88 protein-coding genes and 1 riboswitch (2 of these 89 running past the window's edge) are annotated in these 115,343 nt (G+C 38.6%); of the genes, 57 read left to right on the top strand and 31 right to left on the bottom strand.

Annotated elements, in window-relative coordinates; genetic code table 11:
- Positions 1 to 236, top strand: the 3' portion of a protein-coding gene (locus ACL9RF_RS05315) for a hypothetical protein (RefSeq protein ID WP_422799557.1). Its footprint begins 97 nt before the window's first position; 236 of the gene's 333 nt are visible here — the last part of the coding sequence; the start codon falls outside the window, past its left edge; its stop codon occupies positions 234 to 236.
- 105 nt (positions 237 to 341) lie between these two features.
- Positions 342 to 2,624 carry a TonB-dependent receptor gene (locus tag ACL9RF_RS05310; RefSeq protein ID WP_422799556.1) on the top strand — a complete coding sequence of 761 codons (2,283 nt, stop codon included), beginning with the start codon at positions 342 to 344 and terminating at the stop codon, positions 2,622 to 2,624.
- A gap of 95 nt (positions 2,625 to 2,719) precedes the next feature.
- On the opposite strand, the gene ACL9RF_RS05305 is transcribed toward ACL9RF_RS05310, so the two are convergent.
- Positions 2,720 to 3,064 carry a winged helix-turn-helix transcriptional regulator gene (locus ACL9RF_RS05305; protein ID WP_422799555.1) on the bottom strand — a complete coding sequence of 115 codons (345 nt, stop codon included), beginning with the start codon at positions 3,062 to 3,064 and terminating at the stop codon, positions 2,720 to 2,722.
- 115 nt (positions 3,065 to 3,179) lie between these two features.
- On the opposite strand from ACL9RF_RS05305, the gene ACL9RF_RS05300 reads away from it, so the two are divergent.
- Complete coding sequence (locus ACL9RF_RS05300) at positions 3,180 to 4,580, top strand: MFS transporter (RefSeq protein WP_422799554.1); 1,401 nt, start codon at positions 3,180 to 3,182, stop codon at positions 4,578 to 4,580.
- Between the two features lie 260 nt (positions 4,581 to 4,840).
- On the opposite strand, the gene ACL9RF_RS05295 is transcribed toward ACL9RF_RS05300, so the two are convergent.
- The 3 genes from ACL9RF_RS05295 to ACL9RF_RS05285 form a co-directional block, all read right to left on the bottom strand.
- A complete protein-coding gene (locus tag ACL9RF_RS05295) occupies positions 4,841 to 5,287 on the bottom strand; it encodes a copper resistance protein NlpE (protein ID WP_422799553.1) in 447 nt (148 codons plus the stop codon).
- Between the two features lie 129 nt (positions 5,288 to 5,416).
- Entirely contained in the window at positions 5,417 to 7,252 is a 1,836-nt protein-coding gene (locus ACL9RF_RS05290) for a hypothetical protein (protein ID WP_422799552.1), read from the bottom strand.
- Positions 7,253 to 7,284: 32 nt separating this feature from the next.
- Positions 7,285 to 7,455, bottom strand: coding sequence for a hypothetical protein (locus ACL9RF_RS05285; protein ID WP_422799551.1), 171 nt, complete (start codon positions 7,453 to 7,455; stop codon positions 7,285 to 7,287).
- A gap of 2,520 nt (positions 7,456 to 9,975) precedes the next feature.
- Here ACL9RF_RS05285 and ACL9RF_RS05280 point away from each other — a divergent pair.
- The 6 genes from ACL9RF_RS05280 (at position 9,976) to ACL9RF_RS05255 (ending at position 15,701) form a co-directional block, all read left to right on the top strand.
- A complete protein-coding gene (locus tag ACL9RF_RS05280) occupies positions 9,976 to 10,569 on the top strand; it encodes a superoxide dismutase (RefSeq protein ID WP_422799986.1) in 594 nt (197 codons plus the stop codon).
- A 97-nt stretch (positions 10,570 to 10,666) separates the two neighbouring features.
- The gene (locus ACL9RF_RS05275; RefSeq protein WP_422799550.1) at positions 10,667 to 11,293 is read left to right on the top strand and encodes a peroxiredoxin; all 627 of its coding nucleotides are present in this window, start codon (positions 10,667 to 10,669) and stop codon (positions 11,291 to 11,293) included.
- A gap of 86 nt (positions 11,294 to 11,379) precedes the next feature.
- Positions 11,380 to 12,351, top strand: a complete 972-nt coding sequence (locus tag ACL9RF_RS05270; protein WP_422799985.1) for a ribonucleotide-diphosphate reductase subunit beta — start codon at positions 11,380 to 11,382, stop codon at positions 12,349 to 12,351.
- Positions 12,352 to 12,394: 43 nt separating this feature from the next.
- Positions 12,395 to 14,734, top strand: a complete 2,340-nt coding sequence (locus ACL9RF_RS05265) for a ribonucleoside-diphosphate reductase subunit alpha (protein WP_422799549.1) — start codon at positions 12,395 to 12,397, stop codon at positions 14,732 to 14,734.
- 11 nt (positions 14,735 to 14,745) lie between these two features.
- A complete protein-coding gene (locus ACL9RF_RS05260; protein WP_422799548.1) occupies positions 14,746 to 15,348 on the top strand; it encodes a 2,3-bisphosphoglycerate-dependent phosphoglycerate mutase in 603 nt (200 codons plus the stop codon).
- Between the two features lie 26 nt (positions 15,349 to 15,374).
- Positions 15,375 to 15,701 (top strand): hypothetical protein, encoded by a 327-nt coding sequence (locus ACL9RF_RS05255; RefSeq protein ID WP_422799547.1) that lies wholly within the window; start codon positions 15,375 to 15,377, stop codon positions 15,699 to 15,701.
- A gap of 1,843 nt (positions 15,702 to 17,544) precedes the next feature.
- Here ACL9RF_RS05255 and ACL9RF_RS05250 read toward each other — a convergent pair.
- Complete coding sequence (locus ACL9RF_RS05250) at positions 17,545 to 19,044, bottom strand: hypothetical protein (protein WP_422799546.1); 1,500 nt, start codon at positions 19,042 to 19,044, stop codon at positions 17,545 to 17,547.
- A gap of 890 nt (positions 19,045 to 19,934) precedes the next feature.
- Entirely contained in the window at positions 19,935 to 20,708 is a 774-nt protein-coding gene (locus tag ACL9RF_RS05245; protein ID WP_422799545.1) for a hypothetical protein, read from the bottom strand.
- Positions 20,709 to 22,159: 1,451 nt separating this feature from the next.
- Here ACL9RF_RS05245 and ACL9RF_RS05240 point away from each other — a divergent pair.
- The 4 genes from ACL9RF_RS05240 to ACL9RF_RS05225 all read left to right on the top strand — a co-directional run bounded on the left by ACL9RF_RS05240 (position 22,160) and on the right by ACL9RF_RS05225 (position 26,521).
- A complete protein-coding gene (locus ACL9RF_RS05240; RefSeq protein WP_422799544.1) occupies positions 22,160 to 23,767 on the top strand; it encodes a LuxR C-terminal-related transcriptional regulator in 1,608 nt (535 codons plus the stop codon).
- Between the two features lie 130 nt (positions 23,768 to 23,897).
- Positions 23,898 to 24,263, top strand: coding sequence for a hypothetical protein (locus ACL9RF_RS05235; protein ID WP_422799543.1), 366 nt, complete (start codon positions 23,898 to 23,900; stop codon positions 24,261 to 24,263).
- A gap of 370 nt (positions 24,264 to 24,633) precedes the next feature.
- Positions 24,634 to 24,810, top strand: coding sequence for a hypothetical protein (locus tag ACL9RF_RS05230; protein ID WP_422799542.1), 177 nt, complete (start codon positions 24,634 to 24,636; stop codon positions 24,808 to 24,810).
- Between the two features lie 226 nt (positions 24,811 to 25,036).
- The gene (locus ACL9RF_RS05225) at positions 25,037 to 26,521 is read left to right on the top strand and encodes a fimbrillin family protein (RefSeq protein ID WP_422799541.1); all 1,485 of its coding nucleotides are present in this window, start codon (positions 25,037 to 25,039) and stop codon (positions 26,519 to 26,521) included.
- A gap of 158 nt (positions 26,522 to 26,679) precedes the next feature.
- Here ACL9RF_RS05225 and ACL9RF_RS05220 read toward each other — a convergent pair whose 3' ends face one another.
- A complete protein-coding gene (locus ACL9RF_RS05220) occupies positions 26,680 to 27,312 on the bottom strand; it encodes a LuxR C-terminal-related transcriptional regulator (RefSeq protein WP_422799540.1) in 633 nt (210 codons plus the stop codon).
- Positions 27,313 to 28,296: 984 nt separating this feature from the next.
- Here ACL9RF_RS05220 and ACL9RF_RS05215 point away from each other — a divergent pair.
- From ACL9RF_RS05215 to ACL9RF_RS05190, 6 genes are all read left to right on the top strand, one after another.
- Positions 28,297 to 30,156, top strand: coding sequence for a mechanosensitive ion channel family protein (locus ACL9RF_RS05215; RefSeq protein WP_422799539.1), 1,860 nt, complete (start codon positions 28,297 to 28,299; stop codon positions 30,154 to 30,156).
- A gap of 351 nt (positions 30,157 to 30,507) precedes the next feature.
- Complete coding sequence (locus ACL9RF_RS05210; RefSeq protein WP_422799538.1) at positions 30,508 to 31,500, top strand: hypothetical protein; 993 nt, start codon at positions 30,508 to 30,510, stop codon at positions 31,498 to 31,500.
- 526 nt (positions 31,501 to 32,026) lie between these two features.
- Positions 32,027 to 33,640 carry an FISUMP domain-containing protein gene (locus tag ACL9RF_RS05205; RefSeq protein WP_422799537.1) on the top strand — a complete coding sequence of 538 codons (1,614 nt, stop codon included), beginning with the start codon at positions 32,027 to 32,029 and terminating at the stop codon, positions 33,638 to 33,640.
- A 166-nt stretch (positions 33,641 to 33,806) separates the two neighbouring features.
- Complete coding sequence (locus tag ACL9RF_RS05200; protein WP_422799536.1) at positions 33,807 to 34,592, top strand: class I SAM-dependent methyltransferase; 786 nt, start codon at positions 33,807 to 33,809, stop codon at positions 34,590 to 34,592.
- Positions 34,593 to 34,804: 212 nt separating this feature from the next.
- Positions 34,805 to 35,827 carry an LLM class flavin-dependent oxidoreductase gene (locus ACL9RF_RS05195; protein ID WP_422799535.1) on the top strand — a complete coding sequence of 341 codons (1,023 nt, stop codon included), beginning with the start codon at positions 34,805 to 34,807 and terminating at the stop codon, positions 35,825 to 35,827.
- Positions 35,828 to 36,062: 235 nt separating this feature from the next.
- Positions 36,063 to 36,257, top strand: coding sequence for a hypothetical protein (locus tag ACL9RF_RS05190; RefSeq protein ID WP_422799534.1), 195 nt, complete (start codon positions 36,063 to 36,065; stop codon positions 36,255 to 36,257).
- An 87-nt stretch (positions 36,258 to 36,344) separates the two neighbouring features.
- Here ACL9RF_RS05190 and rpoN read toward each other — a convergent pair whose 3' ends face one another.
- Entirely contained in the window at positions 36,345 to 37,805 is a 1,461-nt protein-coding gene (rpoN, locus tag ACL9RF_RS05185; RefSeq protein WP_422799533.1) for an RNA polymerase factor sigma-54, read from the bottom strand.
- Between the two features lie 361 nt (positions 37,806 to 38,166).
- On the opposite strand from rpoN, the gene ACL9RF_RS05180 reads away from it, so the two are divergent.
- Both ACL9RF_RS05180 and ACL9RF_RS05175 read left to right on the top strand, forming a co-directional pair.
- On the top strand, positions 38,167 to 40,368 hold the full coding sequence (locus tag ACL9RF_RS05180; RefSeq protein WP_422799532.1) for a transglycosylase domain-containing protein: 2,202 nt from the start codon (positions 38,167 to 38,169) through the stop codon (positions 40,366 to 40,368).
- 82 nt (positions 40,369 to 40,450) lie between these two features.
- Entirely contained in the window at positions 40,451 to 43,579 is a 3,129-nt protein-coding gene (locus tag ACL9RF_RS05175; protein ID WP_422799531.1) for a peptidase MA family metallohydrolase, read from the top strand.
- A 32-nt stretch (positions 43,580 to 43,611) separates the two neighbouring features.
- On the opposite strand, the gene ACL9RF_RS05170 is transcribed toward ACL9RF_RS05175, so the two are convergent.
- A complete protein-coding gene (locus ACL9RF_RS05170; RefSeq protein WP_422799530.1) occupies positions 43,612 to 43,950 on the bottom strand; it encodes a hypothetical protein in 339 nt (112 codons plus the stop codon).
- A 103-nt stretch (positions 43,951 to 44,053) separates the two neighbouring features.
- Here ACL9RF_RS05170 and ACL9RF_RS05165 point away from each other — a divergent pair, with 103 nt between their 5' ends.
- The 10 genes from ACL9RF_RS05165 (at position 44,054) to ACL9RF_RS05120 (ending at position 57,642) form a co-directional block, all read left to right on the top strand.
- On the top strand, positions 44,054 to 44,830 hold the full coding sequence (locus ACL9RF_RS05165; RefSeq protein WP_422799529.1) for an XRE family transcriptional regulator: 777 nt from the start codon (positions 44,054 to 44,056) through the stop codon (positions 44,828 to 44,830).
- A 102-nt stretch (positions 44,831 to 44,932) separates the two neighbouring features.
- A complete protein-coding gene (gene rimP / locus ACL9RF_RS05160; protein ID WP_422799528.1) occupies positions 44,933 to 45,397 on the top strand; it encodes a ribosome assembly cofactor RimP in 465 nt (154 codons plus the stop codon).
- A gap of 2 nt (positions 45,398 to 45,399) precedes the next feature.
- Positions 45,400 to 46,641: a transcription termination factor NusA gene (nusA, locus tag ACL9RF_RS05155; protein WP_422799527.1), complete on the top strand. Its 1,242-nt coding sequence runs from the start codon at positions 45,400 to 45,402 to the stop codon at positions 46,639 to 46,641.
- 109 nt (positions 46,642 to 46,750) lie between these two features.
- Positions 46,751 to 49,975: a translation initiation factor IF-2 gene (gene infB, locus ACL9RF_RS05150; RefSeq protein WP_422799526.1), complete on the top strand. Its 3,225-nt coding sequence runs from the start codon at positions 46,751 to 46,753 to the stop codon at positions 49,973 to 49,975.
- Positions 49,976 to 50,074: 99 nt separating this feature from the next.
- Entirely contained in the window at positions 50,075 to 51,118 is a 1,044-nt protein-coding gene (locus ACL9RF_RS05145; protein WP_422799525.1) for a 2Fe-2S iron-sulfur cluster-binding protein, read from the top strand.
- 19 nt (positions 51,119 to 51,137) lie between these two features.
- Positions 51,138 to 52,805, top strand: a complete 1,668-nt coding sequence (locus tag ACL9RF_RS05140; RefSeq protein WP_422799524.1) for a PNGase F N-terminal domain-containing protein — start codon at positions 51,138 to 51,140, stop codon at positions 52,803 to 52,805.
- Positions 52,806 to 52,839: 34 nt separating this feature from the next.
- Positions 52,840 to 53,691, top strand: a complete 852-nt coding sequence (locus tag ACL9RF_RS05135; RefSeq protein ID WP_422799523.1) for a hypothetical protein — start codon at positions 52,840 to 52,842, stop codon at positions 53,689 to 53,691.
- Entirely contained in the window at positions 53,681 to 54,499 is an 819-nt protein-coding gene (locus ACL9RF_RS05130) for an alpha/beta hydrolase (protein ID WP_422799522.1), read from the top strand. Before ACL9RF_RS05135 ends, ACL9RF_RS05130 begins: the two co-directional genes overlap by 11 nt.
- Before the next feature lie 21 nt (positions 54,500 to 54,520).
- Positions 54,521 to 56,848 (top strand): TonB-dependent receptor, encoded by a 2,328-nt coding sequence (locus ACL9RF_RS05125; protein ID WP_422799521.1) that lies wholly within the window; start codon positions 54,521 to 54,523, stop codon positions 56,846 to 56,848.
- A 2-nt stretch (positions 56,849 to 56,850) separates the two neighbouring features.
- Positions 56,851 to 57,642, top strand: a complete 792-nt coding sequence (locus tag ACL9RF_RS05120; protein WP_422799520.1) for a DUF4249 domain-containing protein — start codon at positions 56,851 to 56,853, stop codon at positions 57,640 to 57,642.
- Here ACL9RF_RS05120 and ACL9RF_RS05115 read toward each other — a convergent pair.
- Positions 57,639 to 58,307, bottom strand: coding sequence for a polysaccharide deacetylase family protein (locus tag ACL9RF_RS05115; protein ID WP_422799519.1), 669 nt, complete (start codon positions 58,305 to 58,307; stop codon positions 57,639 to 57,641). The genes ACL9RF_RS05120 and ACL9RF_RS05115 overlap by 4 nt on opposite strands.
- A 20-nt stretch (positions 58,308 to 58,327) precedes the next feature.
- Here ACL9RF_RS05115 and ACL9RF_RS05110 point away from each other — a divergent pair, with 20 nt between their 5' ends.
- Both ACL9RF_RS05110 and ACL9RF_RS05105 read left to right on the top strand, forming a co-directional pair.
- The gene (locus tag ACL9RF_RS05110) at positions 58,328 to 59,251 is read left to right on the top strand and encodes a ComEA family DNA-binding protein (RefSeq protein WP_422799518.1); all 924 of its coding nucleotides are present in this window, start codon (positions 58,328 to 58,330) and stop codon (positions 59,249 to 59,251) included.
- A 4-nt stretch (positions 59,252 to 59,255) separates the two neighbouring features.
- Positions 59,256 to 59,783, top strand: coding sequence for an adenine phosphoribosyltransferase (locus ACL9RF_RS05105; RefSeq protein WP_422799517.1), 528 nt, complete (start codon positions 59,256 to 59,258; stop codon positions 59,781 to 59,783).
- A 75-nt stretch (positions 59,784 to 59,858) separates the two neighbouring features.
- On the opposite strand, the gene ACL9RF_RS05100 is transcribed toward ACL9RF_RS05105, so the two are convergent.
- Entirely contained in the window at positions 59,859 to 60,431 is a 573-nt protein-coding gene (locus ACL9RF_RS05100; protein WP_422799516.1) for a hypothetical protein, read from the bottom strand.
- A complete protein-coding gene (gene gpmI / locus ACL9RF_RS05095) occupies positions 60,415 to 61,953 on the bottom strand; it encodes a 2,3-bisphosphoglycerate-independent phosphoglycerate mutase (protein WP_422799515.1) in 1,539 nt (512 codons plus the stop codon). The genes ACL9RF_RS05100 and gpmI overlap by 17 nt, the downstream gene beginning before the upstream one ends.
- A gap of 171 nt (positions 61,954 to 62,124) precedes the next feature.
- Here gpmI and nadC point away from each other — a divergent pair, with 171 nt between their 5' ends.
- From nadC to ACL9RF_RS05065, 6 genes are all read left to right on the top strand, one after another.
- Positions 62,125 to 62,982 carry a carboxylating nicotinate-nucleotide diphosphorylase gene (gene nadC, locus ACL9RF_RS05090; protein ID WP_422799514.1) on the top strand — a complete coding sequence of 286 codons (858 nt, stop codon included), beginning with the start codon at positions 62,125 to 62,127 and terminating at the stop codon, positions 62,980 to 62,982.
- Between the two features lie 23 nt (positions 62,983 to 63,005).
- Positions 63,006 to 63,650 carry a glycerol-3-phosphate 1-O-acyltransferase PlsY gene (gene plsY, locus ACL9RF_RS05085; protein WP_422799513.1) on the top strand — a complete coding sequence of 215 codons (645 nt, stop codon included), beginning with the start codon at positions 63,006 to 63,008 and terminating at the stop codon, positions 63,648 to 63,650.
- 36 nt (positions 63,651 to 63,686) lie between these two features.
- Positions 63,687 to 64,490, top strand: coding sequence for a M48 family metallopeptidase (locus tag ACL9RF_RS05080; RefSeq protein ID WP_422799512.1), 804 nt, complete (start codon positions 63,687 to 63,689; stop codon positions 64,488 to 64,490).
- A 499-nt stretch (positions 64,491 to 64,989) separates the two neighbouring features.
- Entirely contained in the window at positions 64,990 to 66,261 is a 1,272-nt protein-coding gene (locus ACL9RF_RS05075) for a TolC family protein (RefSeq protein WP_422799511.1), read from the top strand.
- Positions 66,262 to 66,263: 2 nt separating this feature from the next.
- A complete protein-coding gene (locus ACL9RF_RS05070; protein WP_422799510.1) occupies positions 66,264 to 67,448 on the top strand; it encodes an efflux RND transporter periplasmic adaptor subunit in 1,185 nt (394 codons plus the stop codon).
- A gap of 54 nt (positions 67,449 to 67,502) precedes the next feature.
- Positions 67,503 to 70,595 (top strand): efflux RND transporter permease subunit, encoded by a 3,093-nt coding sequence (locus ACL9RF_RS05065; protein WP_422799509.1) that lies wholly within the window; start codon positions 67,503 to 67,505, stop codon positions 70,593 to 70,595.
- A gap of 102 nt (positions 70,596 to 70,697) precedes the next feature.
- Here ACL9RF_RS05065 and ACL9RF_RS05060 read toward each other — a convergent pair whose 3' ends face one another.
- The 5 genes from ACL9RF_RS05060 to ACL9RF_RS05040 all read right to left on the bottom strand — a co-directional run bounded on the left by ACL9RF_RS05060 (position 70,698) and on the right by ACL9RF_RS05040 (position 79,607).
- Complete coding sequence (locus tag ACL9RF_RS05060) at positions 70,698 to 71,225, bottom strand: hypothetical protein (RefSeq protein WP_422799508.1); 528 nt, start codon at positions 71,223 to 71,225, stop codon at positions 70,698 to 70,700.
- Between the two features lie 25 nt (positions 71,226 to 71,250).
- The gene (gene kdsB / locus ACL9RF_RS05055) at positions 71,251 to 71,994 is read right to left on the bottom strand and encodes a 3-deoxy-manno-octulosonate cytidylyltransferase (RefSeq protein ID WP_422799507.1); all 744 of its coding nucleotides are present in this window, start codon (positions 71,992 to 71,994) and stop codon (positions 71,251 to 71,253) included.
- A gap of 327 nt (positions 71,995 to 72,321) precedes the next feature.
- Complete coding sequence (locus ACL9RF_RS05050; protein ID WP_422799506.1) at positions 72,322 to 74,151, bottom strand: acyltransferase family protein; 1,830 nt, start codon at positions 74,149 to 74,151, stop codon at positions 72,322 to 72,324.
- A gap of 268 nt (positions 74,152 to 74,419) precedes the next feature.
- Positions 74,420 to 76,612 (bottom strand): glutamine synthetase III, encoded by a 2,193-nt coding sequence (locus tag ACL9RF_RS05045; protein ID WP_422799505.1) that lies wholly within the window; start codon positions 76,610 to 76,612, stop codon positions 74,420 to 74,422.
- A 160-nt stretch (positions 76,613 to 76,772) separates the two neighbouring features.
- Entirely contained in the window at positions 76,773 to 79,607 is a 2,835-nt protein-coding gene (locus tag ACL9RF_RS05040) for an alpha/beta hydrolase family protein (RefSeq protein ID WP_422799504.1), read from the bottom strand.
- Between the two features lie 102 nt (positions 79,608 to 79,709).
- Between ACL9RF_RS05040 and ACL9RF_RS05035 the strand changes: the two genes are divergently transcribed.
- Positions 79,710 to 80,441, top strand: a complete 732-nt coding sequence (locus tag ACL9RF_RS05035; protein ID WP_422799503.1) for an SIMPL domain-containing protein — start codon at positions 79,710 to 79,712, stop codon at positions 80,439 to 80,441.
- A gap of 52 nt (positions 80,442 to 80,493) precedes the next feature.
- On the opposite strand, the gene ACL9RF_RS05030 is transcribed toward ACL9RF_RS05035, so the two are convergent.
- The 3 genes from ACL9RF_RS05030 to ACL9RF_RS05020 all read right to left on the bottom strand — a co-directional run bounded on the left by ACL9RF_RS05030 (position 80,494) and on the right by ACL9RF_RS05020 (position 83,968).
- Positions 80,494 to 81,978, bottom strand: a complete 1,485-nt coding sequence (locus ACL9RF_RS05030) for an acyl-CoA dehydrogenase family protein (RefSeq protein WP_422799502.1) — start codon at positions 81,976 to 81,978, stop codon at positions 80,494 to 80,496.
- Positions 81,979 to 83,014: 1,036 nt separating this feature from the next.
- Positions 83,015 to 83,341, bottom strand: coding sequence for a hypothetical protein (locus tag ACL9RF_RS05025; protein ID WP_422799501.1), 327 nt, complete (start codon positions 83,339 to 83,341; stop codon positions 83,015 to 83,017).
- 432 nt (positions 83,342 to 83,773) lie between these two features.
- Positions 83,774 to 83,968, bottom strand: coding sequence for a hypothetical protein (locus tag ACL9RF_RS05020; protein WP_422799500.1), 195 nt, complete (start codon positions 83,966 to 83,968; stop codon positions 83,774 to 83,776).
- A gap of 272 nt (positions 83,969 to 84,240) precedes the next feature.
- On the opposite strand from ACL9RF_RS05020, the gene ACL9RF_RS05015 reads away from it, so the two are divergent.
- From ACL9RF_RS05015 to ACL9RF_RS04975, 9 genes are all read left to right on the top strand, one after another.
- The gene (locus ACL9RF_RS05015) at positions 84,241 to 85,092 is read left to right on the top strand and encodes a helix-turn-helix transcriptional regulator (RefSeq protein WP_422799499.1); all 852 of its coding nucleotides are present in this window, start codon (positions 84,241 to 84,243) and stop codon (positions 85,090 to 85,092) included.
- Between the two features lie 94 nt (positions 85,093 to 85,186).
- Complete coding sequence (locus ACL9RF_RS05010) at positions 85,187 to 86,503, top strand: TolC family protein (protein ID WP_422799498.1); 1,317 nt, start codon at positions 85,187 to 85,189, stop codon at positions 86,501 to 86,503.
- Positions 86,504 to 86,523: 20 nt separating this feature from the next.
- Complete coding sequence (locus ACL9RF_RS05005) at positions 86,524 to 87,630, top strand: HlyD family secretion protein (RefSeq protein ID WP_422799497.1); 1,107 nt, start codon at positions 86,524 to 86,526, stop codon at positions 87,628 to 87,630.
- Positions 87,631 to 87,650: 20 nt separating this feature from the next.
- Positions 87,651 to 89,267, top strand: coding sequence for a hypothetical protein (locus ACL9RF_RS05000; RefSeq protein WP_422799496.1), 1,617 nt, complete (start codon positions 87,651 to 87,653; stop codon positions 89,265 to 89,267).
- 387 nt (positions 89,268 to 89,654) lie between these two features.
- The gene (locus ACL9RF_RS04995; protein ID WP_422799495.1) at positions 89,655 to 90,836 is read left to right on the top strand and encodes a Pycsar system effector family protein; all 1,182 of its coding nucleotides are present in this window, start codon (positions 89,655 to 89,657) and stop codon (positions 90,834 to 90,836) included.
- 9 nt (positions 90,837 to 90,845) lie between these two features.
- Positions 90,846 to 91,730, top strand: a complete 885-nt coding sequence (locus tag ACL9RF_RS04990; RefSeq protein ID WP_422799494.1) for an SdiA-regulated domain-containing protein — start codon at positions 90,846 to 90,848, stop codon at positions 91,728 to 91,730.
- Position 91,731: 1 nt separating this feature from the next.
- Complete coding sequence (locus ACL9RF_RS04985; protein WP_422799493.1) at positions 91,732 to 92,814, top strand: metallophosphoesterase; 1,083 nt, start codon at positions 91,732 to 91,734, stop codon at positions 92,812 to 92,814.
- A 16-nt stretch (positions 92,815 to 92,830) separates the two neighbouring features.
- Positions 92,831 to 95,146, top strand: coding sequence for a hypothetical protein (locus ACL9RF_RS04980; protein ID WP_422799492.1), 2,316 nt, complete (start codon positions 92,831 to 92,833; stop codon positions 95,144 to 95,146).
- Between the two features lie 10 nt (positions 95,147 to 95,156).
- Positions 95,157 to 97,778 (top strand): BamA/TamA family outer membrane protein, encoded by a 2,622-nt coding sequence (locus ACL9RF_RS04975; RefSeq protein WP_422799491.1) that lies wholly within the window; start codon positions 95,157 to 95,159, stop codon positions 97,776 to 97,778.
- Between the two features lie 64 nt (positions 97,779 to 97,842).
- On the opposite strand, the gene thiD is transcribed toward ACL9RF_RS04975, so the two are convergent.
- The 3 genes from thiD to thiM are packed head-to-tail and all read right to left on the bottom strand — an operon-like array spanning position 97,843 to position 100,086.
- The gene (gene thiD / locus ACL9RF_RS04970; protein WP_422799490.1) at positions 97,843 to 98,661 is read right to left on the bottom strand and encodes a bifunctional hydroxymethylpyrimidine kinase/phosphomethylpyrimidine kinase; all 819 of its coding nucleotides are present in this window, start codon (positions 98,659 to 98,661) and stop codon (positions 97,843 to 97,845) included.
- A complete protein-coding gene (thiE, locus tag ACL9RF_RS04965) occupies positions 98,649 to 99,290 on the bottom strand; it encodes a thiamine phosphate synthase (RefSeq protein ID WP_422799489.1) in 642 nt (213 codons plus the stop codon). Before thiE ends, thiD begins: the two co-directional genes overlap by 13 nt.
- Positions 99,280 to 100,086: a hydroxyethylthiazole kinase gene (gene thiM / locus ACL9RF_RS04960; protein ID WP_422799488.1), complete on the bottom strand. Its 807-nt coding sequence runs from the start codon at positions 100,084 to 100,086 to the stop codon at positions 99,280 to 99,282. Before thiM ends, thiE begins: the two co-directional genes overlap by 11 nt.
- A 140-nt stretch (positions 100,087 to 100,226) precedes the next feature.
- A riboswitch (TPP riboswitch) is annotated at positions 100,227 to 100,320 on the bottom strand.
- Between the two features lie 181 nt (positions 100,321 to 100,501).
- Between thiM and ACL9RF_RS04955 the strand changes: the two genes are divergently transcribed.
- From ACL9RF_RS04955 to ACL9RF_RS04940, 4 genes are all read left to right on the top strand, one after another.
- Positions 100,502 to 101,884, top strand: a complete 1,383-nt coding sequence (locus ACL9RF_RS04955) for a TolC family protein (RefSeq protein WP_422799487.1) — start codon at positions 100,502 to 100,504, stop codon at positions 101,882 to 101,884.
- Between the two features lie 2 nt (positions 101,885 to 101,886).
- Complete coding sequence (locus tag ACL9RF_RS04950) at positions 101,887 to 102,849, top strand: HlyD family secretion protein (protein ID WP_422799486.1); 963 nt, start codon at positions 101,887 to 101,889, stop codon at positions 102,847 to 102,849.
- A 14-nt stretch (positions 102,850 to 102,863) separates the two neighbouring features.
- Complete coding sequence (locus tag ACL9RF_RS04945; protein WP_422799485.1) at positions 102,864 to 104,051, top strand: ABC transporter permease; 1,188 nt, start codon at positions 102,864 to 102,866, stop codon at positions 104,049 to 104,051.
- 247 nt (positions 104,052 to 104,298) lie between these two features.
- Positions 104,299 to 105,312, top strand: a complete 1,014-nt coding sequence (locus ACL9RF_RS04940) for a YihY/virulence factor BrkB family protein (RefSeq protein ID WP_422799484.1) — start codon at positions 104,299 to 104,301, stop codon at positions 105,310 to 105,312.
- A gap of 3 nt (positions 105,313 to 105,315) precedes the next feature.
- On the opposite strand, the gene ACL9RF_RS04935 is transcribed toward ACL9RF_RS04940, so the two are convergent.
- The 6 genes from ACL9RF_RS04935 to ACL9RF_RS04910 form a co-directional block, all read right to left on the bottom strand.
- Entirely contained in the window at positions 105,316 to 105,648 is a 333-nt protein-coding gene (locus tag ACL9RF_RS04935) for a hypothetical protein (protein ID WP_422799483.1), read from the bottom strand.
- 135 nt (positions 105,649 to 105,783) lie between these two features.
- Positions 105,784 to 106,101, bottom strand: a complete 318-nt coding sequence (locus ACL9RF_RS04930) for a GNAT family N-acetyltransferase (RefSeq protein ID WP_422799482.1) — start codon at positions 106,099 to 106,101, stop codon at positions 105,784 to 105,786.
- Positions 106,102 to 106,163: 62 nt separating this feature from the next.
- The gene (locus tag ACL9RF_RS04925; protein ID WP_422799481.1) at positions 106,164 to 107,183 is read right to left on the bottom strand and encodes a TQO small subunit DoxD; all 1,020 of its coding nucleotides are present in this window, start codon (positions 107,181 to 107,183) and stop codon (positions 106,164 to 106,166) included.
- A 428-nt stretch (positions 107,184 to 107,611) separates the two neighbouring features.
- Positions 107,612 to 108,850 (bottom strand): PQQ-dependent sugar dehydrogenase, encoded by a 1,239-nt coding sequence (locus ACL9RF_RS04920; RefSeq protein ID WP_422799480.1) that lies wholly within the window; start codon positions 108,848 to 108,850, stop codon positions 107,612 to 107,614.
- Positions 108,851 to 108,990: 140 nt separating this feature from the next.
- Positions 108,991 to 109,236 carry a hypothetical protein gene (locus ACL9RF_RS04915; protein ID WP_422799479.1) on the bottom strand — a complete coding sequence of 82 codons (246 nt, stop codon included), beginning with the start codon at positions 109,234 to 109,236 and terminating at the stop codon, positions 108,991 to 108,993.
- A 101-nt stretch (positions 109,237 to 109,337) separates the two neighbouring features.
- On the bottom strand, positions 109,338 to 110,189 hold the full coding sequence (locus ACL9RF_RS04910; protein ID WP_422799478.1) for a universal stress protein: 852 nt from the start codon (positions 110,187 to 110,189) through the stop codon (positions 109,338 to 109,340).
- A 232-nt stretch (positions 110,190 to 110,421) separates the two neighbouring features.
- On the opposite strand from ACL9RF_RS04910, the gene ACL9RF_RS04905 reads away from it, so the two are divergent.
- Together ACL9RF_RS04905 and ACL9RF_RS04900 are read left to right on the top strand one after the other, a co-directional pair.
- Complete coding sequence (locus ACL9RF_RS04905; protein ID WP_422799477.1) at positions 110,422 to 111,036, top strand: RNA polymerase sigma factor; 615 nt, start codon at positions 110,422 to 110,424, stop codon at positions 111,034 to 111,036.
- A 13-nt stretch (positions 111,037 to 111,049) separates the two neighbouring features.
- Positions 111,050 to 112,420 carry a hypothetical protein gene (locus tag ACL9RF_RS04900; protein WP_422799476.1) on the top strand — a complete coding sequence of 457 codons (1,371 nt, stop codon included), beginning with the start codon at positions 111,050 to 111,052 and terminating at the stop codon, positions 112,418 to 112,420.
- A gap of 101 nt (positions 112,421 to 112,521) precedes the next feature.
- On the opposite strand, the gene ACL9RF_RS04895 is transcribed toward ACL9RF_RS04900, so the two are convergent.
- Positions 112,522 to 113,133 (bottom strand): HAD family hydrolase, encoded by a 612-nt coding sequence (locus tag ACL9RF_RS04895; RefSeq protein WP_422799475.1) that lies wholly within the window; start codon positions 113,131 to 113,133, stop codon positions 112,522 to 112,524.
- A 64-nt stretch (positions 113,134 to 113,197) separates the two neighbouring features.
- Positions 113,198 to 114,391: a proline dehydrogenase family protein gene (locus tag ACL9RF_RS04890; protein WP_422799474.1), complete on the bottom strand. Its 1,194-nt coding sequence runs from the start codon at positions 114,389 to 114,391 to the stop codon at positions 113,198 to 113,200.
- A gap of 94 nt (positions 114,392 to 114,485) precedes the next feature.
- Here ACL9RF_RS04890 and ACL9RF_RS04885 point away from each other — a divergent pair, with 94 nt between their 5' ends.
- On the top strand, positions 114,486 to 114,692 hold the full coding sequence (locus tag ACL9RF_RS04885) for an RNA-binding S4 domain-containing protein (protein ID WP_422799473.1): 207 nt from the start codon (positions 114,486 to 114,488) through the stop codon (positions 114,690 to 114,692).
- Positions 114,693 to 114,746: 54 nt separating this feature from the next.
- A protein-coding gene (aroB, locus tag ACL9RF_RS04880; RefSeq protein WP_422799472.1) for a 3-dehydroquinate synthase crosses the window boundary here: on the top strand, positions 114,747 to 115,343 show its 5' portion. Its footprint extends 474 nt past the window's final position; 597 of the gene's 1,071 nt are visible here — the first part of the coding sequence; it begins with the start codon at positions 114,747 to 114,749; the stop codon falls past the right edge of the window.

Genomic DNA, 115,343 nt, shown 5'->3' with positions numbered 1-115,343 from the left:
TCGAACACCGTCATTTTTATCCTATCGGTAAAAAAGGTGCAGAGCATCATCATGGTGAAAACGAAATCCGAACGTTTAGTACAAACTATCTTTTTGAGTTTTTTGACGCCACAATTCAATTTAAGCTCGATCGTATTCCCATACTTTGGTATAGCTCTTGGGAAGAGTTTATTGATTTTATGGGTAGTATGTCTACTCCCTTTTCCTTTTCTACCCGAGGTCCCCCCAATATGTAATTATTCGATTAACACGTGGTAAGGTATGCCATTTTACCATGTTATTTTTATGTTTTACATTTTTGAACACACCTTATATAAGGGTATAGGGTACTTATGTTATTTATGAAGAAGATATTTTTTTTCGTATTAGCTGCTGCGTCTGTAATTGATGTTTTTGCACAGTCGGCTAATTCCTTTACTGGGCGTATACTCGATAATAAAAGTGGGGAGCCAATAGCTGGTATTACGGTTACCGTTCCAGACTTAAAACTTAAGCTTGTATCCGATATGTTGGGAAATTTTAGCTTTCCAGCGGGGTACAAAGGGCAGCATATGGTAGAGTTTAGTGGCTTAGGCTATCAAACACAAAGCATAAAAGTAGATTTTAACGTCAAAAATTTGCTATCCGTTCGGTTAGGTGCTGCGCATGTGTCTTTGGACGAGATTATAGTCACGACTGGCATTGTAAGCTCCAGTAGTAGGCGCAACAGTACGTCTATTACGGTGGTCGACAAGCAACAACTTTTAGAGCCAGCAACAAACATAATCGATGCCTTAGCGAAACTTGCACCAGGTGTAGCGGCCATTACTACGGGGTCCTCTATTGCCAAACCTGTGATCCGTGGGTTATCTTCTAACAGGGTGGTTACCATAAATAATGGGATCAAACAGCAAGGTAATCAATGGGGCGATGAGCATGGAATTGAGGTTGATCAGTATGGAGCAGATCGGGTGGAAATACTGCGTGGGGCAGCATCACTGATGTATGGTTCGGATGCATTGGGAGGGGTAATTAATTTTTTGGAACCTTTAGTTCCGGAAAACGGTCGTATAAAGGGCGAGTTGCTGTCAAATTATTCCACAAATGCAGGCCTAACTTCTTCGTCGGCGATGTTAACAGGAAATAGGAATGGTTTTGTATGGCGGGGTAGAGGTACGTATAAAAATGCGTATTCCTTTAAAACGCCCAGGGGTTATTTTCCAAACTCGGGTTTTAATGAAACGAATATTTCTGCCATGCTGGGCCTGAATAAATCTTGGGGGTATTCGCATATTAATGCATCCTTTTTTAGAAATAATATTGGGTTTTATGAACCTGATTTCGACGCTCAGGGAAATTATATCGATGCTGACGGTATGCCTTTTACACGTCCTGATTATAAAAACCGTAGACTGGCTTTTCCGAAACAGGATATTCGCCACTACAAATTATCCTGGAATAACCAACTCCATTTTAATGCTGGAACGTTGAAGTTGGATATGGGCTATCAAAACAACCAACGTCGGGAAATGGATAATCCTGTTCCCAATTTATTCTTAGACCTGCATACGTTTACTATGGATGCAAAATATAGCTTAAATGAGATGCAGGGCTGGCAACCAGTTTTTGGTGTCAGCATCGACGGTTCGCAAAATGTTAATAAGGGTGCTGAGTTTCTGCTGCCAGATTACCATTCTTTAGGGACGGGCACTTTTGCTTATCTGAAGAAATCATGGCTTAAAACGACAGCGAATGCGGGGGTACGTTATGATTATAGATTCACGAAAGGGGAGCCGTATATAAAGGAAGATGAAGCCTTCGATCGTTATAAAAATGATTTTTCTAATGTTAGCTTTGCATTGGGATTAACGCATCAGCTCAATCCGTATCTAAACGTGAAAATGAATATTGGCAACGCCTTCCGTTCTCCTAATCCGGCAGAATTAAGTTCCAATGGCGAGCATGAGGGGACTTTTCGTTATGAAATTGGAAGCCCTAACTTAAAGCCTGAGAAAAGCTATCAGTCGGATATCAGTGTAGATTATAATCGGGGGGTATTTTCCGGAAGCTTAAGCGTTTACACTAACTTTATTAATGACTATATATATATATCTTCTAAACCTGGGGATGAAACCAGTTCAGGTATGGCCATTTATCGTTATGGGCAGGTAGATGCCCAGCTTTCTGGCTTTGAGGGCGATTTTAACCTGCGCATTCTGCCAGTGCTAACTTTCGAAAATTTGTTCTCCTATACGTATGCTAAGAATAAAACGCTCGATAGGCCATTGCCTTTTATACCAGCCGGTCGTATAAAAAATGGCTTAAAGTTCAGTCCTTCATTTAAGAGATGGAACGGGAGTTATTTAAAGGTGGGCATAGATAATTTTTTGAAACAAAATCGTGTAGATACTGAATTTGAAACGGCTGTCGCAGGTTATACGTTGTTAAATGCGGCCATAGGAACAGGGGTGAAGGTGATGGGACTGCAACTGCAGCTCTATGTTTCAGGAAATAATCTGCTGAATAAAAAATACTATGATGCGCTAAGCCGCTTAAGGCCAGGCAGGTTAGATCATAAGGATCTTACACTGGGGGTTTATAATCCGGGTAGAAATATCATATTTGGGTTTATTTCTTCTTTTTAATATCTATCGTATAACAGCACCTATCCGGCAGAGGCTTTTTCCCTGAATCCGATAGGTGCTGTTTCAGTATAAACCCGATTCTTCTATTTTGTTGTTCATGGCGATTCTTCACAGCCCTTATAGGCTTGCCACCAATTATCCAATGCTTCTATAATAGGTAATAACGATTGCCCCAATTGAGTTAATTTATATTCTACCTTGGGTGGTGATTCTGCATAAACTTTTTTGCAAATAATACCATCGCGCTCGAGTTCCCGAAGTTGCAAGGAAAGGCTGGTCTGTGTGATATTATCCAGCTCACGGCGTAACTCGCCAAACCGCTTTGGACAGCCTTCAGCGATATTTTTGATGAGAATTGCTTTCCACTTTCCTCCAATAATTTTAAATATCCCATTAATATCACAACAGCTTTCATAAAGTTTACTATTTTTTGTTTCCATAACTGCCTTATAACGAATATTAGTACATAGTTCTGTACCAGGTACATAATTTTAAACTACTTGATTGCTTGTTTTTGTTGGGTTAAATTTACCTTTTTAACTTAGAAATGCAGCCATGAAATTAAACAGCAAAGAGATATTTCAAACTTTTATCCTCGCTATTGGAGTATTTTTATTTGTGTTGGATCTTTTTATCCTCAATGTATCGCTACCGCGTATACAGAATGCGCTGCATATAACGAATGCTGACGGACAGTGGATTATCATTCTTTATATTATGGGCTATGCCAGCTTATTAATTAATGCTGGAAAGGCTGGTGAAAGGTTTGGAAGGAAGAAGTTGTATGTCTTGGGCATGTTGGGTTTTACGTTATCGTCTTTGATATGTGGCATGGCGATAAATATGTTTACCCTTTTAGCAGGAAGACTCATGCAGGGAATAAGTGCTGGATTGATGGTGCCGCAGGGAATCGCCTTATTAACATTGAGCTTCCCAGACCTGCATAAACGGACGCGCGCATTGGGTATCTATGGTAGTGTAGCAGGTATAGCATCGGTATTGGGGCAGTTGTTGGGGGGTATTCTGCCTGATCAAAAGTGGTTGGAGGAAGGCTGGCGACTTATTTTTCTGGTTAATATTCCAATAGGGGCGTTAGCTATTTTTGCTACACTTATTTTTATTGCTAAGGATGCGGCAATACCTACCATAAAATTGGGGTACAAAGCTATGGTTCAGTTGTTTTTATTGCTGGTGTTGTTGTTGTTTCCGTTGGTTGTGGGGCCCGAGCTTCACTGGCCATTAGGATTGATGTTATTGTTTGTATTGGCGCTTATTTTATTATTTCGCTTCTTCAAAACACAGAAAAAATTATTTCAACAAAACCTACAGCCCATGCTTAATTTTGAATTGTTTAAAAATAGGTCTTTTACCCTTGGATTGGGTATAGCTTTGGCCTACTATATGGTGCAAGATTCTTACTTTATTATAAACTCCAATTACTTACAAATGGTTCGGAATTTTAGCTCTACAGCAACAGGTATCGCTTTTGTATATCAGGGAATTGGTTATGTGCTAGCCAGTATTATTGCAGGCTCTCTGATTCAAAAATACGGTAAAGTTGTGTTGCTCTCGGGTTTAGCTATAATGCTTTCTACATTACTCTTGCATCTCTTTATTATGGATGCATATCCTGTGCCGGTAGAATATTTACACGGGCTATTTTTTGGCTATGGCCTGGGTTGTGGTACGGTATTGCCTGCGTTAATGACCCTAGCATTACGAAGTTTAGATCCATCTTTAATCGGGGTAGGTTCTGCTGTATACCTTACCGTGCAGCAGATTGCTATTTGCTTAGGCGTTGTTTTTGTCGTAGGATCATACTATCATGGTGAAGAATCCGTATTCTGGGGGTTCAGTCTGCTTTCAGCAGCATACGCGCAGGCCATTGTATTTATGATGTTTTTATTGACTTTGGTGATATATGGCATATTGCGCTTCTATTCCGCCAAAAAATAAGATTTCAATTTAAGTATTTTATGGTAAGCATAAACTTAGAAGGTGGGTAATCTTTGCTGTGGTATAGCTAAAAATTAGTGTTGTATGATTTGGTAAATAAGGAATGGTCGAAGATACCCTATAATTGTAACACCAGCCTCTATTACAATGCAGGAATTAAAAGAGATGCTATTTTTATTTCGTGAATATTTAATTTAAAGCATTGAAAAATAAAAAAGCAGGTTAAAAACCTGCTGAAAATGCATTTATAAATAAGAGGGTTATTTTTGTTTTTTTAAGATATATAAGTTTGCTAACGCACCATTAATTTCATTTCCCGCTTGATCTAGTTGTAGTAACTGGTCTTCCCCAACTTTGAATTGGGTATTTAAATCTTCTGCTTCGAGCTGAATGGTCGATCCATTATTTAACCACTTGAACGTCCCCTTTTGATCAAGGGTATCCTGACGCTCCAAGTAGATTGACTTGAGTACAAATGTTTGATCCCTATTAATTTTTAAGTTAATTTTTATACCCGGGCAATCGGCACAGGGAGTAGTCCCGGTATATGTACCTGCCCAATCCAACACGTTTTGTGCAGTATGCGTGCTATCTACGTAGTTTTCAAGTTGCTCCTCGCTAGGTGCGGAAGAATTGTTATGTGGTTTACCTTGTTGGCAAGCCAATAAAGATAGCGCAAAAATCGATATTAGGACTGTATTTTTCATAACTCTTTCTTTTCCATATACTACCACAATTTTTACGCCAAAAGAAAGCAGGATTGTTTGGGCCTAGTAAGATAACCTTATTAAATTATAAAGGCGCCAAATGGCGCCTTTATACTGTATCTCTACTGCTTATTTATTTATATAAACAGGGTCTGGTTTGTATCCTGGTTGTTTATGTTTGACTTGCCAAGTCGCATCGCGAACACAACGTACGTTCATTAGGGATGAGGCAACAAGATTTAAGCCGAGTAAATCTATATTCAAAAGGTTCACAGATTTAGCACCAACAGGCGTATCTCGTGTAACTCCGGCCGAATAACCCGAAAAACTCCATGCGCCAATACCAGCAATTCCTAAAAGATTAATGCCCTCTTCACGTGTCCAAAAAGCTGCATTATTGCCATAAGAGCCACCAAGGTTTAGATTAATCAAACCTTGTACTAAGCTCACATTTTGCATAACACCATTATAAACAAATCTTAATTTATTTGTGCCAGAATTAGCATCTCCATAATAGGATGATACACCCTCAGTCGGTGTAAACTGTATGTATCTTGAGGTAACAAATAAACCTTTTGGTCCAATTTCTGCTCCAGGTGTTGCACCTATACCAAGTAAATCCGTAATGTTACCTAAAAGATTGCCCAATAATCCTGATCTATTTGTTATTTTATTAAGTTCGTCCGCTGTAGGTGTTCTCCATAGCCCCGCTGGATACACCAATGCGCAAGGATCTCTTTGATCTGCTGCAATTCCGGAAGCTAATTTACGCGGTATATGTCCTTTAAAGCTAAAGTAGCTGTCAGCATAATAGCTAGTACTATTAAACTCGTTTGTATGAAAAAATCTATAATGATTCCCTGGATTGTTAATACTATCAAGGTATAAATTGGCTCTGGACCACTGAACACTTTCAAAAGTAAGTGGCGATTCTACCGGGGCAATTAAAAAGTGATGGTATTTACCGCCCACTGGTGTAAAATTAAAAGTCTCCTCTATTACGGAGGTCCCAAAATCACGTATGGTTGTATTATCGTCCAACTTAACTTTTAAACCAGTCATCGAGATTTTTAAGCTCTGTTGGGTATTGCCAGCGGTATAAAAATGAGCTTTGCGTACATCCCCAACCGAATTAGGTACAAAAGTACTAAAGTTAACGGTCTGAGGTACGGTTAAGAGGCTACCTGAGTATGTTCCGTCCAACAAATTGAAATTTGCGGTTCTTAAATCTAAACCTGTAACCGTCACTGTTGCGGCTGTTGCAGGAGCAAATAACCCTTTGGTATTGATTTCCAGGTCTAGGCGTGCAAAAAGATGCTTAAACGTTAAGCGAATAGAAGGTGTATTTTCAACAACTAAATCGGTTGTTGAATTCGTGTACAATATATCCCTATTACCTGGCAATCTAAAGGGTTGATTAGGAATGTACTGAGGCGGCTCAGTTTTGCTGCTAAATGAAATTGCAGCCCACTTATACGTTGCGCCTGCTTGTAAGACTATAGGCCTTTCAGAGCCTGGGTTAAAATATTCCGACTTTTCAAACTTATACTCGTTACCTTCCTTCCTAAAGAAATATATGCGGTATTTTATCGTATCAGATAGCGAAAGTACAGCTTTATTACCTAAGCTTGCGCTTAAACCTTGGTTAGATCCTGAAACAATAGGAAGGTTAGGGTTATTTTCGCTATACATACTTACCATATCGAATCCGTTTCCTTGCTTCAGTTTGGTAGTCTGTACAGGAGGTTGTTCCTTTAAAATACCTGAACTAGCTTTCGTAGCCAATTGTATATTTTCACTACGTTCGTCGACACCGTCGATTTTAACGAGTACCGTTCCCTCCTCGGTAATGGTAAGTGGGTCACTTTCTGATGACCTTTTACAGCTGCTTGCTGTATACAACATAATTAGTAAGGCTCCAAATTTTAAGGTATAACTTACTAATTGTTTAGCTTTTGTTTTCATGTTTAAAATGCTTAAAGTAGTTTTATCTACGTTTAGAAATCTTTAAATATACTGCCACCAGCACCTTCCTCCCAGTCGGTTACTTCTGGAGCGGGGGTATCTTCAATAACTACGTTAGATCCGGCCGCTATACCGCTTTCAACTTCAAGACAATACTCCTCGATTCTTGGGGGAGAATACTTTAATTTTTGCTTATTTTTCATATTCATGTTTCCAATTTTACTACTTACTCTATGTTTTATATCGTTTCAGCGTATACGTATAATAGCTGATCAATTGACTTTCCTCCTTCAAAAATTATAGGCAAAATATGTCCTTATTACATATAATTTAATATGGAACTTATGATTCAAATCGCTCAGGGAGGCCTCATTTATCGCAGGTTAGCGAATAAATATGTGCCTCAATTTTCCTTATCGAAATTTTTTCTTTTATCTATATATACAGTATAAAATTTGTTGTAAAGTGATGTTATCACCTGGTTAATTTAAAATTTTTCATAGCCTAGTAATTTCAATAATTTCACTATGGTTGTTATTATATTTTTCAATAGTTAATGTAAAGATAGTGACAAAAATTATATATTATAAAATTTTATGTAAAATCTGACTAATATTTAAACTGTGATATTATCTTTTAGGATAAAAAAAATCAAAGTTATTTATTTTTGAACGCATATTAGGTCAAAAAATAATCTTGAAAAGAAAAATAAATTCTTCTAAAATTAAAAACCAATCTTAATGTAGTAAATACGCTACATTTTTATTTTATAAAAATAATGTCAATTTTAATTTACATTTCCCAGCAATTAAGAATACTTAAACCTGTATTATTTCATTAAAATCAGCAGGATGTTAGTCTGTACACAACTTTTGTCTTTTTTTGTAAAAATATGCTTAAAATGCTGTAAAGCAGTTGTTAATAGGTTTTGATGGGGTTTGTTTTTTTTAGATATATTCAGCAAGTAAGTCATTTTGTACTGCCTACTTTTAACAGGTTCAGCTTAATTTTCTAAAAATTAATTATAAAGAAAATAAAAACATTGAATTCCTAAGCATTCTTATTTTTGTGTTAATGTTTGTATTTGTACATTAATCAGGGTTTTAGGGTGAAATTTATGCATTAATCTATGGTTTCTGGTGGATTGATTTACGGAAAAATGTAGTGTAAATTTTACACTAACGGGAAATTATAGATAGTAGGTTAATACATGGTTTAACTTTAGTTGTTATTCTAACCGTATGCTGTAAAATATAATTTTATAATTTAAAGGAGGTTTGAAATTATAAATGGATAGGTTAATCGTATTTAGAATAAAAAAAATCCTTGCTATAGGGCCCAAAGCTTTACCTGTTTATTATACGGATAAGATTGTATTCGATATGGAAGGGATGTCTGTATCCAGGGAATGTCGGGGAGTTGAGTGTTAGGTTTTATCTTTTTTTGATTTTTGTGGACTATTCCGTGAAAAAAAAACGTATTGGTATTGTGGAAGGTTGTTAGCGCTTTGTGGTTTTTAAAGAGGTATATTTTTAAGCTATAATTACTTTAAGGAGTAAAGCCGCTTTTTTTTTTATAAAAGCGGCTGTTTACCAAAACATTATTTACCAAATAATGAAAATAATAAAGTATAAAATACTTTGAGATAAAAGTAAATCCCTGGGTCATTAAATTAAAACGGGAAACCGTAACCAGCAGGTAAATTTCTCTTTTTTGAGAATAATATGTGAAAAAGTTAATTTTTTTTATTTGTCTTAGGCGGTTTATCTATTTTTTGATGCATTGTCTAGGGTTAGTTTCTTTTATGTTTCTTCGCTTGGATAATCACACTGATAAAAAAATAAAACTACAATGCCTAGATGAGGAGTTTTAATTGTTATAATTTGTATTGTTTGAAGAAATAGCCGATAACTTCTTGATTTGTTGTGAAGTAATTTAGGCATTTAAGGTTTTGGGTCGGCTTTATTGTTTAAGATTATATCCAAATTTTCCTGCAGTGGATACATATAGAGTATGATTTTTTTTTGTTGGCATTGAAAACAGGTTTGAGCGGGTTGAAATTAACCTAGCCATTTGGTTAGTATCGCATGGTTTGAAGTAATTTTTATTAATCAAAAAAAACACTACAGATAAAACACTTAAAGCAATGAAAAACAGGTTTTTACGCCTGTTTTCAATCGTCTGAAATAGTTGTTTAAAATAGCTAAAAACAACCAAACTATGCTTTTAGCTAGTTTTCGTTAATCCGTCTAGCCCTTACATTTGTTTCGAATTGTTTAGTATAACTGATTCGCTAGCCCTAGTGAATCTTAGTAGGTTGAGTTTCTAATTTATAGGAATAACCCTTAATAACTTTCCCTCAAAAAGTTATTTTGGGTTATCCTATATCTTTTTTAAGATTTGATTCTTTATCGTATTCCTAGGCCTTCATGCACCAATGTATTCGTTCTAATTTTTATTCTTTAATCCATAATTGGATTGTTTCAAAATTTTGCAAAGGCGGTTTTATATAACGAAATGTATCTTTCTTTCTTCTTATGTGGATTACAAATGGGTGTGCGTAGGAGATAAATTTTATTTTTTTTAAAAAGTTAGAATAGTCTAACAAAAATATTAGATTTGCAATACGGGTTGTTTGATCTGATTTACTCTTGTTATTAATAAAACAAGGAGTAGAATTTGAGCAACTAACACTATAATTTTAAAGAGAAGAGCATATGAAAATTGATTTAACCCTGCCTGAGTTGCCTTATGATAGAGGTGCTTTGCAGCCCATTCTTACTGAAGAAACTTTTGATTACCATTATGGAAAGCATCATTTAGCTTATGTGAAAAATTTGAATGCGTTAGTGGTGGATACGCCTATGGCGCAGGATCCCGTAGAGGATATTATTAAACATGCGCATCGGAGTGGCAATATTTCGCTGTTTAATAATGCTGCCCAACATTGGAATCATAGTTTTTTTTGGCGCTGTTTATCTCCGAATGCTGGAGGTGTGCCTACAGGTGCGATCGCAAATCGTATCGCTTTAGATTTTGGTGGTTTCGAAAATTTTAAAGCTTTATTCTCGGATACAGCCATTAAACTGTTTGGTTCTGGATGGGCTTGGTTGGCCCTGAGTAAGGCGGGAACGCTGGAAATTGTTCCTATGCGGGATGCGTGTACACCCTTAGTTGATAATAGAAAACCTTTATTAACCCTCGATGTATGGGAACACGCATATTATATGGATTACCAAAATGCACGCCCCAAATTTGTGGAGGGCTTCTGGGAAATTGTGAATTGGGATTTTGTCAATGAAAATTTATTGGGCTAAGGTTAGCTTTTACTTTTTATGCCTTTTCCTGAACGACAGCAAGGTATGCTGTTCTTAACTTGTTAAACTAAAAATTTGTAATATAAATTGTATTAATATGTGTGGTTCAATAAAAAAAATAATAGCCGGACAGCCGGATAGCGCTTTGCAAAAAGGTCCATTAACCGTGGGGGATAGTTTGCCTGAGTTTGTTAAAAAGGCGGTATTTACCGTAAATGATGGTACAGAAATTATGGATATTCAGCATACTTATGCTTCGGCACTGGGTAAATGGACGGTGCTTTTTTGGTGGCCCAAGGACTTTACTTTTGTGTGTCCGACTGAAATCGTTGAATTTGATGCCCATCAATCTGAATTTGAGAAACGGAATACTTTGCTTATCGGGGCATCAACAGATTCTGAATATGTGCATTTGGCCTGGCGAAAAAATGATCCTCAACTTAGCCGTTTACAAATTCCCATGTTGGCAGATACCTCTAAATCTCTCGCTGAAAGTATGGGCATTTTAGAGCTTACAGAAAAAGTAGCGTATCGGGCAACATTTATTGTTGATCCCAAAGGTATTATCCAATGGGTATCCATTTACCCTATGAATGTTGGACGTAATGTGCAGGAGGTGCTGCGTGTTTTGGATGCCTTGCAAACGGATGAGCTAACAGCCTGTGGCTGGACTGTCGGACAAAAAACTATTTCGCAAACACGTAAGGAGATGGGTAATGTTTGAGCCTTGGATATTTAAACCGTTTAGGAATACGCACTTGAGCGGTAGGTGTTTTTCGCCTACGTGTATTGGCCTGGAAAGGAGGGGATATGGTTGAACCCTTGCTGCAAGAAAACAAGGATCGTTTTGTTATTTTCCCTATAAATTACCCCGACATCTGGAGTTTTTATAAAATGGCTGAGGCAAGTTTCTGGACCGCCGAGGAGGTGGATTTATCGCCTGATATTATCGACTGGCAACATAAGCTTAATCCTGATGAACGTTTTTTTATCGCTCATGTACTTGCTTTTTTTGCGGCTAGCGACGGTATTGTGAATGAAAACTTGGCCGTTAATTTTATGCATGAGGTGCAGTATGCCGAGGCACGCTGTTTCTATGGTTTCCAGATTATGATAGAAAATATCCATGCTGAAATGTATTCTTTGCTCATCGACACGTATATAAAGGATGCTGCAGAGAAGGATTATTTGCTAGGTGCCATAGATACTATTCCCTGTGTACAGAAAAAAGCGAATTGGGCATTGCGTTGGATAGAAACTGGCTCTTTTGCAGAAAGACTAATTGCTTTCGCAGCAGTGGAGGGTATATTTTTTTCGGGTAGTTTTTGCGCCATTTTCTGGCTTAAAAAAAGGGGGTTGATGCCTGGCTTAACTTTTTCAAATGAATTAATTAGTAGAGATGAGGGTTTGCACTGTGATTTTGCCTGCCTTCTGTATACGGAACATGTGGTGCATAAATTGCCTGAAGAGACAATTCATAAACTTATTATCGCGGCTGTAGCCATTGAAAAGGAGTTTGTTACGGATGCGCTTCCGGTGGGGTTAATTGGTATGAATGCCAGCCTGATGTGTCAGTATATTGAGTTTGTTGCAGATCGGTTGTTGCTGGCTCTAAATTGCCGCAGAGTGTGGAATACGAGTAATCCTTTCGAATTTATGGAGCTTATATCTCTGCAAGGGAAGACTAATTTTTTTGAAAGACGGGTGGGCGAATATCAGAAAATGGGCGTCAAAAATAGGGAGGTTACAACTAAGGGTTTCTCCCTGGATGAAGATTTTTAATGCCTTTAGGGGCAGGCTGTGTAATTATTAAATTAAGTATAGGATGTTTGTATTAAAAAGAAATGGAAAGCAGGAAAAGGTACATTTCGATAAGATTAAAACTCGGATTCATAAGCTAATTTATGGTCTCGAAGTATCGGAAAATGAGGTGATAGAAATCTCTAAAAAGGTAATTCAGGGTATCTATGACGGTGTGCCTACTTGTGAACTGGATAACCTTGCCGCAGAAACGGCAGCAGCTTACACCACGACGCATCCTGATTTTGCGATACTGGCGGCACGTATTGCTGTTAGTAACCTGCATAAGAATACCTTGAAATCGTTTTCAAGAACCATGAAACTCTTGTTTGCGTATAGAGATCCTCAAACTAACAGTAATGCCCCTTTAATATCGGAGGAGTTTTACCAGGTTGTATGTAAGCATGCGCAAGAGATTGATAGTAGTATAATTTACGAGCGCGATTATAGTTTTGATTATTTCGGATTTAAAACCTTAGAACGATCGTATTTGTTGCGTATGGGCGGACAACTTGTCGAACGGCCACAGCATTTGTTTATGCGGGTAGCCTTGGGAATTCATAAATCTGATATTGCTGCCGCATTGGAAACCTATAATTTGATGAGCGAAAAGTGGTTTATCCACGCTACACCAACCTTGTTCAATGCGGGTACCCCGAAACCTCAAATGTCTTCTTGTTTTTTACTGAAAATCGCCGATGATAGCATACAGGGAATATTTGATACTTTAAAAGATTGTGCCTTGATATCTCAATCTGCCGGGGGTATTGGTCTTAATATACATAATATCAGGGCTACAGGTAGTTATATTCGTGGTACGGGCGGTGTTTCCAATGGAATAATTCCGATGTTGCGGGTGTTTAATGATACTGCGCGTTATGTAGATCAAGGGGGAGGTAAACGTAAAGGTGCTATTGCGGTGTATCTAGAGCCTTGGCATGCCGATATTTTTGACTTTCTGGATATGCGCAAAAATCATGGTAAGGAGGAAATGCGTGCCCGGGATTTGTTTCCTGCGCTGTGGATCCCGGATTTATTTATGCGTAGGGTGGAGGAGGGCGGTGATTGGTCTTTGTTCGATCCTAATGTTGCTCCCGGATTAGATGATTGTTATGGCACTGTCTTCGACGATTGTTACCAGCGCTATGAGGCCGAAGGGAGGTTCAACAAGCAGGTTAAGGCCCGCGTGTTGTGGGCGGCAATTGTTGAAGCACAAATGGAAACAGGTACTCCTTTTATGTGTTATAAAGATGCCGTTAATAGTAAATCCAATCAACAGAATATTGGTATTATTCGTGGATCTAATCTGTGTACTGAAATTATGGAATATACAGGGAAAGATGAAATTGCGGTCTGTAACTTGGCTTCTTTGGCTTTGCCAGCTTATGTCTTGGAAGATGCCTTTGACTTCCACAAACTTTATGAGGTGACCAAAATTGTAACCCGAAATTTAAATAAGCTCATTGACGCTAATTATTACCCTGTTGCAGCAACAGAAAATGCGAATCTTAGGCACCGACCAATTGGTTTAGGCGTTCAGGGTTTAGCGGATGTTTTTTTGCACTTGCGTTTGCCATTTGATAGTGCAGAGGCTAAAAAGTTGAATATAGAGATATTTGAAACCTTGTACTTTGCTGCCATGGAAGCCTCTATGGAGTTGGCTAAAGAATTAGGGCCGTACGACAGTTTTCAGGGGTCTCCACTATCGGAAGGGAAATTTCAATTCGACTTGTGGGGGGTGCAGCCCTCGGATCGCTGGGATTGGCCTAGCCTAAGGCAGGAGGTTATTCAGTTTGGTGTTCGAAATTCTTTGTTATTGGCGCCTATGCCTACCGCCTCCACCTCGCAAATTTTGGGCAACAACGAATGCTTTGAGCCGTTTACAACGAATGTCTATAACCGTAGGGTATTATCCGGAGAATTTATTGTGGTTAATAAATATCTTTTAAAAGACTTGATTCAGCTTGGGCTGTGGAATCCTGCCATGAAAAATGAATTGATTGCTGCGAATGGCTCTATTCAACATATACCTGGAATACCGGATCAGTTGAAGGCGCTTTATAAAACGGTTTGGGAAATTAGGCAAAAGGATATAATAGATATGGCGGCGGATAGAGGGGCGTTTATTTGTCAGTCGCAATCGTTGAATTTATTTTTAGCCGAGCCGAATGCGGCAAAATTGTCGGCTATGCATTTCCATGCCTGGAAAAGCGGACTTAAAACGGGTATGTATTACTTACGTACGCAAGCGGCAGCGGATGCGATAAAGTTTACAGTGGACGTGACGCAGTTAAATAGGGACGTAACATCATCCTCGTCTTGCAGTTTAGACAGTTCGGAGGATTGTATGGCCTGTGGTAGTTAAATTAAAAGCTTATGAAGTTGATATTGTTAAGACATGGCCAATCGCTGTGGAATTTAGAAAACAGGTTTACGGGTTGGCGCGATGTTGAACTCAGTGAGGCTGGTATGGCGGAAGCCAGAATGGCTGCCTTTCAGTTAAAAAATATACAGGTGGATCTTGCTTTTACTTCGAAATTGAGTAGGGCGCAGCATACCTTGCAGATTATTAGGGAAACCAATGGCTGGGTAGATCTTCCTATACTTATGGATGTCGCATTGAACGAAAGGCGTTATGGTGAACTGGAGGGTTTAAATAAAGCCGATACGGCATTAAAATATGGTGAACAACAGGTGCAGTTATGGCGCCGTGCTTTTGCTGACGCACCACCTAAAGGGGAGAGTTTGCAGGATACCTACAATCGTGTTATACCGTATTTTAAATCTTTTATACTACCGCAGCTTCAAAAATCAATGAATGTGCTCGTTGTGGCACATGGCAATAGTTTACGGGCTTTAATCATGTATTTGGAAAATCTAACGCCGGATTGTATTGTAAAACGCGAGATTCCTACTGCTGTTCCATCCGTGTATGATTTTTCGTACGACCAATTACGAAACTTTTCGGGTAAGGATTAATGGAGGATTGAACAAACTTAAAATCGATGAATTCGGATATAAAAAATAAAGAAAACTTAGAAGATGTTTTAATGTCTTTAAAATTTATGGATGTTTTGCCTAAGGATGGCACTGCACTTTATACCTATGTAATTGACGTATTAGCACAAAATATCAACGAGTTAATTCCTTCTAAATTACATAGGCTTTTGGTCTTATTGTATCGATTGGATATTAATGAGGATAAAGTGAAAAGAGCATTGCTTATTGGGGATAAATTGGAGACGGCCGGACATCGTATTGCGCGTCTTATTTTAGATCGGCAAATCCAAAAGTTTCACTTAAGGAGAAAATACTCCTCTCGTAAATCCTAAAAAGTAACAGGGATAACTGCTTTTTGCTTAGCAATTATTGGTAAATAAACAAAATATAGGTTGATGCATTCGGTATTGGTTTGGGATAAGAAATATAATCTATGTAAAAGTGATGGGTATACTACAATATTAAGATTTGTAATAAGGCCTAATACTTTAGCATTCGCCTAGTATTAACTCCGAAAATTTCCTTTTGTTGTTGTCGCTGTGTGCTATTTTAATGCCTAGCGCAATGATTAACAGCTATTTTAGGTCTTTACTTATTCTTTCTTGTATTTGCAATAAAATGCATAACAAGTAGAATAATTACTTTAACGATAAATAAGAAAAAGGCGTAAAATAATACGGCTATAGCACCTCCGTATTTAAAAATTTGAGGATTTGAAAATAATAAACTATTCATGCCAAGCGAAACGATAAGTAAGCTGATAAGGAATTTTTTACTTAGTCTCTTGTGAAATAGAAGTAGGTTGAACATATATAGGTATAGGAGTAAATAGAGGCCATATAAGGCTATAAAATCATTGTCGGTCGGAAGCATTGTTTTACTATTAAATAGATTAAAAATAGGGTTTATTATTGCTTATTTTCTTTTTCGGTGAATCGTATTGGAAATGCAGCAAAGCTAGACCTTTTGCTTTGGAAGAGATTATAATGCTGTGGTTCAGTACTAAAAATGTCAAGGTCTGGTTGTTTTGATTATATCTTTTCTTCGTAGTTTTATTTTTTTTCTTGATTATGTACATCGCTTTTATTCTTGTGGTGATTTCTATTTAAAGATAATTAGTAAGCATGTAATTTATCTTTAAAGCTATATTTTATGTAAGTTAATCTTTACAGTCTTTGATTGTTAATTTCTTTAACAGCGCCGCTGTCTTTAGATAAAGAGATTGTATTATTTTACGCTATGTTACACCAAATCGTCCTTTCAATTTTAAACTTTTTAGACCTTTTTAATCTATTCAGCGAACAGTAAAAACCTGTATCTTTTTAACAACCAACCTTGTTGGTCAATACTGGTGCTACTCTTTGAGATTTGATGGTAGATTGAACATGCAGTAACCTGCTAAAAAGAGGGTAAATTCTAATGTACCAGGTGGCGATTCGGGCTCTTTTAAATGCAATTTGTAGATACTTATTCGCGCGATATCTGCATTTGTTTAACTTGATAAGGACACAGACTGGCATGGATGAAAGACCTTCGGATGGACAAATAGTTTTGTAACTTACTTTATACAGAAGGTGAATGGGTATTTGCAAACTGAACCTATTACTAGAGGTTCGTGTGGGGGTGGAGTTAGGGTTATGTGTCATGATATTTATAAAGCTTGTAATTTAGGTCTTAAGAAAAACATTTTAATAATAAATAATTAAATATTTTAAGTAAAAATCAATTTTAAATTAAAATTACTAGTTGTGGTTTTATTTATAACTATACTTTTGCATGGTTAATTATTTTTTCTGGAATTTTAGTATTCAAAAAGTAGTAAAAATAATTTTAAACTACTGATATAAAGTGTTTTAATGTGGTGTAGTGCAAGTGATTTCAAGTACTACTGTGAACTATAAACTATTCAAAAGTATAGGGTAATTTTACAGTAGAATGTAAACTAATTGTTCGTTATGCTTCTATTTAGGATATAAGTGTTTTTTATTGTTCGGATTAATTTTTTTAATTAACCTATTGACCTGCTAATAATGATGCCAAAAGGGTTATAAAAAAACGAGAAGTAAATACACTGGATTTTCTTCTCGTTTTTTGTGTTGGTTCTAAATTATTTTTTAAATTTAATTTCTTTTTTGCAATATCTTCGCAAAATTATTTATAAGTCTATGTCTAAACCTACTGCGCAATGCAACGTATGGGCTTGGCTTGTGCTAAGGTATTAGCGTATAAATACTGAGGATAAGATCGATAAGTTACATTCTTATTAAAAAATAGGGTATAGACATTATTTCCGTAGAGCGTACTGCTGTGGTAGAAACCCTTTCTACCTCGATTTTCCAATGAAAAGTTGTTTCTTAAGTCAATGTAGAAATTACCTTGTGTTGGGAAGGTCAAAAACACCTTAATATTACGTTTGCTCGTAAATTTTTTAGCCGAATCAAAGGCTGTATTCCCTAGAATAAAACTACCTATTGTAGTATTAACCGTATTTTTAAGAAGGTTATCATACTCCAGTTGTGTAGGTACTCGATATCCATTTGGACAAGGGTCATTTGCGGTTTTTATTGGCGTATCTATGGTCCCGGCGTTCCATCGTTTTGCGGATAAATAATCATCTCTGATTATAGCATTGGTAATAGGAAAGTTTGAGTCGCCGTTTGCAACAATTGTATGCATACCCCATTGATAATAATTTCCATGCCTGTTTGCTGTTATGGGTAGTTTATCTGGATTTGCCGAATATTCGGCCCCTAGATTATGTCGCATCCATATATCACCATTAATACGAGCCGCAGGATATCCTGCGTGCGTTAGGTATACATCTTTGGGGTTTAAGGTTAATTTTAAGGTATATTTTACACCCGGTGTAACCTTAAGATTTTGGATAGGTTTGAAATCAGTTTGTACCAATGGACCAATAGTTATACTGGATATCGTGTAAGATATGTTTTTACTTATATCCGCATTGATTATTGTGTTAAAACTATTCCTTTCATTTGCTGTAAAAATAAGTGCTGACTTTGAAATATTTCCTAAGCGATTAATAGTGCCATTTTCCAAGTTTACGTTAGCAAGTGTATAGTGTGGACTAAATACTGATGCTAAACCTGTTAACTTGTAACCGGTGCGACTAACATCAAACACGGTCGTTATTTCACTAAATTTATGTTTTAATACCACATTTAAATAGTTAACCATATTAGCCTTAAGTGTAAGGTTTTTTCGGAAATACATAAAATCACTATTTCCTTCTACTTGTACATACGCTGTTGCCAAAGTTTTATTTTTTTGGTCAGTAAAACAAATTTCGGGTAGCTCATCAACACTATTTATGGAATACACGACAAAGACATATTCTTTTATTTCTTGCAATAAAAGATTCGTTTTCTCGTCTTCTTTTCCGTAGGTATAATTTTGTTCGGTTAAATAATTTCCATTCTTTTCAAATACTACCACTTTGTACTTTACCCATTTAGGAAGGGATATTTCCACAACATTACCTTTTGTTGCTAGGCTATTTTCAGGTTTTATGGTTGCTGTCCAATAAAAATCTTTGTTAAAATCTACTGTTGCAGTTTGGATGGAATCCACAGGCGGTAGACGCTGAAAAGATCTCCTATATTTAAGGTTTAATTCGTCCTCAAAAGTTGCATTATTAATTTCTATACGAACCATACCATTATTTTCGGGTTTTAAGGTTATGCTTTTTTGTTTGCAACACGCGATAAAAAGCAGGATACAAAATCCAATAATAGTTTTGTATTTATGTTTACATGCTATATAATTCATCATTTAATATGTTTTTTACTGCCATTCAAAATTTCTTTCCCATCTTTTTCCAATTTTTTTTAATGCTGTAGACTACTTCCGATACTTTTGGGCGTATTAACGGTGCCTACTCCATGGCAAGTCAAAATTCTAATCCTAGTTGAATAGCTAATTTCATCTATAGGAGCAAGGTGCTTTTGTTGAAAGTAGCATAATTTACCTTACTTTTAATCATTTTACTTTTTTTTAACTTAATTAATGTACTTATATAAAATTTAACTTTTCTGGTGAAATCCAGTTAATAGCAGGGGATTTAATTGCTTGCATAGTTTTATTCTAAAAATTATATCATTATGTTTTATATTTTTGCGAATATACCCGTGTTATATGCTGCAAAATGTTTTTTAAATAAATAATGTATGGTAATAGTTACAAAAATATTTAAAATGGTAAATTTTAAAGCCCGTAAACGCATTTATGGAAGCATAATTTTTTGCTTTACGAAAATAGATTTGATTGGGTGTTAGGAAATAGGGCAACATAAAATTGTTTAAAAAATGCAGGGGTTTTAAGACAACGGCCTTTATTTTAAAACTGAGGTTGTAGCAATATATCCTAGAACCCCAGTTTTTATTAAATGTTGTGATTTTAACCTGTACCATAAGAGGAAATATTATAAAAAATAGGAACGCGATTCACAGTATCACAATATTCTTTATGCGCTTTTTTCCAAATATTTTACCATACTTATTAGGTTAAAACCAGACCTTACAAATTTATTTAACGCTTTACTACAATTACTCCGCTATACACCGAATGTTTTTAGCTTCCGCTAGGTTATACGACTCTAAAAATTGATCGTTAACAAAACGCTTGTTTATGTTAAAAAATTTTAAATAATAGAGCCGATTGTCAAAAGTTGAACTGCAGTGATAATAACCTGCGAAACCTCTACGCTTAATCTGATATGGACCGCTATTATATACAGTGAAATGACCTTGTGCTGGAAAGGTAAGTCGCACATGAGCTTTATTTTTACTCGAAAATATTTTTGCAGAACCATATTCTTCTTCACCATTCGTGAAGGTACCTATATCGCTGTTGCTGGTATTATTTAGTAATTCTGTAAAATCATGCTCTGTTGGGATACGATAACCTGGAGGGCAGGGATCATGGATTGTTTTTATCGGATTTATTTCCGTTCCGCTGTTCCAGGTGTCCAGGGGTAGATTTAGGTTTTTATTTAACAAATTGATGGAGAGTTGTATGGAACTTCCTGTAGCAACTGCCGTTTTCCTTCCCCATTGGTAGTAATTTCCATGGTTATGCGGTATTAAACCTAGCTGATCAGGATCTGCCGTATAATTCGCGCCAAGATTATGTCTCATCCATACTTGCCCGTAAATACGTGCTGCAGGATAACCTTTATGGATGAATAAGCTGTCTTCTAAAAGCAGTGTTTGATTTAGTATAGGATCGGCTTTTTCAAACTTTGTGACCGTTTGTTTTTCACAAGAAATAATTAGAATACTACATAGTAGTAAGTAGGCGTTAAAAAAATAGCTAATCATACTAATTTTAATGGATTTAAAGATCATAGTGTTTGTTTTGTTTTATTGGAAGGCAGTTGAATATAGACCATCAACCTTCACTTGCTGATTTATAAATTATGCTGCCAGGCAGCTGATAGTTTTCGTTTCCTGTTAATTGTATTATTTTATAATTGTGCTTTTGCATTTAATATTTTTTAGCATTAAAAATGGAAAAACCTAAATCGGATACCTTTAATTTTAGATTTCAACCAACCTCGAAAGTGCTCCTATATTTATGTATGTACGTTGGCTGGCGAAATGCCTGTACTCTTTATACTGCTGTGAATTTAGTTTTTTTAATAATTTGCTGTACTGGCCTATAGTCTAGTATCCTTATTGGGATAGAAATTTTTTTTACCTTGTTTAAGCTAAAATGTTTTATCATAAATATCGATGCCAATTTAAAATAGAAACCTTCAAATGTTTACTACCAAACTGTATTCAAATTTGATGGGTTAAATGCATGTAAATTTTACCTCACGTGTTACTATGCAAAAAAATGTATAAATCGTATTTGGCAGGGTGAATGGTTAGGGTAAACGTTTAGATGGTTTATGAAGTAATCTGAGGGTAGTTACAAGTTAAATTTTTTATAAACGAATAGCTATCTTTTTGGCTAGTTGTCCGCATTTTGTCGATCTATAGTTTTATTCTTACAAGTCTTGTTTTATTCCGAATAATTAGTTGTAATTGAGCGTCTTTAAATTTTTAGGTAGATATTTATTTTCCACTATTTATCATCGGATGCGATTGAACTATCCTTTTGGCTAGTGCGTAATACTAGCAAAAGCCGTTAGTTTTGTGGTTATAAAGATTTACATAGTTCTTTTAGTACTGCGAGCACTGAAAAGTTTAGTGTTTTTGTAGAACGTTTAATTCAGTTAAATCTAAGAATAGCCCTAAAAAATCATCATAAATTTAGGGCTATCTTTTAAATTTTACATAAGCAGTTCGTTAAAACTTGTATTACGTGTAAATATTGTTTTACACGTATATTATTAGTAGTAAAACTAATACCATGTTAAACTTAATTTTATTGTTATGAGATTCTTTTTCATGTATTACCCATATTCTAACTACATATTACGAAATAAAAACGATTACTGTGTGCCTATGGCATCGAAACGAAAGTAGAATTTTAATAGGCATTAGTTGCCTGTCTGATCCTTGGATTTCATTTAGGTTTATTTTCCACAACCAAAGACGCTAAGGGCAGTAAAACTGAATTGTTAACATTATGAGATAGCTGTATTTCGCTGGCGTAAGTACATATTTTTTTATATATAAAATAGCTTTGAACAAACCGAATGCATGGAAAATATGGCGTAAAAAAAAATAGATAAGATGAAAGAAGAGATAAACCTAAAAAAACTCACCATTTTTTGTTTGTTGTTATTATTAGCCTCTGTTTTGCTCCTTAGTTTTATCATATGGACGGAAAAGACGGACGTATCCGATACCGTCCTTTAATATCGATTCTTATGAGGCCATTAAAACCTGTATCATCATATAGATTTGTAACTTTTTTTGAAAATAATAGGTGCTGTAGATTAGATATTATGAACATTTCCAAAATTTATATCAAAGTACTGTTAGGGATATTTTTTATACTCTTAAACATCGTAAAAGTGTCTGAAGCGAAGACATATTTACCTCAAACAATGGATTCTATCCTTAAAGAGGTTGAATTTTCACCTACAAACTTTACTCATACTTCTATTTATGATGACCCACATGGTTTTTTTATCTTGAAACATAAATTAGCAAATCAACAATTGGGTAAAGACCTTGTAATTCGTTTTCAAACTGCGCATTACGCTAAAATATATCTATACAGCTATAAAAATCATAAGTGGATTTGTGTCGATTCTGCAGGTAATGCATTTAAAACCAAAGAGACTATTTTAAGAAGATACCCCAGGTTAACCATTAATACACAGGTCCCTGAAATTTATTTTTTTATTGAAGGTGATTATTTTAGGGATTTAGATATTGAGATTCAAGAAAAAAGTAGTTTTAAGGCAAATAATGAAGTCGGTTTTCTGGGGCTGGGTTTATATTATGGTTTATCCATAATGTGTATTTTAATGAATCTCCTATTTGCCATAAGTTTTAAAAATGCCAAGTTTGTTTTATATAGCCTTGCACAGTTAACCATTATATTAATTATGCTGTATGAAGATGGGCTTTTTGTTTTTATAACCAAAAATACTTGGATCTTAGATAATATACTTACGCTTATTGTTCCGATATCTACGATGGCGACTTCAGTATTTAAAGTCAACTTTATAGGTTTAAGAAGAATTAATCCTACACTTTATCTGCGTATTCTGCTTATCAATATTTTTCTATTTCTTATTTTTGCAAGTTACCTGTTTACCCGCATTAACCTTATTTACCATACGGCAGTTTTATTGTCAATAGCATTTGAATATTATATTTTATATGGTATTGTATTAAAATATAAACAGGGAAAATCTATAAAAGTTTTGGTCTATACGTATACGCTATTACTTGGTATTGCTTTGTTATTTTATCTCAATAAGACAAACCTTGTACCATTTTTAGACTTTGTAAATATCACGGTTTTTAAAACGAGTAGCATTATAGAGGTTTTGATAATCAGCTTTGTTATTTTGTTCAACATAAAAGAATTAGAGCGCGAAAATGAGAAATATCGGCTTAAATTACAGGAGTTTATTGAAAAAATAAGAAACACTTCTGTACAGTCTACAGATAATAGCACTACAAATGGGATGATTTCGAAAAAGATCTATGAAAATCTCCAATTAAAGTATGGATTAACAAGTCGTGAGATTGAAGTACTGGAACGATTGTCACTCGGTTATTCAAATAGCTTTATTGCTGAAGAATTATTTATTTCAATAAGCACTGTAAAGTATCATATCTCTAATTTATATTTGAAAATTGGGAGCAAATCAAGGTCTCAGGCTGCAAAAGTTTTGCATGATATACAGTTGAAAGAAACCATGGCGAAAAAATATAAAGATGATTTAAATAGTAGAAAGGGTAGTTAATTTACAATTACAGGAAACTATTTGTTTTTTTTGTTGTAATATAAGGTATATAAACAAATTCTTTACATGAAAATATCTTTATTATCTTAATATTGGGTTAGAATAAGTTTATAGAATCAAACCCAGTATTATGAAAATTCTTGTTAGTTGTCCATCTAGTATTGTTGAATTCGGATTCAATAGCATTATTAATGGGCTTTTTCCGGAGTCAATTATATATTCTGCAAAACATAAACAATCAATTTTTTCCGATTTACCGTTGATTGAGATCTCATTTTGCTTTATTTCCTCAGAAATTTTAGATCAATATCCAAAATTACTTGAAGACATGAAAATGGTGAATCCCGATTTGAGATGTATGGTACTCGTACCATTTGAGAAAAATATACTGGATATGAATTATGAAAATGTTGATAGTTATGTGAGCTTAGAGTATAGTGTTTCTAGTCTTAAGAAAGCAATTTATAAGTTTATACATGCTGCGGTAAAGAAATAACAGCCCATAAATCCAAAAATAGGTCAAAGGCCGATTAGCTAGTTTCAACTTTAGCTAATCGGCCTTTCTTTTATATAGTTACAAAACTCCCGAATTATCCTATACTTTATGTTAGTTCTAGCCTTTCTGCTAGGATTTTTAGGGTCTCTAGTATTTTGTTTTTAGTTTTTAATGTATTGATTAATAGTCTGTTGGTTTATTTTGGATACCCTGTTTTTTTAGTTGACCCTAATTAGGGAATCAACTGATCTTAAGGAGGGTAATGAATTCAATGCTGCCAAATATATTTGTCCAGTAAAGTTTTATTGGAAGGTAAGCTTTGATGGTAAATTTCAGAAGATGAACGTTTAAAAACCTTAATTAAAATAACATGAAAAAAAAATATCGACAACCCACAATCCAAAAAATATCTGTAAAACTAGAAAACAGTATATCGGCAGGTTCTTCACCTCCAAAAGAAACTGAGGTGGAGTCGACAGATATGACAGGCGCCTTGCATGAAATTTGGGAAGTGGACAAGGATATCTCGGTAACTTTTGACTGGTAGCATAATTAAATGATAATATTATATGAAAAATTTGAGGGCAAAAGTTAGCTCATGGGCTTATTTCACGCCATGCATTACGGTATTAATTCTTACGCTAGTAATATACGGATGTAAGAAGCTGGACCATATTAAAAATGAGCATACAGCTGGACAAACACGGGTTTATTTAAATTTTGCAGGCGACAATTTTGGAGACCTTATGTCGTATACAAATAAGACTAAAGTCTTGAAGGAACAAACGGCAAGTTTTAAAATCGATGAAGAATATTATGGACACGCCGTATTAAAACCTGTTTTTAGTTCTACCGAAAAGGGTGAACAGGATAAAAAAAACCATATTATAGGCAATTTTAATAAAACGATTAAATATAAGGTTGCAGTTTTTGATAAATTAGGAAATCTGGTTCATGAAAAAGATGGTATCGCTGGGGAAGACGCTAAGAACGATTATTTAATGCTGGAGACTGGCGAAACCTACTCTTTTGTGGTATACGCTGTCGGGTCCGCGGCATCGCTTCCTGACCTGACATTTACCTCCTCAGCCAATAAAACCATAAATACAGCAGAAGTAAGGGATGTTAATGTTGAGGATGATTTTATGTTCTTTAGAAAAGACGGGGTCAACCTTTCCGAAAGTTCTAATTCCCTAAATATTGAATTAAAACATTTGCTAAGTGCACTGACCGTAGTTGTTGATACGCGTCGTACTAAGGAAAAGATAAGCGGATTGATGTCCACCTTTAATACCTTTACAAGTATGGCTACAATACATGTAAAAGATGGTTCAATTTTACCTTCGGGAAATACGTCGAAATCAAGTGTAACATTTCCCAAAGTAGATAACACCCTTATCACAAGTAAACCGATGTTTATAACGACCAAAGCAAACAAAGTAGCATATACTATTAATAAGATTGTTCTCGGATCCTCAACAAAGACTAATATCGTGCCCTTTAGTAAAAATCCTGAAATTTTACCGGGCTTTAAATATGAGTTAAAACTTACTATTTTCCCGAAGGATAAGTATGTCATAATTTTTAATGAGCAAGGCGTTATGATAAATGGAAGAACCTGGATGTACGAGAATTTAGGACATGCTGTTTCAGGAAATTCAGATCTAGCTTCTTTAGGTTGTTATTATCAATGGGGGAGATTAAATCCTGTTGCGGATGGAATATTTACGGGTGTCAATGGAAACTGGTTGGAAAATAACAGACAAACTAATGCTGCCTGGAATTCTGGAACAGAAGAAAGACCGAAAAAAACAAAAAATGACCCTTGTCCGAAAGGATTTCGAATTCCAACTGCACAGGAATACATGGAGTTATTTGCAAGTACCATTGAAAGAAATAAAGGTACATGTAGAAATGCGGATGATATTAATGATTTTAATTCGTATAGGGTATTTACAAGCAAAATATCTAGCCCTATAGAACTTTTTTTCCCCTTGCAGGGCAGTATTGGCTATCCGGATGCTCAGGTAATTAAGAAAGACAACAATGATAAAAAAGTTAAAGCTAGAGGAGTAGTAGGGGATTATTGGACGAGTACAACAAGCGTTAACAATAAAAATGAGACCATTTTATTTACGGCTCATATGGAGTCCGGCAAGAATGAAATTAAAGGCTTATCAGCATGGAGCTTTAATGATCGCATGGTATCTCCAAAAAACATAGCTCATGCCATTCGCTGTATAGATGATACTCCCTAATAGTATTAGGTCGTAAAAATACCGTTATTTTATCAAAAGAATCCGCATAACTTGTAGAAACAAGTTCTACGGATTCTTTTAGTATAATTATTGGAGTATATAAATTAGTAGATTTTAAATCAATTTTTTTTACGCTTTTATAGTCTGTCTAGATTTATTTATCCAAATATTTTATTCATAAATATCTTTAGGTCAGCAATATTTTTTATTTCCAATTTTCGTAAAATTCTTAGCTTATAGGTGGATATACTACTGTTACTTAATTTTAACGATTTAGCGATATGTGTAATTTTAGCTCCTGTTACTAATAAATTTAGTATTTGGATTTCTCGTTTAGATAAGCCGTTTAAACTGGGTAAAACTAAATGCTCTGATTCAATTTTTGTTTTAAGTGGCGTTTGTTTTTCCAGATAATCTTTAGGAATAAACTTTCCCGATCTTAAAAATTGTAATAAAGCCTGCTTAAGATGATCGAAATAAATATTATGTGGAATAAAACCGCTTATTCCGCGATTAATGTAATAAGGTATGAACATTTGATCCTCCATGGAGAAGATAAACAATATTTTTAAATCTGGCCAATTAAGTCGGGCGATATCTATGATTTCATCATCCTTCACTATTATCTCTGAAGATATAATCATAAAGTTAACACTTCTAAATTTTAAGTATTCCAGGATATTCCATTTTTCTTTCGCCTTAAAAACTACAGAGGCTGGGAATAATTCTTTTATTAATGAATACAGACCAAATTCTATAATTTCGTATTTACTACAAATTAAAATTCTCATAAGTCATTACATTTAAATTTAGTAATATGGCCTAACTGCGCAAAAAATGTCGATAGTATATAAATACCGGTTAGTGTTCTTAACGATGTCATAGGCTTTGGTTTTGATTAATACTTAAATTTTATCCTTTTTAATAATTTATTTGGTAGATTTTGATTTTAAGGAACTTGGTTTGCTTATCTGTTTATTATATTTAATAATGTAATAAATTTCTAATTTTGGTAGATGTTTAAATTAATCAAATTAAAGCTAAAGGATTTCAAGGATTTAATCCATCGTAAGCATTTAGGATGATTGGTATTGTAGGTTTATATCTACAAAACAGTTATAAATACAAATTTAATAAGGGCAGTTTCCTTAGAATAATAACCATATAGCCATTACAAGTTGTCTAGAGGGTAAAATGTTATTACACCTTCCTTAGTCTTGTAGGCTGCATGTCATAGTTGCTCCATCAAAGGTTTTTGTATAAGTTTAAAAAGGATAGCGTTAAAATCCACTTTAAAGTCCAGCCATAAATGCCAATGTCAACTAAATTTAATTTATAATTTGCAGCGATAAATACGTGGATAAGGTTTTCAATTGGCCTAGATTTTTTCCGGCGACCGTTCCATAAATACATAATTCTTAACATATTTCTACTATTAATTTAAACCTGCATAAAATGCATATGCAGGGTCGGCAAATCTAGTAGCATTTAGGGGTTTGTAGTACTAGTCGAAAGTATGGTATTTAATTAATATTAGTTAAAAACATACTTTTTTTACGGTAAAACTTTCAATTTATATTACAGTACGGGGATTTATGCACTATTGTTTTGAAGCGATGCTTTTTAATTGACAAGCTCTTTTTCCAATGTTTATTTGTGCTACCTAGCTGAATTGTCTACCTTTATCCTTAAAAAATTACCTAGGCAATTCGGTTCAAATCTTAGGTATTGACTAGGAAAACCATTTACATTTTAAACTACTTTAATCTATAACTATGAAGTTTTATATGCTTAGCTTACTATTTTACTGTTTGATTGGTGCGCAACAGCATGTAGGTTTTGCACAAGAAACCCAAAATCAAAATTCATTTGTGGAGGGGGAGCAGTCTTTAGGAATTTTACGTAAGCAGCAACACGATGATTCTTTACGCAGGGTGTATTTAGAGGAGCAGATGCTCTCTTCCAGGAGGACCGACTTGGATGAAAAACGTAAACTTTTGGAGGAGCTGCGTTTTTTAAAAAGTAGAGACTCTTTACTTATCGCCAAAAGGAGACTTAAAGTAGATTCCTTACGCGCTATCAATGCTGGTGTGCCCGTTGCTCCATTTCAGGATACATTATTTACCATTTTTACAGCCTTAGGATCCTATTCGCCAGCAGATCGGGCTGCACGTATCAATCAACAGGTGCAGCAGCTGGAAGCAAATCATACTTTTACGACAGACTCACTTCAAATACAGCAAACCGAAGACAACTGGCTGCTGTATTGGAAAGACCAGATTATTCTGAGCGTTAACCAGCAAGATGCTTTGTGGGCAAACAAAGAGCCTCAGGAATTAATACAGGAATATCGAGCATCTATTGAACAGGCTATAAATGCCTATAGAAGTGAACATAGTGTACAGCAATTATTAACCTCAGCTGGCATTGCAATCTTGGTCGTCTGTATAGTGGCATTAATTATTGTAGGCCTGGGAAAATTAATGGCTTGGTTAAAACATAAACTTTTAAAAGGGAGAAAAAGACGTTTTAAAGGTGTAATGGTTCGGGGTTATATGCTTATATCTCCAGAACAAGAACTTAAGTTTATATGGTTTATTACCGGACTATTACGTTGGTTTTTTATTTTTACCATTGTATACTTGGCGCTACCTATATTATTCAATCTATTTCCATCTACAAAGGGTTATGCATCCGTTTTAATTGGTTATTTCTTATCGCCATTAAAAAAAGTAGCCTTAGCATTAATTGATTATTTCCCAAATCTTATTACTATCGTTGTCGTTTACTTCGTTTTTCACTATTTACTTAGGGTACTTAAATTTTTTGCGCAAGAGCTGGAAGTTGGTTCCCTTACTATAAAAGGTTTTTATAGCGATTGGGCGCTACCTACCTATCAGATCTTACGGGTATTATTACTCGCCTTTTTCTTGGTAATTATATTTCCTTACCTTCCAGGCTCAGATTCACCGATTTTCCAAGGTATTTCGGTATTTATTGGAATCTTGTTTACATTCAGCTCAGCAGGAGCTTTAGGCAATATTGTAGCGGGACTAATGCTGACTTATATGCGATCTTTTGTTATTGGTGATCGTATTCGTATTGGCGAAGTGAGCGGTGATATTATGGAAAAAACCCTTTTGGTAACGCGTATACTAACGTCAAATAATGAGGTGGTGTCTATACCCAATGCGCAGATATTAAGTAGCCATACGGTAAACTACAGTGCTCAAGCTGATACCGATGGTTTAATTATACATACTAAACTATCCATTTCCTATGAGGTTCCTTGGAAAACTGTTCACGAATTAGCTAATAAAGCTATATCGCTTACATCGATGTTGGAGACGCAGCCTGCCCCATTTGTTTTGCAACATAGTTTGGATGATTTTTATGTCACTTATCAATTAAATGCTTATACAAAAGAACCTAATAAACAATTAGCAATCTATTCGGAGCTTCATAAAAATATATTGGATGTTTTTCATCAAGCTGGTATCGAACTTATGTCGCCACATTATCGGGCTGTTCGAGATGGTAGTACAAAAGAAATGCCTTCAAACAGCCAGAAAAAAGCAGTTCAACCGTTTACTATTCAGGTGGTAAATCCGGAAATAAGAAAACCCAATAACTAAATCTTAGCTTTTAGGAGCCCTTTCGTAGGGCTCAATACGGTGGTTCGTATACTATCCTTTAGACTAGTTTTAAAGTCTAATATAGCGTCTTATGGGGGAGCATTTTTTTAATTTAATTAGTTAGCCTGACCCAAAATGGCCTAATACTTCTTACTATTTGTTTTTTATTCGTTTGTTAAAGCTGAAAACCACTCTTTAGTACAGCGGCTATCTCTCGTTAAAGTATTTACTTTTGAAGAAGTTACGTGTTGATTTTTTTTAGTATCAATTATCAATACTAACGCAGAACTAAATTTATGGACTATTTGCTTTTATCTATAACCAAGGATAAATGCTACAATTAAAAAAACAATGAAAAACAAACAAACACGTAAAAGAGGGAAGTTTACATTTCGTGAAATTTTTCTTTTATTTAATTTCGTATGGGTTATTTATGCCTGTAATAAGGAAAAAGAAGATTCCATTTTCGGACCCGATGTTAATCAAAAAGAATGCAAAACGGATTCAGCTGAAGTTTATATACAAATTTCTGGTGACTATTACGCAGATGAAATAACTGTTACAACGCCGCTAAAATTGCAGACTCCTTCAAGACTATTAACTAAAAATTTTAAACTTTCAGCCGAACTTGTACCTGTTTATTCTTTATCAACTAAAAGTAACATAAGCGAACTCAAGGGCCATTTGCCTGATGATATGCAGTATAAGGTAGCTGTTTTTGATGCGGATAACCAGTATATTGGTGAAAAGAATTATACCTATAAAAAAGAATGGGAGCAGGGTCTGTTTTCTTTACCTGTAGGCAAGGAATATATTTTTATAATCTATGCTGTAGGCAGCAGAAAAAACTTACCAGATATCACATTTAAGGATGATAAATATAAAACTTTGGGCACAGCAGAACTTGTACTGGACCGAACGGCTGATTTTGTATACTGCCGAACAACTGTAAAATTACCTACTAAAAATACGAAAATTGTTCCGGTGGAGTTACAGCATAAATTTTCGGAGATAACCACAACTATAGATGCCCGTAAGATAGGAGAACTTATAACCCAAGTTAACTCCAATTTTAGTCCGCATTATAATAAGGTATCTGTCCAACTTAACAGTGGGCAGCTTAGTCGTTCGAAGGCTTCTGTAAACGCAGGTGTAGATTTTTTGAGCTTGAATGCCATGGTCGTAACCAGTTTACCAACACGAATTCATGCCGATGAAAACGTGACCTATAACCTCTCTAATTTAGTTGTGGGCAAGTATGTACTGAAAAGTTATGAAGCTTACAAAAATCTAAAAATTACTCCTGGAATTAAATATAAATTGAATCTAGTTATTACCCCGTAAAATGCTGAAAGTCTCTATGTATTGTATATGTAGGGACTTTATATTTTAGAATAAAGGTTCTTAATTGGTCCTGCGGATGCTATGAAGAACTGATACGAACAACTTGTTTTTTATATTACCACTTTTTACATCGGGATTCGAACGTTACTGGTCTTGCAGGGTTTTATTTGAAATAGGGAGCACGAATTTAAATTTTCTCTAAAAGCATGTTTATTGTTTTTGATACAAACAAAATGTCCATAAAGACCTATACTTTTAGGTAGTATTGAATACTAAAACATAATTTTTGTTATGCTATTTGTTTGTATAAATAGCAGGTTTTATGGTGTTTAAGCTTATTTTTTTACTTTTCTATTGATGTAGAATTTGCTTTTCAAGGTAAAACTGTCTTTATGTATAGTACCTAGGACAGTATTATGTATTTAATTTTGTCACGTTATATAACATCTATCCATACCTTACAAAACTTGACAGTTAATAGCTCCCGAGATTTCCCGGAGCTATTAAACCGAATAAAATCTAAAATATGAAAAGCAAACATAAAAACAAGGTCTCTCTTGGACAATTACGATTTTGGTTCTACCTATTCTTTATTATTATTTCTTGTGCCTGGGCGTGTAATAAACAATTGGACACCAGTGCTCCGATAAAGGATAATCCAGAAACAGATACTACGTCCGTATTCATGTACTTATTTTCACAAGCGCAATATACTACTATAGCACCTTTAAGTAAACGTTTTAAAGTGCAAATAAATAAAGATTATGCCTTAACTGGGAAACTTGTTTCTGTGGATAAAGTAATCGATAACAGAACAAATTTGCCTGATAATTTGATGTATAATGTTGTTGTTTTTGATAAAGATGGCCGTTGGGTGACCGAGAAAATCTATAATTATAAAAAAGAAGCAGAAAATGGGGGAATAACGTTAGTCAGTAAAGGAGAATATACCATTGTGGCTTATAGTACGGGTAGTACAAGTTATGTGCCGAGCATAACCTTTCCTAATCCGAATTCTAAAACCTTGGCTTCAGCAAAACTTATTTTAGATAAATATTCAAATTTTTTGTATTTTAAAACGAGGGTAGACCTAACAGATGTTCAAGAAGTAAATAAAACGAAATTAATTAAGGCAACTTTTAACTGCAAATTCAGTGAAATAATCACAACGATAGATGCATGCCAGCTTGCTCAGCCCGTTACAACACTGCGTTCAACATTTGGCCGACATCATAATAATGTCTGGATAAATTTAGCGACAGGGGATCTTATTAAGCAAGAAAAGGCATTGCCTATTGCTGTGGATTTCCCGAAGTTAGGGGCTAAAAAGGTGATCAGTTCACCTACAATCCTTCACAGCGATGGTCATGTCTCCTTTAATATTTTAGCGTTAAAAGCTGGGCCTTTAACAGTAAAAAATACGATAACACTGGATAATCTTGCATTATCTTCTGGTGTTAGGTACCAGTTAAACTTAAAACTTGAAAAATCAAGTGATGCCTTGCTTCGACATGAAGGACAAGCAGCGTTCCGAATTCATGGACAGATATGGATGATGGATAATTTAGGTGTTGATCCTTCCGACCCTAAATTTGATCCATTAGGGGTTCATCATGGTCATTTTTTTCAGTACGCTAATAAAAATATAATTGCCAAAGCTACTGTGTATGAGGAAAAAGATACGAAATGGATGGATATAAAAAAAACAATGAATTGGAATAGTGGTACAGAAGAAGAGCCTATTAAATCTAAACTTGACCCATGCCCGAAGGGATTTCGAGTTCCTACAATATCTGAATTTAATATTTTGATCGACAATATAACAGTTGAAAAGAATAGAGGGTCCGATGAAAATAGTTTGGATACATATACCTTTGCCAAGGTGTTCAAAAGTAAATGGAGCACTATAGAGGTGGATTTTCCGCTGCAAGGATACTTTAGCGAAAGAAATTCCTCCAATTGGGATCGTGGTCATGAGGGGCATTACTGGACAAGCTCTGCGGATGATTATTCCGGTAGCATTTATGTCGATGTGGTAAATATATTCAAAGATGATCCTAACATTAAACTTAATCTATCTAATGTTAACAGTAAAAATTATAGAAGGGCTTATAATATAAGGTGTATAGCAGATTTATAGGAGAGCCTATGTAACGACTTGGATATTTTATTTGTTGCCCCTTTATTGCCCCTCAACCTTAATCGTTATCAGGTTGAGGGGTTATTTTCTAGAAAACTATTTGATAATTTTATTGTTGTTATTTTTAGTCTAACCTATACACAATTTTAAACTAAACCATACAACAATGAAGGCTAACAAAACTTTATTTGACGGACTACGCTCTCAAATGTATCAGCAGGCGCTTATGGATTATCCAAATGCGCGGGATTGCGATATGCAGGTTATGTTTCGATATTTAGCACCAAAAAGCGAGGAGGTTATTCTTGAAGCCGGTGCTGGAAGTGGTTATTTTTCGGGTGCTATTGCTGATCTGTTAACTTCCGGGAAGTTGATTGTTTCAGATCCTTCCATAGATCAATTGGAAGGTATTCGGAAACTTAAAAAATCGAATATTGAAATACTAAATGAAGGAGCAGATGTGATTTCTTTACCCGCTGATTGTGTGGATGCGGTGTGGAGCTTCGGTGCTTTACACCATTGTTTTGATAAAACAAAAGCATTGGAGAATTTCTCCCGTATTTTAAAAGACAAGGGTAGGTTGGTTATTGCTGACGTTTGGTCTTCAACGAAACTCGCGGATTATTTTGATAGGCATGTGGCAGAGCATTGTGCTACCGGCCATGAGGTTGCCTTTTGGAGCGATGGTTTTACAACTACGTTATGTAAATTAAACGGGTTCTCCAAACCTGAAATTTACGATCTTCCACTGCAGTGGGCTTTTGCTAAGGAAGCAGATATTGGGGATTTTATTTATAAGTTTCACGCCATGACTTCAACAACGCCTGCGGATTGTTTACAGGCGGCACATGAGCTTTTAGGCGTGTATGCACAGAATGATGGTAGCTATAGATTGAACTGGCCGATGAAAGTTTTTACGGCCACGAAATTAGATCCCATCCGCGATGCATAACAGCAATTGTCTGCTTTTTCAAGCGGGCGATACTGTGTAGAAACCTAACGCTGTGGTTATTTAAAGTTTTTAAATGGCTGCTTTTTAAATTGTAGGGATTTGTAGTTCAGATTTTCGATAAATATTGACCATATAAAAACAAATCGATACTTCATTTTTAATCTATATTATTTAACTTTAATTATATTTTTTGAAACTCCACTTAATAACGTATGAAGAAAATCGGGTTTTTATCTTTTGGACATTGGGCAAACCACCCTGCATATAAGGCGCGTACGGCTGCAGACACTTTATTACAATCTATAGATTTGGCGGTTGCCGCAGAGGAGTTGGGTGTGGATGGGGCCTATTTTCGTGTGCACCACTTTGCCGCCCAACTCGCTTCACCTTTTCCCTTATTATCCGCAATAGGTGCCCGCACAAGCAGCATAGAAATTGGCACAGGGGTTATTGATATGCGGTATGAAAATCCGCTTTATATGGTCGAAGATGCCGGAGCAGCGGACCTAATTTCTGGGGGTAGGTTGCAATTGGGCATAAGTAGAGGGTCGCCGGAGCAGGTTATAGACGGTTGGCGCTATTTCGGCTATGAGCCTTTTGAGGGTGAAACTGATGCGGATATGGGGCGTCGGAATGCATTAGAGTTTTTACGTAGGTTAAAAGGTGAGGGGTTTGCACAACCGAATCCTTACCCTATGTTCCCCAATCCACCGGGATTACTACGCTTGGAGCCGCATTCTGAGGGTTTACGTGATCGTATTTGGTGGGGGGCTGCTTCGAATGCTACCGCCGTGTGGGCTGCCGAGAATGGCATGTTTCTGCAAAGCTCTACGTTAAAATATGATGAGAATGGGAAACCTTTTCATATACAGCAGGCGGAACAGATACGGCTGTATAAAGAAGCCTGGAAAAATGCAGGGCATGCACGTGAACCACGGGTCTCCGTAAGCCGTTCGATTTTTGCGTTGGTAAACGACCAGGACCGTCTTTATTTTGGACAGGAAGCGGATAGAAGCGATAAAATTGGCATGATCGAACAGGATAAACAGGCAATTTTCGGTAGAAGTTATGCTGCTGAACCGGATAAGCTGATAAAAGAACTTGCAGAGGATGAAGCTTTACAAGAGGCTGATACCATTCTTTTAACGATACCCAACACCTTAGGTGTAGACTATAATATACATGTTCTATCCTCTATTTTAGAGCATGTTGCTCCAGGTTTAGGCTGGCGCTAAAGGTTAAAACAACAGGGTAGGCAGATAAGGCTTGCCCTGTTGTTCTTTTGTATGAGCCATCTTCGGTAATTTACCAGTACCAGTACCAGTACTGCTGCGGTAATCTTATGGCCTTAACATGCGTATCGAGTTCTCGAACGCAATTTCACAGCAAGCTCTGCCTGTGTGTCCTAAGCATTTTTGTTTTTTACGGAAACCCGTAAAATTATTCATGCATTATTTATGACCTTGCATTATGAAAATTTCTGGAAATACCATCATTATAAGTGCTCTAAAGGAAGCCTTAATAAGTAACTTATATGCCAGTGCTTTTGCTAGCAAATGCGATATTGTGCTAACTGATCGAAGTGTGGAGTTTATTCCGAGAGAGGCTTTAACAGCCAAAGATTGGTTTTATTTAGGTTATTTTGTTAGGGAGTATGTAAAATAAGAAGCTTTCATGGTATAGGAAGCCTTGCTGTCGTAAAATTTTATATAGGTATTACCGACATAAAACTATAGCCGTTTTTTCAAACGGCTACAGTTCCTTACGTAATCTGGCAACAGGAATATTCATTGCTTCACGGTATTTTGCCACCGTACGTCGGGCAATATTATAGCCCTTATCCTTTAGAATATCTGTTAATTTCTCATCAGCCAATGGTTTGCGTTTATCCTCATTACTGATACATTCTTCCAATATTTTTTTAACTTCTTTATTCGACACCTCTTCGCCAGACTCGGTTTGTATGGCTTCAGAAAAGAAGGACTTTAGTAAAAAGGTGCCAAATTCGGTTTGCACATATTTTGAATTTGCCACGCGTGAAACCGTAGAAATATCCATTTCTATTTTATCTGCTATATCTTTAAGAATCATAGGTTTCAACAAACGCTCATCGCCAGAAAGGAAATACTCGTATTGAAACTCCATAATAGCATTCATAGTTTTTAACAAGGTTTGCTGCCGTTGTTTGATGGCGTCAATAAACCATTTTGCCGAATCGAGCTTTTGTTTAACAAACTGTACCGCTTCTTTCATTTTTTTATCGTTCTTTTCGGCTTTCTCATAGTGCTCAAACATTTCCTGGTAGGACCTTGATACACGCAGCTCAGGAGCATTTCGACCATTTAAGGTTAGGTGTAATGTACCGTCATTATTAGATATATGGAAGTCGGGAATAATATGCAGCTGTTTTCCGGCGACTAAAGAAGAATCGCCCGGTTTTGGGTTAAGCTTTAAAATCTCATTGATAATATCCTTAAGCTCTTCCGAGTTAACATCCAATTGCTTTTCGATTTTATCATAATGTTTTTTTGTAAATTCTTCTAAATAATCTTGTACGACCGCAATAGCTTTTTTTAATATGGGGTTGTTTAAATCCCTTTTTTTCAGCTGTATCAATAAACATTCCTGAAGGTCTCGTGCACCTATACCAGCCGGTTCAAATTCTTGGATAACCTGCAACATATCCAGCACTTCATTTTCTTCGGCTATTACATTTTGGGAAAATGCGAGATCGTCGATTAAGGATAATATCGGACGGCGTAAATAGCCGTCATCGTCCAAACTTCCGATAAGCTGATTACCGATAATATACTGTTTGTCGGTAAGCGCCAAAAGATCCAATTGATTCTGTAGCTTTTCGAAAAAAGAATCCTGGATGGCAATTGGCATTTCTTTACGGTCCTCTTCATCATCACCTGAAAAACCAGCACCATAATCTTTATAGTCGTCCTCTTGTATATAATCCTCTACACTAAATTCCTCATCATAACTTTCTTCATTGCTGTCAAAATCATCTGGATCTTTGTCCGGATAATCTTCAACAGGGTCATTCATATTGGCTAAACTACCATCTTCTAAAGCAGGATTCTCTTCTAATTCCTCTTTTATACGGGTGTCTAAAGAAGCTGTTGGAACTTGCAACAACTTGATAAACTGTATTTGTTGGGGTGATAGTTTTTGTAATAATTTTTGTTGTAAGGTTTGCTTTAACATATGTTAATTGAATTACTCGTGTAAATGTAGCTATTAAAACCGAAAAATTGTATAGATATAGGCGAATGAAGACAATAAAACTAGAATATTTACTACATTATTTTGCGGGGTAAGCCTAGCTTTAATACCCTATGTTCCACTGGCAAAAAGTATTATTTTTATAGGCTAACGGTATAATAAATAACGAAAATTATATTTATTCCAAACTTTTATTCATATTTACTTTATGTTTAAACGTATTAAAAATCGAATCTTAAGATTTGTAGTTATAGCTATCTATAGTCTGGTCTTATTTACCTGTGCTATACAGCTTAATTTTTTAGGCCTTTTCGGTTATTCTCCAACAAAAAAAGATATCGTTATGCCCACTTTAAATGTGGCATCTGAGCTATATACCGCAGATTCGGTGCTCATAGGTCGGTATTTTGAGGAGGATCGTGATCCCGTACCTTATGATAGTATATCCCATCATGTATTAAATGCCTTAATTGCTACAGAGGACGTTCGTTTCTATCAACATCGAGGCATCGATTTTTTGGGCTTGGTGTCTGGCGCTGCATCAACCTTAAAGGGTGACCCGCGAGGCGCCAGTACCATTACCCAGCAGTTGGCAAAAAATCTTTTTAAAACGCGCTATGCGCATTCTCAGGGCTTATTAAGTAAAATTCCTGGCATACGTATACTGATTACAAAATATAAAGAGTGGATGACGGCCTCCAAATTGGAGAGCAGGTATGCTAAAAAGGAAATTATTACCATGTACCTGAATACGGTATCCTTCAGCAATAATGCTTATGGTATTAAAACGGCGTCTTTACGGTATTTTAACAAGCTTCCGAGTGCTTTAACTATTAATGAAAGCGCCTTATTGGTGGGCATGCTAAAGGGAACCACCATTTATAACCCGATACGAAACCCTAAAAATGCGCTACAACGTAGGAATGTTGTCTTGTCGCAGATGGAAAAAGCAGGCTACTTAAAAAGTAATGATATGAAGGTTTTGTCTAAAGATTCCCTAAATCTTAACCTTAACTATCAGGATAAAAAAGATGCCAACGATTCTTACCTGCGGGCTGCAGTAGAGCGCTGGTTGGATAAGTGGAGCCAAGATAATGAGATTGATATTCATAAAGCCGGATTAAAAATCTACACCACAATTGATTCGCGCATGCAGACCATTGCAGAAGATGTTGTAGCCAAGAAGATGGAGGAGCTACAACGGCGTTTGAAGAATGTTTGGGGTAATGATGACCCTTGGCGGGATAAAGAAGGGAATATATTACCTGGATTTTTAGAAAATCATGCCCGGAAATTGCCGCTGTACTCCGCGTTAATGCAAAAATACAACAACAATGAGGAGGCTGTTTTTGCCGCACTTAAGGTTAAAAAAGAAATGGAGGTTTTTACTTGGAAGGGGATGGAGAAGGTGAACTATTCGACCATGGATTCGTTAAAACATTATATTATGATGTTAAATACGGGGATGATGGCCATGAACCCTTATAACGGTGAAATTAAGGTATGGGTGGGCGGCATAAATCACCATTACTATAAATTTGACCATGTAAATCAAGCCAAAAGACAGGCAGGATCGACCTTTAAGCCTTTTGCGTATATGGCTGCCTTGGAATCGGGAATGAGCCCTTGTGATAAGTTTGAAGATAAACCCGTAAAAATTGAGTTTACAAATAAAAAAGGAGAGCATGAAGTGTGGGAGCCTAAGAATGCCGATTGGTCGGTTTCACATCGTGAAATGTCTCTGCGCTGGGCTATGGCTCGTTCTTTAAATACCATAACCGCACAGGTTACCGAGGCCGTGGGATGGGATAGGGTGGTAGATATTGCACATCAATGTGGTATTGAGAGCAAATTGGAATCGGTGCCATCGGTAGGGTTGGGTTCCAATGATGTGTCGGTTTTAGAAATGGTAAGAGGGTATAGCACATTTATGAATGCGGGTAAACGTACAGAGCCTATTCTGGTATCTAAAATCGTGGATGCGGATGGGAATGTAATTGCAAGCTTTAAATCGGAGCAGAAGCAGGTTATTTCGCCAGAGAATGCGTGGTTAATGACCTATATGTTACGCGGTACCGTGGAAGAACCCGGTGGTACATCACAAGCGTTATGGGAGTGGGACTTGTTTCGAAATAATAATGAAATTGGTGGAAAAACAGGAACTTCTTCGGACTATGTAGACGGTTGGTATATGGGGGTAACAAAAGACTTGGTAACAGGTGTTTGGGTAGGCTGTGATGAACAAAGCATACACTTTAAATCCTCTGCCACAGGGGAGGGCTCGAAAACGGCCTTACCGATTTATGCAATGTTTCTGGAAGAGTTGTATAAACACCCAGAGCTTGGTGTTACCTTTGGTAAGTTTCCAGAACCTACAGTAGCTATTACCAAAGATTACAAGTGTCCTAGCCCACGTATTCGTGTTGAAACGCCTAGCGACAGTACGGAAACGGAAGATGTTGATCATTTGGAAGGGTTAGAGGGTTTAGAGGGCACTATTGATGCAAACAGTCAAGAGCATACGGAGCACCCCGAACAGAAATAATACGAAACCGTAGCCGTATAGGGGTAATTAAGACGATGGTTTAACCTTAATTTTAATATATACCAAGCAAATAACATAAATTATGAACAATAGACTTTGGACTTGTATCCTTAAGTTTGTCTTCTTTCTTTCACTGTTTATGGGTGCTGTGCCGGCAACGCAGGCACAGTATTTCGGACAGAATAAAATGCGTTACAAGAAACTGAATTTTAAGGTTTATGATACGCCACATTTTAACCTGTATTATTATTTAGACAACGACAATATGGTGCGTTGGCTGGCAAAGGAAGCCGAGGTCTGGTATGATCTACATCAGCAAGTGTTCCGAGACACCTTTAATCGTAAAAATCCAATTATTCTCTATAACAATCATCCCGAGTTTCAACAAACTACAGCAATCTCGGGCGAGATTGCTGTGGGTACAGGTGGAGTAACAGAAGGCTTTAAGCAGCGTGTGGTAATGCCTGTAATGCAAATTAATCAGCAAACACGGCATGTGCTGGGGCACGAGCTGGTGCACGCCTTTCAGTATCATTTATTAATGGATGGTAGCGATAGTACACGTATAGAAAATATGGCGAATATACCCCTTTGGATGATCGAGGGGATGGCGGAATATTTCGCTATCGGAAAAAAAGATGCCTTTACCTCCATGTGGTTGCGCGATGCCTATGTAAATCAGGATATTCCCTCCTTGAAGCAACTTACGGAGGAGTCTCATCGGTATTTTCCGTATCGCTACGGACAGGCATTTTTGTCGTTTATAGGTTCGACATATGGCGACACTGTACTTATGCCCTTATTTTTGAATACAGCAAAATATGGTTATGATTTAGCTTTTAAAAGAGTTTTTGGTTACGATGCACAAACCTTATCCACCTTATGGCGTAGTAGTATAGAAACTGCCTACCGCAATTTGGGCAAGGATACCACATCCAAACCTATTGGGGTGTCGTTAATCAATAGCAGCAATGCTGGTCGGATAAATGTGTCGCCCACGTTATCGCCAGATGGCAAGTATCTGGTGTTTTTATCGGAAAAGGATTTGTTTGGAATAGACCTCTATTTAGCAGATGCAAAAACGGGCGTCATACTTCGAAAGCTAGGCAGTAAGCTTACGAATAAGGATATTGATGAATTTAGTTTTTTAGAATCTGCCGGGGCTTTTTCGCCCGATAGTAAGAAGTTTGCTTTTTCGGTATTCCATCAAGGCAGAAATAAATTAATGGCGATAGACATCGAATCGGGTAAAACATTGTTTGTAGAAGCTATGGGCGATATTACGGAGTTTGCTAATATCAGCTGGGCGCCAGATGGGATTAACCTGGCTTTCTCGGGTTTAAAAAATGGCTATTCAGATTTATACACCTATAACCTCAATACTAAAAAGGTTACACAGCTTACTGATGATGTTTTCTCCGATTTTCAACCCAATTATTCCAGGGATGGCCGATATATAGTTTTTAGTACCGATCGTATGGCACTGCAATCGGATCGTAAAGCCGTGGATATACCTATGGGTATAGCGGTTTATGATTTATCAGATGGTACGGTTCGGAACTTGGATGTCTTTCCGGGGGCGAATAATTTAAATCCGAATTTTTCTGCAAGCGGGGAAGCCATTTATTTTCTCTCCAATAGGGATGGTTTTCGGAATATGTATCGTTATAATTTGGTTGCAGGAAGCGTGGAGCAGTTAACCGATTATTTTACGGGCATATCAGGGATAACCGAATATTCCCCCGCCTTGAGTATTTCTTCGACGGATGAAATCGTATATTCCTTTTTTAAGAAAAACAGATATGAGGTGTTTAAGGCCAGTGCCTCAGATTTTACGCCTGTTCAGGTAAATGCAAAGGAAATAGATTTTACTGCCGCCATGTTGCCGCCTTTTATCGGGCGCGGCGTGAATGTGGTCAATACCAATCTTCAGAATTTTAATGTTTTCACACGCATCGACGATCAACAGATCAGGAATATGGCGTATACACCCAAATTTAAATTAGACTATCTGGCGAATTCGGGCGTGGGTATGGCTGTAGGTTCGCGCTATGGTGCTGGTATGGTAGGAGGCATTCAGGGTATGTTTTCTGATATCCTAGGGTATAACCAGATTTTTAGCGCTTTAAGTATTAATGGCGAGATACAAGACTTCGGCGCGCAAGTTGCTTACATCAACAAACGAGGCCGTTGGAATTGGGGTGCGGTGCTTTCGCATATTCCTTATCGTTCGGGCTTCTTAAACTACGAGCAGCAGGATATCGGGGGAAATAAGGAGCTTATGCGTAACACCTATATTATTCGGAATTTTCAGACGCAAGCAGAGGCTTTTGTTGCCTATCCGTTTAATCGACACCACCGCGCAGAATTTGGTGCAGGTATTACGCGGTATAGTTTTTCTGGAACGCGGTTTACGGATCGTTATGACCCTAATAAACGTAGGTATTATAGTTATGAGCGTAAAAAGCTGTCCGACAGTGAGCTGGTTAATATCGAAGGTTTTGGTAAATTAAAGTCCTTTACCATCGAGCAGATTAATGCGGCTTTGGTTGGCGATAATACTGTTTTTGGTATTACGGCGCCCTTACAGGGCTATCGCTACCGGCTAGGCATTGAACAAGCTTTTGGGGATTACAATTTTTCTACGCTAAATATAGATCTTCGAAAGTATCAACGTATTAAACCGTTAACATTTGCCGCCAGGGTTTATTCGTATATGCGTTTAGGAAAAGATCAGGATGCTTTATTTCCCTTGTATATCGGTTATCCTTATTTAGTGCGGGGCTATGAATCACGGGAGTTTGATCCCGCAGGAAAATATACGATGCTGGATTTAATGGGATCAAAAACAGTAGTCGCTAATTTTGAAATAAGGCTTCCTTTTACAGGTCCTGAGAAATTAGCAGCCGCAAAATCGGATTTCTTGTTTACCGATTTGAATATTTTTGTAGATGCCGGACTTGCTTGGAATTCGGATAGTAAAATAAAGTGGGCTAAGGGCAACGCGGATAGGGTCTCTGTAACAGAAACAAATGGTGAAACCCGCCAGGTTTATGATAAAAATGTAAGGGTTCCCATGTTTAGTGCTGGGGTATCTTTGCGGATTAATGTTTTTGGTGCCATGATTTTAGAGCCTTACTATGCTATTCCATTATATACTGGACGTACTAAGTTCGGAACTTTTGGTCTGAACTTTACGCCGGGTTGGTAAAGTGCAGTGTTTGTAAGCCTTTAAATGGTATTTTAAGTCGTTGTTATAGCTTGGGCATATACAACGACTTTTTCTTTTGCATTAGGCCTTTCGCTGGCGACAATATTTAACCAGTTTGGATTAGTACGGCGGATAAGTTTTTCCTTTTGCATTTTTGTGTACCTGCTTATCTCTATTTTACGCCGTTGTGCTCCTGAAAAGCTATCAAACGCCTCCATATGTACTATTCTGTTGAAACGTATGGCGCTCCCCATTAGCAGGCTAGATGCCGATTGTAACTCAAAGAAGGTGAGTTGTATATCTTGGGTGTATCCAGCCTCTATGTAAACCCTATTCTGGTCTGTAACAATGTATACAAGGTGTTTTTCCATGGTTTCCACTAAATTATTTGGTTTTATTTATATTCTTTACTAATTTTATTGGCACAATATTACTAATAAAATTAGTATTTAAAAATATTTTTAAAAAATTCTTATGTCAAATATATCGAGCAACCTAAAGTTTTTAAGAAAAAAGAAACGTTTAACACAGCAACAATTCGCTGATGCTATGGGTGTTAAGCGTGCCTCTATTGGTGCTTATGAAGAAGATCGTGCCGAACCTAAATATGAATTGCTAAAAAAAATTGCAGACTTTTACGGGCTTACGATGGATGAACTTGCTAACGATACGATTGACGAAAAGTGGACTCAAGCCGCTAAGGGGGCTTCTTCGAACTTGCGTGTATTGAGTATTACCGTTGGTCAGGATAATCGGGAGAATATTGAACTTGTGCCTGTTAAAGCAAGTGCGGGGTATCTAAATGGTTATGCGGATCCGGAGTTTGTTAAGGAGCTGCCGAAATTTTCTTTACCTATGTTTAAACAAGGTACGTACAGGGCATTTGAAATTGCTGGAGACTCTATGCTGCCCTTGCAGAGTGGTGCCATTGTTATTGGCGAGTACCTGGAAAATTGGATGGATATAAAAGCTGGTCAGACTTATGTTATTGTGTCTAAAGATGATGGTTTAGTGTATAAGCGTGCTGCCTATAGTTTTAACGAGGAGAAGGGGTTGAAGTTGTTGTCTGACAATAAACTTTATGACCCGTATTGGGTGGAACCGTCTGAAATATTGGAGGTGTGGAAAGCGAAGGCTTTTATTTCAACAGAATTTCCGGAACCTTCGGCAGAGCCGAGTATGGAAGGTTTAACCGCCATGATGGCGCAGATGCAGAAAACGATTAATTCGGTGGTTGATGGAAAAAAATAAAAGGCCATATTTTGCTTTTGTCAAAAGAAATAGCTACTTTTGTAATATCTGAAAGGAAGGGGGCATCGTATGCCCCCTTTTTTAATTGAATAATAGGAAATTATGCAAGTTGAACAACGCGTTGAAGAATTAGTACAGGAGAAGATAGCAGACCGCAGTGATCTTTTTATAGTGAGCATTAAAATGCTGCAAAATGGGGTCTTATCGATTTTGTTAGATGGTGATAATGGTATTGCTATTGAGGATTGTGCTGCTGTAAGCAGGCATGTTGGTTTTCATTTGGAAGAAGAGAATACAATTGAGACAGCATACCGTTTAGAGGTTTCTTCGCCAGGTATCGACGCTCCTTTGGTATTGTTGCGTCAATATGTTAAAAACATTAACCGTGATGTTCGTGTTAAGCTTAGTGATGGTACAAAACGCGAAGGCAAGTTACTTGCTGCAACAGCAGAAAATATTACGATTCAGGAAAAAGTAAAAGAGAAGGGTAAGAAAGCAGCTTTAGTTGAAAGTATTATCCCTATAGCGCAAATAAAAGAAACAAAAGTGTTAATTTCATTTAAGTAAAAATGAGCAGCAGCAATATTAATTTGATTGACTCTTTTCAGGAGTTTAAAGAGTTTAAAAATATAGATCGTCCAACGGTTATTACGGTATTGGAAGAAGTATTTCGCAGCATGATCCGTAAGCGTTTCGGTACGGACGAAAATGTTGACGTTATTGTAAATCCGGACAATGGGGATTTGGAGATCTGGAGAACACGTACCGTAATGGAGGATGGGTTCTCGGAGGATGATGACCTAGAAATTGAATTGGCAGAAGCCCATCAATATGATGCTGATTTAGAGGTAGGTGATGATTTTATCGAACAAATTACCTTGGAAAGCTTTGGAAGACGCGCGATCCTTGCTGCTCGCCAGACGCTTGTATCTAAAGTTTTGGAGTTAGAGAAAGATGAAGTTTTCAAAAAATATAAAGATCGTGAAGGGGAGTTAGTAATTGGTGAGGTTTACCAGATCTGGAAGAAAGAAATCTTGGTGTTAGATGAAGATGGCAATGAGCTTATCTTACCAAAAACAGAACAGATACCTGCGGATTATTTCAAAAAAGGGGATAGCATACGCGCTGTTGTCTTTAAGGTTGATATGATGAATGCTAACCCTAAGATTATTATCTCGCGTACAGCGCCAGATTTCTTACAGCGTTTATTTGAGTTGGAGGTTCCTGAAATTTTCGATGGCTTAATTACCATTAAGAAAATCGTTCGTGAACCTGGGGAGCGTGCTAAAGTTGCTGTTGAATCTTACGATGATAGAATTGATCCGGTGGGTGCTTGTGTGGGTATGAAGGGTTCGCGTATTCACGGTATCGTTAGAGAATTGCGCAACGAGAATATCGATGTTATTAACTTTACTACGAATCATTCTTTGTATATCACCAGAGCGCTTAGCCCTGCTCGTATTACTTCCATCAAAATTGATGAAGAAAATAAAACAGCAGCGGTATATTTAAAACCAGATCAGGTTTCTTTAGCGATCGGTCGCGGTGGGCATAATATTAAATTAGCCGGTAAATTAACGGGGTATGAGATTGATGTATACCGTGAAAATGATGAGGTAGAGGAGGATGTTGACATCGAGGAATTCGGTGATGAAATCGATGGCTGGATCATCGACGAATTAAAGCGTGTTGGGTTAGACAGTGCAAAATCTGTTTTATCCTTAACGCATGAAGAATTGGTAAGACGTACCGATTTAGAAGAAGATACAATACAAGAGATTGTGCGTATTTTACAGGCGGAATTTGAATAATTCCGACCTGTAGCAAATAGCTTTCCAAGGAAAATGTAAATATTTGTTAAATACGTGTAAAAAAAACATATTTTTGTAAGACTAGAATATATTAGAGGTAAAAAATTAGATGACAGAAGGTAAAAGCATAAACTTACTAAAAGCAGCAAAAGAACTCAATATTGGTATTGGAACTGCGGTGGATTTTTTAAGCAAAAAGGGATTTGATGTAGACGCAAAGCCAACAACAAAATTGACTGCAGATATGTTCAATGTTCTTTTGCGCGAATTTCAAGGTGATAAAATCGCAAAAGATGAAGCTAAGCAAATTGTTATTGGCAAGATTCGTCGTGATGAATCCCCTGTAACAAGTAATGCTACAGCACCTCAAGATTCAGCGCCCTCAAAAAATGATGATAGTAAGGAGAGTGAAGAAGTCTTAGTAAAGAATGTATCTGCTACTACCCCTGCTAAAGAGGAACAGACCGAGGAGAACACGGGTTCTAGTGGACACCTTAAAGTGGTTGGCAAGATTAATCTTGATAATCTTGGTAAAGGGAAATTTAAGAAAGATACGGCCCCTAAGGCAACGGAACCGACAAAAGTAGAAGAGAAAGTTGAAGCACCTATAGTGCCTACAGCTGTACAGGAAGTTGTGAAAACTCCTGAAGCACCGAAAGCAGAAGTAAAGGTTGAAAATGAGGCTAAACCTGTTGTAAAGGAGGAGCCTAAAGTGGAGGTTAAACCTGAGCCGCAAATTCAGGAAAAAATTACACCAGCACCAGCACCAGCACCAGCACCTCAACCTCAGCCTCAGCCGGAAGTGAAAGCAGAAAAACCTGCTCAGCCTGAACTTAAGGAAGCTACAGCAGTGGCACCTAAGGAAGGTGAAAAAACAAACAGTCAAGATAATAAGCAAATAACAAAAGAACAACCTTCAGTGGTAAAAACTGAAATAAAACAGGAAGTGAACAAATCCGATAACAATTCTTCTAACAAGGGTGAGGCAGTCCGTACGGATGCTCCGAAAAATGATGGAGTAATCAGAGCGCGTTCTGAGAAACTAGAGGGCCCTAAAGTCGTTGGTAAAATTGAATTGCCAACCTTTAAGCCAAAAGAGAAGCCTGTAGCTTCCTCTTCAAATGCAAATCAGGACAACAAGCGTAAGCGCAAGCGTACACATAAACCAGGTGGTCCTGTGTCGCCAAACGATCAAAACAACCAGAACAATTCTAACAATCCGCAGAACAATAATAATACATCTGCTGGACAGAATAGAACACCTGGTCAAGGGCGCCTAGGCGATAATAGAAACACCAATAACAACAACCGTCCTGGTGGTAATAACCAGTATGGCGGTGGACGTGGTAGACCGAACGACAACAGAGGACGCGGTAATAACCACAATAATAACAGACAAGATGCTCCTAAAGAGGAATTGTCAGAAAAAGAAATCCAAGATCAAATCAAAGCTACCTTAGCACGCTTAAGCGGTGCTGGTAAGTCTGGGAAATTTGCGCAGCGCGCTAAATTACGTCGTCAGAAGCGTGATGATGTAGCGTTGTCGGCAGAGGAAGCAGCAATGGAGCAAGAATTGATGTCCAAAGTTTTGCGTGTTACAGAATTTGTAACGGCAAATGAACTGGCTAACTTAATGGATGCTCCGGTAACCAAAGTTATTGGTACATGTATGAACTTGGGGATGTTCGTTTCTATCAACCAACGTTTAGATGCGGAAACATTGACAATCGTTGCCGATGAGTTTGGGTATCAGATTGAATTCATAAAACCAGAAGATGAGGAAACTGCAGAACTGGAAGAAGCAGATAATGTTGATAGATTGGTAGACCGAGCGCCTATCGTTACCGTAATGGGGCACGTTGACCATGGTAAAACGTCTTTATTGGATTATATCCGTAAAGCGAATGTTACCAAAGGTGAGGCCGGTGGTATTACGCAGCACATTGGTGCTTATGCCGTAAATTTAGATGATAACCGTAAAATTACGTTCTTAGATACACCAGGTCACGAGGCCTTTACAGCGATGCGTGCACGTGGTGCGAAGGTAACGGATATTGTTATTATCGTTATTGCTGCAGACGACGCGGTGATGCCACAAACAAAAGAGGCTATCAACCATGCGCAAGCAGCAGGTGTGCCTATTGTTTTTGCCTTTACAAAAGTGGATAAACCTGGTGCTAATGCCGATAAAATCCGTGAACAATTATCTACTATGAATATTTTAGTAGAGGATTGGGGGGGTAAATATCAAGCGCAGGAGATTTCTGCTAAGACGGGTGAAAATGTAGAGCTTTTGTTAGAGAAAGTATTATTAGAAGCCGAATTACTTGAATTAAAAGCCGATCCAAAAAAACGTGCTGTAGGTTCTGTAATTGAAGCAGCTTTAGATAAAGGTCGTGGTATTGTTACGACAGTTTTGGTACAGGGTGGTACTTTACGTGTTGGGGATGCTATCCTTGCCGGATCGCACTCTGGTAAAGTTAAGGCTTTGACCAATGAAAGGGGAGAGCGTGTGAAGGAGGCTGGACCATCGGTTCCGGTGCAAATTTTAGGTATGTCTGGTGCACCTACAGCTGGCGATAAACTTTATGTAATGGAAAGTGAATCCGAGGCCCGTCAGGTTGCCAACAAACGTTTACAATTGCAACGTGAACAGGGTATGCGTGCAACCAAACATATTACCTTGGATGAGATTGGTCGTCGTTTGGCAATAGGTAACTTTAAAGAGCTTAATATTATTGTTAAGGGTGACGTGGATGGTTCTATCGAGGCCTTGTCTGACTCGTTATTGAAACTTTCTACCGACGAGATTCAGGTAAATATTATCCACAAATCTGTAGGTGCAATCTCGGAATCTGATGTCTTGTTAGCTTCTGCTTCCGACGCAATTATCGTAGGTTTCCAGGTAAGACCAACACAAGGTGCGCGTAAACTGGCAGAAAACGAACAGATCGATATCCGTTTGTACTCTATTATCTACGATGCGATTGAAGAAATCAAGTCTGCGATGGAGGGTATGTTAGAACCTAAGTTTGAGGAGAAAATTGTTGCTGAGGTTGAAATCAGAGAAACATTTAAAATCTCTAAAGTGGGTACTATTGCCGGATGTATGGTTCGTGAAGGAAAAATCAACAGAAATAACGATATCCGCATTATCCGCGATGGCGTTGTTATTCATACAGGTCGCTTAGCCTCATTGAAACGTTTCAAAGACGATGTTAAGGAGGTATCACAGGGATACGAATGTGGTTTGAATATTGATCGTTTTAATGATATCCAAGTTGGCGATATCGTTGAAGCATACGAACAAGTAGAAGTAAAAAGGAAGTTGTAATAAACGTTCCAATATAAAAAGAAAGAGCTGCCTTTATGGTGGCTCTTTCTTTTTATATCCGTTTTTATTTACTCAATCTAAATTTTATCTTTACCGTATATGTATAAATTTGAAGTAACAGCAATTATTCCCTTAGTAAATAACAATATATCCATTCGTTTTAAGGATTTAGATGGTAATTTTCCGCGCTACAAAGCGGGCCAGTTTTTAACCTTAGCTTTTCAATTCGGCGACAGAGAGGTACGACGGTCCTATTCTTTTAGCAGTGCTCCTGATATTGATGATTATTATGAAATCACCGTGAAACGAGTAGACAACGGGGAGATATCGCGTTTATTACACCATAAAACTCAAGTGGGTGATATTATAGATGTTATGGATCCGCAGGGTTTATTCGGATATGAGCCTCAACATGCGATTCCGAGAACTGTGTTTTTATTTGCCGCAGGTGTGGGCATTACCCCCTTATTGTCTATTCTGAAAACTGCCTTAATTAAAGAAAAGAATAGTAAAGTTGTTTTGGTATATAGCAATAGCGCACAAAAGCAAACGCTATTTTACGACGAACTGTTGGCCTGGCAGCAGGATTATCCGGAACGTTTACATATTGAATTTATTTGGTCGGATGCCAAAAATTTGCTTAAAGCCCGCTTAAACCGGGAATACCTTATACAGTTGGTTAAAGCGCATGTAGTAACCGGAGTGGAGCCTATATTTTACACCTGTGGCCCCTTGTTTTATATGGACTTATGTCGCTTTACCTTGTTGGGGATGGGTTTTCCTGATCATAATATCAAGCGCGAAACATTCCATTTTCCCGAGGAGGAGGAAGATGAGGACGAAAAGGACGAAGCGCCAGTGGATGAAACTACCTATGCGGTCACCTTACGTTTTAAGGGAGAGGATCACAGGTTGATGGTACCGTATAATAAAACCATTTTGGATGTGGCATTAGAGCATAAGCTTAAACTTCCATATTCATGTAAATCGGGCATGTGCAGCACCTGCATCTCGCAGGTGATTCAAGGCGCCGTACAGATGAGTTACAATGAGGTGCTTACCGATAGGGAGGTAGAAAATGGGCGTTGCCTGATTTGTACCGCACACCCGACCCTGCCTAATACCCATATTGAAGTCCTTTAAATGTCTAAAATCTTAATCTATGCAGCTGCGATTTTTAATTTTTTATTTTGTACTTTTTTCTTCTATATACAGCGCTGGTGCGCAGGCTTTGTATAAAATAACCTATCAGTATACACAGGATGGAAAATTGTTGGATCAAGATCCGGTTATTGTTTTTGCCGCTAAAGATAAGGCGTTTGTTACGCGCCAAACTGTGTTGGAGGGAAAGGCAGGTAGCATTTACGAAGAGACGATTATCGATGCCCAGCGTAAAGTACTTATTAAGGAGGCTACCTTATCGGTAAAGCAAAAAATATACAAAATAGATTCGGGAGCATTTGGGCGTTACACCTTTACGCCAGTAGGCGAGGGTCCGGAGCTGGCTGGTTTTAAAACTAAAAAAGTAAAGACTGTAATTAATTCAAATACTATCGAACTGGTATACACCGATAAACTAGGTCTTTATGCAGGACCTACTGACTTAGGTGTGGGTTTGGGTTTGGTGCTTGCCTATGAACGCAATGGAAATTCAGGCTTACGGGCAACTAAAGTTGAAGCCCTGAATGCCTGGCCTTTTGAGGTCCATACGAGCAAGTATAACAAGCCTTTAGATGCTTTAACCTATAGTGATATGCTATGGAAAAAAAGATTTGTACAGGTGCCCATATTTTCTAATGCCCAAATTAGTTTTCAGCCCGGGATACCATCAGACAGCATATTGCGCTTTGCAGAAGGTACAGTTATCCTGAAACGGGTTCAAATTCCGGAGGTCGCTAAACACAGCCAAGCCTTTATACAGCTGATAGAAAAATCCAATGGGGATGCTTATGACCGGACTGGTTCGGTATTTCTGATTGCCGAAGATCAGAAGCAAAGCTTCCTGGATGGTATGCGCCATGGGATGAAAACCTTGCCGCGTTATGATGCGGGTGATACGCAAGAGTATTGGGGCATGGTGCGTACCGATTCGTATGCTCCGATTTATGAGTTAATGCGTTTTTTTACACCATTTGGGGTTAAACATTTCAACGATAGGTTGCAGCTGAAGGGTAAAACCTGGCAGGATAGTGTAATCTATAGGCAAGATGTTTCCGAATTCTTACCCGTGCTATCGGGCAAAACAGTGTATATAGGCACCTACATTGGTAATTACGATAAAGGCGGCCATACCGTAAGCTTGGAGCTTACCATACATCCTGGCGCCTCAAATTACGCCTTAAACAGGGCTGTTATGGCCTTGTTCAATACCACCAATGTAATGGAAATGGGAGGACAAGGTTACGCTACGTTATTTGCCCATGAAAACGGTTTAACGGTTAATTTTACCTTGTCTCAGGATGTCAAGAATGCTAAACTCCGTTATATTACAACCGGGCACGGTGGCTGGTGGGCTGGCGACGAGTTTGTTCCTAAAGCCAACAGCATATTTCTGGATGGCAAACAGGCTTTTCGTTTTACACCCTGGCGTGTAGACTGTGGTAGTTATCGCTTGTACAATCCGGTATCAGGCAATTTTGAGAATGGCTTATCCTCCTCCGATTTAAGTCGCTCCAACTGGTGCCCAGCGACGGTTACCAATCCTGTATATATCGATCTTGGTGATTTAAAAGCCGGTCCGCATACCATTCGTGTGCATATCCCACAGGGTCCTGAAGCAGGTAATAGCTTTAGCTTTTGGAATGTAAGTGGAGCATTGCTCTATGATTAAAGACAATAATTATTAATTATTACTACTACGAAGGATGAAAATTATGTATCTCCTGTTGCTCCTAAGCTTTGGGCTGTCGACAGCAGCCTTAGCTCAACAGCCACATAAACTAGGTAAACTTACCAGTTCAAAACTTGATGAAGTTTCCGGAATTATACCATACGCCTTTAAACCCGGGTATTTTTGGGTGCATAACGATAGTGGAGATGACGCCAGTATATATCTTATAGATAGCACGGCAAACCTTAAGCTAACGGTTTCGCTGGAAGGTGTTAATGTAGTTGATTGTGAGGATATTGCTCGTGTCGACATTCGTGGTGAAAGTTATTTAATACTGGCCGATATGGGCAATAACAGCGGTAAACGCGATACCTTAAGTTTATATCTTTTTAAAGAACCTAGGTATGAAGGCAATGAAGTGGATATACAGGTGAAAAGGGAGGCTATACAACAGCTACGTTTCCGTTATAAGGATCATAAACGCGACGCTGAGGCACTCTTCGTAGACCCGAAGGATTTAACGGTCTATATTATTTCTAAACGAGACTTTAAGTCTACTGTATTTTCGTTTCCTTTAGTACCGCTTACCGATACCGTTCAGGAGCTAGAACCATTGCTGCAGCTTCCTTTTACTTTTACAACTGCAGCGGATATTACCACGGATGGCCGATATATTCTGATAAAAAACCTAAAGTCCATTATTATGTGGGAGCGTAAATCGGGTGCTGGCATTATAACGACGCTAAAGCAGCCTTTTAAAGAAATACCCTATGAAATTGAACCCCAGGGGGAGGCCATATGTTTTGACTTAACGGAAAGATATTTTTATACAATTTCAGAACGTCCTTTAGGTTTAGATGCTTATCTTTATAGGTATGATTACTAACCATATTGCCTTACTTTTATTATTTTTTATATTTTTTAATCGTAGTACCGCCGCCACAGTAGATACGGTTCAGGTGTATTCCCCAAGTATGGGTAAACCCATCCCAACGGTAGTCGTGCGGCCTGAAAACTCCAAAGAACAAACCATACCCACTTTATACCTGTTACATGGCTATTCCGGAAATTATGCTAACTGGGTAAATATGGTGCCGTATATAAAAACCCTGGTAGACCGCTATAGGTATCAAGTTGTCTGTCCGGATGGTGGATATGGGAGCTGGTATTGGGATAGTCCGAAGGATAAGAATTACCAGTATGAAACTTTTATTACCAAAGAATTGCTTCCTTATGTGGAAAGCAACTATAGGGTCTGTACGCATAAAACAGGGCGGGGGATTACGGGGCTGAGTATGGGCGGACATGGCGCGCTTTACCTTGCTATTCGGCACCCTGAATTGTTTGCTGCTGTCGGCAGTACTGCCGGGGGCGTAGACTTCAGACCTTTCCCAAATAACTGGGAGATTGCCGAACGTTTAGGCGCCTCCTTCGCTGAAAACAAAGACCTTTGGAGCCAAAATACTGTGCTGGAAATGCTGCATCTTATTAAGCCTGGTACTTTAAAACTATATATCGACTGTGGCACCGAAGATTTCTTTTACCAGGTAAACCAAGCGTTACATCAAAAATTAACGTATTACAATATTCCGCATACCTATGTTTCTATGCCGGGGAAGCACGATTGGAGTTATTGGTCGCAATCTATACTGTTACAAATGGCTTTCTTCGACCATGCTTTTAGAAATAATTAAGTTCCCGCTTTACCGCTAAGTATGAAAGTTTTTCTTGCTCCGATATTATTTTTGGCTCTATTTTTTTCTTTCGCCCATGGGCAGTCGAAATATACGCTTACGGGCTATGTTAGGGATATGGAAACCGGCGAAGTTTTAATAGGGGCATTGGTGCAGGCCGATAGTGTAACGAAGGGGGTAACCACGAACGCCTATGGTTTTTTTGTTGTAACGGTAGCGCAGCCTAGGATTAATTTGCGGGTAAGCCATATCGGTTATGCGCCCTATACAGAACAGGTTAGTATTGAGCCAGGCCGACATTTAAACATTGACATGAGGCCTGCAGGCAATCAGCTAGCGGAAGTTGTGGTGGCTGCGACCAATAAAAAAGACCATGTCGCTAGCGCGCAGATGGGCATCCTGGGTTTTACGATGGATGAGGTTAAAAATTTCCCCGTTTTATTTGGTGAAAGAGATATCCTCAAGACCATACAAATGTTACCCGGTGTCGCAAAAGGTGGCGAAGGGTCGGCAAACTTTTATGTTCGCGGTGGTGCTGGCGATCAAAACTTAATTCTTTTGGATGAAGCTACCGTATATAATGCCTCGCACCTAATGGGTTTCTTTTCAACTTTTAATTCGGATGCTATTAAAGATTTAGCGCTGTATAAAGGAGGTATTCCTGCACAATATGGCGGTAGACTATCGTCGGTTCTCGATATTCGTATGTTGGAGGGCAATAACCAAAAGTTTAGGACCGAAGGCGGACTCGGCCTAATTGCTTCCCGTATTAAGTTGGAGGGGCCTATTGTGGCGGGTAAAAGCTCCTTCCTGCTCTCAGGAAGACGCACCTATGCAGATATGTTCTTAAAGCTGTCGGGCGATGAAAAGGTCAATAAGAGTAAGCTTTATTTTTACGACCTAAATGCCAAAGCAAACTATCGATTTAATGCTAAAAATGCGCTTTATATATCCGGATATTTAGGGCGTGATGATTTGGGTTACGGTAAATTGTTTAACTTCGATTGGGGAAATAGTACCGTATCCTTACGTTGGAATCATGTTTTTAATTCGCAATTATTCAGCAATACGACTTTAATGTATAGCAATTTTAAGTATAATGTGAAGGTATCCAACGAAAATGTCGATTTTGGTATAGCCTCCAAAATTGAAAACTTTAATCTAAAGAAAGATTTCACCTACTTTCACCGTAATAACAGCAGCCTCCATTTTGGTTTTAATGTTCTCCATCAGCATATCGCACCAGCAAGTATCGATGCCAAGGAAAATGGAGGCGTCAATAATCTTGCGATTACAAAAAGAAAAGGCCTTGATGTAGCGGCATACCTGTCGCACGAATGGAAACCTATGGATTACCTGTCTTTAATTTATGGCTTGCGTGTCACCGATTTTATGGTCTTAGGGCCAGGGAATTTTTATCAGTTTGATGATACCGGCGATTTAACAAAGACTGCTAAGTACGGTACTGCTGTAGTAAAGCATTATGTAAACCTGGAACCACGCCTTTCTGCATCGTTTATTATCCATCCGCAACATAGTATTAAAGCATCCTTTAATCGTATAACGCAAAATCTGCATCAACTTACGAATTCTACATCTGCGTTACCTACCGACCAATATATCTTGACTTCGTTAAATGTTAAACCTCAGCTGGCAGATCAACTTTCCTTGGGGTATTTCACTGATTTTTCGGATAAAAATTATGAATTTTCGCTGGAGACATTCTATAAAAAAATGTACAACCAGATAGATTTTAGAAATGGTGCTGATTTGCAGGGAAATGAATTTATTGAAGGTGATTTATTGTATGGTAAAGGGAGAGCGTATGGTGCGGAATTTTTTTTACGTAAAACTAAGGGACGTTTTAGTGGCTGGATAAGTTATACCGTAGGCCGAAGTGAACGGCAGTTTAAGGGTATTAATGATGGCCATTGGTTTAATGCCCGCCAAGACCGTAAGCATGATGTTTCGGTGGTTGCCTCGTATAATCTAAATACCAATTGGACCTTGGGTGCTTCCTTTGTTTATTATACGGGTAATGCGGTTACGTTCCCTAGCGGTAAATATAATTTGAATGGTAAAACAATATTCTACTTTACCGAACGTAATGGGTACCGTATGCCGGATTATCACCGCCTTGACCTTTCGTTGACGTATGACCCTAAGCCGGTACAAGTTAATAAGCGGTTTCACTCCAGCTGGTCATTTAGTGTGTATAATGCATACCATAAAAAGAATGCGTATCTTATTGATTTTAGAGAGAAAAAGGATAATCCAAATTTAACAGAAGCCTATCAGATAGCTTTGTTTGGTATTATTCCATCCGTCACTTGGAATTTTAAATTTTAACTATGCGATTGTTTATTTATTTGTTTACTGTAAGCATTTTACTTCTGTCATGTGAAGAAGTAATACAGCTGGATTTGGACAGCATGGAAACAAAGTATGTCATTGAGGCGGATTTAAATAATCTTTCTGCAGAGCAGTCTATTCGAATTTCTCAATCGGTGGCTTTTGACGAGGAGGTTAACGCTAAGCCCGTCACAAATGCGGTGGTTTTTGTTAGCGATTCCCGTGGAAGGTTGTTTAAATTTGACTATAATCCAGAAGCGCAGCGCTATATCAATTCGAATTTTGCGGCACAGGAGCATTTGATATACCGTCTTAAAGTAACCATCGGTGATAACGAATTTTCTGCGCAAGCCAAGATGCCCAGTTATGTGCCTGTAGATTCTATACGTATTGCAGAGGATAAGATTTTGAAGGATACCTATTATTCCATAGTTATGAAATTTAATGACCCTGCGGGAGTTGAGAACTATTATAAATACGATATTTCCATAAACCAAAATCCCTTTAAATTTATATCCGTATTCTCTGATAAATATAACGATGGATTAAATGTTTCCCATACCATCACGAATCGAAAAAATACCATCGCCTATGGCGATGAGGTCTTGGTCCGTCGGCAGTGTATCGAAAAAGCAACCTATACCTTCTGGCAGGAAGTGCAAAAGGCAAACCCAGGGAATGCTGCTCCAACAAATCCAGTATCCAACATATCTAATGGGGCCTTAGGCTATTTTAGTGTGAGTAGTGCTATGGATTATAACGTTAAAATTAGCATGGATTCTCTGAACTAAAGCGTACAAAACTGATAGCCTTTTACTTTATAATGGTCTATCACTGCTGGAAGTGCATATTGCAGGCGTGCTGTGGCTTTTAAGTTGTCGTGAAAAACAATAATAGAGCCATTTCTGCCATATTTTAATACATTTTGTAGGCATTTTTCAGGGGTAATAGTAGTATCAAAATCACCCGACAACACATCCCAATAAATGCAATCAAAATTATCCTTTAGCAGGCGTAATTGAGATTTTGTCGCACGGGCATAGGGTGGGCGAAATAACTTGGTCTGTGTGAGCGCTTGGCATTTCATAACATTTTCATAATAAGTAGCATCGTCGTAATCCCATCCTTTAAGATGATTAAAAGTATGATTACCGACTTGATGGCCTTCCGCTTTAATGCGCTGGAATATTTCAGGATATTTTATAATATTTTCGCCCACACAAAAAAAAGTTGCTACAACTCCCTTTTCCTTTAAAAGGTCCAAAATCCAGGGAGTTAACGTTGGAATTGGCCCATCGTCGAATGTTAGATATAGCTTTTTATCGTTACGAGATTTGTTCCAGGTAACGTTTGGATAGTACCAACGCAAGAAGAATGGGGCATTTATAAAATACATAAGTTTTCCATCAAAATTTGGCTCAAATTTACTGAAATTTAGTTTAATGCCTTTCTTCATAAGTATGAATAATAGAAATTATGAATCATCTATTTAAAGGTTTAAAAATGAACCGCCGCGAGTGTAGAGGTTTTTTTATGTTGGTTATAGTGCTGGTTTTAGCTATGGCCATCCCGGTTGTATACAAAAGCCTACACAAACAGTCTACACTGCCCAGCGATAGTCTAGTTGTATACCCGAATTTAAATGAAAGGCAGCCTGGGAATAGGCACTATGCGGAGGTAGACCGTAAAGACAAGCCCTATCCGCAGAGGCCGCCCAAAAACAAGGCTACGCTATTCTATTTTAATCCCAATAATCTCCCGAGTGCCGAATGGAGGCGTTTGGGTTTCAGCGATGCGCAGATACGTGTCATAAAGAATTATGAGGCTAAAGGAGGGAGATTCAGGAAAAAAGAAGACCTCGCGAAGGTATATTCGATCTCGGCATCTGCCTATCAAAGGATTGAACCCTACCTTATTTTTCCCGATACCGACGAATATAAGGCTAGAGCAGAGAAGATAAGTGCTGAACCTGCACTATCTTCAGGCTGGAAGGCCAAGGAAAATGTATATTTAAATTTAAATACCGCCGACAGTGTAGAATTGATGCTTTTACAGGGTATAGGGCCGGTGCTGGCGCAGCGTATTGTAAAATATCGGCAGGCGCTGGGCGGATTTTATCATTTTTCTCAACTGGAGGAGGTGTATGGACTGCCAAAAGAAACGTATGAAAGTATTGGTAAACATGTATACGTCGATACCAGCGATGTAAAGAAAATTCGAATAAACAGCTGCGCGTTAAATGAATTGGCGACACATCCGTATATCAAATACCGTAAGGCCAAGTACCTGTATAATTATAGAAAAGAGCACGGTAAGTACCGCGATTTAAAAAGTTTATCTCCTGTCGTACCTATTGATACTGTTTTTTTGCGTAAAATTGAGCCGTATTTAGAATTTTGATTTTATGTTAATAGCAAAACTAGAACAGGTAATTCGTGATGTTCCTGACTTTCCTAAACCTGGTATTGTCTTTAAAGACATTACGCCCATCCTTCAAGACCCAGCATTATGCACCGAGATTGTCGATGCCTTTGCCGAACAGCTGGCAGGAACAGCGATAGATAGGGTTGCCGGGATTGAAAGTCGTGGCTTTCTTTTCGGGCTTATGTTGGCCAATAGGTTAAATGTACCCTTTGTACCTATCCGTAAGCAGGGCAAGCTGCCCTACAAGACGGTGTCTGAAAGTTATAAATTAGAGTACGGACAGGCAACGATTGAGGTACATGAAGATGCTTTTCCTGCGGGCAGTCGTATTTTAATTCACGATGATTTATTGGCAACGGGAGGTACTGTAGTGGCCGCTTCGAAACTAATCGAAAAGCTGGGGGGCACTGTGGCGGGCTTTTCTTTTGTTATTAGCTTAGCCTTTTTACATGGCGAAGGGCGCTTAACCCGATTTTCAGATAAAATAGTATCGCTGATACGTTATTAATACAGCCTGTAAAGAAATAAGTAGGGGCGATGGGTACTAGCAGGAATGGGCTGTCTATGGAAGACAGCCTCCTGATTAAAATTTTCCGATAATCGAATAGGCATTCTCGTTGAAGAATTTTACCTGCTGCAATTTCTCGACTTTATAACTTACACCCTGTTTATACTCCAGGTGTTCGGTGGTTTTATACAATAGATTGTCGGTAGACTTCTCTATGGTAAAGGCCACGGGTTTATGGTCGTTATAGGTTATACGAATCCGACTTAAGTCGAGATCGGGTTTAACAAATCGATATTCCACAACTTCCGCTACACTATCTTTTTGAAAAGTGCCTATATAAGCCACTTTATTCAGATCGACATCCATAAAACTAGCTAATTCAACGTTCCAATCTTTAACTGTTACCGTTTTAGTTTCTTCTGCTCCATCTTTGGCCACTGTTTTTTGAATCGAAGGCTTAGTTGCATTTAAGCGACTGACTTCCGATTTAAAAAACTGGGGGATATCTATTTCCTTTCCAGAAGCATGGGTATTTATGTCGTTATTTTTTTCTGGGGTGCAGGCATTAAAACATGCCATAGCCCCAGAAGAAATGATAAGCCCTAAAGTAAGGGGCAATATTCTTTTTTTATTAATCAACCAATACATTTCCTGTCATTTCGGCTGGGATGTTCAACCCTAACAGTCGTAAAACTGTTGGTGCAACATCACCCAATTTGCCATCCTTAATATGTTTGTACGTTGGATCGATCAGAATACAAGGTACTAAGTTGGTGGTATGTGCAGTATTTGGTGAACCATCTTCATTTACCATAAACTCCGAGTTACCGTGGTCAGCAAGGATGATAAAAGAATAACCATGCGCTAAACCTGTTTCAACAACGCGCTGCGTACAAGCATCAACAGTCTCTACAGCCTTAATAACAGCCTCAAAAACACCGGTATGGCCTACCATATCTGGATTGGCAAAGTTAAGGCATATAAAATCAGGCGCATTGGTTTCCATATCTGCACAGATAGCGTCGGTAATACCTTGTGCACTCATCTCAGGTTGCAAATCGTAAGTAGCCACTTTTGGAGATGGGATTAATAAACGACGTTCTCCTTCGAATTCAGACTCCTTACCTCCAGAGAAGAAAAACGTAACATGCGGATATTTCTCGGTTTCTGCTATACGTACCTGCGTCTTATTTTGGCTACTAAGTGCTTCACCTAAAGTATTAGTTAAGTTGTCTTTGTTGAAAACTACTTTGATGTTTTTAAAGGTGTCATCATACGATGTCATGGTTACATAGTACAAATCCAGGGGCTTCATTTCGTACGCCGGGAATGCCTCTTGCGTAAGTGCAATCGTAATTTCACGACCACGGTCTGTTCTAAAATTATAGCAGATGACCACATCACCCTCCTTAATCGTAGCAATAGGGTTACCTGCAGCATCTACCATAACGATAGGTTTCACAAATTCATCGGTAATATTAGCATCATAGGACGCTTGTATGGATGCCAATAAATCCTGAGAAGCTGTACCTACACCCTTAGTTAATAAGTCGTAGGTCTCTTTTACACGCTCCCAGCGGTTATCTCTATCCATGGCATAGTAACGCCCTATTGCCGAAGCAAGCGTACCTACAGCATTTTGTAAATGTGCAGAAAGATCTTTAACATAGCCTAAGCCACCATTTGGATCGGTATCGCGGCCATCCAGGAACGCATGGATAAACACATTGTCGTTTTGTAAACCAGCAGTTTTTGCCGCATCACATAGCGCTTTAAGGTGCTCAATATGTGCATGCACACCACCATCCGATAGTAAACCGATAAAGTGTACGTTTTTATGGTTTGCCTTTGCGTATTGGAATGCATCTTGAATAACCGAATCGCTATTAAAAGCACCTTCACGTGCTGCTTTATTAATACGCCCTAACTCTTGGTATACCACTCTTCCGGCGCCTAAATTCATATGACCAACCTCCGAGTTGCCCATCTGTCCTGCAGGAAGGCCTACTGCTTCACCGGATGCTTCCAGGCTTGCGTTAGGATAGTTTGCTAATAGGCGGTCTAAGAATGGCTTCTTTGCCGCTAATACTGCATTCGAATTATCTTCTTTCCCATACCCTAATCCATCCAGGATTAGTAAGGCTACTTTTTTTTGTTTTAGTTTGTCCACATACAAATATATAATTCTAATACTAATTTGCCTGTAGATTTTGGTAAAAGTCGATGAAAAAAAATAAGGTTTTAGTTCGCTAAAAGGGGGGATTTTGCTTACTAATATTGCATATTATTTCTGAGAATACTTTTTTTTCTTCATCTTAGCCTATTATTTGGTACAAAGAAAATGGATCAAGCATTTAAGAAAGAATTAAGAGAATTTATACAACGCGCTTTACACGAAGATGTTAAAGATGGTGACCATACCTCATTAGCCTCTTTGCCGGAAGACAAGTTGGGAGAAGCAAAGCTATTAGTCAAAGATAAAGGCGTAATTGCAGGGGTTGAAGTAGGTATCGAGATATTTAATTATGTCGATTCTTCTTTACAAGTTGAAGTATTTATTCACGACGGCGATACAGTTAGTGATGGGGATGTCGTGTTATTCGTTCGCGGAAAGATGCATTCTATTTTAAAAGCCGAGCGTTTGGTACTTAATGTGATGCAACGCATGTCGGGTATTGCCAGTCGTACGGCAACCTTTATATCGGCTCTGGAGGGAACACATACACGGGTTTTAGATACCCGTAAAACTACACCTTTATTACGATTTTTAGAGAAAAAAGCCGTTACAATTGGCGGTGGAACGAATCATCGTTTTGGTCTGTATGATATGATTCTTATCAAAGATAATCATGTAGATTATGCTGGCGGAATTATTCAGGCTGTAGAAAATGCGCAGGCCTATAAGGTGAAACATAATTTAGATATACCCATTGAGGTTGAGGTGCGTAACTTTACAGAGTTAAATGAATTGTTAAGTTGCAAAGCTGTGGATCGTGTTATGTTCGACAATTTTACGCCTACTGCTGTTAAAGAAGCCGTAGCTTTAGTAAATGGCCGTTTAGTGACGGAAGCTTCGGGCGGTATTACCTTGGAGACCATCCGCGATTATGCCGTTGCTGGGGTTGATTTTATTTCCGTAGGGGCATTAACGCATTCGGTAAGAAGCTTGGACTTAAGTTTAAAGGCAAAGCTAATCTAATAAAATAAAGAAGTTTTTAGTTGATGATATCAATTTATTTAATAAGTATTGTTGTTTTAGCCTACCTGTTTGGCTCGATACCTACTGCGGTATGGTTTGGACAGGCATTTTATAAGGTTGATGTACGGGAGTATGGAAGTGGTAATGCTGGAGCAACAAATACTTTTCGGGTATTGGGGAAAAAAGCGGGAGCGATTGTGATGTTTGTTGATATCTTTAAAGGCTGGACAGCAACAAATTTACCCTATCTTTTAGATTCGGGAATTGTGGGGGATTATAACTCGCCGCATTTTGTGAATTTTCAATTGGCCTTAGGCGTTATTGCCGTGCTGGGGCATTTATTTCCTGTTTTTGCGGGCTTCAGGGGTGGTAAAGGCGTAGCGACGTTATTTGGAATGGTCCTTGCTATACATCTGCCAGCGGCATTATGTTGTGTTTCAGTTTTTATTTTATGTTTACTAATTACACATTATGTGTCTTTAAGTTCTATTTTGGCGGGTTTTACATTTCCGATCTCTTTGGCGCTGGTGTTTAAAACAACTGTGCCGTCGATTATGTTGTATGCTATTGCCATCTGTACATTGATATTGATAACACATCAAAAGAATATTGAAAGGCTTTTAAAGGGACATGAATCAAAAATATATCTCTTTAAACGAAAGAGTTGAGGGTAACATTTTATTAGCGTAATAATAGTAGGGTAAATGAAAACAATAAGTAAGTATGCAATGTTTTTGTTGCTGGGCGCAACATTAGCGGGCTGTGCTACATCAGCCATTACGGGACGTAAATACTTGCGTCTGGTAAATAGCAATACCATTAATGAGCAGGCCTCCTTGGCCTATAAGGAGTTTTTAAAGGATACCAAAACCAAGGTTGTTACCGGTACCGCACAGGCAACCGCAGTTAAACGGGTGGGGAATAATATAGCCGAGGCTACGATGCGCTTTTTAAATCAAAAGGGTATTGCCAGCCGGTATAATTTCAACTGGGAATTTAATTTGGTGCAGAGTCCGGAGGTTAATGCCTGGTGTATGCCGGGAGGAAAAGTAGCCGTGTATACGGGTATATTGCCTTTAACCGCCAACGATGCGGGTTTGGCTACGGTTATGGGGCATGAGATTGCTCACGCTATTGAGGAGCACTCTGTCGCTCAGGCTTCCAATCAAATGGCCTTAGCTTTAGGGGCGCAGGTTTTGGGTGCAGCATCGGTTATTAGTGATAATAGAGGTGTTATGGTAATGAATCAATTGTATGGTATTGGTGCACCTTTGGGTATGTTGAAATTCTCCAGGGATGATGAATTAGCTGCAGATAGAGCCGGACTTATTATTATGGCCATGGCAGGGTACGACCCCCGGGAGGCTGTTAAATTTTGGGAACGAATGGCGAATGCTAAATCAGGTAATCAACCGGCAGAATTTTTAAGTACACACCCGAGTGATGCGCGTAGAATTGCTCAGTTGCAAACATTACTACCGGAAGCATTGAAGTACTATAAAAAATAAAAAGACTTAGGTTTACTTGTAAAGGCTGTTCTTTTAGAACGGCCTTTTTTTTATCAAAATTTTCTGTATCACATTCTAGTATTCGAATTTAACCCTGGTTTTTAGGGTTATGCTGTTGTCGTTTTAATCTTTCCGAACTGCCTTAAATTCATGGATTTTCTAGTATATTTAATTAATTTATTCATAAATAGTAAAGCCTTCTGGAGGTGTATAATTTTTATGGAGTTAAATTTACAATGTAAATTAAAAATTTAATTAATATTAACTAATAAATAGATTATGAGATCACTATGGTTTGCTATGAATTAAGCTGCAACCCTGGTAGCATTGGTGGTGCTGTATCTTTACAACTTAAAATTAACCTATATGTATGTCTTGATGCATGGCCTAAGTGTTTTAGCTAGTCTGGAATAGCGATAGAAATAGCCTTTTATTTCTAATGGTATTCTAATGTGCCTTAAAATTTGCCTTAATGTGGGGGAAATAACTTTGCAACTAAATGATTTTGAAGAACGTGAATAGAACTATATTAACCGCACTCGTTGTATCGATAGCTTCTGTGGCACATGCACAGCAGTATTCGAGGCAGGATTTAGAAGATCAGTTTTTAAAAAATAATTATCAGCTCCTTGCTGGTAAATTTAATATCAGCAAGGCTGATGCGCTTATTGTGCAGGAAAGGTTATGGAGTAATCCTAATCTTAGTATTGCTGAAGTTAACTTATGGAGCAATCGGACGGCAGAATCATTCCCTGCCTTATTTGGTGGTAATCGTGGAACGCATCAGCAGATAGCATTTGAGCTGGAGCAGCTTATCGAGACCGCGGGTAAAAGGAAGAAAAGGGTCGCTATTAAAGGATTGGAGAAAAATACGGCCGTCTTTGAATACGAGGAGTTATTGCGGGAGCTAAAAAAAGACCTTCGCCAGACGTTTAATAACCTTGCCCGTATAAAAGAGGAGGGCTTGCGGTTGGATTCAATGTTGGATTTGTTTGAGAAATTAAACGAACAGTATGAGCGCCAAGCGGAAAAGCAAAATATTGCGAAAGCGGATTTCTTACGTGTGCAAACGGAGCTTATGGGTCTCTTAAAGGAAAAAGCTGATCTGGAGGCTGAACGTCAGGATGAGCTGACACAGCTTCGCATTTTAACGCAATTACCATCCTTAGATTTTAATAGTCTTGTATTTCCAAAATCGGATTCTAACAAATCATTGGCTTTACCTGCTAATCTAATGGATATTGCCTTGACTCAAAATATTGGTCTTAAAAAACAGGCGAATGAGGTGGAAATGGCTAATAAGCAATTGCTGCTGGAAAAAGCGCAGCGTACACCTGATCTTACTGTGCAAATGAGTTATGACAGGGGGGGAAATATTATGCAGGACTTTGTGGGCTTGGGGCTTAGCATGGACTTGCCGGTATTTAACCGTAATAAGGGGAATATTAAGGCGGCACAGTTTGGCGTAGATCAAGAAAAAACGTTGCAGGCGAGTATACAGATGGAGCTGGAGAATACGGTTTTAAAATTACGTAACCAGCTGCTGCAGTATGAAAAAACATTAACGCGTTGGAATAAACAGCAGTCGGAGGAGCAGCAGCTGATTCTTGAAAATTACCGGAAGCATTTGCAGAGTAATCAGGTTACTTTACTGCAATTTATAGATTTTACACAGGCTTTTCGGGAGGCGCAGGTGGCCTACTTGCAGGTTATGGAGAACTATTTAAATACATACGAAGAACTACAGTATATTGTAGGGAGGGACTTTTAATTATGAAATATATAGGATTTAATCGCCGTCAGGTTTTACCTTTTCAAGCAGGTTTAGGAGGTTTAGGAGGTTTAGCAGGTTTAGCAGGTATTAAAAATTTTAGCCGCCTTAGTGCGTTGGGGCTACTGTTGTTGTTTTCGAGTTGTGCGGGTAAAACGGTGTCGGAAGAAAAGGTTGAGGTAGAGGATACTAAGGGGTATTGCTTAAATGAACAATTAAAGAAGTCTACTGAAATTTTAGAGGTTTCCGAGCAGCCAATTACTGAACAGCTTACTGTTCCTGGAAAGGTCGACTATAATGAAAATGATATGGTTTCTTTTAGAAGCTTATTGGAGGGTATTGTAGAGGGGGTACGGTTTGAACTAGGTGATTATGTGCAGAAAGGACAGGTCCTTGCGACCATAAAGTCTACACAGATACAAGAGCTTTACCAGCAGAAACGCCAACAGCAGAATCAGATTGCTCTTTCCCAGAAGCAGGTGCAAACGAAGAAGGATTTATTAAAAGATGGGATGATATCGGCACCCGAATTATTGGAAGCTGAGCATGAGCTGGATAATGCTACTATTGAACTGGAGCGTATTAATCAGTCTTTGCAGTTGTATCGCGCAACGGGGGATGGCACTTTCCAGTTGCTGGCACCTAAAAATGGTTATGTTATTCAGAAATCTATCAGCCCGGGGCAAAGTATTACGGTCGATTCTGACCCTTTGTTCTCCATTTCTAATTTGAAGGAGGTGTGGGTGATGGTGAATATTTTCGCCAGTAACTTACGTAATATTCATCTGGGTGATAATGTGCAGGTGCGTACTATTGCGTATCCAGATAAATTTTATCCCGGCAAAATTGATAAGATTTATAATGTTTTTGACGATAATGAGCATGTACTGAAGGCCCGTGTTGTGCTGCAAAACCAAAATTTAAACCTTATGCCAGGCATGAGCGCGGATATTATTATCGATAAGAAAAATTCTTTAGGGAATGCTTTTGCTATTCCTAACAAGGCGATTGTATTTAGCAATAACAAGGAATATATTGTCGTGCATAAGGATGATTGCCATCTGGAAGCCCGAAAAATTACAAAAATTGGTAGCAATGAGCAGTTTACTTTTATACAGGAGAAACTAGCCCCGGGTGAGAAGGTGATTGGATCGAATGCTTTATTGATCTTTGAACAGGTGAATTAAGGGATAAATCCGACATATAGCGTCTGGATCTTAAACCTGTAATCTATAATATACATGAAAAAACTAGTACAGAATATCGTAACGTTCTCGTTGCGCAACACTACATTTGTTTTATTTGCGGTCATGGCTTTGCTGTTTGGAGGCATTTATGCCTTAAAACATACCGGTATTGAAGCCTTCCCGGATGTTACCAATACTCGGGCGCGGATTATTACGCAATGGCCTGGTCGAAGCGCCGAGGAAATGGAAAAGCTGGTCACCTTGCCTATTTCTAAGGAGATGAATAGTATACCGCATAAATCTAATATCCGTTCTATCTCTTTGTTTGGACTTTCCGTAGTTACGGTACAGTTTGAAGATGGTGTCGAAGATTTTTATGCACAGCAATATGTATCGAACAAGTTAAATAGCGTTACCCTGCCGGAGGGTGCTGATGCGTCTATTGAACCCCCATCGGGTGCTACGGGCGAGATTTTTCGTTACGTGTTGGAAAGTGACCTGCCCATAAAGGAGCTGTCGGCCATTCAAGATTGGGTTATTGAAAGGGAGTTGTTGAGCGTTCCGGGTGTGGCGGATGTGGTTAGCTTCGGTGGCGAGGAGAAGATTTATGAAATAAAGATTAACCCTACGGAACTTAAGAATTTTGACCTTACACCTTTAGATGTGTATGAGGCTGTTTCTAAATCGAATATTAATGTGGGGGGCGACGTTATCCAACAAGGCGATCAGGCTTATGTGGTTCGTGGTGTCGGCCTGCTGGATAGAATTGATGATATCGGTAATATTACGGTTAAGCTGAATGGGTCTACACCGATTTTAATTAAAAATGTTGCCGAGGTTGTCGTGTCTAGTAAACCGCGTTTAGGGCAGGTGGGCTATAACGATAAGGACGATATGGTGCAAGGGATTGTTATTATGTTGCGCGGACAAAATCCATCGGATGTTATCGCTGGCTTGCGGGAGAAGGTGAACGAGCTTAATGAGCGTACTTTGCCTGATAATGTAAAGATTAAAACGGTAATTGACCGTACCAAATTGGTGGATAACACCGTGAAAACGGTGTCTAAAAATTTAATTGAAGGTATTTTGCTGGTGTCTTTAATTGTTTTTGTGTTTCTATATAATTGGAAGTCTACCTTTATTGTGGCTTCGGTAATACCGTTGTCTTTCTTGTTTGCTATTATTATGCTTCGCATACAGGGCTTACCAGCGAATTTAATTTCTATGGGTTCCTTAGATTTTGGCTTACTCTTGGAAGGTACTTTGGTTATTGTGGAAACGGTATTTGTGGCGCTCGCCACGATGTCGCATAGAGTAGGTCCGGCGCGTTTTGCCAAAATGAGTAAAATGGGTATTATTAAGAAGAGTGCCGGTTCGGTGGCTTCTTATATCTTCTTTGCCTTGATTATTTTAATTGTAGCCTTATTACCGATATTCTCTTTCCAAAAAGTGGAGGGTAAAATGTTTACGCCATTGGCTTTTACCTTGGGTTATGCGTTGGTGGGCTCACTGATATTGAGCTTAACCTATGTGCCGGCCATGTGTAAACTGCTGTTTACCAAAAATATCGACGAAAAGGAAAACATAATTACGCGCTTTTTCCAACGTACAATTTATGGTTTGTTTTCTTTTACCTTTAGGTATAAAAAGGCGACTCTAGCCACCTTTATCGCTATTCTCGTGGGCTGTTTGGTGCATTTTATGCATTATGGATCGGAGTTTTTACCTAAACTTAACGAGGGTGCCATTTATATCCGTGCTACTTTACCTAATAGTGTAAATCTCTCGGAGTCTGTAAAGCTGACTAAGGAGATGAAAAAAATTATGATGGAGCATACCGACGAGGTAGATTTTGTATTGACACAAACTGGAAGACCCAACGATGGTACCGATCCTACGGGGTTCTTTAATATTGAATTTAATGTGCAGCTTAAAGATCCTAAGGAGTGGAAGCGCAAGGTTAGTAAAGAGCAGATAATTCAGGAGCTGCGCGAGAAGCTCGACCATTATCCGGGAATTAACTTCGGCTTTAGTCAGCCTATTCAGGACAACGTGGAGGAGTATGTGGCTGGGGTAAAAAGCTCTTTGGTTATTAAAATCTTTGGCGACGATTTATATGATTTGGAGAAATACGCTAATAAGGTTGCTAATTCGATTAAAAAGGTCAAGGGTATTGCGGATATCAATGTGTATAAAAATATCGGCCTTCCGGAATTGCGTATTCAGTTGCACGATGCGAAAATGGCGAAATACGGATTATCAACTTCGGATGTTCAAGCTGTTATTGCGATGACTATCGGCGGACAGGCGGCTACAAAATTTTACGAAGGGGACCGTCAGTTTGATGTGGTACTCCGTTTTACGGAAGCTTATCGGGATACACCGGAAAAAATTGGTAATATTCTTATCCCTACCAGTAACGGGCAGAATGTTCCGCTGCAGGAGATCTCTACAATAGGCTATGTTACAGGGCCAGCATTTATATATCGGGAAGGAAATAGCCGTTATATCGGTGTGGGCTTTAGTATTGAAGGGCGCGATTTAGGTAGCACCATCGCCGAGGCCAAAAAAGTTGTAGCCAAAGAGGTGAAGTTGCCGAAAGCAAATTATATGGAATGGGCGGGTGAGTTTGAAAGTAAAGAACGCGCAGCAAAACAGCTGGCTTTGGTAGTGCCGATATCTTTACTGTTGATTTTATTGTTGTTATATACCAATTTTGGTAATTTAAAAGATACGGCTATATCATCGCTAACTTTAGCCTTTGCATTTATTGGTGGTTTTATATCGTTATGGGCTACAGGTACAATTTTTGGTATTTCTGCAGGTATTGGGTTTATTATCCTCTTTGGTGTAGCTACAATTGATGGGATTGTGCTTATAGGCATTATACGCGATACGATGCAGCACCGAGTACCGCTATTGGAGGCTATAAAAACGGGCGTGAAAAGTCGTATTCGCCCGGTCGTAATGATTGCATTGATGGGATCTATGGGCCTGCTTCCGGCGGCTTTATCTACGGGTATGGGATCTGAAATTCAGAAACCCCTGGCTATTATGATTGTGGGTGGTTTGATAATCTGTCTGATCTTATCGTTTACTGTAATTCCGATTGTATTTTATTATGCCTACCGAAAGAGTGAAAAATAAGTTTAACTAAAAAGGTGTCTTTTATTAATAATGCCCCCAGAAAGTGTTTAACTTTTTGGGGGCATTGTATTTCTGGGCACTCTTTTATTTAAATTATACTTTTTAATACCTTAGTTTCACCTTTTCAAATACCTTAGACCATAACCATATGGGGCCGATGGTTAAAAGACGTTTGAAATCTTTTGGGGTAAATTTAGATTCTTTATTGGCGATAAACCAAAGTGCAGTAATAGAGCTCAAGGCAAGGAGTAGGCTTACAAGTAAGACTGCAGGGCCACCATCACGCTCGATATACTCCAGTTGTACAATAAAAAAACTCATTACGCCAATACACAATAAAATTGCATACGACAATGTTGGTGCTAAACGTAGGTATAGGTAAACAACAATAGCAATAAAAAAAGAGCCCCAATTTAAAAATGTATGTGCATTCATTTTTACCATAAACTCAAATTGGGGGAAGGGAATCATCCAAATAATACCCATTACACCAAAAAAAGCAAAGGCCAATAACAGGGCATACAACCCCTTATTGCCTTGGGTAAAAACTTGATCTAACTCATAAAAGTACTGCTCAACTGGGCGTGCGAATTCCGGCTTTTTTACTGTATTCGGTTTCTTTTTCTTCATAGCGCAAAGATAGGCATTATAAGAATTACCCTTCGAAATACTTATACATAATATACTTTAAATCTTCAGGCGTATCGATAGCGTCATTAGCATGATTGGAAATCGCTGTCTGTATCTGAAAACCATTGTCAATCCAGCGTAGCTGCTCTAAAGATTCCATCGCTTCTAGATCACTTACAGGCAAGGCGGTGAGTGCCTTAAGTACCGATGTACGGTAACCATAGATGCCGATATGATTATAAAAAGGCCTGTAATTAAGCCATTCTTCGATTGCTACACCACGTAAATACGGTACGGCCTGCCGCGAAAAATATATAGCCTGTCCGTTACGGTTTAATACAACTTTAGGCTTGTTCGGGTTCAACAGCTCCTCTTTGCTCTCCACCTTACGTACCAAAGTAGCAATTTCTGTTTCTTGACGGTCAAAGCATGACACTAAGAGATCAATCTGCAGAGGGTCTATAAAGGGTTCGTCGCCCTGAATATTTATGGCCACGTCAAAGCCACTTATGGTTTCCAGCACCTCAGCACAGCGGTCGGTTCCGGATTGATGATCTTTACGCGTCATTATAACATTTCCACCGAAAGACCGCACATGGTTAGCAATACGGTCATCATCTGTCGCAATAATAACCTCCGCTAGCGATTGTGCATGTTTTGCTTGATTATAAACACGCTGTATCATAGTCTGCCCTGCAATATCGACCAAAGGTTTGCCTGGAAACCTACTGGAATCATAGCGTGCAGGAATAATTCCAATTATTTTCATGGTGAAAAATAAAGATTATAAAGGGAAAATAAAAAGAAGCAGTACAAATTTTTAATCCATAAGCCATGAACCTACCGAAAAAAACTAAAAGCGTTAAAATCACGATGATTTGTTTATAACCGCAAAACAATGAAATTATGTCGTAGCAGATCCTTATCCTTAAAGACTGTTCCTTATCTGTATACGTGAAATTGCCCGGAATATCCCGTAGATTTAAACGCCTTAGCGATACGAACAGATACCCTATAGTTTATACAAAAGCAGCTACAAATTACCGTTAATACAGCGCTGCACGATGATGCATGCCAAAATCGCATATTAGTCCACTTATTTTTTTAGTACAGTATGTATTAAATCTGCATATTTTTTTTCGAGATCTTTGGCCAGCAATCTCGCTCCCCTCTGGTTGATATGATTGGCATCATAATACAACAAAGTATCCCTGTAGTAAGGAAAATCTTGGTAAACATTACTATCCGACAAATCTATGCTGTATACATTTTTATGCAGAGCAGCAATGGAATCTAAAGTAATGGCATTTTTACGGCGATCCTGCGCTAAAAATTTTTCCGAACTATTTTTTACATACCCTTGGTTTACGCGAACAGGATTTTTTGTTATGGTCTTAAAGGTTTTAACCAAAATTAAAGATTGATCCTGACGAAGATTCGAGGCCAGGTTATTCAAGGCAGCAGGCATTTCTGGCATCCTATTGATATCAACTGTGCTAAATATGATGACGTCACTATGTTGAATTTCTTTATTCGTGGCGTCCACTAAGCTTCGAGAGTAGTCATAAAAGCGTTTTTCTGTGGCTAGAATATGTTTATCCGATAAACCTGCTAAAGCCGGGTAGGTATCACAAGTTAAAGTTCGTACTTTAAAATTCTCCGATTTACCTAGTTCATCAAAGAAAGGTTTTATAACCAAAGCATGACTATCGCCAAATAAAAATATATTCTTACCATCAGCAAAGCTATCACCGATTACTTCAGTTTTATTTTCATAATGAGATTGGAGGGCAAAACTCGCGCCATTATAGTCGGCTGGAATTTTATTGTTTTCCGCATAAATGCTTAGGTAAAAAGTTGAAATGGCGAACATTGCAACTACAGGAGAAATTGCTATCAAAAACCGCCTATTACTTAATTTTCTAAAGGTGTTTTCTACCAAATTATAGGACAGCCATGCCGTTATAATGGTCAATACCGTTATCAACAAAGACTCTTGTAGCGTAAAAGTATACCCCGAATATAAGCCGTTTTTGTAGCGTATAATGGCCATAAACAGCCAATGCCAGAGGTATAAGGAATACGAAAGATTACCGATATAGACCAAGGGTTTCGAAGATAGAAATTTAGCCATAGGATTTTCTTTAGCAATTAATATCAGTGCGATTCCCAGGCATGGCAAAAGCGCCAGTACCCCTGGAAAAGGAGTATGTTCATTAATATAGAAAAGGCTAAGTAGTAAAATTGAGAATCCAGCAGCACTAGTAACAAAACCGTTTATATGGTTTAATCTTCCATTTTTTAAGGTCAGTGCTAAAAATACACCGATTAAAAATTCGGGAATCCGCGTGTATAAACTAAAATACAAGCCCGAACTAAATCCGTCCACATCTAACTTATATTGTGTAAAAGCGGTGATAAACACTATTAATCCGCCAACAATATAAGGTAAGTATTTATTTTTTATCCATATTAATACAAATGGAAGTAAAAAATAAAACTGCATTTCAATACCCAGAGACCAGGTATGAAGTAAAGGGTTTTCATTTAAGCGGGCACCAAAATACGAATCTCCTGCTGCAAAATAGAAGTTAGAGGCAAAAATGGCGGCATACTTGAGTGCTTGTTTTAAATTTAGTAAATCAGAAGGTAGATAATGGAAATAAATACCAACAGAAACAAAAAGAAGAAACACATAATAAGCCGGTACAATACACTTAAACCTACTTTCAAAAAAACGCGTAAATGTAAATGTTGATTTTTCTTTTTGGTTTAGTATTATTGAACTAATAAGATACCCACTGATGACAAAAAACATATCTACACCAATAAACCCTCCGGGTAGCAGGTTTGGGTATAAATGAAAGACGAATACAAACAGGAAAGCCAAGGCACGAAGACCTTGTATATCATTTCTAAAATGCATTTTTTATCGGTTAGCTTGATTGTTAGGTGAATATAAGAAAATTATAGAATATGATGATAGCAATTGCGACAGGATGTAGCGATTGATCTACATTTAAACCAAAGAAAAAAAAATGGGTAATATGGTAGACGGCCAAACGTAAAAGGAACAGAAAAAGAAGTGTGAGCCAGTGAAACTTTAAACTTATTGGTATAAAAAAAGCCCCAAAAAGTAGCATACTTTTTGGGGCTTTTCAAAGACAACTATTTAAAATTGTCTATTTATTTGATTATTTTCCAATAAACAATAGCTCACGAAGCTTAGGTAAAGGCCATTTTGCATCGTCGACAATTTTTTCCAGTTTATTAACATGGTAGCGGATTTCGTCGAAGTATGGTTTTACCACCTCGTCATAGGCAATGGCTTTATCGCGTAAATCTTCGATAGCATTTGCTTGTTTACGCGCCTGACGCATAGCCTCTGCTTTTTCCAAAATTTCGTTGGCATGTTTAGAAATACGTTCAACCAAATTCAACTGCGATGAGTAAGATTCCTTGGATAAACCTAAATCCTGAAGCCCCTTAACATTAGAAATCAACTCGTTCTGGTAAGTGAAGCAAGCCGGAGCAATTTGGCTATTCACTACCTCACCGATAACACGTGCTTCAATCTGTAATTTTTTGTAGAAATTTTCCAACAATATCTCATGACGAGCCTCAGACTCACGTTTAGAGTAGATACCTAATTTCTCAAATAGTGCTATAGATTCTTCTGTTACGTAAACATCTAATGCCTTAGGCGTAGATTTAATGTTCGATAAACCACGCGTTTCAGCTTCCTGTGCCCACTCTTCGCTATAGCCATTTCCTTCAAAACGGATCGCTTTAGAATCTTTAATATATTTACGTACGACGTTTAAGATAGCAAGATCTTTTTTCGTACCTTTTTTAATTTGCTTATCCACCTCCACTTTAAATTCTATAAGTTGGTTTGCTACAATAGCATTTAAGATGGTCATTGGCAATGCCGAGTTTGCAGAAGATCCTACCGCACGGAATTCAAATTTATTGCCTGTAAAAGCGAAAGGAGAGGTACGGTTACGATCCGTATTGTCCAATTTCAATTCAGGAACCTTCGGAATACCATGCCATAAATTAGCCTCCGCTTTAACCTTCTTAGCCACACGTGCCGACTCTACCTCTTCCAACAATTCGTCTAACTGAGAACCTAAAAAGATTGATATAATAGCAGGAGGGGCTTCGTTTGCACCCAAACGGTGGTCGTTACTGTGGCTGGCAATAGATGCTCTTAACAAATCTGCATTTTCGTAAACCGCCTTAATCGTATTAACAAAGAATGTTAAAAACATCAAATTATTTTTCGGTGTTTTACCAGGCGACAATAAGTTGACACCCGTATTCGTGATTAACGACCAGTTGTTGTGTTTGCCAGAGCCATTAACACCAGAATAAGGCTTCTCGTGTAATAAAACCTTAAAGTTATGACGTGTAGCCACCTGCTCCATAAGGTTCATTAACAGCTGATTATGGTCGATAGCCAAGTTGATCTCTTCGTACATAGGTGCACATTCAAATTGTGATGGTGCAACCTCGTTGTGGCGAGTTTTTAATGGAATACCTAATTTTAGAGCTTCGTTTTCAAGGTCTACCATATAAGCCAACACACGTTCAGGAATAGCACCGAAGTAGTGATCTTCCAATTGCTGACCCTTTGCAGACATATGTCCGAATAAGGCACGGCCTGTAAACTGTAAGTCTGGACGCGCATTATATAAAGCTAAGTCTACCAAGAAGTACTCCTGTTCAATACCTAAAGAAGCCGTTATTTTAGTAATCGATTTATCAAAATATTGAGCAACATCTGTAGCCGCTTTATCAATAGCATTTATAGCCTTTAATAAAGGTGCTTTATAATCCAATGATTCCCCTGTGTAAGAAACAAAAACTGTAGGAATACATAAGGTTTTACCAGCACCAGTTTCATAAATAAAGGCCGGAGAAGAAGGATCCCAAGCAGTGTAACCACGTGCCTCAAATGTATTACGAATTCCGCCATTAGGAAACGAAGAAGCATCTGGTTCTTGTTGCACCAAAGCATCGGCGGTAAATTTTTCAATGGCCTCGCCATTATCACCAGGTTCGAAAAAAGCATCATGCTTTTCTGCTGTGGAGCCCGTAAGTGGCTGAAACCAGTGTGTATAATGGGATACGCCATGCTGTAAGGCCCAAGATTTCATTGCCTGCGAAATAGACTCTGCAAGATCACGTGTTATAATTTGCCCATCTTCAATGCTATTCACCAATTCCGAATAACTATTTTTCGGAAGATAGTCTTTCATTTTCTTGATAGAGAACACATTTTTGCCATAAATTTCTTTAGCACTTTTCGTTTCTAGCACTACACTAGAAGAAATTGGTCTAGAAGTAGCTTCTTTTACCGACTCGAATCTTAGGTTGGACATCTTTTCTTTGTTGATTTATGATTATATACTTCAAAAGTATTTTCTTTTTCACAAAAAATGAAATTTTTTGTTAAAATTTTTCAATAAAAAAAAGTTATGAGCGCTTTTGTGTAAAAAATAAGGGTCATTTATACATAAATGACCCTTATTTTAGTATGTTTTAGTACTCTAACCCCCAGTCTATGCCTTTATTTATTGCTGGCACCCCATCTTTTATCCAAACGGGCGCAGGCATCCCTTTTAAAAAATGGTCAAAAAATTGTTTTTCCCGTATCTGAATATCCTTACGGTTCTGTCTTAATAATAAGTTATGATCATCGCCGTTGTAATTAAGCATCCAAACGGGCTTTTGTAAACGTCGTAAACCTGTAAACAGTTCAATTCCCTGGTACCAAGGTACGGCTCCATCATTGTCGTTGGCCATTATTGCTAGTGGCGTAGTTACATTCGGCAGATGGAATAATGGCGAGTTCTCCAAATAAAGATCTAAGCCTTCCCACAAGGTTTTGCCCAAACGGCTCTGGGTTTTCTCGTACTGAAACTGTCGCGACATACCTGTAGACCAGCGAATACCACCATAAGCCGACGTCATGTTTCCAACTGGTGCACCCGCCCAAGCTGCGGCATACATCTGCGTACGAGTAATCAGATGAGCAACCTGATAACCACCCCAGCTTTGCCCTTGAATACCCATTTTTGTGGCATCTACCCAAGCATTCTTCGCAAGAAACTCCATCCCAGAGTTTATGTACTCCTCGGCAGCTTTTCCTGGAAATCCCGTTTGGTAGCGGATATCCGGCGCAAAAACAAGATACTCGTTACTCACAAAAAATGGGATATTTAAACGTGAAGGGGTAGGTGCTGGCGCCGAGTAGGTATACAATCCATCGGATAGACGCTCGTAAAAGTAGGCTATAATAGGATACTTTTTGTTGGGGTCAAAATTTTCGGGTTTATATAAAATACCCTCCGCAGCATAACCATTAGGCGTGGTCCAGTGCACCAATTCTGCCGTTCCCCAGTTATAATCTGCTTGCTGAGGATTGATATCCGTTAAGCGTTGTTCCTTAGCAAAATGCTGGCTGAGGAAAATATCAGGAGAATTCTGATAATTTTCCTTGGTATAAACTATCCACTGCCCTTTAGCATCCGCTTTAGCATTACGGAACGTAAATTTATCCTGAATAATCTGCTTTGGTGCTATATTTTTTGCTAAATCCAAAGCGAAAAAACCATTCTCCTTAGTTACCCCATTCAAACAGCTCAACAATAGCGAAGCTTTACCTGAAATTTTAAAAGACCGATTCCGCGGGTTGTCTTTTCTATCCAGGTTGACCAATCGCAGGGCGATATTATTTTTTCTTCCGTAGCCCTGTGTTATATTTTTCTTGATTTTACCATCAAACGAGAAATACCAAATATCATAACGATCATTAATATACACCCCCTTATTATCGTCGGCAAAGGCTGCCACACCATAGGACGATGCGAACGTAGGCATATCGTTTTCTTCATCCATAAAAGAAACCGGAAGACCAGTAGTTAAAGGCGTTTCAATACCCGTTGACGTACTATAAGCCGACCAGCTACCCTCAACAGAGCTATACAACAATACCTGCGTTGCACCTGGTGTTAAGTAAGCCTGGCCAACCCAATTTTCTTTAATGCGTTTTTTTTCGCCCGTTTTTGTAGAGACAAGGAAAATACTTTGTTCCTGGTAGGCCTGCCATTGGTAAGCCACGCGATTGCCAAAAGTTGATGTTGCCAAAATCCAATCCTCATTGGCAAGCTCCGTAGTAAATGTTTGATCGAAGGTCTGATCCACCAGCGGAGTTAATTTGTGTCCATTAAAGTCAAAGACGGCATCGTAGCTCTTCGTTTGGTCGCGGCGTAAATTACTTAACTGCTGAGGCATTAAATAATCATCCTTCCAGTTCCAGATATCCACTTTAGCATGTTCAAACTCTACCAGCGTGGTATCCTTCACCCGAGGAATAGGGGCTAAGCCAAGAAATAAACGATCGCCCTTTTCATTAAAACGTAAATTACCATTTCCAGATACAAACCAGTCTTTCGGAATTTCTGCTGTTTGCTGCTCAACGAGAACTTTTGCCGAGTCTAATCCCGGTTTATAGTAGTATACCTTATAATTAGGCAATAAACTCTTCTCTGGACTTTTGTCGGCAAGGAATACCAACTGCTGATCCTTATCGTCGAAGGTAAAACCTTTATAGACACCCTTACCGTTACTTATTTTTTTAAGCTGCTGTTTAGGGATGTCATAAAGGTATAAACCCTGTATGTTGGTGCTATCTTTTCCTTCAACCTTTTTATTAAATACCAAATATTTCTCGCTATTACTAAAGGTATACGTGTCGGCCTTCCAAAATTGCACCGTATCTCCGGAAGCTAAGGCTTGCAGTATAAGCACATTATCTTTTTTTGTAGCTTTTGTCGTTGCAGCACTGGTTTTGCTTTTATTTCCGTTTTCTAAGCTATCTGGTGCTTTTACAGGATCCGCTTTTTGCGGGAGGCTTAAATCTTGACTATATGCCACGTAATTGCTTAATCTTGTCGCAGTCTTGTAATTTTTTACCGCCGCAATCTTGGTGGGTGCATTTTTGTCTATATCATATATTAATAAAGAGTCTTTCGGCATTTCATCTGCCTTTTTCTTCTTTATTTTAGCCTCACGTGTATCCTTGTAATACGGCGCTATAAGTGCCAATAAAAATTTCTCCTCTTCAGATAGTTTAGGGTTTTGGCCACGGTCTACATTTAATAATAACTTATTTTGGTTATTTTTAAGCTGACTATAGCCATCGCCTTCCTGTGGACTTACCGTATAAAAAACATAGTCTCCAGATTTTGATATATCATGGAAAGATATATTCTTCCACAGATCATAAACGCTATGATCCAAGGGTTTTTTCTGAGCAACGGCATGACTTAAGGCTAAAGCGCAACCTAATATGGTGCAGAATTGTTTCTTCATGTTAGTAAACGGATTGTTGAATGACCAAATGTAAACAAATATCGAATGTCTTTAAACAACAATTTTGGCACGCTTATTATATAATACTAAAAAAAATAATATATGAAATCTACTGGAGTTATTATTAGTGTGATCGCTGCCATCGGAATTGTCGCCGCAGCATTGGTTTTAGGGAATGCCTTTAAATATAAGTATAAGGCTAGCAATACCATAAATGTAACAGGAAATGCAAAAAAAGACTTTGAAGCTGATCTTGTTAATTGGTCTGCTTCCTTTAGCCAAAAGTCGATGAATTTAAGTGCCGCATCGGATCAACTTAAACAAGATAGGGAATTGGTGAAAAATTTCTTAATCAATAAGGGCATTAAAAATAGTGAAATCGTATTTAGTGCAGTAAGCATCACGAAAGACTTCTCCTATAATACCGACGAGCGTGGAAACAGCTATAATACCTTTACCGGGTATAGCCTTATCCAAAGTGTTTCGGTAGAATCTAAAGAACTGGATAAGGTTGATAATGTATCGCGCGAGATTTCGGAATTGATATCCCAGGGATTAGAATTGTCGTCCAACAGCCCCAATTATTACTACTCCAAATTAGAAGACCTAAAGCTAGCGTTAATTGCGGAGGCCTCAAAAAATGCACGTGCAAGAGCAGAAAATATTGCTAAGGAGGCTGGCAGCTCGTTGGGAGCATTGCTAAAAGCTGATTTGGGGATATTCCAAATTACCGGGCAAAACGATAACGAAGACTATTCGTATGGCGGCGTATTCAACACAACCTCACGCCATAAAACAGCGAATATTACCGTAAAAACAAGCTTCGGTTTATAAATAAAAATGCCCCATAAGTAATTCACTGTATGGGGCATTATATTGTCTTTTATTATACAAAGGCTAGCCAATCGGAATCAGCTTTGTAATCCTCAACGATGTCTGCATTGTTATAATCCTCCAGGTCACATAAAAGCTCTTTAATATCCATTTCAATATGGAGCTTTGTGGACGCATACAAGTCCTCACGGAAACCTTTTTCTGTGATATCTTGAACATACTGGAAACATACCAAGCGAGCGATAACCTTACCAATTGCCACCTGTTGACGTTGCTTTAAAACCCCGGAGACATTAAATCGCAACAGATCCTTAAATAAGGGAGCACTCTTTTGCGTATAGGAAGCTTCAATTAAAAAAGCAGCTAAAGATTCTGCTTTAGCGACACGCATTTGTTTTAAAGCAGCTTCGGCAACCTGCGTATACAATAACTCGTTGGCCCCTTCAAAAATTTGAAAGGCGCGGCTATCCAGAATAGATCGACCAACCACGGTATCCAATTTATAGCCATTTGCACCAGCAAGTTGAACAGCAATCTGTGCAGACTCTTGCATCAGATCCGTTAAAAATGCTTTAGTACAATTCGCTTCCAGTCCCATATCCGATAAATCATGATCAATTGAACTTTTTGCCACACTATTGGCACACATACCCGAGCATAAAGTGAAGGCTGCCTGAATACGCGATAGCTGGTAACGCACATTATCCAGTTCGATGAGTTTTTGGGAACCGACTTTACGGGTTGTACAATGCGCTAAGGTTTCATCCAGCAGGCGTTGAATAAAGCCCATGCCCATACCAGCAAATTGTAGACGACTACGATGCAATATATCCAACATCATTTTTATGCCACTACTGTGTTTAATCAATTTTTGGTCTGCAGGGACATCGATGTCAATTAGGTTACGCCCATAAGGAATCATATATAACCCCAAGTTTTTATAATACTCCGTAACCTGAATCTGCTGTTCCGGATTTGCATTATCGACAACAAAGAAATCCACATCACGAGAAAGTTTACCATCCTCAGATTTCTCGCGCGCCGCCACGATCCAGAAGTCCGCTAAACCCGTTAATCCCTGCCAATGTTTCTGGCCTGAAAGGTGATATCCATTTTCTGTAGGCGTAAAGGAAGTCTGCATATGTAAAGCATCAGTACCATGCTCAGGCTCTGTAATCATCAAGCCACCCATACTTTTATGCGTTAAGAAATCGTTGAATATTTTGGCCTTGCATTCACCGCCATACTTCGCTAAAGGCTCTAGGAATAGGGCAATATTAATACCAAAGGTAAGAGACAAAGGTAAAGATTCATATGCCGCAGCAGCTAAAATCCCCAAACATTCCTTCGTTTGCACCCCTCTACCTCCAAATTCTGTCGGAATTGCCACCGAAAGTGGATTATCCTTCATAATACAAGACCACATTTCCTTGTCTAGTCCACGTTGTGTACTTAACTGATCGATGTTGTTGGTTTTAGTAAATAACTGATGGAGGTTATCTGAGAATTGTTTTAGAAACTGGTAATATGGTAACATGTAATTTAAATTATTATTTTATGTATTTTTTGATGTTGATCTTAATCTTAATCGTAATAAAAACGCTGCACGCTTAGTACTTTGCCTTTAATCTAAGGTTTGATTATTGGTAATGAATAGACATTTTTGAGGAAAGTAGTTTAATTATAATTGCACTAATACGTATATATAATAGGTTTAACGAGCTCTTGGCCATATATTTTATAGGTGCTAGTATTGTTATCCAACACCTCTGATTTAAAAGCATAACATACGAATCAATCGTTAAAAAATTATTTTTGGTAAAATACGAAAAAAAAATGATTTTATTGTGTCTTTATGGAAACTACACCTCAAATCTTTTATTATTAGGGGCTAGGGTATCAGCAATTTACCGCTATTATTCCATAACATTATCTATTTAGCGAAGTAAGCTTAGTTTTTTTTTGAAATAACTGTTTGCGGATCAATAGCATAGGGGATGTGTGAGCTTTGGAAGAAAGTTTCCGCCTGTGGCTTTCGTCGGCTGTTACAAATGAAAAACAAGTTTATCTTTTATTTTATTTTTTTATGCTTCACTAAGTCTTACTAAAAGGTTTTTGGCAATTTTAAGCCAGGCATATAGAAAAATTATAAAATTATTATAGCAGGCAGGTATGTATCTTTAAACTGTTTAAGCAATTAAATTTTAATTAAGGTAGAAAATTAAAATGTTTAAAGATTTTCGTTCTTTTAACAAAGCGGTTTTTCCGATTCATATAAAGGTAAAGTCTTTTTGCAGTTAAGTCCATTAATGGTACCCATTTTACCTGCAATACTGGCATAAGTAAGATTTTGGAATACCGCTTTTCTTAGATTAGATAGACGCTTTCGCTCTGTATAAGCCTGTTTAGTGTTTAGAAAATGCAATTTTACTACCCTCTTTAAAAACTGAACCGCTGTATTTGCAGCGGTTTTGTTATAAGACGACGTGGTTGTTAATTAAGCCTCTATACATGCTTATATTAGTGCTTCTTCTCTATCTAATCTTGAAGCCGGTCCAATACTTTGATATATTTTACCTCTTTTTTAAATAAATACTAAGAGCAAATTTTGGGCAATATGAAAATGCTGATAAATCAAAAGCAACAATATTAACGCTCGAATTTTTATAAAGCTTGGAAATGGTTTTATTATTAGCATATTGGCTAATAGTAAACGGGGTAGACAGCTTTAAGTAATTTATAATATTTTGTAAATACCAAAATTTTGAAAATGCATCTCTTTCAATACACGCAATCAGTTCCGCTTCTAAAGCTTTAGAAAGATTTGAATATGTAGCGGTACCTGTAGAAGTATTAATATGAAATAATCCGTCTACCTCAATATTTTCAACATTTACCATAAAAAAGGTAATAAAACAGGTTATTTTGAAAAAAAACAATTACACCAAATCCAATGTGTGGGAGTGTCTTTTTTTAATAATTGCTGCTGCCGTAAGGTCGACTGAAGGTAGTTCGTTTGTAGCTAATAATTCCATAGTAACTTCTCGTGTTCGCATTATTATAGGAATAAAGGGTTAAAAAAATATCGATGACAAACTTAAATTTTAAGCAACGCATCGCTATTGTGTCTTTGAAGTAAATTTGGTTGTCTTGTTAAGTATATTTTGTGATTAAAAGTACAGGAAATGATGACTTTAATTATAATTGGTGTGCTGGCGGCTGGGCGGCTGGGCGGCTGGAGTGTATTTAACGCGGTACAGTCTTTTTTGATAAGCTACATATGCCGCAAATTATGTACAGGATGAAGTGCTTTATTGTGTTTTTTATACCTTTTATGGCGTCTTACGTGAATAATGGTATACTGCATAAAGAATTGGGGCTACAAATAAAAGTATACCCGCGCTCAGCGACATTGTATTCATGAATTCCTGTTGGAAATAATCATTCATTCCAAATTGTAAAAACAAAATGCCCAACATCCAATAGATGATTAACACAAAGATTGCGTTGAAACCTTGACTTCTCATAGCAATTCAATATATTAAGATTTATACCTTACTTTATGTATTAACGATTAAAAAAAAGATAAAGCTTACCGAAAATTTTGCACATACATTTTAATACGAGGTTAATTATTTTAGATCGTATAAAGATAATAATTTAACAGAATAGGTTTATTAAATCTATGTATTATTTTTTTGTTAATAGCAGTTGGGATAAAAGATTGCGATTTAACCAATTGTGAACCCTGACAAAAATGATTAAACTTGCGAAAAAGGGGAAACGAAAAAACATAACTATGGATACAGGTAATGTACATAAATTTGATGAGCTACAAATATTAACCGAAGCACATTTTTTACAATCTATGGTATTAAATCGACCTTATCGGCCACTACGGTCGACCGTAATATTTCTTACCCAAGGGAGTATAACCTACAACGAACATATCCAACCCATAGAGATGTCAGCGCCATCCATCGTATTATTGGATAGAGATGTAGTTTATGAAATTATCCAGGTTAGCGATACGATAAAGATGCAAATTTTAGTGTTCGAGCCTTCTTTTTTAGTGCATAGTAATATAAAACTTAATAAGCTAAAGGTGTATGATAATTTACGCAAGCAATTGTCTCGTAATTTTAAAGTTACCGACCTGCAAATGCAGATTTTATTAAAGAATCTCGAGATTTTATCGTTTTACCTGAATGGTTCAGATCATATCCGCTATATTAAAGAGATTATAGAAAATTACTTTTCGGTAATATTATACCACTTAGCTAGCCTAATAGCCCTAAATAACCAAGATGAAAATCGTAAAATGTCGCGTACACAGCAACTGGTATATGATTTTTTTATTTTGGTATCCGAAAATTACCTGAAAACAAAATCCGTACAGTTTTATGCCCAATCCTTGTTGCTCAGCTCACGCCACCTTAGTGCAGTACTAAAAAAAGAAACCGGGCGCTCTGCCAATCAGATTATTGCCGAGTACGTACTAAATGAAGCCAAAGCTCAACTTTTAGGCACACAACTTAGTATGGGGGAGATTGCAAAGTTACTCCAGTTTAGTGATCAATATGCCTTCACACATTTCTTTAAAAAACATCTTAAAATAAGTCCTACAGCATATAGAAACATGAAAAAGTAACACAATATTACTTTTGAACATCTTTTAAAGCTGAATAATCATTTTTTTCCTTTATAAGGAAATCTACTTTTGCACAGTTAAAAGTAGATCAGCAATGCATGTATTAAAATATATCGTACCCTTAATTTTTAGTGCTGCCGTTATCGCGGAGACCTCAGCACAAGCGCAGACCATAAAAGAACTGACCATCCATCAGGCAATGGAGCTGTCTATGCTAAACCATCAGCAGCTAAAATTGTCCATGGCCAACCATGACCAAGCGCTACAGCAAATAGAAATTGCCAAACTACAGCAGTTACCAAATATTGCTGCCACAGCTTCGGCGGGATATTTAGGGAATGTTTTATTTCTGGATAAAGATTTTTCTAAGGTACGAACTGTCGATATTCCCCACTTTGCCAACTCTTACGCCGTGCAAGCATCGGAGTTACTCTATAAGGGAGGGTTGGTAAAAAAAGGAATACAGGCGGCAGAGATTAAGGCGCAATTGGCGGCATTGGATCTGCAAAACGACCAGCAGGCCATAAAGTTTTTAGTAGCCTCCAACTATCTTGATCTGGTTAAACTGCAAAACCAAGCTAAGGTTTATGCGAATAATACCCGGTTGGCACGCCTACGTTTGGAGAATGTGAACAAATATTATAACCAAGGTATAGTAACGCGGAATGAAGTGATACGTGGTGAATTGGTATTAAAAAATCTAGAACAGGCCCAATTGGTGGTAGCGAATAACCTGGCTATAGTTAACTATAATCTTGGCATAGCCCTAGGCTTAAACGAAGGTACGCATATTGTACCTACCGAGGTTATTAAAGAAAACCCGCTGGTTGAAGATCAAAACCATCTGCTGTCTATGGCCTTAGACCAGCATCCATCCCTTATAAAGGCTGAAAAAAATAAGGACCTCGCACAGAAAAATACCGAAATTGTGCGCACCGATCAATATCCGGCTTTATCAGCCGTTGGAAGCTACCAAATGCAACGCCCGTATACCAATACTAGTCCAGCCCTGGATATGTATGCCAATAACTGGATGGTCGGTTTATCGCTATCTTATAATATAGATAATCTTTACAAAACAAAACGCAAGATTAAAAGCGCTAAAATCACAGAAAAACAGGCAGACGAAGCGGCAGTTTTGGTAAAACAGAACATAGAAATGGCTCTAAACGCGGCTTATATAAAATATCAAGAATCGCTAAAAAACTCGGAGATCTTGTTCGAAAGTCAACGCTTAGCACAGGAGAATTATAAAATTATAGAGGCGAAGTATTTAAATCAACTTGCCATATTAGCCGAAATGACCGACGCTATAAATGCAAAATTAGAGGCTGAGCTGAATTATACCAACGCCCAGGTAAATGTTTTGTACCAATATTATACCCTGCAAAGAGCTATTGGAAGCCTATAAAAGATAAGAAAAAATAAACCATGGAAAATAAAACGATAGAAAAAAAGCCTAAGCCTGCCGGAATTGCGATCAACAGTAAACAGCTAAAATCAAGCCGGGCTAAAAGAAAGATTATTATCATCAATACCGTCACCTTTTTAGTTATTGCAGCAGGATTTTATGCAATAATTGTGAAATATTTTCATATAGGCGACAAAAATTATACAGAATCTGCACAGGTAGAGGAGTTTATAAACCCTATAAATACTCGCGTATCGGCTTATATAAATGATATAAAATTTAACGAGCACCAGAAAGTGAAAAAAGGAGATACCCTTTTGGTATTGGATAACAGGGAAATTTTAACACAGGTTGAGCAGGCTGAGGCGGCTTACTTGAGTGCGATGGCGGCAAAAAATGTAACCTCATCGACTGTTAATACAGTTGCCAATAACATCGCTGTCTTAGACGCGAATAGGGAAGGCGCGCAGGCGCGTTTGTGGAATGCAGAGCAGAACATGCACCGGTATGAAAATCTGTTGGCTTCAGAAGCCGTCACCCAGCAGCAGTACGACCAAGTGAAAACGGAGTACATCGCTGCGAAGGCCGCTTATGATGCTGTTGTAAACCAGAAAAACACAACGAACCTTTCTGTATCGGAAACGAAAACACGTTTAGGACTTAATGATGCGGATATAAAGCGCAGTAAGGCTGCCCTGGATATGGCTAGACTGAACTTGTCGTATACCATAATCACGGCTCCATATGATGGTGTTATGGGCCGTAGACTTATAAACGAAGGACAATTATTGCAGGCAGGCCAGCAAGTGGCGACCATTGTGCTGAACGATACCAAATGGGTAACTGCAAATTTCTTGGAATCGCAAATGCCTAAAATTAAAGTTGGCACTACATTGCGTATGCGTGCGGATGCTTTAAACGGTAAGGCGTTTGAAGGTGTTGTTACGGCGATATCTGCCGCTACGGGCTCGCGTTATGCCGGGGTGCCGGTAGACAACTCGACCGGGAATTTTGTGAAGGTTCAACAGCGTATTCCCGTGCGTATCGAGTTTACAGCAGGTAATCATAAAGAAGATATTGAGCAACTTCGTGTTGGCATGAATATGAACATTTTATTGGAACAATAAGTTCTGTTTAACCTATAAATATGTATAATCAAGGCTTATTTCATAACTGGGTTCCGAAACCTATTATGCTTTTGTTTATCATACTAATTGCGCTGGTATTTTTCGGTATTAATGGCGTTTATACCACAAATATTACATATATGGTGGGCGGAACGGCAGGCTTAACGGAGGATTTCCTTATGGCCAACTATGTGCATGTTGTCGGTATGGCGGTTTCCATGTCGCTGTACATCCGTCTAAAGGCTCGTTTTCGCACCAAAGAAATCTTGGTGGCATCCTTATGCGCTATCGGACTGACATTTGTGGGTATGGGGAGCACGCTAAATCCTGTTCTTATTATTGTAGGCAGCTTTATCGTAGGTTTTTTTAAGATGTTGGGAATGATGGAGGTGCTATTGCCATTAATGGCGATCCTATCTGCTGATGGAAACCGAGGCCGATTTTATTCCATATTCTATATTGCGGTGTTAATAGTAACCCAGGTTTCTGGCTTCCATATCGCCTGGCTGTCGTATCATTACAACTGGCAGCTGGCCTATATACTGTTGGCTGCCTTGTGTCTTGCGACAGCGCTGGGCTGCATTGTATTTCAGCACAACGATCGCTTTATGAAGAAAATTCCCTTGCATTATGTAGATGTTAAAAGCGCACTTTTATTTGTGTTATCATTCTTCTCCTTGGCCTATATTTTGGCATTTGGAAGACAGCAAGACTGGTTCTCCTCTTCTACAATTGTTGGCGCGGTTATATTTTTTAGTGTAAGCTTCTTTGTATTTGTTGTTCGCCAGCAGCTGATTAAGCGGCCCTTGATAAGCTTTGCCGCATTCCAGAAAAATAATGTCCGCCATGGGATGTTACTGTTGCTATTAATGGGCATGTTTTTGGCAGCAGCATCCATACAAAATATATTTTCTGTCGGTATTCTGGGCTATATGCCGGTCGTAAATGCATCCTTAAACCTGATGATGATTCCTGGATTAGTTGTCTCCGGGATTGTAGGTGTAAAGTGGTTTAATAGAAATCTGCCTATACGTATGCTGCTATTTTCGGGCTTTGCTGCATTTACCTTGTATGCTATAACGATGTATTTTTCTATGGTTTTAACATTTAACTATGAAAGTTGGTTATTGCCGATGTTTCTTAAAGGTTATGGTACCGGAGTACTATTTGTGACCATATGGTTTTATACCTTGGATAAATTAGATCTTACCCAACTACTGTCGGCTATTGGTATAATACTATTGTGGCGAACCTTTATTGCTGTGGGCATATTTTCGGCCTTATTTTCATGGCTACACTACCAACTACAGCAGCAAATGCTGGGTAATTTATCGGTTTATGTAGACGGGATTACGCTGAACCAAAACCTAAACATCAGCCTCAATCAGGGGGCCATACTTAGTAAATACAGCCAATTGCAAGTAAATAGTATTTTGGCGGCGTCAAAATCACTATTTGGTTACATGGCTATTACCGGAATATTAACCTTGATTTACGTTTTCTTTCACCATTTCGGCAAAACAAGATACAAGCGATTACGCGTTAAGGTGGCATTATCCGGAAAAATCAGTATCCCTAAAAAAGATCGAAGTAAAATCCGGGCGCTTATGCAAGGCGAGCCTAGTTCTGCTGAATAAAAGATATAATTTAAATATTACCAAACAAAATTGGCCACCCATGCATTATCCAGGGTGGCCATTTCTTGCTTCGAGGTAAAATGTGCTTAATTGTGCGATTGTGGTTTTGTTTTTGGATTTAGCGAAAGACACAACCAAACACACAGTGAAGCGTATTGCGAAGACGAGTAAATTTAGTAGCGTAGGTATTTTTGTTTAGAATTATGCGAATATAGTGAATTGATTGTAGAAATATAAAACGATGTAATTATTTTTTCCGTTATACTAAAAATCCGTGTTACAGGTATAGTGCAGAAAAACATCACATTCAAAGCCTAAAAAAAAACCTGATAAACATTAAAAACAATTATATTTACTTCCTTATTACTAGAAAAAAGTCTTTTTTATATGGTTAAAGAGCAACTTATTGAAGACATACAAATCTACTTAAAGGATTACGCCGAAAAGTTTGATTGTAAACGCGATTTCTGCTTTCATAATACGCAACATATTACTGACGTCGTAGATGCTGTGCAGGAGATGTCTGGATATTATAAACTCGATGAAAACGATCGTTTTGTGTTAACAACGGCAGCGTATTTTCACGATGTTGGTTACTTAACCGGTGGCCCTGCGGGGCATGAGGAGCGTGGTGCTATATTTGCGGCCCGTTACCTCAGTGAAAAAGGGGTGCCAGCCGCGCTAATCGAAAAGGTTCAAGCCTGTATCCGGGCTACCCGGATGCCACAGCAGCCCACAACTTTATTGGAAAAAATAATGTGTGATGCGGACTTGTTCCACCTTGGGGGGGATCGCTTTTCGGAACGCAATAAACTGATGCGTAAAGAAGTTGAATTTCTAAGTGGCACGCCTGTAGACAAGGATACATGGCGGCAGCAGACTATAAAATTAATGGAAGATCATGTGTACCATACGACCTATGCACAAGAACATCGGAATGCCGGTAAGGAGCATAATTTGAAGCTGCTGAAGGAGAAGGATAAGCAGAGCGCTGTAGCTGTTAAATCCAATGTTAAAGCTGGCGGTAAGGCGGAAAAAGGAACACGTCCTGAGCGGGGTATAGAAACTATGTTTCGTATAATGTCGACCAATAATCAGCGCTTAAGTGATATGGCCGACAATAAGGCTAATATCTTATTAACGGTAAATTCCATTATATTATCCGTGGTGGTGGCTGTACTATTCAGAAAGCTGGATAGCAACGAACATCTCTTAATACCAACCTTGATGTTGGTTATATCCATTGTGTTAACGATGGTGTTATCCATTTTATCTACTATTCCCAAAATTCCAAACGGCTATTTTAAGCAGGAGGATGTCGCTAATAAATCCGTTAATCTCTTGTTTTTTGGTAATTTTTATAAAATGTCCTTAACCGATTATAAGTTCGGAATGAATAAGGTTATGCAGGATAGCGAGTTTTTATACGGCATGATGACGAAGGATGTGTATTCTCAGGGGGTGGTTTTAGGGCGTAAATATAAACTTTTGCGTTATGCATATGGCGTTTTTATGATTGGTCTGGTGATTTCCATGTTGGCCTTTATTATTGTGTTTATAACCTTATAAGTTAGTAGCATGCGATTTTTATATAATCCTTTTCTACTGTATATTTTTATCTTTCTGCTGGGATGGCCCATGTTTAATTCCTGTGCGCAAATCGGGAGTACGGAGCAACAAAACGGCCCTACAGATAGCCGTTTCCCTTACGATTTGTCTGCGCCAAAAATTGACCTGCTACCCCGGGTTTTGGAAGAGATATCGGGCATCACCTTTCATCCTAAGTTTCCTGGCTTGCTGTTCGCTATTGAAGATGAAACCGGTAATTTGTATGCCTATGATCTTGAAAATAGCAAAATAGCCTGGACCGTGACATTTGGTAAGAATGGCGATTATGAGGAAGTTACAACCGATGGGGATAGCTTTTATGTATTACGTAGTGATGGGAGTATTTTTAGTTTCGGTCTAGATACTAACCGAAGGATTTATGGCCTTAAGCATCATAACAAACTGCTGCCAGCAGGAGAATATGAAGCCCTGGCTTTTTCACCTGCAGAACAAAAGTTAATCGCGGTTTGTAAAGTCTGTAAGGTAGACCGTAAGGAGAAACGTACGACTGGTTATAAAATTGATATACTTCCGGATGATCAATTACGTTTAGCATCCTCCTTTTCTATAGATATGGATGATTTACAGCGTTTAGATAGGTCCATGGCAAAAACCTTTAAACCTTCTGCTATTGCCTACAGGCAGCTAACCAGGGAGTGGTATGTATTATCTTCTATAGACCGTGCTATTGTTGTGCTGGATAGTACTTTTACTCCAAAGCATATCGCGCGCTTTAAAAGAAAGGATTATAAGCAGCCGGAAGGTATTACTTTCGACAGTACTGGCCATTTATACATCAGCTCGGAAGGTGGCGATATTACGGATGGTAAGCTCTATAAATTTAATTTGAAGTAAGATGAAATCACGTTATTTACTCCTGTACATATTTTTATTCGTCCGATTTAGCACAGTTTATGCGCAGCAGGTAAATGGGCGTGTTATCCTCTTTGGTGATGCTGGCGAGATAAACCCCAAACAAGAGGGGTTACTGCATCATGCTGCAGCTATGGTTATTCCGACTAAGACGCATGTGTTTTTCCTGGGTGACAATATTTATGAACATGGTATGCCCGTAGATAGCAATGGTAGGGGCCACGCAGAGGATATTATTAGCAAGCAGTTTACACCCTTCCGCCAAGCTCAGGCTCCGGTATATTTTATGGCCGGCAACCACGATTGGGATAAATCGGGGCCCCAGGGCTTAGAAAAAGTAAAAGCCCAGGAGCAGTTTTTACAAGCACAGCAGGATAAGGATCTTCATTTTATTCCCAAAGCGGGCACTACGGGTCCAGTAGCGGTTCCGCTTACCGACCATGTCGTTGCCATTGTTTACGATAGTGAATACCTGCTCTATCCCGGGAACTATAAAAATACGGACTTGTATAACCAGGCGTTAAGCCGGTTTACCAGCGATCTAGATAATCTATTGCAAACATACGCCGACCAAACCGTGCTGTTAATGTGCCATCATCCTATGGTATCGTATGGCGAGCATGGTCTTAAATTCTCCTGGAAACAACATCTATTTCCGTTGACAAAAAAATGGAGAAAATTTTATTTACCTTTGCCCGTTGTGGGGTCAGCCTATCCGTTACTTCGCGCTACAGCTTTTCGTTCTGCTGAAGACCTGCCGCACCCCGTATATAAAAATCTAATCCAAAAGGTAACCGCTATAACCGAGAAGTATCCCCAGGTTATTTTTATCTCCGGGCACGACCATGGTTTACAGTTTATTGAAAAGAATAATAAGACCCAGATCGTTAGTGGTTCAGGGTCGAAAACATCTATGATTTACAAAGGCAAGGGCTTGGTGTATGCGTATGAAAAGCAGGGCTTTTGTACCCTTGATTTGTTAGATAACGGCGATTTGTTGCTTCGCTATTATATTTATGAAAACGATACAGCAACACAGACTTTTGAAAAACATTTAAAACGCTAGTTTGGCAATTTAATATATGGTAATTACAAAATCATTAAATATTGGCAATCTTATTCAAACTGTAGGTTCAAATTTTGAACTTTCCTTCAGTAAGTTGTTGTGGCACCTGCAGACGAACCTTCCTGCAGGTTCACCCGGTGCCGCAATTTCTAGGTTAATACAAACGAAAATATCGGATCTTATTGGCATTCACGGGGAGTTATCTTACGCCAATATTGCTGATTTTACGGAAGCTTTTGACTTAATCTATGGTTTAACAAATAATTTGGGTGAGCAGAAGGAGGGGGCATGGGCTATTGCAACTGCGATACCGGAGCAGATTATTGCCGGAACAGAGTATATATACGAGTTATTAAACAGCGACATTACTCCGCTAAAGGAGGATGAATTAACCTCGTTCTTCAAAAAGATCACTTGGATTAACAAGACCATGTATGCCTTAATTTTAAATAGGCTATATCATATTCCTATTGAGCAGCAGGATATAATATTTGAAAGGAGACTGGCCAATGGTTTAAAAAAATATTATCAGTTAAATATTGATTTTTCCTTTGTCGATGTTGCCGTTAAAGGCGATTTACCGCATATAGATTTTTGCAATTTTCGGGAGAAGGAGGTGACGAACCTCGAGGATTTACAGCCGCTTTTGGATAGCATAAACTTTGATAGCTTTACTTTTGTTGGGTTCTCTATTCTGAAAATTACCGATTGCACCGTATCTTATACGGCCAATAAATTTCAGTATATGATCAGTAACTTAAGCAGCTACCAACGGCATGCTATTTTTAGCGAGGTCGACGAAAATATTAAAAATATTCTCGGTAGTTCGCAGTTGCAATGTAGCTTATTTCCGATCTTTAATCTCAACGGTGTACCTATATTAAAAGTCGATGTATCGGAGCGTAGTTTATTGTTTTCCTCGTCGTTATCAAAAAATGAAGACGATTGGCAAGAAAATTTTTCCAGATATTTACAAAATCCTTATACCATATTCTATCAGGTAGACCATCAGGTGGATACGCAGGAAAGCGCAATTGTGCAACGCTTGGCAGCGAGTGCTGTAAACGGGTATATCTGCTTTCCTCTACGGCATAACGATAAAGTGGTGGGGTTGTTAGAGTTATATACCTTCGATACGGTAGTCTTGGAGAAGGGCTTATTGGCACAGCTGTCGCCATTTTTTCCGGTATTAACACAGCTAGCATACGATCTGCGGTTGGAGTTTAAAAATAGACTGGACTCCATAATACTTGATAATTTTACCGCTTTACAACCGGCCGTAGAATGGCGGTTTAATGTTGCTGGAGCGCAGTACCTCCGAGATTTGGTCGACGGCATAGAAAATCCGCAGATGCAGCGTATTGTCTTTCCTAATGTTTATCCCTTGTATGGCGCTATAGACGTAAAAAACTCTACCGTGCTGCGCAACATTGCCTTTAGAAAAGATGGTAAAGAGCAGTTGGACCTTCTTGTTAAAATAGTGCCCGAAAATATAAAACAGCAGATTCAGGATTTCCACGCCTTACGGAGTTTCGAGAATAGGATACAGCAGACTTATGGTATGTTATTGAAGGATAGCAGTGACCTTTACATGCAGGATATCGCTAACTTTTTTAACGATGAAGTCCCTGTATTTTTGGTGGCTATCCGTGGTATAGACGCGCAGCTGGACGCGAATATAGACTGCTATCTTTCGGGCTGCAGGGAAAATAAATTCCAAGATGAATTTGAGCTTTCGCTACAGCAGACTAATTCCTTAGTAAGTGAGGAGTTAGGTAAACTAAACTGTTTTATACAGCAACAATTTCCGGCTTATTTTGAGAAGTTCCGAACAGATGGCATTGAATACGATTTTTATATCGGACAATCGTTGTCGCCGAATATTGCCTTTGATGAAGGCATGCTGGATGACATTCGTGTGCAGCAAATATTATCCATGGCCCGAATCAGTCAGAAGGTGCAACAACTTGCGCCAACCTTACCTATACCGCTAGAAACGACACAGCTCGTTATTATTCATCCCCATACCATAGATATTTCCTTCCGTCAGGATGAAAAACGCTTTGATGTGGAGGGGGGGTATAACATCCGGTACCATGTTATTAAAAAACGCATTGATAAGGTACATATAAAAGGAACACGAGAGCGTTTGGTACAGCCCGGAAAAATAGCTATAGTTTTGTATGGTATAGAGGAGATTGACACAATATTGACTAAATTGCAGCTGCATGCGGATGGAAGGCTTATGTCCAAACGTATTGAGTATCTTGAATTGGAAGAATTACAAGGGGTAAGTGGACTGAAAGCCCTTCGTATAGACGTCTGTTCTTAATTGTTATGGAATGAAAAAATTACCTACACCCGCTTATTCGTTTAAGATTTACCGCCCAAAAAACCTGTACACAGGTTTTTTGGCGTTTTTATCCCTTATGGCTATACAGGTGCCGGCACAAGGACAGGAGCAAACAGCAGATAGCACCTATGCGCTGATTGCGCCAGCCTATGATCAGGTCGGTAAATTCCGTAGGTTTTGGTTTGGCGACAGTTATAGGAAGCTTTATAATACGCCGGTTAAAATGCGCGTCATGGATTTAAGTAAGGAGCATGGCGGCCTGAATGTTGTAAAGTTGGGTGGGGGGATGCAAACGCAGTCTTTACGTTTTGTAGATGCCCATGGCAGAGAATGGGTTTTACGATCTATTCAAAAATATCCCGAACGCAGTTTGCCAGAAAATTTAAGACATACTATTATTAAAGATATTGTACAGGACCAGATCTCTATTACCCACCCCTTCGGTGCTTTAACGGTGCCGCCCTTCAATGTCGCGCTCGGTATTCCGCATGCCAGCCCTGAGTTGGTATATGTGGGCGACGATGAGCGACTGGGGGAATACCGGGATATCTTTAAAAATCGGGCGTATATGTTTGAGCCTCGGATGCCTTTTGAGGATAGTAAAACAGATAATACCGCTAAGGTCATCCGTAAAGTGTTGTCGGATAATGATACGGAGGTGGAGCAATCTTTAACCCTGCGGGCACGGTTGCTGGATATGGTGCTGGGCGATTGGGATCGCCATGAGGATAACTGGCGCTGGGATCCAGAAAAGGAGAAAGGGAAGAAGATCTATACACCCGTTCCCCGCGATAGGGATAAGGTGTATTACAAGACATCTGGTGTATTTCCCGTGTTGTTATCGTTGCAGTGGTTAAAAGCCCATCTACAGCCATTTAGTCCGCATATACGGAACGTACCGCATTGGAATTTTAATGCCCGACACTTTGACCGTTTCTTTCTGAATGGCTTGAGTCAGAGAGATTGGGAAAATGAAATTGAGTATATACAATCTACCTTAACAGATAGTTTAATAGGGCAGTCTATAGCCATGATGCCCGATACGGTGGTCCAATTAAGTGGTGCCGAATTAATACATAACATTAAGTCGCGCCGCGATGAACTCCTTAACACGGGTCTGGAATATTATAAATCGTTGGCTCGGGATGTAGATATTCCATTATCAGCGAAAAATGAATTTATCGATGTGGATTACCATAAGGATGGTTCGGTAACGGTGCAGGTGAACAATAAAAAGAAAGATGGATCAGCGGGCAAGGTTTTATATAAACGTAAATTTCAACCTGCAGATACCCGCGAGATCCGAATTTATGGGATGGATGGGGAAGACGAGTATACCCTGCATGGTTCGGGGAAAACGGCGATAAAGCTGCGCCTGATTGGTGGAAAAGGTGAAGACAGCTATACGGTTAAAAAATCCTTTGCAAATCGACGTAAGGTATACCTATACGACGATAAAGATACCAGCCTCAACCGGCTGCCTTTAAACGAAGGGCTACGGTACCGCTTAAAGAATGATACAGCCATCCACAGGTACACCTACGATGACTTTGTCTATGACCGGAAGGGAGTGTTGGTAAATTTAAATTACGGTGTAGATCGTGGATTGATCTTCGGCGCTGGCTATATCATCGAAAACCAAGGCTTCCGCAAAAAACCTTATGCCTATAAACATACCTTTATGGCCAACTACCTCGGTGGTCGGGAGTCGTTTATGTTACAATATGAGGGTATCTTTAAGTCGGTGTTTGATAAGCAGGATTTAGTTGTTGATATAAATTCGCAGGGCCCTTTTAATCTAAGCAACTTCTTTGGTTATGGCAATAAAACCGTATTCCAGAAAGGTGAGGGTGCCGGTATACATTATTACCGCAGCAGATATGATTTGGTAAACGCGAATGTTGTATTGGTGTATAAAGCTTCTAAAAATCTACACTTCCGCTACGGTTCGGCCTCCAGCTTCTACGACAGCTACAAAAAAGTAAATGAAAACCGTTTTCTGGGCGAATTTGCGGCTCAGCACCCTTCGGAAGACGTTTATGGTAGCAAGTTTTTTACCGGAGCAGTTTTTGGGGTCGATTATGATACCCGTGATACCAAGGACAACCCTAAACAAGGTATTCACTGGACTAGTAGTCTAAAATGGCAAGGGCAGGTTGGTGAAATTAAACGCCAGCATACCTACCTATCGAATAGCTTCGCCTTCTTCCATACCATGGCCAACGATGTACTTACTATCGCCAATCGTACAGGTTATGATAAAGTTTGGGGAAATGCCTATTACTTTCAGCATGCACAGTTGGGTGGCGAAAATAGCTTACGCGGGTATAACTCCCGTCGTTTCTCTGGTAATAGTATGGCGTATAACAATCTGGAACTTCGTGCGAAGGTGTTCACCTTCGATTCCTATCTTATACCAGGCACAATCGGTGTTACAGGGTTTTATGACGTGGGTAGAGTTTGGATGGCGCAGGAGAAATCTAACCAGTGGCATAGCGGTTATGGGGGTGGAATATACCTTATACCTGCCGATCTTATGCTGCTGCAGGTGGCATATGGTTTTTCTAAGGAAGCCACCTTACCGTATATCAGTATAGGACTACGCTTTTAAAATAAAGAGGGTATCCCCGTATGGGGGATACCCTTTTATCTTTTATACGGTAAGTGTAGCCCGATTACAGCAACTCCCATTTCCAGAAATGATGTAAAGGACCATTTCCTTGACCTATACCTAAGTTTTTGCCGGCAGAAATCGCCTGATGCGTATATTCAAGTCCGCAGGCTACCGCCTTAGGCAAGGGCTTACCTAAGGCCAAGAAACTCGCTATTGCCGAGGATAGGGTACAGCCAGAGCCATGTGTATTTTTAGTATCTATTTTTTGGGACCTGAAGTAGGCCGGTTTTTCATCCTTAAGAATAAGGACAGATTGAAGTTCATCATCCGTTAAATGACCACCTTTCACCAGTACAGCCGCCGCGCCTAAAGCCAAAATCTCCTCGCCCGCTTGTTGCATCTGTGTTTTCTGATTTACCGGATATCCGACCAATACGGAAACCTCATCTAAATTTGGGGTGAGCAATGCGGCGCGCGGAAATAGCAGCTCCTTGCATGCCGTAATGGTATCCGCTTCGATCAGTTTGTTGCCTGAGGTGGATACCATGACGGGATCGAAGATAATTGGCCCAGTATAGCCTTGCAAGGCTTTATGTATGACCTCTACTAATGCGGTACTATGCACCATACCAATTTTTATAGCTTCCGGATAAATATCATCCAAAATACAAGCTATCTGCTCGGCGACAGCATCTTCGGGAATGCTGTATATGGTGCGTACACCTTGTGTATTTTGAATAGGTAGGGCGGTAAGCACCGTTGTTGCATAGCAACCCAGCGCAGATATTGTTTTTAAATCTGCCTGAATACCCGCACCTGCACTCCCGTCAAAACCTGCAATACTTAATACCGAAGCCATGTTTCCATTTATTTTACGCATTGTAGTAAAGCTTTAAGGTTGGCGGCAGCGTTTCGTGGATCTTTGCTATGGCATATGGCCGATACTACGGCAATGCTATTGGCGCCACTTTTCCAAACGTCCTCCACATTTCCTTGATGTAAACCACCTATCGCAATTAAGGGTTTGCTTATGGTCGTTGCAAGCTGCTGCATGCCGGCAATGCCCCATTCGTTGATGGTGTCGGTTTTTGTCGCTGTCTTAAATATTGGACTCACACCTAAGTGGTCTACCACATCGAAATTAGCCCCCTGCATTTGCGTTAACGTTTCAAAAGACCAGCCGATTTTAAAGCGGTGGCCATATAAGTCAATAATATCAAGCGGGGCAGTATCCGATTGGCCAACATGTACAGCCCAGGCATCCACATCTACTGCGACCGACAAAACATCGTTAATAACCAAAGGGATACCATATTTATCGCAAATCTTTTTTAAAGCCTGCGCTTTTGTAAGAAAATCTTTAACCGGCAGGTTTTTCTCCCGCAGTTGTATAATATCAACCCCACCTAGAATCGCCTCTTCAGCAACCTGAAGCCAGGGAAGGTGCAAGCATTGTGCTTCCGATATTACCAAATATAATGGATAGGGAAATGAAGGGTTAATAGGCATAATGTACAAGATTTAAGTTATCAATAATATCAGCTTTAGAAAGGTTATATAAAACATCGTATAGGTGCAGCTGCAACGTTCCAGGGCCTTTAGCTATGCCGGCAGCCAGCTCGCCGGCTAAACTTAAAATAGCGACTGCAGCAACTGCCTGCTGTTGGTAATTGTTGCCGGTACCTAAAAAGGCTGCAATCATGGCGGTGGCTGTACAGCCCATGCCTGTTACTTTGGTCTGCATAGCATGACCATTGTGGACTTCAACAATGGTATTATGCGATACAATATAATCTACCTCCCCAGAAATACAAACAATTGAACCATACGTTTTGTTCAATATTTTTGCGGCAGTAAGGGCCTCATCACTACGGCTGGCACTGTCAACACCTTTAGTATTACTTAGGTTAAAGTCGGCCAAGGCCTGTATTTCAGAGGCATTTGCTCGTATTACCGTAGGCTTTAGGTTTAGTAAGCGTTGTAAGGATGCATTTCTAAACGCTGAAATACCCGCCCCCACAGGGTCTAAGACCCAAGGGCGTTGTTTTTCATTGGCCGTCTGTGCGGCTACAACCATTACTTCAGCCCACGTATTGCTTAGCGTACCAATATTAATAACCAAGGCATTAGAAATCCCGATAATCTCCACGATTTCCTCCTGCGCATGCGCCATAATTGGTGAGGCGCCAATCGCCAATAATGCATTCGCCGTGGTATTCATGACCACTAAGTTTGTAATACTATGCACAATCGGTGCCTGCTGGTTTACTATTTCTAACTGATTGAAAATTCCCAATTTTTCCATAAAAAACAATTTAGCTGCTATAGAGGAATTAAATACGGAAGCTATCGGTGGTCGTATAGGAGGACGTGTTATGCCTAACTGAAGAACAGGTTTTAAAAAGCTATAATTCCAATGGTTACGGAATATATGATGCCACTATAATCAGAAAAACTGCCTTTCCCTACGCCGGTATCAACCGTATCAGGTTCCAAGGGACTCTCTCAATTCTGTATCAGAATACCCCTAAAGCTTGGGTAAAGATACAGCATTAATTTAAGATAGCCAACGCTAAAGTGGCGTCATTCTCCATCCGATAACACTATTAAGTCTATTAAATTCGAGAATAATCTTTATTTTTAGACTTTAAAAAATATATTGTAAAACAAGATATGCCTTAAATTTGTTTAAACTAATACATACATAAACACGAATCTATATGCAAAAAATTAAATGGTCGGTATTAAGTATTTTATTAGCACAGTTTACCTACTCCGCCCAGGCACAGCAGTTGGATGTTTTAAAGCACCCGGTTTCTAATGCCATAACGTACAGTAAAACCATTCAAAATAGCAAGCTAGAGAATAAAAAAACAGACTTGGATCGAGAAGGTGTGAAAGGCAAATTCTTGCCTAAGGTTACGGCGAATGGTATGTATGGATATATGAACAGCACCATTGATATAGATCTACCCACACAAACGCTGCCCATTACTGGTATTACACTTTTTGAAGGAAGCCAGCGCTCCAGGTTATCGTCACAGGTTGCACTGGCAGGAGTAACAGCGACGCAGGTAATATTTAGTGGCTTGCAGATTAGTAACGGGCAAAAAGCATTAGAACAGAAGTCTATAGCACAAAATCTACTTTTAGAAGCCTCTTATGATGCTATTGCCCAAGAAATAGTGTTGTCGTTTGACCAGCTTATGCTACTGAAAGAGGTGGATTTGTTAATTTCCGATTCCGAGAAAAGGCTAAATAAGGAACACCTAAAGGTCACGAAAGCCATAGCCAACGGCCTCGCTATACCTTACGATAGAGATAAAATTAAACTCGCTATGCTGGAGCTCGAAAGTAAAAGAGCCGAAGTAGCGAGCAACAGAGAGCTGCTGTACTATAAACTGGAAGAATTAACCGGTCTTCCTATGGAGGAGGTACAAGGCGTATCGTACCAGCTGCAGGAGATAATATTGAACCTCGATGAAGCCAGCCAGATGAACCGTAAGGAACTGGATGCCCTGCAGGCTTCGCAAAAAGCCTATGAATATGCGTTGAAAAAGGAGAAAGGAGCCCAGCTACCGCTATTATTAGCCTTTGGAAATGTATCCTATATCAACCTATTTGATACGCGTATTACAATAAAAGATGCACCGGTTGTGGGAGATGTTAAAACGCGGGGAAACCATTTCAGGATGGCGCCAAACTATACGGTTGGTTTAGGTATGAAATGGAATATATTTGAAGGTAAGGAACATAAGGTGAATATTGAAAAAGCAAAAATGGATATTCTTATCAATGCCAATAAAATTGAAGATACCAAAGAGAAGCTGAGTTTATTACAGCGCAAAACCCTGGCCGATTACAACCTAGCCTTAAAAAAAACCAGTGTCAATAAACAGCAAATGACCATTGCACAAAACAACCTGTTTTTAGCATCGCGACAGTTTGAGGAAGGTTTACAGGATGTTACCGAACGTTTGGAAGCGGAAAATGAATATTACAAACAATCCTTAGCATATTACAACCAGATTTTAAGTCAGCGTACTGCCGCGACAACCTTATTAAAGTCTAATGGCAACTTATATCAATTTATTATTAGATAATTATGAAAAATATAGTATACACCTTTAGTTTTTTATTGTTTTTACAGAGCTGTTCCAATGATCCGGCCAAAAAGATCAAAAATTTGGAGGGTAAAATCGAACGGGAACAACTATCGGTAACCACCAAAATTCCGGGAAAGATTCACCGCATATTAGTAGAGGAGGGGCAACTGGTGCATAAAGGTGATACCCTTATGGTATTGGAATTACCCGAGGTAGACGCTAAATCTAAACAAGCGCAGGGTGCATTAGAGGCTGCACAGGCGCAGTATGATATGGCTGTAAAGGGAGCTACCGACGGACAAATGACACAGTTGCGCGCTAAGGTCAATGGCTTAAAGGAGCAGTTCGACTTTGCGCAAAAGTCGCTCGATCGTATGGGTAACTTACTAAAAGACTCTTTAATAGCACAGCAGAAATACGACGAGGTATATGCTAAATACCAAGGGGCCAAGAACCAGTACCTGGCCGCACAGGCTGAGCTTGCCGATGTACAGCATGGCGCGCGCATTGAGCAGCAAAAAATGGCCTTAGGACAAAAAGAACGTGCTTTAGGTGCCGTGTCTGAAGTAGACGTTGCCGCGAAGGAGCGTTATATAATTGCGCCACAAGACATGACCGTAGAGACCATAAATCTTAAGGTTGGTGAATTGGCTTTAGCAGGGTACAGTTTGGTTTCGGGCTATATTTTAGATGGAACATACCTACGCGTTACCGTACCTGAGGGGCGTGTGAAAGACTTCGCCAAGGGAAGTGAGAAGACGGTAACCATACCATACCTCTCCAACAAAACCATCCAAGCAAAGGTAGAAACTATTAAACCGTTGAGCTCTTATGCAAGTATCAGTACCGCTTATCCCGATTTTGAGCAGCAGGAAACGCTGTTTGAAATACGCTTGACACCGGTAAACAATGCAGAAGGTAAGGATCTATTAACGAAGGCTACATTTTTAGTGAAGGAGTAAATTAACAGCATCTTATGAAGGTATTTTTGCACTTATTAAAACGTGAGTTTCTTTTATTCTTTAACAACAAAGTATTAATGGTGCTCTTTTTAGGAGCACCGATTATGTATGGCATCCTTGTTGGTGGTGTATACAAAAAAGGAAAAGTCACCCATTTACCCATTGTTGTTGTCGATGAAGATCGTAGCCCCTTGAGCCGTCAATTGATCGATATGTTTAATGAGAGCGAAATTATATATGTCGCTAACTTATTGGATGATACCTTTCAGGCCCACGAAGCTGCCATGCAGCAGGAAGCAACGGTAGTCGTTCAGATTCCTAAAAATTTTGCTGCCGATGTGAACTATAACCGCAGTACCGAGCTTACCTTATTTGTAAACTCGTCAAATACATTGACATCAAATTATGCTATGCTGGCTGTTAATACCTGTGCTGCAACATTAAAAGCCGGTATATTAATAAAAGCACAGCAGAAAAAAGGTGTCCCTGCGTATGTCGCAGCACAACAATTTGAACCCTTTAAAACCACAATTATAAAACAAAATATACGAAGTGGTAACTACCTGTATTTTATGCTTCCCGGAGTTTTATTGACAGTTTTGCAGCAGGTAATGATGTTGGCATTGGCCTTAAGTTTTGCCTCTGAATTTGAAAATGGAACTTTTAAGGAGCTCGTACAGAAATCATCCAATGTTTTCAGTTTGATATTGGTGAAGATAATGCCCTATATTTTAATGTCCGTTTTTATATTTTTCCTTTACTACGGCTACTCCATATGGTACAGAATGCCGCTGCATGTCGATGGTATTGGATTTTTTGGCATATCCTTACTTTTCCTTCTTGCCGTAAGTTTTATCGGTATACTGGTGAGTATCGCTATACCGAGCCAGTTAAAGGCAACGGAAATTTTAATGGTTATCGCGACCCCTTCTTTTATTGTTAGTGGCTTTACCTGGCCCCTGAGCCAAATGCCGGAATGGATTGTAACCGTTGCTAAATTTATTCCGTTAACGCATTACTTACATGTGTTTAGAACAATGATTATAGAGCGTGGAAGTGTGGATTTAGTATCCTCCTCCATATGGGGCTTAGCCATAATTGCGCTTGTCAGCCTAATTGCTTCACTAATTTTGCTGCAGCTCAAAATAAATAAAGTAAAACGTGAGGAGTTGGCACTATCCCAAACAAAAGAAGCCCAATAATAACGCACCTATTATTGAGCTTGGAAGGAAGTTGTAGTAATCTATAAGTATAAATAAATATTTATAGCTAACCATCTTATTACAAGGATTGTGCCAAAGAATACAGTTGTTGCAGAAATGTTTACAATAGCACCGTGAAATCACAACTTTGATTATGGAGGGCTATAATTTTTTGCATAAATCACCCGTCAACTAAACTATTTTTACGCGCTGCTGTTCTTAACAGCAGAGCGTAATTATATAGAAAATGGCAAATAAGATCAACGAAGACAGTTTTTTTAAGAAGTTTATAACCCTTGGCAAAAATACCATAACGGGTTTTATGGGCGAGGATGGCATGAAATATTCGGCATCCTTATCCTATTACACCATATTTTCCATGGGGCCAATTTTGGTGTTAATGATTTCCTTAGCGGGAATTTTTTATGGCGAAGATGCGATCCGGGGTAGGGTATTTGCCGAGTTAAATGGCATTTTAGGTGCCAATGCCGCCATGCAAATCCAATCTATCATTCAAAATTTAGCCTTATCCGGAAAAACAAATACCGCTTTAATAATCAGTATTATAACACTGGTTATTGGTGCAACAACCGTTTTCGGCGATATTCAAAATTCCATCAACCGGATATGGCATGTGCGTGCAAAACCTGAAAAAGGCTGGTTAAAGATGATAAAAGATCGGTTGTTATCGTCGTCCCTAATTATAGGGTTAGGTTTTCTGTTGGTCGTTACACTAATCGTTAACGGGTTGATATTAAGTCTGACACACATTATCCAGCAACAATTTCCTGGTCTTTACCTTATCCTGTTGCAAGGCATTAATTTTACCTTGACTTTCGGAATTATCTTCACCCTGTTTATGTTTATTTTCAAGATTCTTCCAGATGTTAATATTCAGTGGAAGACGGTTCGTGCAGGCGCTTTATTTACGAGCATATTATTTGTAATCGGCAAATTTATTATCGGGTTGTACCTGCAAAGCTCCGGTACCGAGTCTACATATGGAGCAGCAGGGGCGATTGTTATAATTTTGCTATGGGTATACTATACGGCTGCTATTTTATATCTTGGCGCAGTTTTCACACGCGAGTATGCAAGCTATAAGGGAATAGCTATAGAACCCGCAGAATATGCAGTTTATGTTCAATCTACAGAGGTAGAGCGGGAGGTAGGCACCATTCCTGCAGCACCGTTAACCAAGGAGGAGTTAGCCCTGCAAGCATCAACAGCAGGCAGTAATACAGGTACTAACAAGACCTAGAGCTTATCTAAAATTTGGGCGACTGGTAAGTGGCGAAAAAGACCAGGGAATAGATAATAAGATAAGGGTAAACAGCCAACAATAGCGTTTCCACAGGTAATGGTATACCTGTTTATGACCAATTTTTCGGTAACATTGAAAGGTATAATAATTTATCGTGCCGATGCATATCGTCATCACGGTAACATGCTCCATACCAAAAAAGCGCATTTGCCGGTGTTTTACATACAACGCATAATTACTCCAAAATTCATGCACTAAAGGGCTTTTAATAAATAATATCCAGCCCAGTAGGAGCTGGATATTATAGCTAAGCGTCAGTACAACCAAAAGCATATAGTGTTTGCGGGCAAACACCCTGTCGAAGTGGCGATAGTAGCCAAACCAGCAAAATTGGAAGGCTATTATCGCTAAAATCAACCACCTATAATAGGAATGCAAAACTAATACCGACGTGTAATCCATTAAAAATTACAGGCTACTATAGGTTGGGAAATCAGGGTCAACAATACGTTTCCATTCGGGATTACGTTTTATAAAAGCAAAAACGTACGGACAGTAGGGTAATAATTTACGCCCATCTTCCTGAATAAAATTTAGGGTCTTTTCTACCAAAGCTGCCGCAGCACCTGTACCTGCCAATGCTGATGGGGCCTCAGTATGTATGAGCGCAATCCGTGATGCTGTTTCTTTAAAATCAATAAAAGCGGTAGCACCTTCATAAGTCAATTCAAATCTTTTGGTCTCATTATTTTTAACAAGTTCCAGGTTTTCAAAAACTGTTTTCATAATTTTTTCCTTTCTATTCTTGTAAATTTAGGTATTAAAGGTAGAATACTACTTAACCTAAATTAATTATTTACCCTTAACTGCCAGGTTTTTCCACTGATATCCGTAAGAATAACATGAGATGCCATCGAACGATACTGCTTCGCCGAAAGCTGTAGCCTTAAATCGGCGCGCGCTCCTAAAGGAATAAGTAAACTATGTGCACCCGTTTTAACCTTACTGACATAATAATTATGTATGTTTTCAGACTTGAAATTGGCTAAATCTTCCATGCCCCAATGTTGCAGCGTTTGTCCAGTAGCATCCGTCAGTGTTATTCCAATTAAAAATGAACCATACACATCAGCACCTTCGGTGCGATGCACTTGGAAAACCAGCGTATCCTCGTCCCATAATGGTTGTGAAAGCTCTAATTCTGGACTAACCGATTTGTTATGCAGTTTACCGAACACACCCCCATGAAAATGTTGATTGGTAAACAAGGTCAAAGAAAAGACCCCTATACTACCTAAAATTAATAGCCTGTTCCATAACCCAGCTTTGGATATCGGTCCTGAAGCGAGGTATGGGAAGATTTTCAAGCCTGCTATTTTATATTTTCTGTTTATCAGGTAAGCATCTAAAGCATAACGCTGCGACCCCGACAAGAATACTGCTAATCCACAGGCTATGCCCAAGACACCAATTTGCCACTCATCCAGGCAGGTAGTGCCGATCCATCCTGAGCCTAATAATATACCCATGGCAAGCATAAAGGTTCCCAACGCGGCGAGCCGCGTAAACAGCCCCAGCATCATACATAAACCTACAATAGCCTCGACGATTGTAAAAATTACCATCGCATACCAAAGTGCTTCTGGGTGTGTAACGAGGTATTCAATTATAGGTTTTATGCCTAAAGCATGGGGGAGGAAGTGGTTGAATTTTTCGCCGATGTAACCGGCTTCATCCATCATCAATTTATTTTCTAAAATTAACCTTCTCCAAAAGGCAGAGAAGTAGGTCCATCCAATGACCAAACGTATCGGAAGTGTATAATCCATGCTGCTCCAGTATGGATTTATTAAAGTTTTTGAATTCATAAATAAAGTAAATAGTAAAATAAATAACTAGACTACATACTTTATCTAAGCGTATATAAGAAGCTGTTTATGGGTTAAATATAAAGGAATAGGGGGGGTAAATATTTGCTTTGCGTTGGAATATTGGTTTTCCGCCACAGGCAATTTAGTCCATAAAAACCTAAAGGAAAATGTGCTGCCTAGGCAAGGGCTTAGGTGTAGCTTACCTGTTGTGGTAACACCCTTGCTGCGAACTGTGGTTTCGTCCAGTGCACAGGCATACGAAAAATTAACGCTATTACTTTTAGATTTCACTAACGATACGTAGTCCGTATCGCTGGTTTTCCATGTCGAAGCCTTGACTGCACAAGGTAATAAAGCCACAATAATTAATACATATTGTAGGAAGTAAATTGTGGCTTTATAGGTATTTTTAAGTACTATAATAATTATTTTTTAGCAATGCGATAAAGTCTACCAGCATCTGTGATTGCATATAACGCGTCATCCTTACCCTGCACAACATCCCTGAAACGTTGCCCTTCTCGAGCTAACAATCGCTCTTCGCCCACGACTTTATTATTTTTAAGAACTAATCGTGCTATATGTGTGCTGCTTAGGCCCGCAATAAATAAATTATTACTCCATTCTGGAATGCCTTTGCCCGTATAAAAAGCAATTCCGGAAGGTGATAATACAGGATCCCAGTAATAAACGGGTTGCTCCAAACCATTTTTCTGTTGTATAGGTGGATTACCAATTTCTTTACCCGAGTATTCAATGCCATAGGTAATGGTAGGCCATCCATAGTTTTTTCCAGGTTTCACTAAATTCAGCTCATCCCCACCACGTGGACCGAACTCGGTAGACCACAGATCGCCAGTTTGTGGATGGAAAGCAATACCCTGAACATTACGATGCCCGTACGAGTAAATTTCGGGAAGTGCATTTGCTTTTCCCGCAAAAGGATTTCCTGCTGCCGGCTTACCATCGGTCGTAATGCGTATAATTTTTCCTAAAGCGGATTTTAAATCCTGCGCCTGCGGTCGAGTTTCTAGTTCTGAGCGTTCGCCCGTGGTCACGATAAGATTCCCAGTTTTATCAAAAAGTATTCTTCCACCATAATGCAATTTACCATTAAAGGCCGGTGCTGCCTGATAGATTACTGTTGCATTTTGAATAGTTTTTTCATCTTCAGCAAGCTTCCCCTTGGCGACAGCCGTTAGGTTTCCACCTTTTACGGGCTGTGTAAATACCCAATACAGCATTTTGTTGCTGCTGAACTTAGGATCAAGGGTAATGCCAAAAAGGCCACCTTGGCCTGCAGGATCTACCTTTGGCAACCCCGTTATTGCATTAGAAACCTTGCCATCCTTAGTAACGATACGTAAGGTACCCTCTTTTTCGGTGATAAGTAATCTACCATCAGGAAGAACGGCAATTCCCCAGGGTGATTTTAACCCCTGTGCAATAACTTTGCCCTCGAAAGGCGTTTTCGTTTTCGCACCTGCAACCCGCGTCTGCCCAGCAAATGCAGGCTTGTAGTTGGTATTTGCTTTTTGCGTTTCTACAGGCGGTAAAATGCTGTCTTGTGCAGCAGCGCTGTTATCCTCCTTGGTGGAATTGCTATTGGCACAACTCATTAATACGGTTGAAGACAATAATATCGTGGTGACCAAATTTTTCATAATAATGTTTAAAGTTTAGCTTGTTGGTATGTATAATAATATTAAAAGTAATAAAAAAAATAAAACCGATCGGCTATAAAAAACAACCCCGATGCAATTGTTCGTTACAATTGTGTTACAATAAGCTACGTTTTTACTTCTTATTGCAATAACATGGCTTCTTTATGCTGTAACACCAATTTATTTGTTAACCCCTCCGCTTGGGCTAAAACTTCAAGATGAAAGGGAGCTGGGATAAATAATTTAACATCCCGCTTACCGTCATAAATAAAAAATAGAACACCCTGTGTCTGCAGCTTATCATCTACAATAAGGCTGTGTTTTTTCACTAGCTCGTTTAGGGTTCCGTTGGCGGTAAGTTTTTTAATGAATTGACTTATATCCATATTGCTTTATACGATTTAAAAGCAAAGATAGCTATGTATTTTGTTTAATATAATTTTTCTGCTTGCGGAAACCTTCTTTACCAGTAACCGGAAAACAATACCTAATTGTCTTCGTGAAATACCAAGATGGGTGTTTCCGCATGAAAAGCAAATTTATTGCTGAGGCTAGCATTAATTAACCGGTCGAAAAAACTTCGGTTACGTTTTACTATAGCGAGTAAATCCATGTTGTTTTCCCGAATAAAAGCATGTATGGTATCCTCCACAGATTGCCTCTTTTCCAAAAAAACAAAATCTAAATCAGCAGACTTAAATTTTCGGCTCCATGTTTCTCCATAATAAAGCAAATCTCCGGGAGCATTGATATTTCCCATAACATTGACACAATAGATTTTGCTTTTAAGGGCTTCAGCAATGGATATCACCTCTTGTAATGCAGGCTCATCTTTATCTCTGAATAGGGTTGTAAAGGCAATATTTTTAATAGGTTGATACTTTGCATGGCCCGGTATGGCCAAAACTGGAAGCTTCACATTATTAATAACGGCGACAGTATTGGTACCGATAAAGCTTTTTTGGAATCCGGAGGCCCCATTAGTACCCATAATTATAAGATCAATTTCCTCCTCTGCAATCAGTTTTTTTACGGACGACAGCACGGTTCCTTCTTCAAAGAAGAAAACAATTTGTTCATGTGGTAAGCCCTGTTTTTCCGCTAAGGCACGCAGTAGAGGTACCTGATTTTTGAAAAATTCAAGTCTTGAGGTCTCCACCTGCTGGTATACTTCAGCCAGCATTTCCGGCTGTCCGGCATGGGAAGCAGATAATATAGGCGTAATGTAGGTGTTGACCACAAAAAGCCTAAGCTTAAGTTGATGGGCAAGATTTAAAGCATACAGAAATGCTGTATTTGCAGTTTCTGAAAAGTCGGTAGGTAGGAGTATATTTTTCATTGGGATAAAAATTGAGCAATTAAAAATAACTAAAAACCTTTTACGTTTTAGCGTGAGTAATAAATAGACCTTAATATACCTATAAATTTTTATTTATGCATGTAGCGAAATACTTTTAACATGCGTTTTGACATAAAATTTAAAATTTGAAATGAAAGGTGAAGTTTAGGTGGGCTGAAACAATTTGTCTATTTTAGTCGTATAAAATAAATTAAAAGCGTAAAATTATTTCGTGAGCCTGCTACCAAGATACTTTAAGAAGAAAACCCCGTTAACCTTTTGGTTGGCTTTGGAGGAGTGTGCCTTGGAGGATACGGAGCGTAGTAAATCCTTTCTATACAAAAAGTTTTATGGTTACCTCATGGCGGTAGCGCTACGATATATTGCCGAAGAGATGGAAGCTGAAGATGTGGTGAACGAATCTTTTGTTAAAATCTTTCGGAAAATAAAGGACTTTAAAGTCGATGAAGATTCGGAGGTAGCGGAAAAAACGTTTAAAGGCTGGATGGCTCGGATCACCGTAAATACATCTATTGATAAACTTCGGTCAAAAAAAGAAGTTTACTCCTTGGACGATTATACCGACAAGGATTTGGCTATACATGCGGTTCCTGTGTCTACTAGTTTGGAAGAAAAGGATATTTTAAACTTATTAAATACACTTCCAGCCATACAAAAATCAATTTTTAATTTATATGAAATCGAAGGGTATTCGCATGAGGAAATCGGCCAAATGTTGAATATTCCAGAGAGCACTTCGCGTACCTATTTAACTAGGGCAAAAGTACGACTACGAAAGGCCTATACAGAACAATATGCCTTATTAAATACAATAAATCATTCTTAAAAGGACGATTTAAATGAAAAAAGATAAAGAGTTAATAGAAGAAATTATTCACAAAATGAAAGCGCAGGAAGACCTTCCTTATAGGAAGGGGGCTTGGGAGCGTTTTCAGCAGCAGCAAAAGCAGCAGCAGGTTATTTTATTGCCCCATCGATCCCTGCGTAAATGGTATGCCGCAGCTGCCGTTATCGCGGTGTTGGGGGTGGGTAGCCTATTTGTTGCCCAGCGTATGTTACACTTGGATAGAGGTGAAGCAAGTATCGCCGAAAATTCCCATCCTGCACAGCAAAAGGAATCCGATAAGGCGGGGGCGGCCGATACTCCGGCAGCTTTGATGCCGCAAAGTAACCATACAGATGGTTTGCATAGAGGTGAATTTTATGCGACAAATAAGCCTAGTGTTTCCGAAGGTATGCGTGCCGATGTGATGCCGATTAGAAATGCTGAGATCCATAAATCGCTGTTACCAGAATTGGATACAGAAGACCTGCAGGAGCTATCAAAAGGTCTCCATATTGCACAGGTAAAACCTGTAACCCCACTTGTTGAGCGTAAGGTTCAACCCGTTAATGAAGTACATCGTATAAAGGATTTTACGACGGAAAGTTCGCTGTTGGCTAGCACAGGAATGGATGTCTCTGGCTTGCGTTCTAAAGGTTTAGACCATACGGAAAATCATAAACGTTTTAACTTAGGGAATAAATTTGATGTTGCGTTATTTGTGTCGCCAACAGCGACAACAGATAAAATGAATTTTGCTGGAGGTTTGGCATTAGCGTATACGGTGACCAAAAACTTAAGTGTACGCACAGGAGCATCGTATAACACCTATCAAGTTGGTGTGTTGAAAGACCCACATCAACCCTCGAGTGCGGCAACGGTGCATGTTTCGGAGTCGGTGGATTTGGATAGGGTAAATTTAATAAGCAATTCAAAACTGAAAAGCAATGAATTTGTATTGCCAAATGTAAACGCTATTTCTGGGGTTGTGCAATCTATTGATATCCCTTTAGAGGTGAAGTATAATGTAGGTAAAATGTTTTATGCAGCAGCAGGGGTATCGTATTCTGCTATTGTAAATCAGCAGCGTAATGCCCAATTTGTTGATAATGTGAATTTTGAAAGTTTTCAAAATGGGTATCCAAATTCCGAAAAACAGCAATCCGAGTTAACGAAGGCAACAACGAAGACCGTCAAAACTATTGAGCAAAATGTGAGTACCAATGGGTTTAATGGTTTTGTGAATTTTTCGTTAGGAAAAAAAGTAAAAGTAAACAACAGATTTGGCGTTTCTGTGGAGCCTTATGTTAAATTGCCTGTAGGGCAATATAGACGTGCCGATATGGATTACACCAATGGTGGTTTACGTATTATGACCAACTTTTAGTGCTTCAAAACTAGTTTTGGATTTACTTAATACGTAACCCCCCAATAGCGTATAGTAAAAGTCTTAATTGCTGAATGCTAGGCTAAATCGCGATGTACCTGCTACAACTTGTCGATACGTACCCAACCCATACCTGCCGCAATTGCACCCTGCACACCGGGGTCGCCATCTTCAAAAACCAAACAGTCCTTTGGATCGACACCTAACTGCTGTGCAGCCAGTAAAAATGGTTCTGCTGATGGTTTCCCATTAGGCGTATCTCCGGCACATACCATGCTTTGATATTTATCTTTAACATCAATTACAGCTAGGGTGATGTTTAAAGTTGAGCGCGAACCACCTGAAACTACGGCAATCTTTTTAAGGCCATAATTATCGAGCAAAACTTGCTGTACATAGCGAATAGGCTTCGTATCTTGAATAAAGCGCTCTATGAAGATAGCCGACTTACGTTTTGAAAAAACCTCTAAATCGAATGATTTATGGTAACGACGGGCAATTTCCTCGGCAACCGCTACGGTAGGCCATCCCGCCGTTTCGTCGATAAGATTGGGGTCTAAATCGATAGCATATTCTTGCGCTACCGCGACATAAGAAGCTTTGTGTGCCGCCATATTATCTGCCAATGTACCGTCTACATCAAAAAGTAAAGCTTTATATGATTTTGCTAATTCGGTAAGTTTAAGGTATTTTAAGTTTTCGGTTGAGGTCATTATTATATATATAATACAATACACTCCGGTCTATAAAAAAAAAGCTATATCCCGGAGCGTATTCTTATTTAATATTTCTTCTGCGTTCTTTTTCTTTGATAATTAATTTGAGCTCACGTCCTGTTTGTCCGGCCGCGGATGTGTTTTCTTGTGCACGGCGAAACAGATAAGGCATAACTGCCTTCACCGGGCCATATGGCATATACTTGGCTACGTTATAGTTTGCCGCACCAAGGTTAAAAGAAAGGTTGTCTGACATGCCTAACAATTGTGCAAAAAATACATTAGGGTGGTTGTGCGGAATATTTCTTTTATCCATCTCGGTTGCTAAGGTCATACAACTTTGATCATTATGTGTGCCCGCCATTAAACCAACTCTATCAATATGATCTAAACAAAATAATATCGCTTCGTTGTAATCGGTATCACTAGCCGATTTATTCGGTTGAATAGGTGAGGTATAGCCCTTCTCTGCAGCACGCTCGCGTTCAATTTCCATATAAGCTCCACGAACAATTTTTGCCCCTAAATGAAAATTTTGCACTTCAGCATAGGCCAAATCCGCTTTTAAAGAGGCGAGCTTATCATGCCTGTACAATTGATAGGTATTATAAACAATAGGCGCCTTTTTATTATATTTCTCCATCATTTCGCGTGCAATATCGTCGATACTGTCTTGAATCCAGGAATGCTCGGCATCTATAAGTACAGGCACATCAGCATCATAACATGCCTTACATATCTTGTCACAACGCGCTATTAACTTTGCATATTCCAGTTTCTCGGCAGCTGTAAGCTCCTCTTTAGCATCAATTTTTGCCAAAAGGTCAAAACGTCCGACACCGGTAGGTTTAAATACACAAAAGGAAATAAGTTTATTTGTTCGGGCATATGCTACGGAAGAGAGCACTTCATTACAGGTCGCATCAAAGCTTTCTTCCGATTCTTCCCCCTCTACGGAGTAATCCAAAATAGTTGTTACGTTACCTTTGCCAAGGTCGGCAATAGCTTTATGGCAACCTTGAATCGTTTCGCCACCGCAAAATTGCTTATAAATGGTGTTGCGAATAATACCTTGTATAGGGAGACCGATCGTTAAGGAGAAATTTGTTATTGGTGTTCCGATTTTTATTAAAGTGCTGGAAGCTACCATTTTAAACAACCAGTAGGCTCTGTTTAAATCCTTGTCACTTTTATTTCTAAAAGCTATTTCTGTATTATCAAAATCTAACAGGTTTGAACTTTCTTGTGTTACCATTATATTTAAGTCATTATGGCACAAATGTAACTATTCGGAACGATAGTTTTTCTGAAAAACCTGAAATAAACTGATAATATATGTAAATTTGCTTATGCAAACGTTTACATTAACAGGTGAATTTATTCCCATGATCCAATTATTAAAAGCAATGAATTGGGTAGAGCACGGCGGTATGGCGCAGCGTATGGTAGAAGAGGGGTTGGTAACATATAATGGCGTTGTAGATTTTAGAAAACGCTTAAAGGTGCGTAAAGGTGATATTGTAACGTTTGAAGGACAAACGGTACAGATCATATAATTATTACATAGCAATAGGTTTTATTGTTTATCTTTAAGCACTCATTTTTTATTTATGCAAGCCATTCAAAGTTTAGGATACCAGGTATTTTTTGAAGAAAATTTAAACAGCTTAGAAAATTTTATTGCGAGTCGTAATTATTCGCAAATTCTGATTCTTGTTGATAGAAATACGAACGACCACTGTTTGCCGGTGCTGCTGGCGGCAGTACCCAACCTTATTGATTATGATATTATTGAGGTGGACCCCGGAGAAGAAAATAAAAATATCGATTTCTGCATTGGTGTTTGGAAAACCATGTTGGATTTTGGTGCCGACAGAAAGGCACTAATGTTAAATCTTGGTGGCGGTGTCGTTACCGATATGGGAGGTTTTGCTGCTTCAACCTTTAAAAGAGGTATTGATTTTGTGCAAATACCAACCACTTTATTGGCACAAGTAGATGCTTCTGTGGGTGGAAAAACTGGTATTGACTTGGATAACGTTAAAAATATTATCGGAACCTTTACCCAGCCACAGGCCGTATTTATAAGTTCTAAATTCCTTATTACCCTGGATGACAGACAGCTGTTATCGGGTTTTGCCGAAATTATTAAGCATGGTTTAATTCAGGATAAGGATTTATACGAAGCTTGTAAACAGGTAAATATT

Origin of the sequence: Sphingobacterium sp. Mn56C (genome assembly GCF_049319645.1) — a bacterium.
GTDB lineage: Bacteria > Bacteroidota > Bacteroidia > Sphingobacteriales > Sphingobacteriaceae > Sphingobacterium.
The sequence above is the reverse complement of the archived record's forward strand: the minus strand, read 5'-3'. Positions and strand labels throughout refer to the sequence as shown.

What these genes read in the sequence shown, in the direction of transcription:
- ACL9RF_RS05175 (WP_422799531.1), top strand. Translation starts at nt 40,451, where the DNA reads ATGAACAATAGACTTTGGACTTGTATCCTTAAGTTTGTCTTCTTTCTT.
- ACL9RF_RS05100 (WP_422799516.1), bottom strand. Translation starts at nt 60,431, where the DNA reads ATGTATTGGTTGATTAATAAAAAAAGAATATTGCCCCTTACTTTAGGG.
- ACL9RF_RS05000 (WP_422799496.1), top strand. Translation starts at nt 87,651, where the DNA reads ATGTATAATCAAGGCTTATTTCATAACTGGGTTCCGAAACCTATTATG.
- ACL9RF_RS05030 (WP_422799502.1), bottom strand. Translation starts at nt 81,978, where the DNA reads ATGTTACCATATTACCAGTTTCTAAAACAATTCTCAGATAACCTCCAT.
- ACL9RF_RS05140 (WP_422799524.1), top strand. Translation starts at nt 51,138, where the DNA reads ATGCAGCTGCGATTTTTAATTTTTTATTTTGTACTTTTTTCTTCTATA.
- ACL9RF_RS05275 (WP_422799550.1), top strand. Translation starts at nt 10,667, where the DNA reads ATGTGTGGTTCAATAAAAAAAATAATAGCCGGACAGCCGGATAGCGCT.
- ACL9RF_RS05250 (WP_422799546.1), bottom strand. Translation starts at nt 19,044, where the DNA reads ATGGTTCGTATAGAAATTAATAATGCAACTTTTGAGGACGAATTAAAC.
- ACL9RF_RS05210 (WP_422799538.1), top strand. Translation starts at nt 30,508, where the DNA reads ATGAAAAACAAACAAACACGTAAAAGAGGGAAGTTTACATTTCGTGAA.
- ACL9RF_RS05255 (WP_422799547.1), top strand. Translation starts at nt 15,375, where the DNA reads ATGAATTCGGATATAAAAAATAAAGAAAACTTAGAAGATGTTTTAATG.
- nadC (WP_422799514.1), top strand. Translation starts at nt 62,125, where the DNA reads ATGGATCAAGCATTTAAGAAAGAATTAAGAGAATTTATACAACGCGCT.
- ACL9RF_RS04900 (WP_422799476.1), top strand. Translation starts at nt 111,050, where the DNA reads ATGAAAAAAGATAAAGAGTTAATAGAAGAAATTATTCACAAAATGAAA.
- ACL9RF_RS05065 (WP_422799509.1), top strand. Translation starts at nt 67,503, where the DNA reads ATGAAAAAACTAGTACAGAATATCGTAACGTTCTCGTTGCGCAACACT.
- ACL9RF_RS04985 (WP_422799493.1), top strand. Translation starts at nt 91,732, where the DNA reads ATGAAATCACGTTATTTACTCCTGTACATATTTTTATTCGTCCGATTT.
- ACL9RF_RS04995 (WP_422799495.1), top strand. Translation starts at nt 89,655, where the DNA reads ATGGTTAAAGAGCAACTTATTGAAGACATACAAATCTACTTAAAGGAT.
- kdsB (WP_422799507.1), bottom strand. Translation starts at nt 71,994, where the DNA reads ATGAAAATAATTGGAATTATTCCTGCACGCTATGATTCCAGTAGGTTT.
- ACL9RF_RS05305 (WP_422799555.1), bottom strand. Translation starts at nt 3,064, where the DNA reads ATGGAAACAAAAAATAGTAAACTTTATGAAAGCTGTTGTGATATTAAT.
- ACL9RF_RS04910 (WP_422799478.1), bottom strand. Translation starts at nt 110,189, where the DNA reads ATGAAAAATATACTCCTACCTACCGACTTTTCAGAAACTGCAAATACA.
- ACL9RF_RS04890 (WP_422799474.1), bottom strand. Translation starts at nt 114,391, where the DNA reads ATGGTAACACAAGAAAGTTCAAACCTGTTAGATTTTGATAATACAGAA.
- ACL9RF_RS05245 (WP_422799545.1), bottom strand. Translation starts at nt 20,708, where the DNA reads ATGATTAGCTATTTTTTTAACGCCTACTTACTACTATGTAGTATTCTA.
- ACL9RF_RS05270 (WP_422799985.1), top strand. Translation starts at nt 11,380, where the DNA reads ATGGTTGAACCCTTGCTGCAAGAAAACAAGGATCGTTTTGTTATTTTC.
- ACL9RF_RS05235 (WP_422799543.1), top strand. Translation starts at nt 23,898, where the DNA reads ATGAAAATTCTTGTTAGTTGTCCATCTAGTATTGTTGAATTCGGATTC.
- ACL9RF_RS05005 (WP_422799497.1), top strand. Translation starts at nt 86,524, where the DNA reads ATGGAAAATAAAACGATAGAAAAAAAGCCTAAGCCTGCCGGAATTGCG.
- ACL9RF_RS05200 (WP_422799536.1), top strand. Translation starts at nt 33,807, where the DNA reads ATGAAGGCTAACAAAACTTTATTTGACGGACTACGCTCTCAAATGTAT.
- ACL9RF_RS05050 (WP_422799506.1), bottom strand. Translation starts at nt 74,151, where the DNA reads ATGCATTTTAGAAATGATATACAAGGTCTTCGTGCCTTGGCTTTCCTG.
- ACL9RF_RS05230 (WP_422799542.1), top strand. Translation starts at nt 24,634, where the DNA reads ATGAAAAAAAAATATCGACAACCCACAATCCAAAAAATATCTGTAAAA.
- ACL9RF_RS05205 (WP_422799537.1), top strand. Translation starts at nt 32,027, where the DNA reads ATGAAAAGCAAACATAAAAACAAGGTCTCTCTTGGACAATTACGATTT.
- ACL9RF_RS04920 (WP_422799480.1), bottom strand. Translation starts at nt 108,850, where the DNA reads ATGAAAAATTTGGTCACCACGATATTATTGTCTTCAACCGTATTAATG.
- infB (WP_422799526.1), top strand. Translation starts at nt 46,751, where the DNA reads ATGACAGAAGGTAAAAGCATAAACTTACTAAAAGCAGCAAAAGAACTC.
- ACL9RF_RS05300 (WP_422799554.1), top strand. Translation starts at nt 3,180, where the DNA reads ATGAAATTAAACAGCAAAGAGATATTTCAAACTTTTATCCTCGCTATT.
- ACL9RF_RS04915 (WP_422799479.1), bottom strand. Translation starts at nt 109,236, where the DNA reads ATGGATATAAGTCAATTCATTAAAAAACTTACCGCCAACGGAACCCTA.
- ACL9RF_RS04895 (WP_422799475.1), bottom strand. Translation starts at nt 113,133, where the DNA reads ATGACCTCAACCGAAAACTTAAAATACCTTAAACTTACCGAATTAGCA.
- ACL9RF_RS05145 (WP_422799525.1), top strand. Translation starts at nt 50,075, where the DNA reads ATGTATAAATTTGAAGTAACAGCAATTATTCCCTTAGTAAATAACAAT.
- thiM (WP_422799488.1), bottom strand. Translation starts at nt 100,086, where the DNA reads ATGGAAAAATTGGGAATTTTCAATCAGTTAGAAATAGTAAACCAGCAG.
- ACL9RF_RS05135 (WP_422799523.1), top strand. Translation starts at nt 52,840, where the DNA reads ATGAAAATTATGTATCTCCTGTTGCTCCTAAGCTTTGGGCTGTCGACA.
- ACL9RF_RS05310 (WP_422799556.1), top strand. Translation starts at nt 342, where the DNA reads ATGAAGAAGATATTTTTTTTCGTATTAGCTGCTGCGTCTGTAATTGAT.
- ACL9RF_RS04950 (WP_422799486.1), top strand. Translation starts at nt 101,887, where the DNA reads ATGAAAAATATAGTATACACCTTTAGTTTTTTATTGTTTTTACAGAGC.
- ACL9RF_RS04885 (WP_422799473.1), top strand. Translation starts at nt 114,486, where the DNA reads ATGCAAACGTTTACATTAACAGGTGAATTTATTCCCATGATCCAATTA.
- ACL9RF_RS05265 (WP_422799549.1), top strand. Translation starts at nt 12,395, where the DNA reads ATGTTTGTATTAAAAAGAAATGGAAAGCAGGAAAAGGTACATTTCGAT.
- ACL9RF_RS05285 (WP_422799551.1), bottom strand. Translation starts at nt 7,455, where the DNA reads ATGAAAAATAAGCAAAAATTAAAGTATTCTCCCCCAAGAATCGAGGAG.
- ACL9RF_RS05075 (WP_422799511.1), top strand. Translation starts at nt 64,990, where the DNA reads ATGATTTTGAAGAACGTGAATAGAACTATATTAACCGCACTCGTTGTA.
- ACL9RF_RS05190 (WP_422799534.1), top strand. Translation starts at nt 36,063, where the DNA reads ATGAAAATTTCTGGAAATACCATCATTATAAGTGCTCTAAAGGAAGCC.
- rimP (WP_422799528.1), top strand. Translation starts at nt 44,933, where the DNA reads ATGCAAGTTGAACAACGCGTTGAAGAATTAGTACAGGAGAAGATAGCA.
- ACL9RF_RS05040 (WP_422799504.1), bottom strand. Translation starts at nt 79,607, where the DNA reads ATGAAGAAACAATTCTGCACCATATTAGGTTGCGCTTTAGCCTTAAGT.
- ACL9RF_RS04975 (WP_422799491.1), top strand. Translation starts at nt 95,157, where the DNA reads ATGAAAAAATTACCTACACCCGCTTATTCGTTTAAGATTTACCGCCCA.
- ACL9RF_RS04935 (WP_422799483.1), bottom strand. Translation starts at nt 105,648, where the DNA reads ATGCTTTTGGTTGTACTGACGCTTAGCTATAATATCCAGCTCCTACTG.
- ACL9RF_RS05035 (WP_422799503.1), top strand. Translation starts at nt 79,710, where the DNA reads ATGAAATCTACTGGAGTTATTATTAGTGTGATCGCTGCCATCGGAATT.
- ACL9RF_RS05220 (WP_422799540.1), bottom strand. Translation starts at nt 27,312, where the DNA reads ATGAGAATTTTAATTTGTAGTAAATACGAAATTATAGAATTTGGTCTG.
- ACL9RF_RS04980 (WP_422799492.1), top strand. Translation starts at nt 92,831, where the DNA reads ATGGTAATTACAAAATCATTAAATATTGGCAATCTTATTCAAACTGTA.
- ACL9RF_RS05295 (WP_422799553.1), bottom strand. Translation starts at nt 5,287, where the DNA reads ATGAAAAATACAGTCCTAATATCGATTTTTGCGCTATCTTTATTGGCT.
- ACL9RF_RS04940 (WP_422799484.1), top strand. Translation starts at nt 104,299, where the DNA reads ATGGCAAATAAGATCAACGAAGACAGTTTTTTTAAGAAGTTTATAACC.
- ACL9RF_RS04930 (WP_422799482.1), bottom strand. Translation starts at nt 106,101, where the DNA reads ATGAAAACAGTTTTTGAAAACCTGGAACTTGTTAAAAATAATGAGACC.
- ACL9RF_RS05070 (WP_422799510.1), top strand. Translation starts at nt 66,264, where the DNA reads ATGAAATATATAGGATTTAATCGCCGTCAGGTTTTACCTTTTCAAGCA.
- plsY (WP_422799513.1), top strand. Translation starts at nt 63,006, where the DNA reads ATGATATCAATTTATTTAATAAGTATTGTTGTTTTAGCCTACCTGTTT.
- ACL9RF_RS04945 (WP_422799485.1), top strand. Translation starts at nt 102,864, where the DNA reads ATGAAGGTATTTTTGCACTTATTAAAACGTGAGTTTCTTTTATTCTTT.
- ACL9RF_RS05020 (WP_422799500.1), bottom strand. Translation starts at nt 83,968, where the DNA reads ATGAGAAGTCAAGGTTTCAACGCAATCTTTGTGTTAATCATCTATTGG.
- ACL9RF_RS05080 (WP_422799512.1), top strand. Translation starts at nt 63,687, where the DNA reads ATGAAAACAATAAGTAAGTATGCAATGTTTTTGTTGCTGGGCGCAACA.
- ACL9RF_RS05195 (WP_422799535.1), top strand. Translation starts at nt 34,805, where the DNA reads ATGAAGAAAATCGGGTTTTTATCTTTTGGACATTGGGCAAACCACCCT.
- rpoN (WP_422799533.1), bottom strand. Translation starts at nt 37,805, where the DNA reads ATGTTAAAGCAAACCTTACAACAAAAATTATTACAAAAACTATCACCC.
- ACL9RF_RS05215 (WP_422799539.1), top strand. Translation starts at nt 28,297, where the DNA reads ATGAAGTTTTATATGCTTAGCTTACTATTTTACTGTTTGATTGGTGCG.
- nusA (WP_422799527.1), top strand. Translation starts at nt 45,400, where the DNA reads ATGAGCAGCAGCAATATTAATTTGATTGACTCTTTTCAGGAGTTTAAA.
- ACL9RF_RS04955 (WP_422799487.1), top strand. Translation starts at nt 100,502, where the DNA reads ATGCAAAAAATTAAATGGTCGGTATTAAGTATTTTATTAGCACAGTTT.
- ACL9RF_RS04990 (WP_422799494.1), top strand. Translation starts at nt 90,846, where the DNA reads ATGCGATTTTTATATAATCCTTTTCTACTGTATATTTTTATCTTTCTG.
- thiD (WP_422799490.1), bottom strand. Translation starts at nt 98,661, where the DNA reads ATGCGTAAAATAAATGGAAACATGGCTTCGGTATTAAGTATTGCAGGT.
- ACL9RF_RS05130 (WP_422799522.1), top strand. Translation starts at nt 53,681, where the DNA reads ATGATTACTAACCATATTGCCTTACTTTTATTATTTTTTATATTTTTT.
- thiE (WP_422799489.1), bottom strand. Translation starts at nt 99,290, where the DNA reads ATGCCTATTAACCCTTCATTTCCCTATCCATTATATTTGGTAATATCG.
- ACL9RF_RS05125 (WP_422799521.1), top strand. Translation starts at nt 54,521, where the DNA reads ATGAAAGTTTTTCTTGCTCCGATATTATTTTTGGCTCTATTTTTTTCT.
- ACL9RF_RS05165 (WP_422799529.1), top strand. Translation starts at nt 44,054, where the DNA reads ATGTCAAATATATCGAGCAACCTAAAGTTTTTAAGAAAAAAGAAACGT.
- ACL9RF_RS05120 (WP_422799520.1), top strand. Translation starts at nt 56,851, where the DNA reads ATGCGATTGTTTATTTATTTGTTTACTGTAAGCATTTTACTTCTGTCA.
- ACL9RF_RS05110 (WP_422799518.1), top strand. Translation starts at nt 58,328, where the DNA reads ATGAATCATCTATTTAAAGGTTTAAAAATGAACCGCCGCGAGTGTAGA.
- ACL9RF_RS05115 (WP_422799519.1), bottom strand. Translation starts at nt 58,307, where the DNA reads ATGAAGAAAGGCATTAAACTAAATTTCAGTAAATTTGAGCCAAATTTT.
- ACL9RF_RS04925 (WP_422799481.1), bottom strand. Translation starts at nt 107,183, where the DNA reads ATGAATTCAAAAACTTTAATAAATCCATACTGGAGCAGCATGGATTAT.
- ACL9RF_RS05260 (WP_422799548.1), top strand. Translation starts at nt 14,746, where the DNA reads ATGAAGTTGATATTGTTAAGACATGGCCAATCGCTGTGGAATTTAGAA.
- ACL9RF_RS05060 (WP_422799508.1), bottom strand. Translation starts at nt 71,225, where the DNA reads ATGAAGAAAAAGAAACCGAATACAGTAAAAAAGCCGGAATTCGCACGC.
- ACL9RF_RS05025 (WP_422799501.1), bottom strand. Translation starts at nt 83,341, where the DNA reads ATGGTAAATGTTGAAAATATTGAGGTAGACGGATTATTTCATATTAAT.
- ACL9RF_RS05010 (WP_422799498.1), top strand. Translation starts at nt 85,187, where the DNA reads ATGCATGTATTAAAATATATCGTACCCTTAATTTTTAGTGCTGCCGTT.
- ACL9RF_RS05170 (WP_422799530.1), bottom strand. Translation starts at nt 43,950, where the DNA reads ATGGAAAAACACCTTGTATACATTGTTACAGACCAGAATAGGGTTTAC.
- ACL9RF_RS05240 (WP_422799544.1), top strand. Translation starts at nt 22,160, where the DNA reads ATGGACGGAAAAGACGGACGTATCCGATACCGTCCTTTAATATCGATT.
- ACL9RF_RS05015 (WP_422799499.1), top strand. Translation starts at nt 84,241, where the DNA reads ATGGATACAGGTAATGTACATAAATTTGATGAGCTACAAATATTAACC.
- ACL9RF_RS05180 (WP_422799532.1), top strand. Translation starts at nt 38,167, where the DNA reads ATGCCCACTTTAAATGTGGCATCTGAGCTATATACCGCAGATTCGGTG.
- ACL9RF_RS05045 (WP_422799505.1), bottom strand. Translation starts at nt 76,612, where the DNA reads ATGTCCAACCTAAGATTCGAGTCGGTAAAAGAAGCTACTTCTAGACCA.
- ACL9RF_RS05105 (WP_422799517.1), top strand. Translation starts at nt 59,256, where the DNA reads ATGTTAATAGCAAAACTAGAACAGGTAATTCGTGATGTTCCTGACTTT.
- ACL9RF_RS05290 (WP_422799552.1), bottom strand. Translation starts at nt 7,252, where the DNA reads ATGAAAACAAAAGCTAAACAATTAGTAAGTTATACCTTAAAATTTGGA.